Source organism: Rhizobium sp. SVR5-9E (assembly GCF_056755095.1).
In genome coordinates, this window is record NZ_JBNDHS010000011.1 from 1 (window position 1) to 99337 (window position 99337).

Annotated in this window: 89 protein-coding genes and 14 pseudogenes; 53 read left to right on the top strand and 50 right to left on the bottom strand. The window is 59.3% G+C overall.

The annotated features are described in order from the left end of the window. The 19 genes and pseudogenes from ACPYOJ_RS08065 to ACPYOJ_RS08155 form a co-directional block, all read left to right on the top strand. The coding region (locus ACPYOJ_RS08065; protein WP_481415771.1) for an SDR family oxidoreductase at nucleotides 1-436 on the top strand (436 nt) is incomplete at its 5' end. Then, nucleotides 437-1450: an NAD-dependent epimerase/dehydratase family protein gene (locus ACPYOJ_RS08070; RefSeq protein ID WP_481415772.1), complete on the top strand. Its 1014-nt coding sequence runs from the start codon at nucleotides 437-439 to the stop codon at nucleotides 1448-1450. Then, complete coding sequence (gene hydA / locus ACPYOJ_RS08075) at nucleotides 1437-2900, top strand: dihydropyrimidinase (RefSeq protein ID WP_481415773.1); 1464 nt, start codon at nucleotides 1437-1439, stop codon at nucleotides 2898-2900. Before ACPYOJ_RS08070 ends, hydA (ACPYOJ_RS08075) begins: the two co-directional genes overlap by 14 nt. A gap of 92 nt (nucleotides 2901-2992) precedes the next feature. Next, the gene (locus ACPYOJ_RS08080) at nucleotides 2993-4003 is read left to right on the top strand and encodes a GlxA family transcriptional regulator (RefSeq protein WP_481415774.1); all 1011 of its coding nucleotides are present in this window, start codon (nucleotides 2993-2995) and stop codon (nucleotides 4001-4003) included. A 181-nt stretch (nucleotides 4004-4184) separates the two neighbouring features. After that, nucleotides 4185-5864: an ABC transporter substrate-binding protein gene (locus ACPYOJ_RS08085; RefSeq protein WP_481415775.1), complete on the top strand. Its 1680-nt coding sequence runs from the start codon at nucleotides 4185-4187 to the stop codon at nucleotides 5862-5864. Between the two features lie 70 nt (nucleotides 5865-5934). Then, nucleotides 5935-6948, top strand: coding sequence for an ABC transporter permease (locus ACPYOJ_RS08090; protein ID WP_481415776.1), 1014 nt, complete (start codon nucleotides 5935-5937; stop codon nucleotides 6946-6948). A 3-nt stretch (nucleotides 6949-6951) separates the two neighbouring features. Further along, nucleotides 6952-7827: an ABC transporter permease gene (locus ACPYOJ_RS08095; RefSeq protein WP_481415777.1), complete on the top strand. Its 876-nt coding sequence runs from the start codon at nucleotides 6952-6954 to the stop codon at nucleotides 7825-7827. Nucleotides 7828-7859: 32 nt separating this feature from the next. After that, nucleotides 7860-9899 (top strand): dipeptide ABC transporter ATP-binding protein, encoded by a 2040-nt coding sequence (locus ACPYOJ_RS08100; RefSeq protein WP_481415778.1) that lies wholly within the window; start codon nucleotides 7860-7862, stop codon nucleotides 9897-9899. Nucleotides 9900-9902: 3 nt separating this feature from the next. Next, a complete protein-coding gene (locus tag ACPYOJ_RS08105) occupies nucleotides 9903-11162 on the top strand; it encodes an MFS transporter (protein ID WP_481415779.1) in 1260 nt (419 codons plus the stop codon). After that, nucleotides 11159-12592, top strand: a complete 1434-nt coding sequence (hydA, locus tag ACPYOJ_RS08110) for a dihydropyrimidinase (RefSeq protein ID WP_481415780.1) — start codon at nucleotides 11159-11161, stop codon at nucleotides 12590-12592. The genes ACPYOJ_RS08105 and hydA (ACPYOJ_RS08110) overlap by 4 nt, the downstream gene beginning before the upstream one ends. Nucleotides 12593-12600: 8 nt before the next feature. Beyond that, nucleotides 12601-13350 (top strand): SDR family NAD(P)-dependent oxidoreductase, encoded by a 750-nt coding sequence (locus ACPYOJ_RS08115; RefSeq protein ID WP_481415781.1) that lies wholly within the window; start codon nucleotides 12601-12603, stop codon nucleotides 13348-13350. A 33-nt stretch (nucleotides 13351-13383) separates the two neighbouring features. Further along, the gene (locus tag ACPYOJ_RS08120; protein WP_481415782.1) at nucleotides 13384-14421 is read left to right on the top strand and encodes an NAD-dependent epimerase/dehydratase family protein; all 1038 of its coding nucleotides are present in this window, start codon (nucleotides 13384-13386) and stop codon (nucleotides 14419-14421) included. Further along, a complete protein-coding gene (locus ACPYOJ_RS08125; RefSeq protein WP_481415783.1) occupies nucleotides 14421-15329 on the top strand; it encodes an allantoinase PuuE in 909 nt (302 codons plus the stop codon). The genes ACPYOJ_RS08120 and ACPYOJ_RS08125 overlap by 1 nt, the downstream gene beginning before the upstream one ends. Continuing rightward, complete coding sequence (locus ACPYOJ_RS08130) at nucleotides 15322-17013, top strand: thiamine pyrophosphate-requiring protein (protein ID WP_481415784.1); 1692 nt, start codon at nucleotides 15322-15324, stop codon at nucleotides 17011-17013. The genes ACPYOJ_RS08125 and ACPYOJ_RS08130 overlap by 8 nt, the downstream gene beginning before the upstream one ends. A gap of 10 nt (nucleotides 17014-17023) precedes the next feature. Beyond that, the gene (locus ACPYOJ_RS08135; protein WP_481415785.1) at nucleotides 17024-18358 is read left to right on the top strand and encodes a dihydroorotase; all 1335 of its coding nucleotides are present in this window, start codon (nucleotides 17024-17026) and stop codon (nucleotides 18356-18358) included. Between the two features lie 10 nt (nucleotides 18359-18368). Next, nucleotides 18369-19142 (top strand): SDR family NAD(P)-dependent oxidoreductase, encoded by a 774-nt coding sequence (locus ACPYOJ_RS08140; RefSeq protein ID WP_481415786.1) that lies wholly within the window; start codon nucleotides 18369-18371, stop codon nucleotides 19140-19142. 46 nt (nucleotides 19143-19188) lie between these two features. After that, the gene (locus ACPYOJ_RS08145) at nucleotides 19189-19974 is read left to right on the top strand and encodes an SDR family oxidoreductase (protein ID WP_481415787.1); all 786 of its coding nucleotides are present in this window, start codon (nucleotides 19189-19191) and stop codon (nucleotides 19972-19974) included. 10 nt (nucleotides 19975-19984) lie between these two features. Then, nucleotides 19985-20341, top strand: coding sequence for a cupin domain-containing protein (locus tag ACPYOJ_RS08150; RefSeq protein WP_481415788.1), 357 nt, complete (start codon nucleotides 19985-19987; stop codon nucleotides 20339-20341). A gap of 24 nt (nucleotides 20342-20365) precedes the next feature. Beyond that, nucleotides 20366-20837 (top strand): annotated as a pseudogene (locus ACPYOJ_RS08155) (toprim domain-containing protein); the annotation flags it as partial. Between the two features lie 176 nt (nucleotides 20838-21013). Here ACPYOJ_RS08155 and ACPYOJ_RS08160 read toward each other — a convergent pair. From ACPYOJ_RS08160 to ACPYOJ_RS08200, 9 genes and pseudogenes are all read right to left on the bottom strand, one after another. Then, nucleotides 21014-21283 (bottom strand): annotated as a pseudogene (locus ACPYOJ_RS08160) (IS110 family transposase); the annotation flags it as partial. 227 nt (nucleotides 21284-21510) lie between these two features. Next, nucleotides 21511-22158, bottom strand: coding sequence for a dihydroxyacetone kinase subunit DhaL (gene dhaL, locus ACPYOJ_RS08165; protein ID WP_481415789.1), 648 nt, complete (start codon nucleotides 22156-22158; stop codon nucleotides 21511-21513). Nucleotides 22159-22208: 50 nt separating this feature from the next. Then, the gene (locus ACPYOJ_RS08170) at nucleotides 22209-24299 is read right to left on the bottom strand and encodes a bifunctional sugar-binding transcriptional regulator/dihydroxyacetone kinase subunit DhaK (RefSeq protein WP_481415790.1); all 2091 of its coding nucleotides are present in this window, start codon (nucleotides 24297-24299) and stop codon (nucleotides 22209-22211) included. Nucleotides 24300-24450: 151 nt separating this feature from the next. Next, nucleotides 24451-25098: a dihydroxyacetone kinase subunit DhaL gene (dhaL, locus tag ACPYOJ_RS08175; RefSeq protein WP_481415791.1), complete on the bottom strand. Its 648-nt coding sequence runs from the start codon at nucleotides 25096-25098 to the stop codon at nucleotides 24451-24453. A 15-nt stretch (nucleotides 25099-25113) separates the two neighbouring features. Continuing rightward, nucleotides 25114-26109 (bottom strand): dihydroxyacetone kinase subunit DhaK, encoded by a 996-nt coding sequence (locus tag ACPYOJ_RS08180; protein WP_481415792.1) that lies wholly within the window; start codon nucleotides 26107-26109, stop codon nucleotides 25114-25116. Nucleotides 26110-26131: 22 nt separating this feature from the next. Further along, nucleotides 26132-26902: an SDR family oxidoreductase gene (locus tag ACPYOJ_RS08185; RefSeq protein ID WP_481415793.1), complete on the bottom strand. Its 771-nt coding sequence runs from the start codon at nucleotides 26900-26902 to the stop codon at nucleotides 26132-26134. A 59-nt stretch (nucleotides 26903-26961) separates the two neighbouring features. After that, nucleotides 26962-27948 (bottom strand): substrate-binding domain-containing protein, encoded by a 987-nt coding sequence (locus ACPYOJ_RS08190; protein ID WP_481415794.1) that lies wholly within the window; start codon nucleotides 27946-27948, stop codon nucleotides 26962-26964. A gap of 96 nt (nucleotides 27949-28044) precedes the next feature. Beyond that, the gene (locus ACPYOJ_RS08195) at nucleotides 28045-29049 is read right to left on the bottom strand and encodes an ABC transporter permease (RefSeq protein ID WP_481415795.1); all 1005 of its coding nucleotides are present in this window, start codon (nucleotides 29047-29049) and stop codon (nucleotides 28045-28047) included. 40 nt (nucleotides 29050-29089) lie between these two features. Continuing rightward, nucleotides 29090-30568, bottom strand: coding sequence for a sugar ABC transporter ATP-binding protein (locus tag ACPYOJ_RS08200; protein ID WP_481415855.1), 1479 nt, complete (start codon nucleotides 30566-30568; stop codon nucleotides 29090-29092). A gap of 187 nt (nucleotides 30569-30755) precedes the next feature. On the opposite strand from ACPYOJ_RS08200, the gene ACPYOJ_RS08205 reads away from it, so the two are divergent. The 9 genes from ACPYOJ_RS08205 to ACPYOJ_RS08245 all read left to right on the top strand — a co-directional run bounded on the left by ACPYOJ_RS08205 (nucleotide 30756) and on the right by ACPYOJ_RS08245 (nucleotide 41213). Continuing rightward, nucleotides 30756-31178: an RpiB/LacA/LacB family sugar-phosphate isomerase gene (locus tag ACPYOJ_RS08205; protein ID WP_481415796.1), complete on the top strand. Its 423-nt coding sequence runs from the start codon at nucleotides 30756-30758 to the stop codon at nucleotides 31176-31178. After that, nucleotides 31178-31975 (top strand): PdxA family dehydrogenase, encoded by a 798-nt coding sequence (locus ACPYOJ_RS08210; protein ID WP_481415797.1) that lies wholly within the window; start codon nucleotides 31178-31180, stop codon nucleotides 31973-31975. Before ACPYOJ_RS08205 ends, ACPYOJ_RS08210 begins: the two co-directional genes overlap by 1 nt. Before the next feature lie 105 nt (nucleotides 31976-32080). Beyond that, nucleotides 32081-33154 carry an ABC transporter substrate-binding protein gene (locus ACPYOJ_RS08215; protein WP_481415798.1) on the top strand — a complete coding sequence of 358 codons (1074 nt, stop codon included), beginning with the start codon at nucleotides 32081-32083 and terminating at the stop codon, nucleotides 33152-33154. A gap of 151 nt (nucleotides 33155-33305) precedes the next feature. Beyond that, a complete protein-coding gene (locus ACPYOJ_RS08220; RefSeq protein ID WP_481415799.1) occupies nucleotides 33306-34781 on the top strand; it encodes a sugar ABC transporter ATP-binding protein in 1476 nt (491 codons plus the stop codon). An 11-nt stretch (nucleotides 34782-34792) separates the two neighbouring features. Further along, nucleotides 34793-35776: an ABC transporter permease gene (locus ACPYOJ_RS08225; protein WP_481415800.1), complete on the top strand. Its 984-nt coding sequence runs from the start codon at nucleotides 34793-34795 to the stop codon at nucleotides 35774-35776. A gap of 49 nt (nucleotides 35777-35825) precedes the next feature. Further along, on the top strand, nucleotides 35826-37403 hold the full coding sequence (locus ACPYOJ_RS08230) for an aldehyde dehydrogenase family protein (protein WP_481415801.1): 1578 nt from the start codon (nucleotides 35826-35828) through the stop codon (nucleotides 37401-37403). Nucleotides 37404-37455: 52 nt separating this feature from the next. Then, nucleotides 37456-38610, top strand: a complete 1155-nt coding sequence (locus ACPYOJ_RS08235) for a substrate-binding domain-containing protein (protein ID WP_481415802.1) — start codon at nucleotides 37456-37458, stop codon at nucleotides 38608-38610. A 69-nt stretch (nucleotides 38611-38679) separates the two neighbouring features. Next, nucleotides 38680-40269, top strand: a complete 1590-nt coding sequence (locus ACPYOJ_RS08240) for a sugar ABC transporter ATP-binding protein (RefSeq protein ID WP_481415803.1) — start codon at nucleotides 38680-38682, stop codon at nucleotides 40267-40269. Continuing rightward, a complete protein-coding gene (locus ACPYOJ_RS08245; RefSeq protein WP_481415804.1) occupies nucleotides 40266-41213 on the top strand; it encodes an ABC transporter permease in 948 nt (315 codons plus the stop codon). Before ACPYOJ_RS08240 ends, ACPYOJ_RS08245 begins: the two co-directional genes overlap by 4 nt. Nucleotides 41214-41670: 457 nt before the next feature. On the opposite strand, the gene ACPYOJ_RS08250 is transcribed toward ACPYOJ_RS08245, so the two are convergent. From ACPYOJ_RS08250 to ACPYOJ_RS08265, 4 genes and pseudogenes are all read right to left on the bottom strand, one after another. Further along, on the bottom strand, nucleotides 41671-42240 hold the full coding sequence (locus ACPYOJ_RS08250) for a TetR/AcrR family transcriptional regulator (protein WP_481415805.1): 570 nt from the start codon (nucleotides 42238-42240) through the stop codon (nucleotides 41671-41673). A 71-nt stretch (nucleotides 42241-42311) separates the two neighbouring features. Then, a complete protein-coding gene (locus ACPYOJ_RS08255) occupies nucleotides 42312-42569 on the bottom strand; it encodes a DUF302 domain-containing protein (protein WP_481415806.1) in 258 nt (85 codons plus the stop codon). Nucleotides 42570-42857: 288 nt separating this feature from the next. After that, nucleotides 42858-44141, bottom strand: a pseudogene (locus ACPYOJ_RS08260) (amidase family protein); the annotation flags it as partial. Nucleotides 44142-44162: 21 nt separating this feature from the next. Beyond that, complete coding sequence (locus tag ACPYOJ_RS08265) at nucleotides 44163-44303, bottom strand: hypothetical protein (RefSeq protein ID WP_481415807.1); 141 nt, start codon at nucleotides 44301-44303, stop codon at nucleotides 44163-44165. A 257-nt stretch (nucleotides 44304-44560) separates the two neighbouring features. Here ACPYOJ_RS08265 and ACPYOJ_RS08270 point away from each other — a divergent pair, with 257 nt between their 5' ends. Both ACPYOJ_RS08270 and ACPYOJ_RS08275 read left to right on the top strand, forming a co-directional pair. Then, nucleotides 44561-46387 (top strand): putative bifunctional diguanylate cyclase/phosphodiesterase, encoded by a 1827-nt coding sequence (locus ACPYOJ_RS08270; protein ID WP_481415856.1) that lies wholly within the window; start codon nucleotides 44561-44563, stop codon nucleotides 46385-46387. 44 nt (nucleotides 46388-46431) lie between these two features. After that, nucleotides 46432-47391, top strand: a complete 960-nt coding sequence (locus tag ACPYOJ_RS08275) for an HD-GYP domain-containing protein (RefSeq protein WP_481415808.1) — start codon at nucleotides 46432-46434, stop codon at nucleotides 47389-47391. A 638-nt stretch (nucleotides 47392-48029) separates the two neighbouring features. On the opposite strand, the gene ACPYOJ_RS08280 is transcribed toward ACPYOJ_RS08275, so the two are convergent. The 9 genes and pseudogenes from ACPYOJ_RS08280 to ACPYOJ_RS08320 form a co-directional block, all read right to left on the bottom strand. Continuing rightward, complete coding sequence (locus ACPYOJ_RS08280) at nucleotides 48030-48323, bottom strand: hypothetical protein (RefSeq protein ID WP_481415809.1); 294 nt, start codon at nucleotides 48321-48323, stop codon at nucleotides 48030-48032. 179 nt (nucleotides 48324-48502) lie between these two features. After that, nucleotides 48503-49048 (bottom strand): carboxymuconolactone decarboxylase family protein, encoded by a 546-nt coding sequence (locus ACPYOJ_RS08285; protein WP_481415810.1) that lies wholly within the window; start codon nucleotides 49046-49048, stop codon nucleotides 48503-48505. A 34-nt stretch (nucleotides 49049-49082) separates the two neighbouring features. Further along, entirely contained in the window at nucleotides 49083-49826 is a 744-nt protein-coding gene (locus ACPYOJ_RS08290; protein ID WP_481415811.1) for a nitroreductase family protein, read from the bottom strand. 95 nt (nucleotides 49827-49921) lie between these two features. Further along, nucleotides 49922-50918: pseudogene (locus ACPYOJ_RS08295) on the bottom strand (AraC family transcriptional regulator). A 173-nt stretch (nucleotides 50919-51091) separates the two neighbouring features. Next, complete coding sequence (locus ACPYOJ_RS08300; RefSeq protein ID WP_481415812.1) at nucleotides 51092-54310, bottom strand: efflux RND transporter permease subunit; 3219 nt, start codon at nucleotides 54308-54310, stop codon at nucleotides 51092-51094. 15 nt (nucleotides 54311-54325) lie between these two features. Beyond that, nucleotides 54326-55513, bottom strand: coding sequence for an efflux RND transporter periplasmic adaptor subunit (locus tag ACPYOJ_RS08305; protein ID WP_481415813.1), 1188 nt, complete (start codon nucleotides 55511-55513; stop codon nucleotides 54326-54328). Between the two features lie 103 nt (nucleotides 55514-55616). Continuing rightward, nucleotides 55617-56048, bottom strand: a complete 432-nt coding sequence (locus ACPYOJ_RS08310) for a cupin domain-containing protein (RefSeq protein ID WP_481415814.1) — start codon at nucleotides 56046-56048, stop codon at nucleotides 55617-55619. Nucleotides 56049-56131: 83 nt separating this feature from the next. Then, the gene (locus ACPYOJ_RS08315; RefSeq protein WP_481415815.1) at nucleotides 56132-56383 is read right to left on the bottom strand and encodes a hypothetical protein; all 252 of its coding nucleotides are present in this window, start codon (nucleotides 56381-56383) and stop codon (nucleotides 56132-56134) included. 532 nt (nucleotides 56384-56915) lie between these two features. Continuing rightward, nucleotides 56916-57170 carry a hypothetical protein gene (locus ACPYOJ_RS08320; protein WP_481415816.1) on the bottom strand — a complete coding sequence of 85 codons (255 nt, stop codon included), beginning with the start codon at nucleotides 57168-57170 and terminating at the stop codon, nucleotides 56916-56918. 191 nt (nucleotides 57171-57361) lie between these two features. Here ACPYOJ_RS08320 and ACPYOJ_RS08325 point away from each other — a divergent pair, with 191 nt between their 5' ends. The 3 genes and pseudogenes from ACPYOJ_RS08325 to ACPYOJ_RS08335 all read left to right on the top strand — a co-directional run bounded on the left by ACPYOJ_RS08325 (nucleotide 57362) and on the right by ACPYOJ_RS08335 (nucleotide 60740). Further along, entirely contained in the window at nucleotides 57362-58459 is a 1098-nt protein-coding gene (locus ACPYOJ_RS08325) for a DNA topoisomerase IB (RefSeq protein WP_481415817.1), read from the top strand. Nucleotides 58460-58502: 43 nt separating this feature from the next. Then, nucleotides 58503-58681 (top strand): annotated as a pseudogene (locus ACPYOJ_RS08330) (phage holin family protein); the annotation flags it as partial. Nucleotides 58682-59960: 1279 nt separating this feature from the next. Continuing rightward, a complete protein-coding gene (locus ACPYOJ_RS08335) occupies nucleotides 59961-60740 on the top strand; it encodes a hypothetical protein (protein ID WP_481415818.1) in 780 nt (259 codons plus the stop codon). A 17-nt stretch (nucleotides 60741-60757) separates the two neighbouring features. On the opposite strand, the gene ACPYOJ_RS08340 is transcribed toward ACPYOJ_RS08335, so the two are convergent. Further along, the gene (locus ACPYOJ_RS08340; protein ID WP_481415819.1) at nucleotides 60758-61042 is read right to left on the bottom strand and encodes a hypothetical protein; all 285 of its coding nucleotides are present in this window, start codon (nucleotides 61040-61042) and stop codon (nucleotides 60758-60760) included. Nucleotides 61043-61137: 95 nt separating this feature from the next. Next, a complete protein-coding gene (locus tag ACPYOJ_RS08345; protein WP_481415820.1) occupies nucleotides 61138-61455 on the bottom strand; it encodes a hypothetical protein in 318 nt (105 codons plus the stop codon). On the opposite strand from ACPYOJ_RS08345, the gene ACPYOJ_RS08350 reads away from it, so the two are divergent. The 6 genes and pseudogenes from ACPYOJ_RS08350 (at nucleotide 61446) to ACPYOJ_RS08375 (ending at nucleotide 64543) form a co-directional block, all read left to right on the top strand. Beyond that, nucleotides 61446-61655 (top strand): DUF6950 family protein, encoded by a 210-nt coding sequence (locus ACPYOJ_RS08350; protein ID WP_481415821.1) that lies wholly within the window; start codon nucleotides 61446-61448, stop codon nucleotides 61653-61655. The two genes, ACPYOJ_RS08345 and ACPYOJ_RS08350, sit on opposite strands and share 10 nt — an antisense overlap. Then, on the top strand, nucleotides 61558-61818 hold the full coding sequence (locus tag ACPYOJ_RS08355; RefSeq protein WP_481415822.1) for a DUF6950 family protein: 261 nt from the start codon (nucleotides 61558-61560) through the stop codon (nucleotides 61816-61818). Before ACPYOJ_RS08350 ends, ACPYOJ_RS08355 begins: the two co-directional genes overlap by 98 nt. Next, nucleotides 61818-62084, top strand: coding sequence for a hypothetical protein (locus tag ACPYOJ_RS08360; RefSeq protein WP_481415823.1), 267 nt, complete (start codon nucleotides 61818-61820; stop codon nucleotides 62082-62084). The genes ACPYOJ_RS08355 and ACPYOJ_RS08360 overlap by 1 nt, the downstream gene beginning before the upstream one ends. A gap of 26 nt (nucleotides 62085-62110) precedes the next feature. Then, nucleotides 62111-62551, top strand: a complete 441-nt coding sequence (locus ACPYOJ_RS08365) for a hypothetical protein (RefSeq protein ID WP_481415824.1) — start codon at nucleotides 62111-62113, stop codon at nucleotides 62549-62551. A 244-nt stretch (nucleotides 62552-62795) separates the two neighbouring features. Further along, nucleotides 62796-63153: pseudogene (locus tag ACPYOJ_RS08370) on the top strand (hypothetical protein). Between the two features lie 964 nt (nucleotides 63154-64117). Continuing rightward, nucleotides 64118-64543, top strand: coding sequence for a glycosyl hydrolase 108 family protein (locus ACPYOJ_RS08375; RefSeq protein WP_481415825.1), 426 nt, complete (start codon nucleotides 64118-64120; stop codon nucleotides 64541-64543). Nucleotides 64544-65570: 1027 nt separating this feature from the next. Here the strand turns inward: ACPYOJ_RS08375 and ACPYOJ_RS08380 are convergent. From ACPYOJ_RS08380 to ACPYOJ_RS08390, 3 genes and pseudogenes are all read right to left on the bottom strand, one after another. After that, nucleotides 65571-65945, bottom strand: coding sequence for a DUF982 domain-containing protein (locus ACPYOJ_RS08380; protein ID WP_481415826.1), 375 nt, complete (start codon nucleotides 65943-65945; stop codon nucleotides 65571-65573). A 226-nt stretch (nucleotides 65946-66171) separates the two neighbouring features. After that, nucleotides 66172-66300, bottom strand: a complete 129-nt coding sequence (locus ACPYOJ_RS08385; RefSeq protein WP_481415827.1) for a hypothetical protein — start codon at nucleotides 66298-66300, stop codon at nucleotides 66172-66174. A 582-nt stretch (nucleotides 66301-66882) separates the two neighbouring features. Continuing rightward, nucleotides 66883-67137: pseudogene (locus ACPYOJ_RS08390) on the bottom strand (SOS response-associated peptidase family protein); the annotation flags it as partial. Nucleotides 67138-67720: 583 nt separating this feature from the next. On the opposite strand from ACPYOJ_RS08390, the gene ACPYOJ_RS08395 reads away from it, so the two are divergent. The 4 genes and pseudogenes from ACPYOJ_RS08395 to ACPYOJ_RS08410 form a co-directional block, all read left to right on the top strand. After that, a complete protein-coding gene (locus ACPYOJ_RS08395) occupies nucleotides 67721-68467 on the top strand; it encodes a hypothetical protein (RefSeq protein ID WP_481415828.1) in 747 nt (248 codons plus the stop codon). A gap of 216 nt (nucleotides 68468-68683) precedes the next feature. Beyond that, nucleotides 68684-68926 (top strand): annotated as a pseudogene (locus ACPYOJ_RS08400) (IS110 family transposase); the annotation flags it as partial. 114 nt (nucleotides 68927-69040) lie between these two features. Beyond that, nucleotides 69041-70063, top strand: coding sequence for an IS110 family RNA-guided transposase (locus ACPYOJ_RS08405; protein WP_481415829.1), 1023 nt, complete (start codon nucleotides 69041-69043; stop codon nucleotides 70061-70063). A 249-nt stretch (nucleotides 70064-70312) separates the two neighbouring features. Continuing rightward, a pseudogene (locus ACPYOJ_RS08410) lies at nucleotides 70313-71128 on the top strand (IS110 family RNA-guided transposase); the annotation flags it as partial. Nucleotides 71129-71357: 229 nt separating this feature from the next. Here the strand turns inward: ACPYOJ_RS08410 and ACPYOJ_RS08415 are convergent. Next, nucleotides 71358-71805 (bottom strand): annotated as a pseudogene (locus tag ACPYOJ_RS08415) (transposase); the annotation flags it as partial. Nucleotides 71806-71968: 163 nt separating this feature from the next. On the opposite strand from ACPYOJ_RS08415, the pseudogene ACPYOJ_RS08420 reads away from it, so the two are divergent. Next, nucleotides 71969-72150 (top strand): annotated as a pseudogene (locus ACPYOJ_RS08420) (transposase); the annotation flags it as partial. A gap of 160 nt (nucleotides 72151-72310) precedes the next feature. On the opposite strand, the gene ACPYOJ_RS08425 reads toward ACPYOJ_RS08420, so the two are convergent. The 4 genes and pseudogenes from ACPYOJ_RS08425 to ACPYOJ_RS08440 all read right to left on the bottom strand — a co-directional run bounded on the left by ACPYOJ_RS08425 (nucleotide 72311) and on the right by ACPYOJ_RS08440 (nucleotide 75341). After that, on the bottom strand, nucleotides 72311-73315 hold the full coding sequence (locus ACPYOJ_RS08425; protein WP_481415830.1) for an ABC transporter substrate-binding protein: 1005 nt from the start codon (nucleotides 73313-73315) through the stop codon (nucleotides 72311-72313). A gap of 199 nt (nucleotides 73316-73514) precedes the next feature. Next, nucleotides 73515-73733, bottom strand: a pseudogene (locus tag ACPYOJ_RS08430) (aldehyde dehydrogenase family protein); the annotation flags it as partial. A gap of 160 nt (nucleotides 73734-73893) precedes the next feature. Next, a complete protein-coding gene (locus ACPYOJ_RS08435) occupies nucleotides 73894-74247 on the bottom strand; it encodes a Rieske (2Fe-2S) protein (RefSeq protein ID WP_481415831.1) in 354 nt (117 codons plus the stop codon). 11 nt (nucleotides 74248-74258) lie between these two features. Then, complete coding sequence (locus ACPYOJ_RS08440) at nucleotides 74259-75341, bottom strand: amidohydrolase family protein (protein WP_481415832.1); 1083 nt, start codon at nucleotides 75339-75341, stop codon at nucleotides 74259-74261. A 371-nt stretch (nucleotides 75342-75712) separates the two neighbouring features. Here ACPYOJ_RS08440 and ACPYOJ_RS08445 point away from each other — a divergent pair, with 371 nt between their 5' ends. Then, nucleotides 75713-76777: an FAD-binding oxidoreductase gene (locus tag ACPYOJ_RS08445; RefSeq protein ID WP_481415857.1), complete on the top strand. Its 1065-nt coding sequence runs from the start codon at nucleotides 75713-75715 to the stop codon at nucleotides 76775-76777. A gap of 94 nt (nucleotides 76778-76871) precedes the next feature. On the opposite strand, the gene ACPYOJ_RS08450 is transcribed toward ACPYOJ_RS08445, so the two are convergent. Next, nucleotides 76872-77744 carry a LysR family transcriptional regulator gene (locus tag ACPYOJ_RS08450; RefSeq protein ID WP_481415833.1) on the bottom strand — a complete coding sequence of 291 codons (873 nt, stop codon included), beginning with the start codon at nucleotides 77742-77744 and terminating at the stop codon, nucleotides 76872-76874. Nucleotides 77745-77948: 204 nt separating this feature from the next. Between ACPYOJ_RS08450 and ACPYOJ_RS08455 the strand changes: the two genes are divergently transcribed. The 3 genes from ACPYOJ_RS08455 to ACPYOJ_RS08465 all read left to right on the top strand — a co-directional run bounded on the left by ACPYOJ_RS08455 (nucleotide 77949) and on the right by ACPYOJ_RS08465 (nucleotide 80437). Then, nucleotides 77949-79001 (top strand): YeiH family protein, encoded by a 1053-nt coding sequence (locus tag ACPYOJ_RS08455; protein WP_481415834.1) that lies wholly within the window; start codon nucleotides 77949-77951, stop codon nucleotides 78999-79001. 361 nt (nucleotides 79002-79362) lie between these two features. Continuing rightward, the gene (locus tag ACPYOJ_RS08460; protein WP_481415835.1) at nucleotides 79363-79770 is read left to right on the top strand and encodes a low affinity iron permease family protein; all 408 of its coding nucleotides are present in this window, start codon (nucleotides 79363-79365) and stop codon (nucleotides 79768-79770) included. Between the two features lie 157 nt (nucleotides 79771-79927). Beyond that, nucleotides 79928-80437 carry a ferritin-like domain-containing protein gene (locus ACPYOJ_RS08465; protein ID WP_481415836.1) on the top strand — a complete coding sequence of 170 codons (510 nt, stop codon included), beginning with the start codon at nucleotides 79928-79930 and terminating at the stop codon, nucleotides 80435-80437. A gap of 132 nt (nucleotides 80438-80569) precedes the next feature. Here ACPYOJ_RS08465 and ACPYOJ_RS08470 read toward each other — a convergent pair whose 3' ends face one another. Then, nucleotides 80570-81118 (bottom strand): Crp/Fnr family transcriptional regulator, encoded by a 549-nt coding sequence (locus tag ACPYOJ_RS08470; protein WP_481415837.1) that lies wholly within the window; start codon nucleotides 81116-81118, stop codon nucleotides 80570-80572. 793 nt (nucleotides 81119-81911) lie between these two features. Between ACPYOJ_RS08470 and ACPYOJ_RS08475 the strand changes: the two genes are divergently transcribed. Then, nucleotides 81912-82136 (top strand): hypothetical protein, encoded by a 225-nt coding sequence (locus tag ACPYOJ_RS08475; protein ID WP_481415838.1) that lies wholly within the window; start codon nucleotides 81912-81914, stop codon nucleotides 82134-82136. 999 nt (nucleotides 82137-83135) lie between these two features. Here ACPYOJ_RS08475 and ACPYOJ_RS08480 read toward each other — a convergent pair. The 3 genes from ACPYOJ_RS08480 to ACPYOJ_RS08490 all read right to left on the bottom strand — a co-directional run bounded on the left by ACPYOJ_RS08480 (nucleotide 83136) and on the right by ACPYOJ_RS08490 (nucleotide 84347). Further along, nucleotides 83136-83432: a hypothetical protein gene (locus ACPYOJ_RS08480; RefSeq protein ID WP_481415839.1), complete on the bottom strand. Its 297-nt coding sequence runs from the start codon at nucleotides 83430-83432 to the stop codon at nucleotides 83136-83138. Nucleotides 83433-83503: 71 nt separating this feature from the next. Further along, nucleotides 83504-83650: a hypothetical protein gene (locus tag ACPYOJ_RS08485; protein ID WP_481415840.1), complete on the bottom strand. Its 147-nt coding sequence runs from the start codon at nucleotides 83648-83650 to the stop codon at nucleotides 83504-83506. Between the two features lie 460 nt (nucleotides 83651-84110). Next, nucleotides 84111-84347 (bottom strand): BON domain-containing protein, encoded by a 237-nt coding sequence (locus ACPYOJ_RS08490; protein WP_481415841.1) that lies wholly within the window; start codon nucleotides 84345-84347, stop codon nucleotides 84111-84113. Nucleotides 84348-84492: 145 nt separating this feature from the next. Between ACPYOJ_RS08490 and ACPYOJ_RS08495 the strand changes: the two genes are divergently transcribed. Together ACPYOJ_RS08495 and ACPYOJ_RS08500 are read left to right on the top strand one after the other, a co-directional pair. Beyond that, nucleotides 84493-84702 (top strand): hypothetical protein, encoded by a 210-nt coding sequence (locus tag ACPYOJ_RS08495; RefSeq protein ID WP_481415842.1) that lies wholly within the window; start codon nucleotides 84493-84495, stop codon nucleotides 84700-84702. 521 nt (nucleotides 84703-85223) lie between these two features. Next, nucleotides 85224-85313, top strand: a pseudogene (locus ACPYOJ_RS08500) (CsbD family protein); the annotation flags it as partial. A gap of 255 nt (nucleotides 85314-85568) precedes the next feature. Here ACPYOJ_RS08500 and ACPYOJ_RS08505 read toward each other — a convergent pair. After that, nucleotides 85569-86111 (bottom strand): hypothetical protein, encoded by a 543-nt coding sequence (locus tag ACPYOJ_RS08505; protein ID WP_481415843.1) that lies wholly within the window; start codon nucleotides 86109-86111, stop codon nucleotides 85569-85571. A gap of 182 nt (nucleotides 86112-86293) precedes the next feature. Further along, nucleotides 86294-86605 carry a hypothetical protein gene (locus ACPYOJ_RS08510; RefSeq protein ID WP_481415844.1) on the bottom strand — a complete coding sequence of 104 codons (312 nt, stop codon included), beginning with the start codon at nucleotides 86603-86605 and terminating at the stop codon, nucleotides 86294-86296. Nucleotides 86606-87180: 575 nt separating this feature from the next. On the opposite strand from ACPYOJ_RS08510, the pseudogene ACPYOJ_RS08515 reads away from it, so the two are divergent. Beyond that, nucleotides 87181-88373 (top strand): annotated as a pseudogene (locus tag ACPYOJ_RS08515) (IS256 family transposase). A 249-nt stretch (nucleotides 88374-88622) separates the two neighbouring features. On the opposite strand, the gene gfa reads toward ACPYOJ_RS08515, so the two are convergent. The 5 genes from gfa to ACPYOJ_RS08540 all read right to left on the bottom strand — a co-directional run bounded on the left by gfa (nucleotide 88623) and on the right by ACPYOJ_RS08540 (nucleotide 93902). After that, nucleotides 88623-89192 (bottom strand): S-(hydroxymethyl)glutathione synthase, encoded by a 570-nt coding sequence (gene gfa, locus ACPYOJ_RS08520; RefSeq protein ID WP_481415858.1) that lies wholly within the window; start codon nucleotides 89190-89192, stop codon nucleotides 88623-88625. Between the two features lie 74 nt (nucleotides 89193-89266). Beyond that, nucleotides 89267-90394 (bottom strand): S-(hydroxymethyl)glutathione dehydrogenase/class III alcohol dehydrogenase, encoded by a 1128-nt coding sequence (locus tag ACPYOJ_RS08525; protein WP_481415845.1) that lies wholly within the window; start codon nucleotides 90392-90394, stop codon nucleotides 89267-89269. A gap of 56 nt (nucleotides 90395-90450) precedes the next feature. After that, nucleotides 90451-91314, bottom strand: coding sequence for a substrate-binding domain-containing protein (locus ACPYOJ_RS08530; protein WP_481415846.1), 864 nt, complete (start codon nucleotides 91312-91314; stop codon nucleotides 90451-90453). A 3-nt stretch (nucleotides 91315-91317) separates the two neighbouring features. Continuing rightward, entirely contained in the window at nucleotides 91318-91836 is a 519-nt protein-coding gene (locus ACPYOJ_RS08535; RefSeq protein WP_481415847.1) for a c-type cytochrome, methanol metabolism-related, read from the bottom strand. 161 nt (nucleotides 91837-91997) lie between these two features. Further along, on the bottom strand, nucleotides 91998-93902 hold the full coding sequence (locus tag ACPYOJ_RS08540; RefSeq protein WP_481415848.1) for a methanol/ethanol family PQQ-dependent dehydrogenase: 1905 nt from the start codon (nucleotides 93900-93902) through the stop codon (nucleotides 91998-92000). Between the two features lie 580 nt (nucleotides 93903-94482). Between ACPYOJ_RS08540 and ACPYOJ_RS08545 the strand changes: the two genes are divergently transcribed. After that, nucleotides 94483-94809, top strand: coding sequence for a hypothetical protein (locus ACPYOJ_RS08545; RefSeq protein ID WP_481415849.1), 327 nt, complete (start codon nucleotides 94483-94485; stop codon nucleotides 94807-94809). 138 nt (nucleotides 94810-94947) lie between these two features. On the opposite strand, the gene ACPYOJ_RS08550 is transcribed toward ACPYOJ_RS08545, so the two are convergent. From ACPYOJ_RS08550 to ACPYOJ_RS08575, 6 genes are all read right to left on the bottom strand, one after another. Beyond that, the gene (locus ACPYOJ_RS08550; RefSeq protein ID WP_481415859.1) at nucleotides 94948-95688 is read right to left on the bottom strand and encodes an ABC transporter ATP-binding protein; all 741 of its coding nucleotides are present in this window, start codon (nucleotides 95686-95688) and stop codon (nucleotides 94948-94950) included. Further along, nucleotides 95657-96424 carry an ABC transporter permease gene (locus ACPYOJ_RS08555; protein WP_481415850.1) on the bottom strand — a complete coding sequence of 256 codons (768 nt, stop codon included), beginning with the start codon at nucleotides 96422-96424 and terminating at the stop codon, nucleotides 95657-95659. Before ACPYOJ_RS08555 ends, ACPYOJ_RS08550 begins: the two co-directional genes overlap by 32 nt. Before the next feature lie 47 nt (nucleotides 96425-96471). Next, nucleotides 96472-97461: an ABC transporter substrate-binding protein gene (locus ACPYOJ_RS08560; protein ID WP_481415851.1), complete on the bottom strand. Its 990-nt coding sequence runs from the start codon at nucleotides 97459-97461 to the stop codon at nucleotides 96472-96474. Between the two features lie 210 nt (nucleotides 97462-97671). Next, nucleotides 97672-97881, bottom strand: coding sequence for a hypothetical protein (locus tag ACPYOJ_RS08565; RefSeq protein ID WP_481415852.1), 210 nt, complete (start codon nucleotides 97879-97881; stop codon nucleotides 97672-97674). Nucleotides 97882-98059: 178 nt separating this feature from the next. Then, entirely contained in the window at nucleotides 98060-98695 is a 636-nt protein-coding gene (locus tag ACPYOJ_RS08570) for a hypothetical protein (protein WP_481415853.1), read from the bottom strand. Next, on the bottom strand, nucleotides 98692-99337 hold a 646-nt coding region (locus ACPYOJ_RS08575), incomplete at its 5' end, for an ABC transporter permease (protein WP_481415854.1). The genes ACPYOJ_RS08570 and ACPYOJ_RS08575, both read right to left, overlap by 4 nt.

Consider the following 99337-nt stretch of genomic DNA (forward strand, 5'->3'; position numbering starts at 1 on the left):
GATCTATGACGTCAATGTCATCGGCACGATGCGCTGGATCAGGCCGTTCCTTCCATTGATGCGAACAGCAAAGCGCGGTTCGATCATCACCGTCGCCTCCCAGCTTGCTCTTTCCGGCGGCAGAAACAACCCGTCCTATATAGCGTCCAAGGGAGCCATCATGTCGCTGACGCGCTGCATGGCACTCGACTATGCCCCCGACAATATCCGCGCCAATTGCATTGTCCCCGGTGCGATAGAAACACCGATGCTTGAGCGTTCCTTTTCGCGTGCATCTTCTGCCGAGGATGCCCGGGCCGCAGCTCTTGCCCGTCATCCGCTCGGCCGCTTCGAGCGCCCGGGAGAGGTCGCCGAGGCGGCCCTGTTCCTGGCAAGCGACAGGTCGAGTTTCACCACGGGCTCCAGGCTCCCCGTCGATGGAGGATGGTTGGCCTAGATGGAGATGGAGCGCGTTCTCGTCACTGGTGGTTCGGGCTTCGTTGGTCTCAACGTCGTCGAGGCATTGCTGTCTGCCGGCGTCCACGTGACGAGCTTCGATGCCAAGACGATGCCGCAGGCAGCCCTTGAAACCTTCCAGCATTTGCCCGGACGACTGACGACCATAGAGGGCGATATTCGTGATCTCCAGGCGCTGCTGATGGCGACGCAGACGACAGATGCGATCGTTCATGGAACGGCGATCACGCCGAGTGATGCCAACGAGGCCGCGACCGTCGATCTGGCGCTATCGATCAATGTCGGCGGCACCATCAACGCCTTGCGTGCAGCGTCTCTCACGTCCCGCCGACGCATGGTGTTTCTGAGTTCGGCCTCCGTCTATGGGGCGGCTGAGCTCACAGGCGGGCTGCTCGATGAAGCAGCAAGCCCGCCGGCCCCGCGCTCTGTCTACGCCGTTTCGAAATTTGCCGCAGAACGACTGGCAGAGCGGCTCGCGCCACAGGACGCGATATCCCTGAGACTGCTCCGGCTCGGCTCCGTCTTCGGCCCCTGGGAACATGCGACCGGCGTTCGCACCACCTTGAGCCCCATCTTCCAGGCGACCGGGATCGCGGTTTCCGGCAGTGGCGCCTGTGTCCTGCCGCGCGAGGGGCGACGAGACTGGATCTACAGTCGCGACGTGGCGGCAGCGGTCCTGCGGGCCGTTATTGCCGATGAGCCTACGCCCGGACCGGTCAATGTCGGACTAAGCCTCGAATGGGGGGTTGCCGATTGGTGCGATCGCCTGGCCCGGCCTTTTGCAGGCTTCAGCTATCGGCTTGCAGCCGGCGGCGAGGTCGCGACCATCGACTTTCATGGGGCTGTCGATCGGGCTGCGCTCGCAATCGACCGGCTGCATGGATCCCTCGCGTTTCAACCGAACTACGGGCTCGAGGCCGCCTTTGACGATTACATTGGTTGGATCGGCGCCCATCCCGAATTCCTGGAGGGTTGCCGCGATGGCCGACTTTGATCTCGTCGTCCGCAATGGACGGATTTTTGCCGGAGATGGCCTCATCGAAGGCGATATTGCCTGCAAGGACGGCACGATCGCGGCGATTGGCACTGGCCTGCCGGGCGGCAGCCGGGAGATCGACGCGGCCGGCAAGCTTGTCCTGCCGGGCGGGATCGATGCCCATTGTCACATCGTACAGCTCACATCGACCGGCGCCACAACCGCTGACACCTTCAGGACGGCATCGATACCGGCAGCCTTCGGCGGCACCACGACATTGATGCCCTTTGCCGTTCAGCATCGAGGGAAATCCTTGCGCGCCGCGGTCGAAGATTACAGGTCGCGCGCCGCCGGCCAGTCCATCGTCGACTATGCCTTCCATCTGATCGTCACCGATCCGACACCGGAGACACTGCAGACCGATATCCCGGCGCTTGCCGCGGAAGGTTTCACCTCGGTGAAGATCTATCTGACCTATGACGCCTTGCGACTGGACGACTGGTCGGCTCTCGACGTGCTCGCGACTGCCAGGCGCGAGCAGTTGATGGTGATGATTCATGCGGAAAGCCATGACCTGATTGCCTGGCTGACCGAACGCATACTCACCAACGGCTACGGCGACCTGAAATATCTGAGCCGTTCGCGCCCGATCATCGCCGAACGCGACGCGACGCATCACGCGATCACCATGGCGGAACTGATCGATGTCCCGGTCCTGATCGTGCATGTGTCCTCCAGGGATGCGCTGGAGCAGATCCGCTGGGCGCGAACGCAGGGGGTGCGCACCTACGCCGAAACATGCCCGCAATATCTCGTGCTCAGCGAAGGCGATCTCGACCGGCCGCATTTCGAAGCGGCCAAATATTGCTGCAGTCCGCCCTTGCGCGATCTGCGCCACCAGAAGGCTCTGTGGGCCGGGCTGGCGGACGGCGCGATCGATGTTTTCTCTTCCGATCATTCGGCCTTCTTCTTTGAGGGAGCGGAAGGAAAGATGCGAAACGGCAAGAATGCGACGTTCGACAAGGTTCCCTATGGACTTCCGGGTCTCGAAACCCGGCTGCCGCTCTTGTTTTCCGAGGGAGTGTCAAAAGGCCGGTTGTCTCTGCGCGACTTCGTGCGCGCCACCGCCGAGCGCCCGGCAGAGCTCTATGGCCTGCAGGGCCGCAAAGGCATTCTCGCGCAGGGTGCCGAGGCCGACATTGTGATCTGGGATGAGGCAAAACGCGTGCGGATCAGCACCGAAACGCTGCACGACGAACTGGATTACACGCCCTATGAAGGGATGGTTGTCGAGGGGTGGCCGCAGACGACCATCTCGCGCGGCCAAATCCTGTGTCACGATGGAAAACTGCTCGCCGAGCCTGGCTGTGGCCGCCTGATCGCCTGCGACCGGCCGAATGCCGCGCGCCCGACCGGAAAGCCGGTCACCGGCTACGATGTGACGGAAAACCGATTGACCATGCGGTGACGCTCGGTCGGCGGTGGTTGCACTTGCCCGCCTGTCTGAACCCGCTGCTGCGGGCCAGTAGAGCGGGAAAGCGGATGTTTGGAGTTCGCCCCATGATGGAGCAGACCTATACGCTGAAGCAGTTGGCACAGGGCGACCGGCCGATCCGGATCGGCTTTTTCCTGGTGCCGGACTTCCCGTTGATGACCTTTGCCGCGGCGCTCGACTCGCTGCGGCAGGGTAATCGGCTGGCCAAGCGAAAGGCCTTTGAGTGGCTGATCCTGTCGGCGGATGGCGGCCATGTGAAATCCAGCAGCGGATTGGGATTCGATGCCGATATGGCGATCGGCCAGGCGCCCCGTTGCGATATCGTCATTCTCTGCGCCGGCATCAACTATGCCGACGCCTATGATGCCAATGTCTTTGCGTGGTTGAGGCGCATCCATTCCGAAGGATGCGTGCTGGGCGCAGTCAGCACGGCGGTGTTCTTTCTGGCAAAGGCGCGATTGCTTGAGGGGCGGCGATGTGCCGTGCATTGGGAGTCGCTGGCAAGCTTTCGCAGCGAGTTCCCGAATTGTCTTGCGACGGACGATATTTTCGCCATCGACGGACGCTTTCTGACCTCGTCTGGCGGCACGGTCACGCTCGACATGATGCTCTATCTTATCTCCGCCGTCGAGGGCAGGGAACTGGCCGCGCTGATTTCCGATCAGTTCAACCATGCCCGCATCCGGCGCCAGGACGACGTCCAGCGGATGTCCCCCGAAGACCGTTTCGGCATCAGGAATGCCAAGCTTGCATTTGTGGTTCGCCGCATGGAGGCGAGCCTCGGCGATCCTGTCGAGATTTCCGACCTTGCCGACAGCGTTGCGCTTTCGCTGCGCCAACTCGAACGACTGTTTCACGCCAATCTCGGCAAAAGTCCCAGTCACTTCTACATCGAGCTGCGTATGGCGCGCGCAAGAGAGCTCCTGACCTACACGGAATTGGCGATCGGACAGATTGCTGAAATCTGCGGTTATCAGTCGGCTTCCCACTTCGGCCGCTCCTACCGCACGCGATTTCGCGAAAGCCCTGCGGCCACCAGGAGGGCCGAGAAACGGCGGGAGGTGTCAACCAAATGAACAATGTCGATCGACGCAGAGAAGATGTCGGATCGCTGCATGTCACACAGGTCCATCCCGTCTTAATTTTTACCAAGACGGGCGACGGGCAAAAGGCCGCTGCGACCGTGGCAGGAGCGGAAGCCCGCCAATCGGTCCAACCAACAAAAAAATTCGGAACAGTTAAAGCGCTAACTAGGAGATGACTACCGTGGATAAGAAAGAGCATTCCTATATTCCGACCCTGGTCGAACAGATGTCCGGCGGCTCGATAGGCCGCCGCGAGTTCTTGCGCAAGGCGACGCTGCTCGGCGTTTCGGCGGCAGCTGCCTATTCTCTCGCCGGCGTTGCGATGCCCGGCAATGCTGCCCAGGCGGAAGACCTGCCGAAGGGCGGAAACCTGCGCATCGGCATGCGCTGCATGGAAATCAAGGATCCGCATCTGGCCGACTTCGCCGAAAAGTCGAACGTCATCCGTCAGGTCTGCGAATATCTTACCTTCACCGACCGCAACAACATCACGCATCCCTACCTTCTCGAAAAGTGGGAAGTCAGCGACGACCTGAAGACCTGGACGCTGCACGTTCGCAAGGATGTCAAGTGGCGCAAGGGCCGTCCTCTGACGGCAGATGATGTGGTCTGGAATCTCAAGCGCGTTTGCGATCCGGCAATCGGCTCGTCGATGCTCGGTCTCTTCACCGGCTATCTCGTGCAGGAATACGAAACCGGCGAAAAGGACGAGAAGGGCAACCCGAAGAAATCAAGCAAGCTCTGGGCCGACAACGCCATCGAGAAGGTCGACGATCACACCGTCCGCCTCAACTGCTCTGCGCCGCAGATCGCCGTGCCAGAGCACCTTTATCACTACCCGATGTTCATCATCGATCCGGAAGAAAACGGTGCTTTCGGCGCTGATGCGAACGGCACTGGTCCCTTCGCCATCACCGAATACGTGGTCGGCAAGGGTGCCAAGTACAAGGCTCGCACTGATTATTGGGGCACGGGTCCCTATCTCGACACGTTCGAATATGTCGACCTCGGCGACAATCCGGGCGCCGGCATCGCCGCCATGGCCTCCAAGCAGGTCGATGGTCTGTCGGAAGCCGATGCTGTCCAGATCAACGCGATGAAGAACTTCCCGCATGTAGGCGTCTATCAGGTCGAGACGACGCAGACGGTCGTCGCCCGCATGCACCCGGATATCGAGCAGTTCAAGGACAAGCGCGTTCGCCAGGCGATGCGTTATGCGATCGACCGCGAGAAGGTCATCCAGACGGCACTTCTCGGCGCCGGCGTTCCGGCCGAAGATCACCACGTCGCGCCCTCGCATCCCGAATACGCGGCGCTTCCCAAATATCCGCGCGACGTCGAGAAGGCCAAGAAACTTCTGGCCGATGCCGGCTATCCGGACGGTTTCGAATTCGACATGACGACGCGCCCGGATCCGATCTGGGAGCTCAACACGGCGCAGGTCCTTGCCGAACAGTTCAAGGACATCGGCGTCAAGGTCAATATCAAGGCCTTGCCGAGCGCCCAGTATTGGGAGGTCTGGACGACGTCGCCGTTCAGCCTGACGGCCTGGGGCCACCGGCCGCTGGCCATCATGACGCTGTCGCTCGCCTACCGCTCGAACGCCGCATGGAATGAGTCCAACTATTCCAATGCGGATTTCGACAAGCTGCTGACCGAGGCCGAAGGCATTCTCGACCCGAAGGAGCGCAGCAAGGTCATGGCGAAGATCGAGGCGATCATGCAGGATGACGGGCCGATCGTTCAGCCCTTCTGGCGTGTCTTCTCGACCGTCATGGACAAGAAGGTCAAGGGCTTCGAGCTTCATCCTTCCCAGTACATCTTCGCGCATCAATACGCGATCTCGGCTTAACCTCCCGGCTGGTGCCTGGCCGCATTCGTGCGGTCGGGCGCTGGGCCTGGACATTCGGATTCCTCCGGCTATGGCGAATTTCCTCCTCAAGCGTTTGGCGATGATGGTCGTGACGATGCTCTGTGCTTCGTTTCTCGTCTTCGCCGTTTGCGAGTTCACTCCCGGCAGCGTGGCGCGCAAGTCGCTTGGTCCTTTCGCCACTCAGCAGCAGGTCGACCTGCTTTCGCAGAAACTGAAGGCCAATGATCCGCTGCTGGTACGATATGGCCGCTGGCTCGGCGTGCTCGTCGGGGCGATCCCCGATCCGCTCCAGGATCCGGCCACCGGACTGAACTTCAACGATCCGCGTGGCGCCCAGTATTTCGGCAACTTCGGCTATTCGACGCTGAACAAGCTGCCCGTCAACGACGTCATCTGGGATCGTCTCGGCAATACCGCGATCCTCGCCGGGCTGGCCTTCCTGCTGATCGTCCCGCTGTCGATCATCTTCGGCATCCTATCGGGATTGAAAGAGGGCGGCGTGCTGGACAGGACGCTGTCGGTCATCTGCATCAGCTTCACCTCCATTCCGGAATTTGCCTCGGGCGTCTTCCTGGTAACGCTTTTCGTGATCCTCTGGCCTATCCTGCCGGGCACCAGCCCGCTCAACAGCGACGGCGGCTGGGCGGTGCCCTACCAGTTCGTGCTGCCAGTCGCGGTCCTCGTCATCTACGACTTCGGTTACGTGGCGCGCATGATCCGCGTCTCGATGATCGGCGTCATGGAGCGGCCCTACATCCGCACGGCAATCCTCAAGGGCATGAACACGCGACGCATGGTTCTCGGCCACGCACTTCGCAATGCGATGATCGCGCCCTTCACCGTGCTCCTGCTGCAAATCAACTTTCTGATCAGCGGCGTTGTCGTCACCGAACTCGTGTTCGCCTATCCCGGTTTCGGCCGCCTGATCCTCGATGCGAGCCTGTTCGGCGATATCGCCACGCTTGAGGCCGCCACGCTGATCACCGTCGCCATCGCCGTCATCACGCAGCTGCTCGGCGACCTTGGCTACATGCTGCTCGATCCACGAATCCGGGTGAGGTAAATCATGGCTGTTCAAGACAACATCACCGGAGCAGTCGTCGCGCCACTGAGGCGCGCAGCACGGCCGAACTGGATGCGCATCCTGCACTCGCGCACCGCCGTCGTCGGCCTCTGTCTGGTTCTCTTCTGGGTGCTTGCGGCCCTCTTGGCCCCCATCCTGCCGCTGCCATCGCCGACGGATTCCGATGTGATGGCGATGAGCAATCCTTATCCCTCGGCGGCCCATTGGTTGGGAACCGACGTGCTTGGTCGAGACGTGCTGTCGCGGCTGATCTTCGGCGCCCGCACCGTCCTCTCCGTTGCGCCGCTGTCGGTGGCGGTCGCGATGGTCGTCGGCATCACGATGGGGATGATCGCAGGCTATTACGGCGGCTGGGTCGATGTTCTCATCAGCCGGTTTTCCGACATCATCCTCGCTTTCCCGGTGCTGGTCATCTACGTCATCCTGATCGCCAATATCGGACCATCGGTCCTCAATATCGTCATCGCGACAACGATTGCCTCGGCGCCCGGTATCGGCCGCATCACCCGCGGCCTGGTGCTCGGCCTGAAGCAGCAGGAATATATTTCGGCGGCAAAGCTCAGGGCGGAAAGCACGCTCTACATCATGATCGTCGAGCTGCTGCCGAACTGCCGCAGTCTTCTGATCGTCGATGCCTGCCTTCGCATCGGCTACACGATCATCACTATCGGCATCCTCGGTTTTCTGGGCCTTGGCCTGCCGCCGCCGAACCCCGATTGGGGCGGCATGGTCAAGGAGAGCGTGACTGTCCTGAATGTCTGGCCGCACATGTCGCTCATCCCGTCCGCCGCGCTCGTCAGCCTCGTCCTCGGCTTCAATCTGCTTGCCGATGGCATGCGGGAGGCATGGAAACCATGAACGTCATCGCGTCCAGTCTCCAAGGAGCGGCCATGTCCATCACGCCGTCGATCGATCGTGAACCCGTTCTCGACATCCGGAACCTGCGCATCGAGTTTCGCGGCAAGAGCGAAACGGTGGTGGCGATCCCGGACCTGTCTTTCAAAGTCATGCCAGGCGAAAGCTATGGCCTGGTTGGAGAGTCCGGCTGCGGCAAGAGCACGACGGCGATGGCGATCATGAGCTATCTCGGCAATACCGGCGTGATCGCCGGCGGCAGTATCCGTTTCAACGGCAAGCAGCTGGTCAACGCATCCGCCAAGGAGCTGCGCTCCATCCGCGGCCGGCAGATCGCCATGGTCTACCAGGACCCGATGAGCGCGCTGAACCCGGTGAAGACGATCGGTGCGCAGCTTGCCGAAGTTCCCCTGCTGCACATGGGCGCGAGCAAGAAGGACGCCTTGGCCATGGCGGAGGCGATGCTCGCCGATGTGCGCCTGCCCGATCCCGGACAGCTGATGCGACGTTATCCGCATCAGCTGTCCGGCGGCCAACAGCAGCGTGTGGTCATCGCCATGGCATTGCTCGCCAAACCCTCCCTGCTGCTACTCGACGAGCCGACAACCGGCCTTGATGTCACCGTCGAGGCTGCGGTCATCGATCTGATCGCCGAACTGCGTCAGCGCTATTCCACCAGCCTGCTGTTCATCTCGCACAATCTCGGCCTGATCGCCGAAAGCTGCGATCGGCTCGGGATCATGTATTCCGGCGAAATGGTCGAAGAGGGAACGACGTCGGAGGTGTTCCGCCGGCCGAAACACCCTTATACGCGCGGCCTCATCGACTGCATCCCCGACATTACAGGCGACAAGCGCAGCCGCACGCTCGCGGCGATCCCGGGCTCGATCCCGCTGCCGCAGGAACGGCCGCAAGGCTGTCTTTTCGGGCCGCGCTGCTCCAGTTTCGTTGCCGGTCTTTGCGATCGGCCCGGACTTGCCATGGAGCGCGCGGCCAACGACCATCTGGTGCGCTGCGTCCGCTGGCCTGAGATCTCTACGATGGAGGCTGCACTCGCTCCTGTCGAGGGAACGGTGATCGAGAAATCGACCGCGATAGCGCTCTGCGATGTGAGCCGGCTCTATCCGGTCGGCTACCAGAAGTTCGTCAAGGCGAACGAAGCGGTCACCTTCGACGCGGCAAAGGCGGAGATCGTGGCGCTGGTCGGTGAATCCGGCTGCGGAAAATCGACGCTGGCGCGCATCGTGACCGGTCTCGACAAGGCGACCTCAGGTGAAATCCGAATGGCTGGCGAAAACATCGCCGAACTGCAGGCCAGTCAGCGCCCGCGCGAACTGCTGCAGCAGGTTCAGATGATCTTCCAGAATCCTGACAGTACGCTCAACCCATCGCATTCCGCCACCTTCTCCATTCGCCGTTCGATCAAGAAGTTCGGTGTCCGCAAGACCAAGGTTGAGATCGAGCAGCGAGTGCGCGAACTTCTGGAAATGGTGCGGCTGTCTCCGGCGGTCGCCGACCGCAAGCCGAGCCAGCTTTCCGGCGGCCAGAAGCAGCGCATCGCCATTGCCCGCGCCTTCGCGGCCGAACCCTCGCTTATCGTTGCCGACGAGCCGGTTTCCGCACTTGACGTTTCGGTGCAGGCGGCGGTCGTCACCCTTCTCCTCGACATTCAGCGCGAGAAGCATGCGACCATGCTGTTCATCAGCCACGATCTGGCACTGGTTCGTCACATCGCCGACAAGGTCGTCGTCATGTATCTCGGCAAGATCATGGAGCAGGGGACCGTCGACGAGGTCTTCGGCGAAGCATCGCATCCTTATACAGAGGCGCTTCTTTCGGCCATCCGAAGCCCGCACCTCGACGAAACGCCGCGTGAACGCATTCGCCTGTCGGGCGAAACACCCAGCCCCGTCAACGTGCCTACCGGCTGCCGTTTTTCATCGCGATGCCATCGCAAGCTCGGCAGCATCTGCGACACGGTTGCGCCGCCGCTGCGCAAGATGTCCGGCACGCACGAGATCCTGTGTCACATCGAGGAAGCAGATCTCGCCGCTGCTCCGGCCGGAAGGGCATAAGCAATGCACGAGCCCGATAGCACGGTCGGCGACTTCTGGCGAAATCCCGCAGGCTTGCGTGCCATTGTGCACGTGATGGCAAGCATCTGCATCGTCGCCACCGGAAACTCGCTTCTGACGACGACGGTTTCGCTTCATCTCAGCGATCCCGCGCTTGACCCGCACGTTGTCCAGTTGCTGCTGACGGCGTTTCCGATCGGCTTTCTGGGCGGCTGCCTGTCTGCCCGTTTCCTCGTCGTTCGGTTCGGACATGAGCTCGCCTTCCATATCGTGGCATTGCTCGCCGCGCTGGGCTCGGCCGGCTACATGTTGACGGAAGCGGCTCCGGTCTGGTTCTGCATGCGTCTGATCAACGGCTTCTCGATCGCAACGCTCTTCGTCGTGTCGGAAAGCTGGATCAACCTTTATGCCGATCAGAAGAACCGCGGCGCCTATTTCTCGCTCTACATGCTGATGACGTCGCTGGCGACGCTGTTTGCGCAATTGCTGGTCGAGGCGGCGGGCGCGGCTTCTCCCTATCTCTTCCACCTTGCCCTCGGCGTCATTCTGCTTGGGCTGTTCTATGCCCGGGTTGTCGGCCGGCCCTGGCCTGCCTTGCGACTGCCGTTGGCGGTGACGGTCGAAGCCGGCAATGCCCATTCCGGCCATCGCTACGGCATCTGGCGGCTCGCCGCTCTCGCCCCGGTCACCGTCGTCTGCATCTTTCAGGCGGGCATGACGAACATGAACGTCTATACGATGACGCCGATCTATGCGGAACGCGTCAAGCTCGACGCGGCCGTCGCCGTGACGCTGGTGACCGCCTTCAGTCTCGGCGGCATGCTGGCGCAGGCGCCGGTCGGATGGCTTTCGGATCGCATGGACCGGCGCGTTCTGCTGCTTGTCCAGGGATTGGCGGGAGCAGGATTGTGCGCGGCCATCGCCTGGCCCGGAGCCTACCCGCAGGCGCTGCTCTACGGTCTGTTCTTTGCCTATGGCGCGATCGCATTGACGATCTATCCCGTCGGCATCGCCTATGCCAACTCGCAGCTCGACAGCCGGCATATGGTCTCGGCGTCGGGAAGCCTGCTGCTGCTCTATTCGATCGGCAACATCATGACACCCGGGCTTGCCGCGCAATTGATGGAGCTGTTTGCACCGCAGGCGCTCTTCCTGCTGCTGGGGGGCGGTGCCTTTCTGGTCGCTGCCGCTGCCTGCTTCAATCTCTTCCGCCGTCCGATCGGCACCACCAAACCGTGCCTCGTTCCGGGAGGATGCGAATGACGTCCGCCAAGCCTTTTGACCTCGTCATCCGCGGTGGCCGCGTGGTGTTGCCGGATGCCACCCGGCCGATCGATATCGGTGTCCGCGACGGCGTTATCGCGGCCCTCGAGCCGGATCTGCCCGAGGGCAAGCATGAAGTCGCGGCCGAGGGGCGTATCGTACTGCCCGGTGGCGTCGACACGCATTGCCACATGGACCAGCAGCCCTGGGAGGGAAAGACAACCGCCGACGATTTCAACACCGGCACGCTGTCGGCCATGTGCGGCGGCACGACAACGGTCGTCCCATTCGCCATGCAGATGCGCGGCCAGTCGCTACGCGATATCGTCGAAGACTATCATCAGCGCGCCGGCCCGAAGGCCCATATCGACTACGGCTTTCATCTGATCGTCGGCGATCCCTCCGCGGAGGTCCTGCTCGACGAAATTCCCGGTCTGATCGCCGAAGGCTGCACGTCGATCAAGATCTACCTGACCTATGACGGGCTGAAGCTTGATGACTATGAGGTATTGAATGTCCTCGATCTCGCCCGCGCGCAGGGCGCGATGGTCATGGTCCACGCGGAAAACGATGCCTGCATCCGCTGGCTGACCGAAAAGTTCATCGCCGCCCGCAAGACCGAACTGCGCTATCATGAGAAAGCGCATTCGGCGATCGGCGACCGTGAAGCGACCTTCAGGGCGATCAGCCTTTCGGAATTGATCGAGACGCCGATCCTCGTCAGTCATGTCGCCGCCGGCGGCGCCGTCGAGGAGATCCGTCGCGCCAAGGCACGCGGCCTGCCCATCTACGCTGAAACCTGTCCGCAATATCTCTTCCTTTCGGCCGAAGATATTGACACGAATGACCTGTCCGGCTCCAAATGCGTCTGCACCCCGCCGCCGCGCGACAAGTCGAACCAGCCGGCAATCTGGGCCGGCATCCTGGATGGGACGCTCGAGGTTTTCACCTCGGATCATTCGCCCTGGCATTATGCGGACAAGATCGCAGGCGGGCCGGGAACGCCCTTCCACCGTATTCCCAACGGCATTCCGGGCATCGAGACGCGACTTGCCCTTCTGTTTTCGGCTGCTGTGAACGGCGGCCTGATCTCGCTGCAGAAATTCGCCGACCTGACATCAGGCGCTCCGGCGCGCCTCTTCGGGCTTGCTCCGCGCAAGGGCAGCATTGCGATCGGCGCGGATGCCGATATCGCGATCTGGGATCCGGATCGCAGCGTGACGATCACCAATTCGCTGCTGCATCACGCTACCGACTACACGCCCTACGAAGGGCAAGTCGTCAGGGGCTGGCCGATCATGACGATCTCGCGCGGTGACATCGTCTGGGATGACGGAAAGGTCCTGACCCAGCCGGGTAGAGGGCGCTTCATTGCCAGGGAACGGCCGTTCCCGCCGCAGCAGGGACTTTCGAAGGTTCTCGCATCATGACGGCACCGATGTCTCGCCTTGAAGGCCAGGTGATCTTTCTCACTGGCGCCGCAAGCGGCATAGGCGCGGCGATCGCGCGCCGCTGCATCGCCGAGAAAGCCGTCGTCATCTGCGCCGACCAGTCGCTCGACGGTGCTGACGCGCTTGCTGCATCCCTCGGTCCGCAGGCGCTGGCCGTTCAGTGCGACGTCACCGACAGCGGCTCAGTCAAGCGTGCGGTGGAGGCTGCCGTGGGGCGTTTCGGACGCCTCGATGGCCTCGTGCATAATGCTGCGGCGCCCTCGCTTGACGGTACCGTTATCGACCTTGCCGAGGCGCAATGGCGGCTGGAGGTAGATGTCATCCTGACCGGTGCCTTCCTGGCCAGCAAGCATGCGCTGCCGGCGATGATCGATGCCGGCGGTGGTTCGATCGTGTTCATCGCATCGCAATTCGCCCATGTGGCAACCGGCAGGGCCGTTGCCTATTGCGCCGCAAAGGCCGGCCTCGTGCACCTCGCCAAGGCGATGGCGGTGGACCATGCGGCCGATGGCATTCGCGTCAACAGTCTCTCGCCGGGTGCCGTGGCGACGCCGCGGCTGCTGCAGCGATGGCCGGATCTCGATGCGGCAAATGCAGGGCTCGGACCGGGACACCTGCTCGGACGCATCGGGCAACCGGAGGAAATCGCCTCTGCCGCCGCCTTCCTGCTGTCGCTGGATGCGTCCTTCGTTACCGGAGCCGATCTGCTGGCGGACGGTGGCTATGCAACACGCTGATACTTGCACTGAAGATCTTTGGATGGATTTGAAATGACCCTTCTTGTTACCGGCGGAACCGGCTTCGTCATGAGCGTCCTTGCAAGGGCATGGCTGGAACGCGATGCCAATGCGCGCGCCGTCATTCTCGATCGCGCCGGTCTGGACGAGATGGCGGAGCGCTATTTCGCGCCGGTCCGCGATCGGCTGACGGTGATCACGGCCGATATCTGCGAGCCCGCCCAATGGGAGGCAGCACTCGAAAGCCATGACATTCGCTATGTCGTGCATGGCGCCACCGTCACCCCGATCTCGCGCGGCAGTGCTTCGGAGGCCGAGCGCCAGCCCGAGGTCGAAGATCCCGCCAGGATCGTCGACGTCAATTTCATGGGCACGGTGCATGTCCTCGAATGGCTGCGGAAGCGTCCCGGCATTCAGCGCCTCGCCTTCGTCAGTTCCGGATCCGTCTATCGTCACCACGGGCCGGACTGGAGCGGCGAACCGCTTCCGGAAGATGGCTATGTTGCACCGCTGACGCTTTACGGAATATCCAAATTTGCGGCCGAGATGGTCGTCAACCGCTACGCCGATCTCTTTTGCCTGTCGGCGGTCTCCGTCCGGCTTGCGTCAGTCTACGGGCCGATGGACCGCGTCACCGGCAGCCGCAATTTCCGGCATGTGCCGAACCGCGTCGCCCATATGGCGCTTGCCGGTGACACCATCCGGCCAAACAGCCTGGAGCCTGTCGGAGACTACGTCACCTCGACCGATGTAGCCGATGCGATCATCGCCCTGCTTCTCGCAGAACGCCTGCGCTACCGGCACTACAATATCGGCAGCGGCGAGACCTCGACCATCGGCGACATCATCGGCTGGGCGAGGGAACGCGCGCCCGGCCTGAAGGTCGAGGTGAGCCCCCCGGAGACCGCAAACATCATCCAGGACGTTTCGCTGAAGGACGGCATGTGGGGCGCCTATGACATCGCCCGCATCGCCCTGGATACGGGCTGGTCACCGCGCGGCGCCAGGCAATCGTTCCACGATTACATGGACTGGATTGTCCAGAACGAACAGCAGAGTGAGGGAAAGTGATGAGCGTTGCCGCCAAAGACCAATCGCGCGATTTCGTCGGCTATGGCCCGAACCCGCCTGTCATCACCTGGCCGGGTGGGATCAAGCTCGCGATCAACCTCGTGCTGAATTACGAGGAAGGCGCTGAATATTCCTGGCTTGAGGACGGGCGCAACGACAACTGGGGCGAATACAACATTCCCAACAGTCCGCCGTTGCGGGATCTCGGCACCGAGACGCATTTCGAATATGGCAGCCGCGCCGGTGTCTGGCGTCTGGCACGCCTCTTCGACCGGTACGATATCCCGGTGACGGTTTCAGCCTGCGCCGTTGCGCTCGAGAAGAACCCCGCAGTCATCGACTGGATGAATGCGCGCGGCCACGACCTGCTCGGCCACGGCCTGCGCTGGAGCGAGTATCCCAGCATGCCGCGCGACGACGAGGAGCAGCAACTTCACGAAGCGATCGCTCTCTACGAGAAGTTGACCGGCATCAGGCCGATGGGCTGGAACTGCCGTTCCTTTCCAAGCGTCAACACCCGCGATCTGATCGTCAGGGAAGGGGGCTTCCTCTATTATTCCGACCCCTGCAACGACGACCTTCCCTATTTCATCGATCACGAGGGAACGAAGCTTCTCGTCGTTCCCTATTCGAAAACCCTGAACGACAGCCGCTATCTGATCGCGCCTGGATACAGCAACCCGCGCGATTTTGCCGAGGATTGCCGTTCGGCGATCGACTACATGATCGGCGAGGCCGACGAAACAGGCGGGCGCATGCTGACGATCGGCGTACACGCCCGTTGGATGGGCCAGCCCAACAGGGCGTCGGGCCTGCGGGACGTTATCGAGCACGTCAAGAAGACGCCAGGGGCTGCCTTCATGCGGCGCGAAGACATCGCTCGCTTTTGGATCGATCATCATGGCTGATAATGCGCATGCAATGTCCGACAAGCATTTTCAGGTGAAGCCGGGAATGATCAGCGGCGCCGAATATATTGCGGGCGTCCTGAAGGAAGAGGGCGTCAAGCAGATCATCGGCTTTCCGGCGAGCGAGCTTTTCGATGCGTCTGCAGCTTTCGATATCCCGCCGCTGATTGCCCGCACGCAACGCGTTGCCGTCAACATTGCTGAAGGCTACGCTCGGGTTATGGCCGGCAGGGAGCTTGCGGTCGTCACCGTTCAGTACGGTCCGGGAGCCGAAAGCGCCTTTGCCGGCATCGCCCAGGCCTTCAACGACGGCGTCCCGATGCTGTTCCTGCCGACCGGTTATCCGCGCGGTTCGGAAGCGGTGACTCCGAATTTCGAGTCCCGGCGCAACTTTCGTCACATCACCAAATGGTGCGAGGCGGCAACCCAGGTTTCCGATCTGCCGAAGCTCATGCATACGGCGATCTCGCGTGTCCGCAACGGTCCATCGGCGCCTGTCCTGCTCGAACTGCCGGTCGATCTCCTGGCCGAAAGATTTGATGCCCGGCCAGCCGATCACCGCCGCCCGCGCCGCAGCGTGCCGCAGGCTGCTGACGCCGAAGTGGCCGATCTCGCCGAAGCGCTGATTGCCGCGAGCAACCCGGTGATTCTGGCTGGGCAGGGAATTCTGGCTGGATCAGCGACGCGGCAACTGGTCGAGTTGGCCGAACTCTTGAATATTCCCGTTATGACGACGCCGAACGGCAAGAGCGGTTTTCCCGAAGACCATCCGCTTGCGCTTGGGACGGCTGGCAGGGCGCGTCCGGCGACGGTCGATCATTTTCTCGAAAAGGCCGATGTCGTGCTCGCCATCGGCAGCAGCCTGACCCGCTCCTATTACATCCTGCCCATTCCGGAAGACAAAACCATCCTTCACGTGACGCTTGGCGAGGCCGATCTCGGCAAGGACTATGCGATCGCCCAGGGGGTGATCGGCGATGCCGCCTCCGTTCTCAGCCAGCTCACCGCCTATATCCGCGGCAATCAGATGGTACGTGGCGACCGGCCGCAGCCGGCCGCGGAAATCGCTGACGTGCGCGCTGCTTTCATGGAAAAATGGATGCCGCTGCTGACATCGGACAGCACGCCGATCTCGCCCTACCGCGTCGTCTGGGAAATCATGCAGGCGATCGACCCGAAGACCTCTATCGTGACCCACGATGCCGGCAACCCGCGCGACCAGTTCTGCCCGTTCTACGTGGCGAGCACGCCGGGCAGCTATATCGGCTGGGGCAAGACCACTCAGCTCGGCAGCGGCCTTGGCTTTGCGATGGGTGCCAAGCTTGCCCGTCCGGACGCGACCGTCGTCAACCTGATGGGAGAATCCGCCTTCGGCATGGTCGGCATCGACTTCGAAACCGCTATCCGCTGCAATCTGCCGGTGCTGACGATCGTCCTGCGCAACAATGTGCTCGGCGGCTACGCGAAAAGCATGCCTGTTGCCACGCAGAAATATGGCGCGAACCGGGTGACGGGCAATTATGCGCCGATCGCCCAAGCCCTCGGCGGCTACGGCGAATGCGTGACGGAACCGCAGAACCTGCGGCCGGCGTTGCTGCGCGCTTTGGAAAGGGTCAAGACGGGCCAGGCCGCGCTCATCGAGGTCGTCACCCACGAGGAACCACGGCTCGCGGGCGTGCGGTAGGGAGGAGGATATGTTCGATACGCTGATCACCGGCGGGACCGTCGTCAACACGGGTGGTCAATTCCCCGCGGATATCGGCATTCGGGACGGGCGGATTGCCGCCCTTCTTGCTCCGGGCGAGACCGCTACCGCACGCAGCTTCATCGATGCGAGCGGCAAGCAGTTGCTGCCCGGCCTCGTCGATGCGCATGCGCATCTGCGAGACCCCGGACTGATGCACAAGGAGGATTTTGAAAGCGGCACGCATGCGGCAGCCCTGGGTGGCGTGACCACCATCCTCGATATGCCGACCGACGATCCCTGGACGGCAACGGCGAAGCAACTGTCTGACAAGATGGAGAGCGCGGCGGGGAGGATCCATGTCGATGTCGGATTTCAGGTCGTCGTGTCGAAAAGCTGCAATAGCCTGGATGACTTGCTTGCCCTCTCGCCGGTATCTCTCGAACTGTTTACCGCCGACGTGCCCGCTGACTATCGGTTCGACAGTCTGGATGCCGTGACGCAGATGTTGCGCCGGCTGGCGGGCACCGGCACGGTGATCGGTGTTTCCCCCGGTGACCAGTCGATCCTTGAGGCAAGCGGCATACGTGACCGTGACGGCGGCATTTCGGCCTTTCTAGCAAGCAGACCGCCGCTCGCCGAAGCCGGCGGTATCGCGCGGGCGGTCCTCGCAGCGGCAGAGACCGGTGCGCGGGTACACGTGCGCCAGGTCAATTCGAAACTTGGCGTCGAAACCTGGCGGCGCCTTCAGGGCATGGCCGATGTCACCGTCGAAACGACTCCGCAGAACCTGTTCTTCACATCCGATGACTACGAGACGGATGGGGCCAGGCTGAAGGGATCGCCTCCGTTTCGTGGCCACGACGATGTCGCGGCCCTGCGCCATGCCGTCTCGGAGAGCCTGATCACGATCATGGCCACGGATCATGCACCGCATAGCCCGGCCGAGAAGTCGGCGGCCTATGGGGCTTTTGCCGACATTCCCGGCGGTATGCCGGGGCTTCAGACATTGCTTCCGGTGATGCTGGGCCTCGTAGCGGAAAAGATACTGGGGTTGCCGGACCTGGTGCGGATCTGTGCGTACAATCCCGCGCACCGCTTCGGTCTCGGACGCTCGAAAGGCGTGATTGCCGTCGGCAGCGATGCCGACATCCTTGTGATCGATATGGGCCGATCTGCTGTCATCACCAATGCCGAGCAGGCCTCTCGCGCCGCCTACACGCCATTTCATGGCAAACGCACGGCCGGCAGGTTGACCGACGTCTTCCTGCGCGGCGAACGCATCGTCAAAGACGGAACGCTCATTACTCCCAGCCGCGGTCAGGTTGTCCGCAGGGCTGCATAAAGGAACGCCCATGCCTCTGCTCGATCAGAAAGTTGCCATTGTCACCGGCGCCAGTTCCGGCCTCGGCCGTGCGATCGCGCTTCGCTACGCCGAAGAGGGCGCAATCGTCGTGATCGCCGATGTCTCGGATGCTCCGATCGAGGGAGGTGAGACGACACTTGCGCGTATCCTTACAACAGGAGGAACGGGCAGGTTCGTAAAGACCGACATCTCCAGATGGGATGACGTCGATGCGCTGGTCGCACAAACCGTGAATGAGTTTGGCCGGCTCGACATCATGGTCAACAACGCCGCCATCTACACCTCGACCAATCTTCTCGAGACGTCGACGCAACAATGGGGGCGGGTGATCGCCGTCAACGTCACCGGGTATTTTTATTGCTGCAAGCGGGCGGTACAGCAATTTTTGCTGCAGGAGCCGGTCCGCGACGTCAGCGGCCGCATCATCAATATTTCGTCGCAGCACGGCATGGTCGCCTGTCCGGGGGATTTCCCCTACGGCGTCAGCAAGGGTGCTGTCGTCCAGATGACCCGGCAAATCGCTGTGGACCATGCAGCGGCGGGAATCGTTTGCAATGCCATAGCCCCGGGCAAGATCATCACTGGCAAACCGGGTGTCGCCAACGATCCCGACGCTCTGGATTATTCGCGCCGTCGCACGCCATGGCCAAGGCTCGGCGAGCCGCGCGATGTCGCAAGTGCTGCACTTTTCCTCGCCAGCGACATGGCGACCTACATGACCGGCGTCAACCTGATGGTCGACGGCGGCTGGATGGCCGGCTGATCATGACGCCGCACAACGATGGACAATAACGGAAAGGAAACAGACCATGGATCTTGGATTGAAAGGCAAGACTGCCCTTGTGTTGGGCGCCGGCGGAGGCCTTGGCGGAGCAATCGCCAGGACGCTCGCCGCCGAAGAGGCGAAGGTCGCCGTCGCCGATATCAACAGGGAAGCCGCCGACAAGACGGTCGCTGATATCGCCACGGCCGGCGGCTCGGCGATGGCGCTTCAATGGGACCTCGCAGATCTCGGCGTGATTGAGCCTAATCTCGCCGCCATCGACAAGCAGTTCGGTTCGGTAGACGTGCTTGTCAACATCACCGGCGGCCCGCCGCCGACGCTCGTTTCCGGTCAGAATGCCGAAAGCTGGCGCAAATACTTCGATAGTATGGTTCTGTCGGTCATCGCCATCTCCGACGCCGCACTTCCCAAGATGCGCGAAAAGAAGTGGGGGCGCATCATCACCTCGACATCGTCCGGCGTCGTTGCGCCGATTCCCAATCTTGGCCTCTCGAATGCCTTGCGCATGTCGCTTCTCGGCTGGTCGAAGACACTGGCCGGCGAGGTCGGTCGTGATGGCGTGACCGTCAATGTCGTCTTGCCGGGCCGTGTTGCCACACAGCGTATCAGCTTCCTCGACGAGCAGAAGGCGAAGCGCGAAGGCAAGGCCGTTGAAGAGGTTTCGGCGGCAAGCACCGCGTCGATCCCCGTCGGTCGATATGGCGATCCGCAGGAATATGCCGATGTCGTCGCCTTCATGGCGAGCGATCGTGCGTCCTATCTAACCGGCTCTGTTATCAGGGTCGATGGCGGACTGATCGCAAGCGTTTGAGAGGGCAGTCATGCTGATCGATTGGAAGAAACTGCCTGCCGTCACCGGAATGCGGCCGGGCTCGTCCCGGCAAGGGATTTGCGCGGACAAGATCTCCGCCGTTCGCATCGAGACGGCTGCCGACGGGGTATTCGACGGGAAGACGCACTGGCACGAGAACGAGCAAATCCTCGTAGTCGTATCAGGGCTGTGCAAACTCGTTATCGACGGCAAGGAGATTGAGGCGCGGGCAGGCGATCTCGTCTTCTTTCCGGTGGGTCGCGGCATGCAGCGATCGGAACTGGGGCAGAAGGCTGCGTCTACTATGAGATATTTGCTCCCGCCCGTCCTGACCAGTTGCCGGGATGGGTTGGTGCACCGGTGCTGAAATTCGACCAGGTTCAGGACCCATTGGTCGGCGCTGATCGCCGCGGTGACGGACGCCGGCGGCGCGGTCACCGGTGTTCACCGCACGTATCCGTCCTCTGGGCTCGAAGCAGGCGGCGTCGGTAAGGCCGGGCTGGACGACCCCCGCCGCGCGCTTGGTGGGCTGTCGGCAATGCCGTCGGCGTCCGCTTTCCGGTCAATGCACCCGTCCCGGTGATGGCGGCGGACGAAGGCCTCGAAACCATGTTGTCGCTTGTGCATGTCACGCCGACATGCCGATCGTGGCTGCTCTGACGGCCGATCACCTTGCCGCCTTCCGATTCCCGCCCGGATGCCGACTCATCTACATCGCTGCCGACGCGGATGCCGCCGGCCGGTACGGAATCGAGGGACTGAGCCGGCGGGCGCAAGAGCGCGGCATCCTGCCCCTGGTGGTGTCGCACGATCTCGGCGGTTTCAACGAAGATCTGCGCTGGCTGGGTCCGGATCGGCTTACGGCGGAGCGCGGAAACGAGACAGAGCGCTCCTGCGAGGGGCGATTGGTGATTGATAACTCGAAGCGCACGACGGTGTCGATCTTTGCAGTTCCGCCCGCAAGCTATAGTTTGGCGCCGGGACCAGCGGAGCTGCAGGTCGGTGCGTTGCTCTCGTCTGACCGTCGGGTCTTTAGTTCGTCGTTCTTCTGCCGCCGCAGATATGGCTTGATGTAGCTGGGTGGGATCAGCCGGACCTCATGGCCAGCCTCCATGAGCGTTCGTGCCCAGTGATGGGCAGTCGCGCAGGCTTCCATGCCAATCCGGCAAGGGGCAAGCGTCTCGAAGAAGGGTTGCATCTGACTACGTCGCAACGGCTTGCGCAGGACAACCTGTCCATCCGCATCAACACCGTGAACCGGGAAAACATTCTTTGCGATATCAAGGCCGATTGCCGTAATCTCTCTCATGGTGGGTGGCTCCTCTAAAGGTTTTGCAACAACCTACTCTGGCACACTCGATGCCGTCGGAGGGCGCCATCCACCACATCAGATTAAGTTCTTGAAGTACGCGTTCGACAAGAACTTAACCATCACCGGTTCGACTGCTGGTATGCATCGCCCTTTTCGAACGCGTGGAACTTCCGATCTTTGAGATTGCGCAGTCGCGGAGCTTTCGCGATTTGAACGCCCAGCGCTCAAATCGTACCCGTGAATGCGTCCTTCATCGCCTTTATGATGAGGACGGCGGATGCCGCGCCCGGATCGATATGGCCGAGCGATCGTTCACCGAGACGGGCCGCACGGCCGCGGGTCGCGACCATCGAGCGTGTCGAGTTTGCGCCGGCATTAGCGGCATCGACAATCTCGTTCCACATATCCTGAAGGCTAGCCTGCCTGTCACGGGCTGCCGCAGCGGCTTCCATCGCTGGAATCCATGCATCCAACATCGTCTTGTCGCCACGCTCCCCCTTACCGCGCTCCCGGATGCCCGACGTCATTGCTTCGAGGATGGAGGCCTGGCAAGCGACCGAGAGCGTCTCGTCTTGCTTCAGTGATAGCGCCGCCTTGCGAAAGGCCGTCGCATAGAGAGGGCCGGTCGAGGCGCCGACTGCGTCAAGGAAGGCCGAAGCCGCAGTCGAAAATACCTCGGAGGCCAGCATGTCATCCAAATCGCACTTGGCCAGTTCGCTGTTCACCGCCTGGAAGCCAAGCGACATGGTGATGCCGTGATCAGCATCGCCGATCGCACCGTCCAGATCGGAGAGATGATGCTTATCAGCCGAAATCGCGACTGATATCCGGTGAAACATCCTGCTCAGGCGGCGAGCCGCATTTGCTGACATGAATATCCTCCCAATTCAAACAACCCCGCCCTCCGGGGCCCTCTTTGGTTTCAGTTCACAACCCTGAGAAACGCCGTATCGCAGGGATGGTGCAGCAGATCAGTCAGTTGCTGGTCGAGGTGCAGGATCGATATGGATGCGCCGACCATATCGAGCGATGTGCAATAATGCCCCACCCAGTTCGCTTCGATCTTGACACCCTTGGCGCTCAAGCGCTGTTCGACGCGCCGGTAGAGAATATAGAGCTCCATCAATGGTGTGCCGCCGAAAGAATTGACGAGAAGGGCGACGCGGTCTCCCGAGATGGGTTTCATCTCCGAGAATATTCGATCCATCACAACGTCGACGATACCATCGGCACTCCTCATCTTTTCCCGCATCACGCCGGGTTCGCCATGAATACCCATGCCGATTTCCATGTCGTCAGGACCTATTTCGAAATTATGCCGTCTGGTTTGCGGCAGCGAACATGGCTCCAGCGCGACCCCCATTGTGAAGGTGCGGGCATTGGCCTTGCGCGTTGCTAGTTCGCAGGCATCGAGTGACAGACCCTGATCGCAGGCCGCACCGGCAATCTTGAAAATGAAGAAATTGCCTGCGACACCGCGGCGCCCGTCCCTGTCTTCCAGCGCGGAAGACGAAATATCGTCGGTCGTCACCACCGTGCGCACCTCGATATTGTCGTCTGCAGCCATTTCGGCTGCCATTTCGAAATTCATGACGTCGCCGGCGTAGTTTCCATAGACGAAGAGCACACCCTTGCCGCCGGAGGCAGCCTTTGCGCATTGCAGGATTGGTCCCGGAGGCGGCGAGGAAAAGATATTGCCGACAGCAACAGCGTCGGCGAGCCCCTTGCCGACATAACCGAGAAAAGCCGGCTCGTGGCCCGTACCCCCGCCGACGACCAGTCCGACCTTACCCTCGCGCGGGCCGGATCGGGCAACGAGCGCGCGGTTGGAACTGTCGACCGGTCGAAGGTAGCTCGCGTGCGCTTTGACGACACCGTCGAGCATTTCCTCGACGACATCATCGGGGTTGTTGAGGAACTTCTTGATATGGGTCCGGAGGCTGTTGGATTGAGCGGAGATCTCGCTTTCTACACGTGGGCGCTGGGAGATCTTCTGGTCGACTTCCGTAACGCCATCGGCGTTCAAGATGCCGCGGCCGGTAGCAGCGTCGGTGATAAGGACATTGACATAGCCGCCGCGAAGCGCGGCAAGAATAGCCGGCACTTTGTCAAAGCCGCCTGCAACGGCGATGCGCGTCTTGATCTTCTTCAGCAACTCGAGCGAAATGCCGACCGTGCGGTCGTCCAACGGTCCTGCGACGGAGCGTCCATGGCCGTCGATGAAGCGGCCGGCCACCACACCGGTGGCATCCTTGGCCAGATAGTCCTGCAACGAAACGGAATCGAAAAAGCCACTTGTGTGGATGGTGGAATTCGGTCGCATGGAGGCGATACCGAAGATCACCTTGTTTGCCTGTGAAAGCGCCTCGAACTGCCGGTCGATCAGCGGCTCCCGCAGGAGTATGTCTCGAACCGCGGGGCTGGAGACGATGGCAGGTGCTGCAATATTGATGAGCTTGGCATCGACTGCATCGGCAAAGGCCGCAGCACAAAGCTCGGGCGTATAAGCAAAAGTCGCGTTCGTTCCGCCGGTTGCCTGCACAACGGTCATGTCCTGCAGCCCCGATATGGAAGCTTGTTCACCGACCGCCAAGATCGTGCGCCCCCAGACGACCGCGAGTGTGTCGCCGGACTTCAGGATCTTCTGTAGGGCCTGGGCGCCAGCAGAGCCCAGCCGTTCGATCAATGGACGGGCACTGTCGTCGCTCGGCACGACCAGACAGTCGTGCAGCCCGAAGTGCCGTTTCAGTTCCTGGGCGATGGTCAGCGAGCTTAGTCGCGCCGGTTCGATGGATATGTTGACGATGCCGCGGGCACGCGCATCGGCGAGGTAGCTGTTCACCGTCGCGCGCGAGATTCCCATCGTTTCGGCAATATCACCCTGGGTCATACCGTCTTCGTAATAAAGCCAGCACGCCCATACGTAGGGGTCGTCGCCGTAACGCAACGGGATAGGTTCGGCCGCGATATCAGCGGTACCATTCTTTCGCGCCGATGATGTCTTAGCGGTCATCCTGCCTGGTTTCCCTCATCCAAATCGACGGCGAAGATGAGCGTAAAAGCCGCAGTTTTCAACGTGCCCTCGCCTGATTGTTCCCGGCCGCCGCAGCGGCCGGGAAGGTGATGCAAGGGAGGATCACGGGCTCTCACCAAAGCCCGACCTGTCAGGCGGGCTGAAGCCTCGTCTCCACGCCATCAGCCAGCGACTTGAGGATCAGTGCACAGGATGTTGCGCCGGCATCGAGCACGCCGAGCGAACGCTCGCCGAGACGGCTTGCCCGGCCGATCTTGGCGACGAGGTCGCGCGTGCTATCCCGTCCGGCTTCGGCGGCCACGATGAGTGCCGTGAGCGCCTCGGCAAAAGACTTGCCGCTGCCGATAGCCGCGTCGAATGCGGTGATTGCAGGCACCAGCGTGTCAATCAGCGTCTTGTCGCCAACCTTGGCAGAGCCTATCGCCTGGATGCCGTCGAGGCCGTTGTGCAGCATGGTGCTGAAGGTCGCAGCATCGATGGCATCGGACTTTTCGATCGTTTCGGCAAACTGCGTGAACATCACGCCATAGAGCGGTCCCATTGAGCCGCCGATCTCCGTCATCAGCACGGTGCCGAGCGTGTCGAGCGCTTCAGCCAGCGACATGTCGGCACCCTTGATGCGTTCGGCCGCCATGCCGAAACCCTTGGCCATGTTGACACCATGATCTCCATCGCCGATCTTGCCGTCGATTTCGCTGAGATAGGCACGATTTTCGATGATCCTGTCGGCCAGTGAGAGAACGATCTCGCCCGATTTCCCATTCTGAAATTTCTGCATTACCTCTGCCTCCCCTTAGAGCATCGCGGGGCACTGAACATCGACCTCAAGCAGCCGCTTCAGCTCGTCGTCCAGCGCCATCACGGTCAATGTTGCGCCGACCATTTCCAACGATGTGAAATAATTGCCGACATAGACCTTGTGGATCTTCAACCCGCGTCCGGCAATCTCGGATTCGATCGTGTCGTGGAGAATATAGAGCTCGTTGAGCGGTGTGGCGCCGAGACCGGAGACGAGGACTGCAACCTCGGTTCCGGCAGCAAGCTGATGATCGTCAAGAACGATCTTAGCCATTTCCTCGGCCACTTCCCTGGCTGATTTCAGTGGCTCGACACGCACGCCGGGCTCGCCGTGATGGCCGATGCCGACCTCCATCGTCCCCGGTTCGATGGCAAAGTTCGGGTGGCCGACCGATGGAAGCGTGCAGGGGCCAAGGCCAACGCCGATCGAACGGCAATTGTCGATCGCCTTCTGCGCCGTCGCCTGCACCTCTTCGAGGCCGGCGCCTTCTGCAGCCTTTGCTGCTCCGCACTTCCACATGAAAATTTCGCCGGCAACGCCGCGGCGCTTTTCTCGCTCCTCTGGGCTAGCGGAACATACATCATCATTGGCAACGACGGTGGCGATCTCGATGCCTTCCTTCGCCGCCAACTTGATTGCCATCTTCACGTTCATGTTGTCGCCGGCATAGTTGCCATAGAGGCAGACGACACCCTTTCCGCCATTGGCTTCACGCGCAGCATCTAGAAAGCTCTTTGCCGTCGGCGAGGAAAAAAGTTCGCCGACAGCGACGGCATCCAGCATGTTGCGGCCGGTATAGCCGATGAAAGCAGGCTCATGGCCCGAACCACCGCCGGTAATGACCCCGACCTTGCCGGAGACCGGCGCCTGGCGAGAGGCGATCACTCGGGGATTTTGTGCGGATTGCCTGACGATGTCGGCATGGGCCTTGAGGAAACCCTTCACCGTATCTTCGACGACTTCATCCGGATTGTTGATAAACCGCTGCATTCTAACTCCTATCTACCGCGCGTCAGATAATGGTGTAGCCGCCGTCGACCAGAAGGTCCGCGCCATTGATCATATCGGCGCCGTTGGAAGCCAGGAACACCGCCGCCGCCGCAATCTCTTCGGGGAACGCGAAGCGGCCGGATGGAATGCGCTGTTTCAGCGCTTCACCACGCGGGCCGTCCCATGCCTTCCTGCCGAGATCAGTCAGGACGACGGTCGGAGAGATCGTGTTGACGTTGATGCCGTGTTTGCCCCATTCGGCGGCAAGTGTCTTAGAAAGGCCGATGACGCCGAACTTCGAGGCACAATAGGCGACATGCTGATCGATGGCGACAGTGCCAGCCTGGGACGCCATGTTGATGATCTTGCCGCCCCTGCCCGCCTTGATCATGGCGCGGCCAGCCGCCTGGGACACCAAAAAAGTGCCCTTGAGATTGATGGCGATGGTCTTGTCCCAGGCATCGAGGCTGAGTTCCTCCGCCGGCGCGAGCATGACGACACCGGCACTGTTGACGGCAATATCGACGCGACCGAACGCGGCCACCACATCGGCGACTACCCTTTCAACGGATTGCGGGTTGGATACGTCGCAGACGAATGATTTCGCGCCGTTGCCGAGTTCGTCGGCCTTGGCCTTGGCAACAGATTCATTGATGTCGACCACGCCAACGATCGCGCCTTTGGCAGCCATGGCAGATGCGATGGCACTGCCGATGCCTGAGGCACCGCCCGTAATCAGAGCGACCTTGCCGCTCAGGGAAAAGTTCAAATCAACCTGTTTGGTATCAGTCATGGCTTTCTTCTCAACCTGTCGGGATTTGGGGCGGGATCTTCATCCCGCCCCAGGGAGGATCACTTGCGGGTGGAAAGCAGTTTATCGACGTTTTCAGCCGTCACCGGGGTCCACGGAACATTATAGGTCTTATCCTTGCCGTCGTTCCACGGCATATCCTTATAGGTCGTCCAGATATCGGATTCCGGCTTGTAGTTGCCCTTCTTGGCATTGAAGACCGCAAGATCCAGAGCGCCCTGCGCCTGGGCGCGGGCATCCTGAAGGATCGAGGTCATCTCGCCGGCCTTGGCGGCCCGCAGCGCGTCGGTGACACCGTCGATACCGGCAATGGCGAAGCTCTTGACGTCAAGGCCGGCAGCCTTGATGGCCTCGATGGCGCCGAGCGCCATTTCATCGTTCTGGCCGATAATGCCGTTGATCTGGTTCGGATGCGACGTCAGCCAGTTTTCCATCAGTGTCTGGGCCTCGGCGCGCGACCAGTTCGCGGTCTGGTCTTCAAGGACCTTCACATCCGGGCACTCGGCAAGCGCCTTTTTGTTGCCTTCCAGACGCTGGATCTGGGCAGACTGGCCGACCGGGCCCTCGATGATGACGACATTGCCCTTGCAGCCGATCTTGTCCAGCACGCTCTTGGCTTCGAGATAACCGGAGACCGTGTCGTCGGAACCGACATAGGAGGTCAGCTGGTCGGAATTGACGCGGGTGTTGGAGCCGATGACCGGAATGCCGGCATCGACCGCGGACTGAACGGCAGATGCACCTGCATCGACATCGATCGGCGCAAAGATGATCGCGTTGTACTTCTGCGTGATCATCGTCTTGAACTGGTCCTGCTGGACCAGCGCGTCATAGCGGCCATCGAAAACCGTCAGCTCCACCTCACCGCTCTTGACGGCCGGGTGATCCTGCAGGGCCGCGGTCCAGATCTGCATGAACTCCGCATTCAAGCCGTAGGGTGCTGCGCCAATCTTGATCTTTTCCTGGGCTGCGGCAGACGTCGCCAGCAGCGCTGTTGCCGAAGCAAGCGCAATCAGAAGCTTTTTCATTGTCATTCTCCTCCACTTTTGGTTTAGGCTGCCGGCATGGCTTGCCTGTCGGACGGGGCAACCGAAGCGCCTGCCCCGAATTTCTCTCGGTCGAGCTCAGGCTCCGAAATTTCGTTTCTGGTCGAGCATCACGGCGCCGACGATCAGGGCGCCCTTCAGAACCTGCTGGTAGTAGGACTGGATACCCATCAGATCGAGGCCGTTGTTCATGACGCCGATGATGAGGGCGCCGATCAGCGTTCCTGTCACCCGACCGACGCCGCCTGAAAGGCTCGTGCCGCCGATGACGACCGCCGCGATCGCGTCCAGCTCGTAGGCGACGCCGGCCTGCGGCAGGCCCGAACCGGTGCGGGCGCTGAGCAGGATGCCTGCCAGTCCTGCGAGACCGCCGGATATGACGTAGACGGTGAAGCGAATACGGTCGGTATTGATGCCCGATGTCTTGGCTGCATGCGGATTGCCGCCAACGGCATAGATGTAGCGACCGAACCGTGTGCGGTTGAGGATCCACCATGAGACTGCAAAAACAACAGCAAGCACGATAACCGGGGCAGGAAGGCCAAACACATCGCCGGTGCCGATCCAGCGGAAGGCGGGCGTAAGGGCCGGAACCGGGCGGCCGCCGCCGTAGATCAACGTCATGCCGCGGGCTGCTGAAAGCATGCCGAGCGTCGCGACGAAAGCAGGCACCGAGAAGCGCGAGACGATGACGCCGGAGATCGAGCCGCAGACGACGCCGACGAGCACGCCGACAAGCAGGCCGATCGCGACCGGATAGGGCGAACCGATAACGCCGGCCGTTTGCGAGGTCGTTGCAAAACTGGCGCTGACGATGCCGGCGAGCGCAACGACCGAGCCGACCGAAAGGTCGATGCCGCGCGTCAGGATCACGAAAGTCATGCCGATCGCCAGCACGCCGTTGATGGACGTCTGCAGCAGCACGTTGGAAATATTGCCACCGGTCAGGAAGAACTCGTTCGAGAACGAGAGAGAGACGACCAGCAGCAGGAAGGCGAGGAAAATGCCGTATTCCTGCACGATCAGACGTCGCTGCTCCGTCTTGAACCAACCGCCCGCACTCTTATTGTCACTGACTGACACTGCTAGCTCCTGTGCTGCCGGACGAACGCTCTGACCCTGATCAGGTCGATAAGTGGACGAGTGATTGGGCATTCGTCTCCTCCCGGCTGTATATTCCGGCGCTCCTGCCAGCCCGCATCACCATGATGCGGTCCGACATGCCGAGAACTTCGTCGATTTCCGATGAGATCATCACAACCGTGCCGCCGCCCTCGGCGAAGTCGCAGATGATGCGATAGATTTCACGCTTGGCGCCGACATCGACTCCGCGTGTCGGTTCATCCAGCAACAGGACCTTGGGGTTTCGCAGAAACCACTTGCCGAGCACGACCTTCTGTTGGTTGCCGCCGGAAAGGCCGGACACCGGCATCGTGTCGCGCGCCGCCTTGATCTGAAACTGATCGCGCATGCGGCGGCTGGCATCCACTTCCTTCGCATGATCCATGGCAAAGGCGGGGCTTAGCTCCGGCAGGCTCGCCATACAGATATTGGCGCGAACGGAATCGGAGAGGTTGAGGCCGGTCTGCTTGCGATCTTCCGTCACCAACGCCAGACCATGGGCCATGGCATCCGAAGGCTTTGCGACCGATATCGGCGCGCCGTCCACTGAAACTCGGCCGGCCGACGGTTTGTCGAGGCCGAAGAGGCAGTTGAAGATTTCCGTGCGGCCTGAGCCCATGAGGCCGTAGATGCCGAAGATCTCACCCTTGCGAGCGACAAAGGAAATATCCTCGATTTTGTTCGGGCAGGAGAGCGCACTGACCTCCAGACCGATCTCTGATGTCGGCATATTGGTCTTGACGTATTCCTCTGACAGTTCGCGCCCGACGATCATGCGGATCAGGCTCGGCCGGTCGATCTCCGACAAGGCGCCGGCACCGACAAAGGAGCCGTCGCGGAAGACCGTATAGGAATCGGCGATTTGGAAGATTTCTGAGAGCCGGTGCGAGACGTAGACGATACCGCGACCCTGCGCCTGCAAGCGACGGATCGCCGCGAAGAGTTGCTGAGCTTCGCGCTCGCCGATCGCCGATGTCGGCTCGTCCATGAAGATGACCTCGGCATCGTGGCTGAGCGCCTTGGCGATCTCCACCAGCTGCATCTGCGCGACAGACAGGTTCATCATGTATTGCGTGGCGCGAATATCGAATTCCAGCCCGTCGAGCAGCTTCTGCGCCGCCTTGTTCATGCTGCGGAAGTCGATACCGCCGAAACGGGCGGATGGCTCACGGCCGAGATAGATATTCTCGGCCACTGTCATATGCGGAACCGGGCTCAGCTCCTGCTCGATGATCGCGATGCCTGATGAAAGCGCATCTGCGGGGCTCAAAAATTCGACGTCCCGCCCACGGCGGCGGATCGAGCCGGCGTCGCGCTTGTGAATGCCCATCAGGATTTTCAGGAAGGTCGACTTGCCGGCACCATTGCCGCCACACAGCGCATGAACCGAGCCGGCACGAAGTTGGAAACGACCATCGCGCAAAGCTGCGACACCGCCAAAGGACTTCTTCAGTCCTCCCACTTCGAGCAGAAACTCCACCTTGATCTTCCTCCATACAAGCACCTTACGGACCCTCCCGGCGGACGATCGACATTGAAAAATCTCTGCCCGGCGCTTTCATGACAATATTCAATAGACGCTCGACAAATGTCAAGTTATGCGCAATCATATAAAAAGTTAGAAGGCTTTGGTGCGCCGGAATCGAGAAGCCTGAAAGGAAAACCTCATGAAGATCGCAATCGGAGCGGACGGAGCCGGTAAACCTCTGCTGGATGTCACCGCCTCGCACCTGTCTGGTAAACCCGATCTCACGGTGGCGGACCTGAGCGAGCCAGGCTTTTATGCCGACGTGTCTCAGAAGGTTCTTGACGGTGAATATGAGCGGGCAGTGCTGTTCTGCGGAACAGGCATCGGCGTATCGATTTCGCGCAACAAGGTTCTGGGAATCCGGGCCGCGTTGACGCATGACACCTATTCGGCAGAGCGCGCGGCAAAGTCGAACAACGCCCAGATCATCGCTATGAGCGCACGGGTGATCGGCCCGGAGCTTGCCAAGGCGATCGACGCATTCCTTGCCTCCAGCTTCGATCCGGACGGTCCCTCCGCTGAAAACGTCAAGGCAATCGACCGCCTCGATCGGGCCAGATGATGAACGATCGGAAGTCCCGCCACCAATCGGATTACGACACTGCGGCGTATGGACGTGCGCCTGGACTGCCGTTCGTTGACGTTGATCCAGCGCGTGCCGGCGTGCCGGTCACTCAATCCATGACAGCCGGCGGCAAGATTGCCTTCGATGCGACCGCCTCGGTGGTCAAGCTTGCCTTAAGCGGTGCGGCGGACGCCATTTGCGCCGGCCAGTCCAGCAAGGATGCGCTTGATAGTGCGAGGCTACGCGCCCACCGAAACGTGCGAGTGGACCGCATCACCAGACATATCGCTCAGGAAGATGTTCCAAAACATGTCAAGCCACAGTTCAGCCGTGTCGTTGCCCTCACCGACGGCGCGTTGCACATCCTTGGGCTGGAACGGCCTAAAATCGCCATCGCCGCGCTGAATCCGCATGCAGGGGAGGATGGCCTCTTCGGCCGGCAGGATATCGATGTGGTCGAGCCCGCCATCCGCGCGCTGCGCGAAGAAGGTTTTGACGTCGAAGGGCCGGTGGGCGACATGGTGTTCGTGAAGCTGCGCGCACGCCAATTCGATGCTGTCGTCGCAATGTATCACGATCAGGGGCATATCCCCGTGAAATTGCTGGGATCCTCGGTGGATGAGAAGACCTGGCGCATGGAGGCGCTCAGCGGCGTGAATGTCACGCTCGGCCTGCCGATCATCCGGACCTCCGTCGATCACGGCACCGCATTCGACATCGCCGGAAAAGGTATCGCTAGCGAAACCAGCCTGATTGAAGCCATTGAGCTTGCCGTGACCATGTCGCGGGCGTGAGCGGATGACCTTGATGCGGCGGTGACCTGGACCTTGTGCCATTTCCAGTCTGATCGGCTCCGGCCCGGTCAGATCTTGCCAGTCTAGCCGGTTCGGGAGGAAAACATGATCGCTAAACACATACGCAAGGTAATGGTCTCAGTTGTCGCGCCGTTGCTTTTGAGCGTCACGACCGCCGCTGCCGCCGATTCCGGCAGGCCGACGATCGGCGTGGTCGTGCCGACACTGGCGGCGCAGTTCTGGAACAATTACGTCGACTTCATCAAGAAGGGGGCCGACGAGCTCGGCGTCGATCTTGTTGTCCTCAACGCCGATAACAAGCCGGATCAGATGATCAAGTCGCTGGAGGATCTGGTCGCAAAGCCGGCTGATGGCATCATCTTCACACCCTATTGGGCGACTGCTGCCCGAGGCCTGACCCTCGCCAAGGACGCCAACATTCCTGTCATCCTGACCGACAGCTATCCCGATTTCGATCCGCAGACCTCACGTTTTCCGAATTATCGCGCTTTTGTCGGACCGAGCGACGAGGATGCCGGCCGCCAGATGGCCGAAGCCCTGTTTGCCGCCGTCCAGCCTGACGCCTCCGGCAAGAAAGTCATCGGTGTCGTCAACGGTACCGCAGGCACATCGGTGGCAATCGATCGCCGCAAGGGGCTCGAGGATGCCTTGAAGTCTCATCCTGAAGTCGTGGTCGCAGGTGAAGTCGACGGCAATTTCGTACGCGACACCTCGCAGACCGTGTTTGAATCCCTCTATCAGGGCCACCCCGACATCAAGGGCGTATGGGCTGCCAATGGCGGCACGGCGACCGGCGTCATGACGGCGTTGAAGAACGCCGGCAAGCAGCCGGGCAAGGACATCTTCGTGGTGGCGATGGACCTGAATCCTGAGAATGTCGAAGCCGTCAAATCCGGCGAGCTTCTGTTCGATATCGGCGGCCACTGGCTGCAGGGCGGCTTTGCGCTGACCATGCTCTATGACGAAATCAAGGGTCATGCAGTGCCGAAGGATGCTGACAAAGTCAAGCTGACGCTGTTGCCTTTGACCAATGACCGTGTCGCGCAGTTCGAAGCCGACTTCCCGGGAGGTGTGCCGCCTTACGATTTCAAGGCGCATTCCAAGACCTACACGCCTAACGCCGCTGCCGCGTCGTTCGAGCTGAAATACTCGAAGTAATCAGGCCTCCGACGCCGGCTGGCATGACCTGGCCGGCGTTATCTCTGATGACCAGCAAGCCTTATCGCAGCCCGCCCGCGCATTCTCGAGAAAACGAGTACGGCCGCGCGCGTCCGCCAGACGTATGTCTCCTCACCAAGGATCGTGTTCCGTGCAGATCGTCGCAGAAGATATCGAGCGAAGCTTCGGAACCACCCGGGCACTGTCGGGAGTCTCCCTGACGCTTCGGGCAGGCCGGATTCATGCTTTGGTGGGCGAGAACGGTGCCGGCAAATCGACCCTTATGAAGATCCTTGCCGGAGCCGAGCGTCCTGACGCCGGCAGCATGACCATCGATGGCGATCGCTACGCTCCTCGCAATGCCGCCTATGCGCGTGAGCGCGGCGTTGGCCTCGTCTTCCAGGAAATGACCATAAATCCGGCCCTGTCGATCGCGGAGAACATTTTCACAGGGCAGTTCGCCCGTTATCGGCGCAACGGCTTCCTGAACTACCAGAAACTGCAGCAAGATGCGCAGGCGCTGCTCGATGGCTTTTCGGCCGAGATATCAGTGCGCCAACCGCTCAATAAACTCGATCTCGGACAGTGGAAATGTATCGAGGTGGCGCGCGCGCTTTCGACGTCGCCGCGTGCGGTCCTGTTCGATGAATCCACGGCCTTTCTCAATCACCGCGAGGTCAACCTCGTTCTCGGCGCAATGCGGGCGCTGAAGGCGCAGGGACTGATCGTCGCCTTCGTCTCGCATCACCTTGCTGAGGTCGAAGAGGTGGCGGATGCCCTGACCATTCTGAAAGATGGACTCAAGGTCGGCGATTTCGCGGCGGGTGACCTCGACCGCGATCAGATCCAGAGCCGCATGGTGGGGCGCGACCTCTCCAAGGGGCTTTATCCGCAACGTGCCATCACGCGGTCGAAGCAGGAAAGGCTGCGTCTCGATAATATCGTGACCGATCGCCATGAGCCTGTCTCACTGTCTGTCATGGAAGGCGAAATCGTCGGCATTGGCGGCTTGAAGGGCGCAGGTGGCGAGCGTCTCCTCGAGGTGGCCGCCGGCGCGGTGAAGCCGGCATCCGGCAAGGTCGTGCTCGAAGGGCAGCAGAAATCCTTTGCCTCGCCGGCCGATGCTTGGCGCTCCGGCATCGCCTACCTGCCGGGCGATCGCACCGCCGAAGGGCTGATTGTCGACGCATCGGTGCTGGACAATCTGGTGATGGCGAAGCCGCCACGCCGCGGACCGCTTTTCGACCGCAAGGAGGCAAATGCGCTCGCCCAGTCGCTGATTGAACGGCTGACGATCAAGACCAGTTCGGCATCTGCCCGCTCAGGCTCGCTCAGTGGCGGCAATCTGCAGAAGGTCGTGCTGGGCAAGTGCCTGGCCATTGGTCCGCGTGTCCTTCTGCTCAACAATCCCACCCGCGGCGTCGATATCGGGGCACGCGTAGAAATCTATCTATCGCTGCGTGAAGCCGCCGCATCCGGCCTCGCCATTCTGGTCGTCAGTGAAGATCTCAACGAACTCATCGGGCTCAGCGATCGCATCGTCGTCATGCGCGGCGGCTGCGTATCGGCCGAGATCGATGATCCGGCCGCCACGACGGAAGATGTCGTGATCCGGTCCATGATTTAAGGAGTGCCTCGATGTCCGACCTGTCTGCCCGGGAGCCCGCATCAGCCAACGGTAAGAGTTGCCTCAATCGCGTGGATATGCGCCGCTTTTTCCCTATTCTGCTGCTGCTCGTTCTTGCGGGTATCTTTACTCTGGCCTCGCCCCGCTTCCTGCAATTCAACAATATGATGATTGTCTCGCAACAGGCGGTCGTTCTGTTGGTGGCCGCGCTCGGCATGACGTTCGTCATCATCGCCGGATCGATCGATCTGTCTGTCGGGGCAATCGTCGCGCTGTCGGCGCTGGTGGCGGCCGTGACATCGTCGACGCTCGGCGTCTTCGCCATCATTCCGGCCTGCGCCGTAGGCGTGCTCTGCGGCACGATCAACGGAACGATCGTGGCCAAGGGCAAGGTGCCGTCCTTCATCGTGACGCTTGGCGCCATGGTGATCTACCGCGGCATCGTGCTGTTTTTTACCCGCGGCGCGCCTGTCTCCATCGAGAACGAGATGTTTCTGGACGTCTATTCCGGGCGTACCGCCGGCATTCCGCATTCCCTGTTGATCGCAATCGTCATGATCGTCATCGCGGCGGTGATGTTGAACCTCACCGTGTTCGGACGCGAAGTGCGTGCTATCGGCGGGGGCGAGCGTATCGCTCTGCTGACCGGCATCCGCGTCGATCGTGTGAAGATCGCGATCTTCGCCCTGCTCGGGTTCCTGTGTGGTGTGGCGGGTCTTCTGCAGAGCGCCCGTGCGATGTCGGCGACCGCCCAGCTTGGCGAGGGACTGGAGCTCGATGCCATTGCCGCAGTTGTGGTTGGCGGCACGCCGTTGACCGGTGGGATCGGCAGCCTCCAGGGAACAATCCTCGGCGCGCTGATCATAACCATCCTGTCCAACGGGATGAACATTGTCGGTGTGGATCCGTATTTCCAGAACCTCGTAAAAGGCTTGGTCCTCGTCCTCTCCGTATTCGTGACGATCGACCGAAAGAAAATAGGCATCATCAAATGAGGAGATCGAATTTCTCATCGCGTGCCGTCTGGACACAGGAGCTAAGTTGGTGACAAGTTTGACATTGCAGAATTTCGGCATCGGGAACGGGCAGCATTTTATCGAAGGCCATTGGGTGGAATCGGCGAGCGGCGAGCGGCGCGATATCTTCAATCCCAAGAATGAAACGAAGGTCGATACCGTCGCGGCCGGGTCGCTGGAAGATGCGGACCGCGCGGTTGCGGCCGCCCGCAAGGCGCAACGCGCCTGGAATGCCCGGACACCGATGGAGCGTGCAGGCTTCCTACACAAGCTCGCCGATCTAATCGATGCCCACAGCGAAACCTTGGCACAAATGCTGACCGCCGAGGGAGGCAAGATCCTGCCGGAATCGCGTATCGATGTCGGGTTCTGCGCGCTGCTGCTTCGCTATGCCGGCGAAAGCGGGCGCCGTCTCGAAGGCGAGATCATGCCTAGCGAAAACCGGAACGAACAGATCTGGATCCCGCGCGTCCCCTATGGCGTGGCCGTCGGCATCACAGCCTGGAATTTCCCTGCCGCACTGTTTGCCCGCAAGGTTGGTCCTGCGCTGGTGACCGGGAATACCGTCGTTATCAAGCCGCACGAGTTGACGCCGCTGACAACGCTGATGCTGGCGTGCCGTCAGGCCGGTATTCCGGAAGGTGTCGTCAACGTGATCACCGGCGACGGCCGCTCGGTCGGCGCGCATCTTGTCTCTCATCGTGGCACCGACATCGTTTCGATGGCGGGATCGGTTCGCGCCGGTAGCGAGATCTACGCTCTCGGCGCTGAGTTGATCAAACCCGTGCGCCTCGAGCTTGGCGGCAAGGCGCCTTTCATCGTCATGGAGGATGCCGATATCGACAAGGCGGTCGAAGCGGCCGTGGTCTCGAAATTTTTCGCGGGCGGCTCGGTCAGCACATGCAACGACCGTATGTATCTGCATCGCAAGATCCATGACGAGTTCATGGAAAAATTTGTTGCGCGCATCAGCGCGCTGACCGTCGGTGATCCGACGACCAGCGTCAATATTGGTCCTCGCATCAGCGGTGGGGAAGTGACGAAGCTCCCGCAGATGGTTGCCCGCGCCGTCGAACAAAAGGCAACCCTGCTGAACGGCGATCAGCCCGCCGGGGCCGACAAGCCCCAGTTTGAGCGCGGCCACTGGTTCTTCGCGAAGGTGTTCTCCGTCACCTCGACGTCGATGTCATGCTTCAGGAAACGTTCGGTCCCGTCATCGCGGCAATGGCGGTCGATGACTTCGATCAGGCGCTCGCCTTCGCAAACGACTCCGAATACGGCCTCTCGGCTTACGTATTCACCCAGGATCACCGCGGCATCATGCGCAGCGTCACCGAATTGCAGTTCGGCGAAATCTACGTCAATCGCCCATCGGGAGAAAGCCCGCACGGTTTCCATACCGGCTATCGCAAGAGCGGGCTCGGCGGAGAAGACGGCAAGCATGGAATCGAGGCCTCCTGCGCATGAAGACCCTCTACGTCAACGACGCCTGACCGGCGCAGCCGTTGAACCTGCGGCCGGCCGACACACGGCTGGCCGCAGGTTTCGCAGGGCGCTGCTCGCCGCATCGCTGCGTGAGCCACAGAATTCTCGTTACTGCAGGTGAGGAAAGATCGTGCCGCCGTGGGGGTGTCACGACTTCAAATTGGGAGAAACGCATGCCTATGAAATGGACGTTAGCAGCAATTGCGCTTGCCGTTGCAAGCACTGCCGCAGTTCGCGCTTCGGCGGCCGACTACAAGTGGCCGGACAACATCCCGGCGGAAGCCACGGCTTTGATGGAACCCTTGCCGCTGTCTCCGACCGGACAGGTCGTGCCCGGCTATCCGGATGGTGCGCCTGCGGTTTCCGCCGATACGCTGAAGCTTTCGAATGAGGACATCGCAAAGCTGAAAACGGGCAAGTTCACGGCCGGTCTGGTCATGCATACGATGGACGCCGGCTGGCCGCACCTTCAGGTGAGCGGCATCACCTCGACGCTCGAATCCTTCGGCGTCAAGGTTGTCGGCACCACGGACGCCAAATTCAATGTCGGTCAGCAGATCAGCGACCTGGAGCAGATGATCGCACGCAAGCCCGATGTGATCTTCTCCATCCCGATCGATCCGAAGTCGGAGTCGGAGGCCTACAAGAAGGCAGCTGCCGCGGGCATCAAGCTCGTCTTCCTCGACAACGTTCCGGTCGACATGGCGCCGGGCAAGGACTACGTTTCGGTGGTTGCCGCCGACAACGAGAAGAACGCGTTCTTCGCCGCCGACGAACTCGCCAAGGCGATCGACGGAAAGGGCGAAGTCGGTATCCTGACCCTCGTCTACGATTATTACTACTCCGTCGCGGCCCGCAAGGTCGGTGCCCAAAAGGCATTCGCCCAGTATCCCGGCATCAAGGTCGATGCGGTCGGGACATTCACCTCGCCTGAAAAGGCCTATGAGGTCGCCACCAGCATGCTGACGGCCAATCCCGATATGAGGGGGATATTCGTCGCTTGGGATACGCCTGCCCAGCAGACCGTTGCCGCCGCCAAGACGCTTGGCCGCGACATCATCGTCACCACGAACGATCTCGCAGCCGATAGCGCGGTGAATGTCGCGCGCGGCGAGTTCCTCGCGGTCGGTGCACAGCAGCCTTACGATCAGGGCATCGCCGAGGCCAAGGTCGCCGCGCTCGCACTTCTGGGCAAGCAGGTGCCGCCTTACGTGTCCGTGCCGACCTTGCGCGTCAAGAAGACCAATCTTCTCAGCGCCCTGAAGCAGGTGACCAAGGAGGAACCTTCGGCAGCCCTGATCAAGCTCTGCAACGACAAGTGCTTCTGAACCAGTGGTGATATCCGACCCGGCGCGATCGGTGCCGGGTCATTCCTGATAAAGTGACAGGAGGCCTTCTTGCCGACCCCGACCGAACCTGCGACATTCGCGATCATCGCCATGGAAAACATTTCCAAATCATTCGGCGCCAACAAGGTGCTGAGGGATGTTTCGTTCGCGGTGCGGCCCGGCGAGGTGCATGCGCTTCTTGGCGAGAACGGTGCCGGAAAATCGACCCTGATGAAGGCGCTGATTGGCGTGCACCAGGTCGATGAGGGCCGGATTCTTCTCGAAGGCAGTGACGTTACGGCGCTCGCTTTGCGTGACCGGATGGATCGCGGCATCGCGATGATCTTTCAGGAGCTGAGCGTTCTGCCCAATCGTTCGGTCGCAGAAAATCTCTTTCTGCTGCGGGAACCGCGGGCGCCGGGGTTCCGCATTGATCGCAAGCGCATGATACGCGAGGCGGATGCGCTGATTGCGCAACACGGGTTCGCACTGAAGTCCACCGATACCGTCGGCGAACTGGGGTTCGCCCAGCGCCAGATGGTGGAAATTCTGAAGGCGATTTCCCGGCGCGCGCGGCTGATCGTCATGGACGAGCCGACGTCTTCGCTGACGGTGCAGGAGGAGGAAACGCTCTTCTCCACCATTGCGCAATTGCGGGCGACCGGAATCGGCATCGTCTACATCAGTCATCGCATGGCCGATGTCCTGAGGCTGAGTGACCGCATATCGATTGTCAAGGATGGCCGCATCGTCGGCCCTTTCCGCCCGGAGGAAACATCCATCGATCATATCGCCGCCTTGATGTCCCGTCCGCGCGACACGGAAACGGCAGATCAGCCGCAGGACGTTCCGGTATCGGCAAATCGGGTGAGCGCTGCCGTCAAAGGCTTCTCCGCCCTCGGTGTTCGCAATCTTTCCACCGCACGCAAGCTTGATGCGATCTCGTTCGATATTGCGCCTGGCGAGGTTGTCGGTCTGGCGGGCCTCGTCGGCAGCGGCCGCTCGACGCTCGCAAAGGCGTTGTTCGGGATGCTGCCTGATGCGCGCGGCCAGATTACAATTTCCGGCACCGCACTTGTGCCCGGCAGCGTGCCGCGCGCAATCGCAGCCGGGGTCGCTCTGGTGCCGGAAGACCGGCGGCTGGAGGGATTGATCGGCGGCCGCTCGCTCGCGGAGAATTTCGCTCTGCCGAGCCTGTCACGCTTTTCCAGGCTCGGCGGTCTGGCTCCCGTCGCTGCCGGCCGCATCAACAGTCTCTTCGACCGCTATCGCACCGATCTCAGCCTCCTGTGCCGTGGCCCGCATCAACCGGCGCAGCAGCTCTCGGGCGGAAACCAGCAGAAGGTCGTCTTCGCGAAATGGCTCGCGATGGGGCCGAAGCTCCTCATTCTCGACGAGCCGACCTCCGGCGTCGACATCAACGCCAAGCGCGAGATGCGGGCGCTTGTGCGCCGCACGGCGGAAACCGGTGTCGGCGTCCTGCTCATTTCCTCCGAGCTGGAGGAACTGATCGATCTCTCCGATCGCATCCTCGTCATGGCTGCCGGTCGTGTACCACGCAGCATCGACCGCGCAGAGAATGAAAGCCAGTTGCGCTCGCTGCTGCAGAACGAAGCCGCCAGACACATGTCTTTGCCCAAGAAGGAAGAACGAGCATGAAACAAGAGACTTCCCCCTTTCTGGGACGCGCCGTATCTTTCGCGCGCAATCATATTACCTACGGCATTTTCGTGCTGATCACGCTGTACTTCATCATCTTTGCCCCGCACTTCGCATCCTTGACCACCGCGACCGCCGTCCTTCGCATTACGGCGATCGTATCGGTCATGGCCATCGGCATGACGTTCGTAATTATCTGCGGCGAGATTGATCTGTCGGTCGGCTCGATGGCTAGCTTTTCAGGCATGATGCTGGCCATGCTTTATGAGCGAGACGTGCCGACATTCTTCGCGCCGCTGCTCGTGCTCCTGCTTGGCGGTGCCGTGGGAGCCATATCCGGGCTGCTGGTGACCAGATTGCGCATACCGTCCTTCCTCGTCACCCTTGGCATGCTGTCGATCTTCTCGGGACTTGCCCTGACCGTGACGGACACCCGCCCGGTTCCTATCCTCAATGACGACTTTTCGGCGATCTTCTGGAACGGTTCGATCGTTGGGATTCCGGCGCCGATCCTCTGGACCGTTGGTCTCACGGTCGTCGGCTATTATCTTCTGCACCAGATGGCTTTTGGCCGGCGAGTCTTCGCGACAGGCGGCAATCCGGTTGCGGCGCAATTCTCCGGCGTGCGGACGAATGGCGTCAAGATCGCAGCCTTTGTCCTCTCGGGTATGACGGCAGCTCTTGCCGGAATGATGCTCGCCGCACGCTCGACAGCGGGCAATCCGAGCCTGGGTGCCGGGCTCGAACTTGATGTCATCGCCGCTGTCATCATTGGCGGGACGAGCCTTTTTGGCGGCTATGGATCGATTGTAAGTTCGGTCGTCGGAGCGATCTTTATCGGCATTCTCGGCTTCGGTCTGCTCGTCCTAGGGCTTTCGACAAGCATTCAGGAAGTGATCAAGGGCGTGATCATCATCCTCGCGGTTTCAGTCAATCGTCGCTAGAGAGGAATCCGACCCGCCTGAGTCACCTTTGAATGTCTTCTCGGATAACTCTCTTCTTTCGCTCGGTATTGGCAATCTTGGCGCGTTGAAAGACTTCGACCCGGCGCGCACGCTTCCGTATTAAGGTCTCGATGGCCGACCATGTTGACAGGAAGATCATGCAAGAAAACCGGAATATGACCCAGTCTTGGTTTGCAACAATACACTCCGCGAAAACGGGGCAATGCTGAGGTTTTACTTAACCGCGGTGCATGATAAAACGATACCGATGGGAAGGTAACTGATCGCGCCGTCCTGCGTGAACATCGGTACAGCACAATCCTGATCGACGGCGCAAGAAAAACGCGGAGAAGACAGGTATGGTGCCGAAACTTCGAGCCCGCTCAAGAGCAGAGCCGTCCACCGACCTGGCAATGGGACTGGTCTTCGACCTGCTTCACTGACGCCTGGACTTCAGCTATGGCCCAGCCAATCTCAGCGCGGCCTGGACGCCACCTTCGAGGATTTCCATTGCCTTCGACTGTTCAGCGATCGCTCGTGCGATCTGAAGCGTGCCGACCATCAAACTGAAGATGGCCAACGCACGGTCGTGCGGGGAGGACGATGGCGCGGGCGGAAGATAAGAAGCCAGGGCTTCAATATAACGCGCCAATCCGTCTTCATAAGCCTTACGGGTCGAATCCGGTTGCCGTGCGATTTCAGGCAAGAGGGCGGCCGAAGGGCAGCCGTCTTCGCTCCCTTGCAAATGACGAATATTCAGATAGTCGCGAATGACATTCTCGAGGCCCTGGCTCGCTATTTTAGCCTCTAAATTCGCGAGCTGATCTGAAAGAGCGCTCACGACGGCCTCCCTTACGAGGGCTTCTTTCGATTCGAAATGCGGATAGAAGGCCCCGTTCGTCAGGCCCGCCTCCGACATGATGCCTGCGAGGCCCGCAGCTGCCGCACCTTCTCTGCGAAAACGCTTGGAAGCGACGTCGATAATCCGACGCCGCGTGGTTTCCTTGTGACCTTTTTCAAAACGCATTTATGTCTTCCGTATATGCCTGGACCTGTGCAACGACGCTTCGTTGCGAGCGAGGTGGCCGAGGTAGTCAGTTATGAGGCCGCCGATTCAAGCACGGCTTGCAGATCTTTATCAAGCTTCCGCGCGACCTCGTCGATATCAGGCTCAGCGAATTGCCCAAATGTGGAGATCGGGCGATCGTACTCGAATGCGACGCCATCACCGTCTTCGCGAAGGAGAACCCGGATGGGCGCATAGAGGCCGGCGGAGATGCGGTGCCGGGTCATTCTGGTGGCGGTCAGCGGATTGCCGATGTCGTACTGTATCGCCTGGCGATGCAGGCCTGCCACCTGAACCGCCGCACCGTGATCCCTGAAGCCGAAAATCGATAGTGCCGGGAGCGCCTCGAGTTCACGAAGGGCTCGGGCTGTCTCCCCGTAACGAAGGAGCGTGAAGATGCCGTCGTCGATCCTGGGGCGATGCTTTCGAGTTTCGACCTGACCGCACGAAAGTCGTTGCCCGAGTGGATCGTGACATGTTCTACCTGAACCGTTTGGATGTCGATTGTGCTTGCCATGGTTGATCTTCCTTTTTCCGTTAGGGATTGGGCGAGTACATCGTACTGCGCCGCTTGCTGTTCACAGGGACGAGATGCCTAGCGCCTCAACCCGGCGGGCGATGGACAGCAGCCTGCGATCCTGGCCAAAGGGCGCATCGATCTCGAGGCCAATCGGAAGACTGTCGCCCACATTGCCCATGGGAAGACTTATCCCCGGCAAGCCGGCGCCACTTGCAGGGATGGTGTTCTTGGCTAACGCGGCGAAGGTCACTTCCTGCCCTGCGATCAAGAACTTGTTTTCCTTGCCAATTTCCGGTGCGGCGCACGGCGTCGCCGGCAGGAGGAACGCCTCTGCGCCGCTCGTTGCGAATGCATCGCTGAATAAGCGCTGAAGTTTCGGCCGATCACGGGCCAATACGGCGTTGTAGCCGTCTTCAGAAAGCCATTTGGATCCGCTTGGCAGAACATGGTGCTGCCACGCTTCCTTCAGACCTGGCTTGAGGTCTCTGTAAATTTCTTCGAAGGACGTGGGAATGCCGTTCTCGTTGAGAAACCCGGATATGGCTGCCATTGTGTCATGGAAGAAGATATTCCATGTCGCCGTGTCGGCGAGCTCTGAAAAACCCTCTCCGAGATCGATCTCAACGACTTCAGCGCCGGCATCGCGCAATCTGTGTATGACGTCGTTGAAACGCGCCTCGATCTCGGGATCGACCAGGTCGAGATACTGCTTTGGTGCATAGGCGAACCATACGCTTTTCAATCCGCCTAGACCGGTTGACGGCGATGCGGGTGTTTTGGTGACGACCTCATCGATGAGTTCGCAATCCTCGACATTGCGGGCGAACACGCCGGTCGTATCAAGAACATGGGAAATCGGCGCGACGCCGTTTCGCGGCCAACGCCCTGTCGTCGGCTTGAAACCGACCACGCCGCACAAGGATGCCGGCACTCTGATCGAACCGATAGTGTCTCCTCCGAAAGCTGCCGGAACGATCCCGGCTGCGACCGCGGCGGCAGATCCGCTAGAGGATCCTCCGCTGACGCGAGCAGGGAATCGAGGGTTCTTCACCTGGCCAAAGGTATGGTTGTCGCCAGTGAGCCCGAATGACATTTCGACGAGGTTGTTCTTTCCGAACACGATCGCGCCGGCTTCCTTGATCGCGCCAACCACCTCGGCGTCCTGCGCGGGCACGAAGTCCTTCAGATTGCTGACCCCAAGGGTCGTGCGCAAACCCGCTGTCAGGTAACTGTCCTTGACACCTAACGGGACGCCAAGGAGTAGCCCGGACGTGCCGGACGCGCGCGCTTTGTCGGCTTGGCGGGCGGCAGTGAGTACGGCCTCCTCATCGATTGTAATGAACGTTTTGAAATCCGAATGCTGTCAGCCCCAGTCAAGGAGCATCCCCGCGTATGTCTCAGACGAGAGACCGCCGTTCTCCAAGGCCCGCACGGCCTCTGCAACGCCGATCGTGGGATGATGTTCGATGGGGACAGCCTGAGTGGAATTCGGTCTCTCTTGCATGGGGATCTCCGTTTTAACTGGGTTTACGGGTGGAATTCGCCGAACCTCGACAATGGTCGAGGCCATTAAATTACGATCATAATATTACATTATGGACATAATGCAATGAGGATTCTACGGACATTTCCGACAGCTTCGGACAGATGTGACTCATGCGAGGACCGAGACAGGCCTCACGTCTCAAACTTTAATCAGTCAGGTAACCAGATCTGAAACCGTGATTGATAGAGAAGGCCTTCCTTTCGAGACGCCGCATGATGATCCTAGAGTTACAAAATGCCATTCTTGAAATGATCGCCAAAGGGAAACCCCTGGCGAGTACGATGTCGCAGCTATGCCTGAGAGTGGAAGCCATGATCCCCGGCATCGCCGCATCGGTCCTGGCATATGATGGACGCTGCCTGCATACGCTCGCGGCCCCGTCGCTCCCGGCGTCGTTTTCGGCGGCGATCGAAAACCTGAAGGCCGGTCCATTGGCCGGTTCCTGCGGCACGGCCGCCTACCATGCGGAGCCGGTGATCGTCACCGACGTCGAAACGGACCCGCGCTGGGTGGACTATCGCTCGCTCGTTGTGCCGATCGGCATCCGCGCCTGTTGGTCGAGCCCGATCAAGAGTGGCGACCGCGTTGTCGGCACATTCGCGTTTTACTACGGGGAGGCGCGAGGCCCGAGCAAGCTGGAACATGAGGTCGTCGACGCTTGCGTCCATCTTTGCTCGATCGCCATCGATCGCGAAGAACGGGTTATGGAGCGCCAGCGCCTGACCTACACCGATGCTCTAACCGGGCTCCCGAACCGTGCTGCATTCGACCGGATCCTGAAAGAGCTGAATATCTTCGAGCGCCCATGGGGAATATTGCTTGCCGACGTCGATAATCTGAAACTCGTGAACGATACGTTCGGTCATGCGGCCGGCGATGCGCTGATCAGGGCCGTTGCGGACTGCTTCCGCGCGGCCGCTGAGCCAGAGTTTACCTTCAGGCTCGGCGGTGATGAATTTGCCTTGATCGTGTTTCCCAAGCAGGATCTCAATCTGGAACGGACAGCGACTGAGATCCTCGCAGGATTGGCACTGCCAGCCGAATGTGACGGTCATGTCGTCTTTCCCGCCGCAACCATCGGCGGGGCGTTACCAGAAGACGGCCTGACGCCCGATCAGATCCGTCGAAATGCCGACGTGGCACTTTATCATGCAAAGGAAAACAACCGCGGGCATTATTTCCAGTTTCACCGTGGTCTCGGCACTGCGATAACGAGGCGGTTCAGGGCTGCTCGGGATGTCAGTCTTGCGCTCTCGCAGGACCGCATCAGTCCGCACTACCAGCCCGTCGTGCGCATCGATACCCGAGAAGTTGTCGGCTTCGAAGCTTTGTGCAGAATAACCACGCCGTCAGGCGAGGTCATCGCCGCCGCGCACTTCCAGGAAGCCACCAAGGATGCGCGCGTGGCTGCCGAACTGACGCAGCGGATGATGACAAGAGTGGCGCGCGACATGCGGAGCTGGCTTGACGCGGGTCTCCCTCTCCAGCATGTCGGCATCAACCTCTCCGCCGCAGACTTTCGCGGCGGAGCCTTGAGGGAAAAGATCTGCAAAGCTTTTGACGAGGCTGGAGTTCCCCTCGATCACGTCATTCTTGAGGTGACAGAGGCGGTCTATCTTGGACAGCGCGATCATGTTGTTGCCGCGGAGATCAAGGCGTTGCGGGCGGAAGGTCTGAAAGTGGCCCTGGATGACTTCGGAACCGGTTTTGCCTCCCTTACCCACCTACTGACGACACCCGTCGATATCCTTAAGATTGACAAGTCTCTTGTCGATCGGATGGAGCCCGGAGATGCTGGCGTGTTCATTGTCGAGGGACTGATCCGCATTGCCAGCAACCTCGGTGTCCGGGTGGTCGCGGAAGGGATAGAAACCGAAGCACAGGCCGAACAGCTGGAAAAGCTCGGTTGCAGGCTTGGTCAAGGATTTCTTTTCTCAAAGGCAGTCGATCGCCTGCAGACGGCAACGTTGCTGAGAGAACGCAGTCAGCGATCTTCGCATCATACTACGAGCAGCAGATCTTTATTGCGGGCAGGGGTCTAGACCGCGCCATTATTTCATTGCCATTTCCATTTTCAGGGATCGAGATGCACAAAAGGATTCAGGTGAACCAGCTACGGGTCGGGATGTTCGTAGAGGACGTCGAGCTCGGCAGCTACGGCAATGCAGTGCGATCCGAGCCATTTCTGATCAGGTCAAATAGTGACGTCAGGCACATCGTGGCAAGCCACGTGAAAAGCGTGGTCATCAATGTCGCCAAAGGCATCGATCTTGATCGAGACCCCCCGCCAGGAGACGACGCCGCGAGCTATGAGGCAACATTGCTCATGGTGTTCACTCCGCAGGAAATCGGACGAGCGCGACAATCGATCAAGGAAATCGATCCGCATCTCCGGAAAGTCCTCAGCGATGCTCGCTTACAATCTTGCTTTGCTGACGAAGCGGCCAGCTCAGCAGTCGAGCGGATCATGTCCGCGATATTCGAGAATGCCGGCGCCCTGATTGCTGTTGCCAAGCTGAAGGAGAAGGACGAGGTCACGTTTCTTCATTCGCTGGCGGTCAGCGCTCTTATGGTTGCGTTCGGACGTAGCCTCGGCCACAGCGAAGACGATATCCGGCTGCTTTGTCTTGGCGGCTTGGTGCATGATCTGGGCAAGATGACGCTCTCCGACGACATCCTGACCAAGACCGGCAAGTTGACGGCCGAGGAGATGGAGCTCGTTCGACGGCATCCGCAGCTTGGCTATGAAATGGTATCAAGAGCGGGAACGGCACCAACGGAGGTTCTGGACATCTGTCGCTATCATCACGAACGGTATGACGGTGGCGGTTACCCGGACAGACTGTCGGGCAAAAAGATTCCATATGTCGCGCGGCTGGCATCCATCTGCGATGTCTACGAGGCGCTGACCACGATCCGCCCCTACAAGCGCGCCTTCACTCAAGGCGAGGCGATCACGATGATGATGAACTCGCCGGGACATTTCGACCCTAAATTACTGTCCGCCTTCGTTTCGAAGATGATCATCAGTGGAACGATCCATTAACTCCGGTCCCTTCCACACTCAACCTGACCTCAACGGGTCCCTTGGCGGGACCGGCAGTCTTGGCCCAGGGACTGAAACTTCGCCGTCCGATGGACGTTGCGAGGGCAAAGCGTCTTACTGTCAATGATAAGCGAACAATCCTAGCGTCATGGGCCTCTGACTACTACGCGGTGGAATCGCAACCCGCCCTCCGCCATCTGCCCGGAACACCTGCGCCGATCTCGCTAAACGAGGTTCGGGTTGCGTTACGGGAAATCGACCGCAAGTACGGTTTCTGATCAGCATTCGAATGCCAGCCGTTGTCATCAGTGTGCCGGAAGAGGAGGGATTGCTCTATACAATGAGCCGCCAGCAGTTCTCACTTCTGGCGGCTCAATTCGATCGGCGGAAACCCATTTTTCGCCGCGCTACGGTCTCATAATGGTTTTCGTCCCAATTGTCCTGTCGCGCTCTCAAGCTAAGTCGCGATGGCGTTGAGAACCATCTCAACGAACGTTGTAATAGTGCCCTTCGATAAGACCGAGCTCGTTGTTTAAGCCCTTGATGGCTCTAAACCGCTAATGCTGTCCTCGTCACTGCTGACCAATCCGTTGATCGAGCCGGCGCAGGCTGCCAAACCGGGCCAAGAGACACGGGGCTCAGATCCGCAACCAGTCGTCGAACGAGATCCCGCCCCTGACGAAGTGGCCCGCAGGCACTAGAGAATCCGTAACCACAGGCGCACCGAAGTATACGAGGGTGGCATCTACGCCGGTCGCGCGAGTGTCGCCTTTGGCTTCGAGGTATTTCCTCGTGAAGGACTCGAACGTCGCGCGTTCGGGACCGGCGAGATCAACCGCTCCTTTCTTCGGTTCGCCGAGCGCGATATCGATAAGGGCGGCCGAGACATCATCAGCGGCTATCGGCTGAACGTCGATGTCAGGCGCGACCACGCCCCCCTCGCGGACTCGTTTTGCTGGTCATCTGTCGGCCGAGATGGACACTGCCGCCCAGCTCTTATGCAAGACGCATCTATCGGAGATCGGGGATCGGCTCGGTAGAGGTCAAGCCAACGGCCCCGTCGATTGCTCGGCGGGGCCGCCCATGTGACTGGCAATGATCAGGAAGGAGCTTAGATCGAACCAGCCGGGGTGACCGGAGGAAAGTCCTTGTCCGGATCGAAGACGTTGTTGAAGAAGTTGGTCAGCGAATACATGGCGACCAGCGCGACGATCTCGATGATGTTTGCTTCGGTAAAGCCGGCATCGCGGACGGCTTTCAGATCGGCATCGCTGACCTGTCCACGGGTTTCGATGACCTTGCGAGCGAACTGGACGGCGGCGTCGCGCTTGGGATCGTTGGCATGACCCTTCCGAGCAAGGATGATCTCGTCGGCCGGCAGCTTGGCCATATGCTCTGCGGTGAAGCTGTGCACTGTCAGGCAGTAATTGCAGCCGTTCACTTCTGAAACGGCTAGGCCGATACTGTCGCGGGTCTTGACGTCGAGCGCCTTGGTCAGCGAGCCAAGCAGGGTAGCCCATGCATTGAACGCAATCGGGCTCTGTGCGAAGGCTGCCATCATGTTGGGCGTGAAGCCGATATTCTTGGTAAATGCGTCCAGGGTCGGCTTGGATTCGGTCGGCACCTGTTCCGGCGTCAAAACGATCGTTCGTGTCATTGTCGTCTCCTTAACTTCATGAGTTCTTTGTGATTCACGCGAAATCGAGAACATCGGCGACCGGCATGCGGGGCTTTTGCGGCCAGTTGCCGGCACGTTCCGGCCCTATGGTCAGTAGCATCACCGGGATTTCATCGTCGGTCAGGCCGAATTCGCGGTGCACAGGTTCGGCATCGAAACCGATCATCGGCGTCGAACCCCACCCCAGCGAGCGGGCCGCATAGATGATCGCGGCCGCGCCGAAGGTAGCGGTGCGGACGGCCTCGTCACGATCCTGTTGCGGCTGATTGTCATAGATCCGGCGAGCGTTGATTTCCCATTCCGGGACCATGTGTGCTGGCATGATGCCGGCTTCCACCACCGGCGCCAGACGCGCCGGGACGGTGCTGGCGTCGGCCAACTTGCCAATGACGATGAAGGTAACGGCAGCGTCCGTGACCGCCGGCTGATCCCACGCCAGTGCTCGCAACCGAGCCTTGGCTTCAGGCGTACGCACGGCGATGAAACGCCAATTCTGCAGGTGGAAGGATGTCGGCGCCGACGTTCCGATCCGTACCAGATCACGGATCTGGTCGTCACTGAGCGTAGCGGCGGGATCGTAGTATTTGGCGGCGCTACGGCTCAGAAGGGTCTCAATGACCGCGTTCGTCGGGATGGAACTTGCGCTTGCGTCCGTGGGCCGGGGGGTGGCGGCGTCTCCGCTCTGTCCGGCGTATGCGTGGCTCCTTGCGGCGGCGCCGATGGCAGGATCGGCGGTGACTGTGGCGAGGCAATTCATTTGGGGGCTCCTTCATCAGGTGATTACGGAGCCCAGTTTACGGATAGTCATGCAAACTTCGAGACTTTATAAGATCAATATAGCGCTCGAAAGGATCAATCTGACGTCTGCAGGTTGCGAGCCGCGCCCGATTGCTTGTCATCATGCGCCAGTCGGCGCCAGTCGCCCGGCGTCATCCCCATCCTTTCTGTAAACACGCGCCGGAATGCGGAAACGGACTGATAGCCAACTGCCTCGGCCACGGCCTCGGTGCTGATCGCCGGTTTCTTCAGCTCATTGGCTGCCAGACTCATGCGGAGATCGGTCAACAGATCGAGGGCGGAGCGACCCAGCCTGTCTTGAAAATGCCGCATGAACGTAGCGCGCGACATGCCGCACAAGTCCGCTAGATCAGGAAGCTTCCAAGAGCTCGTCGGATCGGCGAACATCGCTGCAATTGCCGGCGCCAGCCGCGGAATGCCCGGCTAGTGCCAACAAACCTTCCTGTGAGCTGCCTCCTTCGCTCGCCGCGCGCATCACCAGTGCGAACAGGACCGAAGAAAGCGCGTTGAGAACAGCTCGTCCTCCAGCTCTATCACCGGCGGACTCCATTCGCATCAGACTCACCAGACTTGCGAGTTCGTTGGAGGCGGCGCCGTTTCCGTCCCCTCCTCCACGGCCGTTCATTGCCTGGGTTACAAGAGTCGCGGGCATGTAGTTCCGGATCAACCGGTCATGGGGCGGCGTGATGAAAAATCGCCCGCACATCAAATCGAGTTGCTCACCCTCACCGTCGTTCTCGCTCAGCGTCCATCCGGCAGACCCCACGCGTTCCTGGGTACGTATGGGCTTTTGTCCGCTACCGTCGTGCAACACATGTTTCGCACCGTGGGGCAGCAGCACGACGTCTCCTTTCACCAGCTCTCGGGTTGTTCGCGTCTCCGGATCCTCGATAATGGCGCGGCCCTGGACAATTACGTGGTAAGGAATTTCGTTCGGTGCCGCCTGCTCCCAGACAAACCGCCAGGGAGCACCATAGACGCAGCGAACCTCGAGCTGGCCGGTTACGGTAACGATCTGCAGGAGGTGGCTTAGCCAGTCGCTCTTCGACATAAGATCTCTAGAGTTTGAACATCTTGAGCATTCTATCATAGCCGCGCCCGTTTCAAGCTCGCATGAACCACAGAGATCACCGGCGCGCGAACTTTCGAACTCGCCTTTTCCAGAAGCCCCGAGCCCCGATGCGTCGCCAAGAGGCGCCGGCCTTACGAGCGACCTTGCCGTCGTCATGCCTTGTCTCCTGCCGGTGCGGACGTGGTCACCAATGAGTCGGCGTCGCCACGTCCACCAAGGGGCGGGCGCAGGGACCTGACCCGCGCTGCAACCCAATCCGCCGTCAGGCGGTTGATGACGTAGAAGCTCGGCGTGAAGATCAGCCCGAAGACGGTCACGCCGATCATCCCGAAGAACACCGCGACGCCGAGCGCCTTGCGCATCTCCGATCCGGGGCCTTCCGAGATAATGAGCGGAAGCACGCCCAGAATGAACGCGATCGACGTCATCAGGATCGGACGGAGACGCTGATGGGCCGCTCGGGTCGCAGCTTCCCAATGCGTCAAACCCTCGGCTTCCCCCTGTCTCGCGAACTCGACGATAAGGATTGCGTTCTTGGCTGCCAGTCCGATCAACACCACCAAGCCGATCTGGCTCAGGATATTGTTGTCCATTCCGAGCAGGTTGATGCCAAGGATGGCAGCGAGGAGACACATTGGCACGATGAGTATCACCGCCAAGGGTAGCACCACGCTCTCATACTGGGCGGACAAGAGCAGGAAGACGAAGAGCACTGCCAACCCAAAGACGTAGATCCCCGTATTCCCCGTTTGCTTCTGCTGGTAGGAGAGCTCGGTCCACTCGACGCCCATGCCTTTCGGCAGAACGCGCTCGGCTATCTCCTCCATCGCTTGCAGCGCCTGGCCGGACGAATATCCGAGAGCGACATCGCCCTGTATCTCCGCGGCGGCATACATATTGTAGCGCACGACGCGATACGGGCCGGATTGCTTTTGAACATCGGCGATGGCGCCCAGCGGAACCATCTTTCCAGTTTCTGAGCGCGTCCGGAGTTGAAGGACGTCGGCGGCCGATTGCCGGTACGATGTATCCGCCTGAGCGATCACCTGCCACGTACGGCCGAGATAGTTGAAGTCGTTTATGTAAGTCGAGCCCAGATAGGTGCCGAGCGTCGAGAATATGCGATCCACGGGAACGCCAATCTGTTCCGCCTTCTCCCGATCAATCGTTACATGGAGACGCGGCGTCGCGGTGTTGTAGGTGGTAAAGACGCCCCTTAACGCGGGATGCCTGTTCGCTTCGGCGATCACATCCTGCGCGGCCTTTTCCAGCGCCGCGTAGCCGAGACCCGTGCGATCCTCGATTTCCATCTTGAACCCGCCGGTAGTGCCGATACTCCGGACCGGTGGCGGGGCGATCACGATGACGTTAGCGCCTGTTATCTTCGAGAAGGCCTCGCGGAGCTTGTCCGCCACCTCATCGACCGTCGCGTCGCGTTCAGCCTGCGGCTTCAGGAAGACTGGAATGAGCGCCGCGTTCGAAGCGTTGGTAAAGGTCGCGCCGTCGAAGCCGGCGAAGGTCAATGAATGATCAATTTCGGGAAGGGATGCTGCAGCCGCCTGAACCTGCCGGGCGATTTCGGTCGTCCGCGCAAGGGACGATCCTGGAGGAAGCTGGAGGGCGTTGAGCAGCATGTCCTGGTCCTGCGACGGAACAAATCCTTGCGGCGTGACATAGAAACGCCAACCGGTGACGATGATGAGCAAGCCATAGATGACCGCTAGCATTACGAGGCGCCTGACGAGCTTGCCAGTTAATCGGCCGTAGTGCACCGAGAGACCGTCGAACAGATGGTTGAACCATCTGGCGAACCGGCCTGGCGAGCCGAGGATGCCTGGCCTGGCCTTCGATCTTTTGTCGGCCGGTTTGAGCAGCAACGCGGCCAGTGCCGGCGACAGCGTTAGCGAGATGAAGGCGGACACCATCGTGGCCGAGACGATCGTCAGCGCGAACTGCTTGTAGAACTCGCCCGAGAGGCCCGGAATGAAGGCCGTCGGCAGGAAGACACCGCAGAGCACGAGGGCGATTGCGACCAGCGCGCCGGACACCTCCGTCATCGTCTTGTGAGCCGCTTCCTTCGGCGAGAGATTCTCCTCGACGATGAGCCGTTCGATGTTCTCGACCACGACGATTGCGTCATCGACAACAATACCGATCGCCAGCACCATCCCGAAGAGCGACAGGCTATTCAGTGAGAAGTCAAACGCGGCCATCGTGGCGAAGCTGCCGGTCAGCGAGATCGGGATGGCAAGCAACGGCACGATCGCGGCCCGCCAACTCTGCAGGAAGAGCAACACGATCGACGAGACGAGAAGAAGCGCGATGAAAAGGGTGTGCTTCACCTCCTCGATCGAGGCCGACACAAACTTGAGCGGGTCGTCGGCGACTGCATATGACATCCCCGGCGGGAACTCTTTCGACAGCTCGGCCACGAGTGCCTTAGCTCTGTCCGCGGTCGCCAGCGCGTTCGTTCCGGGTTGTTGCTGCAGGACCAGACCGATCGCGTTGCGGTCGTCGAAGAATGCATTCGTCGAATAGTCCTGGGCGCCCAGCTTGACCGTCGCGACGTCGCGCAACCGTGTCAGCCTGCCACCTTCATGCCGCTTGACAATGATGTTGCCGAACTGCTCCGGGGTGGCAAGGCGCCCTTCGGTATCCACACCGAGCTGATAGGCATTGGCCTTCAGGCCGAAAGGCGGCTGGCCGATGATGCCGGCTGCGACCTGGGCATTCTGGCCGCGAATGGCCGTAATGATCTCTTCGACTGTCAAATTCCTCGCCGCTGCCTGATCCGGGTCGATCCAGATCCGCATCGCGTAGTCGCGCCCGCCAAATCGCACCGTATCGCCAACGCCGGGAACCCGCTTGATACGATCGTTGATTTGCAGCGTCACGTAGTTCGAGATGAAGTCCGTATCGAGTGAGTTGTCCGGCGAGTAAAACGCAAAACCCACGAGCGTGTCTGGGGATATCTTACGTACGGTGACCCCGATCTGCCTGGTCTGATCGGGCAATCGCGGAAGCGCCTCGTCGACCCTATTCTGGACGAGGACCTGCGCTTCGTTGACGTCGGTGCCGAGCGCGAACGTGATGGTGATCGTCACCGAGCCTTCGCCGACCGAAGAGGTCGACATGTAGAGCATGTTCTCGACGCCGTTGATTTGCTGTTCGAGTGGAACAGCTACGGTCGAAGCCATCGTCTCCGCCGTCGCGCCGGGAAACCGTGCGCTGACGAGGATCGTCGGCGGCGCGACCTCCGGGTACTGACCGACCGGCAACCACGGATAGGCCACCAAACCAGCCACGGTGATGAGAATCGCGAGCACAGCCGCGAAAATTGGACGCTCGATGAAAAAGTGCGGAAAGCGCATGGTCGTTCCTCAAGGTTATTCGGTGACGGTCGCGGCGGAAGGTTCCGGCTCGGCGACCGCTGGTGTCGCTGGGCCCCCGTCGGCGTTGCGCGGCTCGATCGCTGTGCGGCGCGGGACAACTTTCATCCCCGGTTGGAGCTGGGTAATGTGGTCGAGGATAACGAGATCGGTGGGAGCAAGACCGCTCTTTACTGCCCGCAGTCCAAGAACCTCCGGACCGGTCTCTACCGTGCGCTTCGTGACGGTGCCGTCACGCGCGAGGACGAAGACCTCCTTCAGCGACTGTCTGGTGATGATCGCTTCGTCGGGTATGAGCATGGCGCTATAGCTGCCGGACCCGAGAAGGCGGGCTCGCCCGAACATTCCAGGGGTCAGAAAATGATCGTGATTGTCGACGACAGCGTGAGCCTCGATCGTTCCCGATTCGATGTCGACGGCGTTGTCGACGAACACCATCTTCCCGTGATGTGAGAAAGTGGTTTCGTCGGAGAGCCTTATATCAATCGGGTTTTCGAAGTCCCTCGAGAGTTGGCGTTGCCCCTGTTGTGCCTGCCGGAGATACTTCAGATAGAAGCTCTCGGCTCCATCGAAGACAAACCAGATCGGGTCGAGTGATACGATTGTCGTGAGCAGTGTGCTCCCCGCCTCGACATGGTCACCGATCGAGACGCGACGGTTTGAAACGCGTCCGGTTATTGGGGCTCGAACCGTCGTCCAATCGTAGTTCAGTTCGGCAGCTTCCAATGCCGCTTTCGCAGCATTGAGCTCGGCGGTCGACGTACGAAGACGCGTCTGATCGGCCTCCAGCTTTTCCCTGCTGACGGTACTCGTGGCTGCGAGTGCCGCCGAACGCGCCTCTGTCGAGATTGCGTTCTCACGGGTCGCCGCGGCGCTCTCCACCGCTGCCCGCGACCGATCGAGCACGGCCTTGTAAGGGCGCGGATCGATGATGAAGAGCGGTTCGCCTTCTTTAACATCCTGTCCGTCGCGGAACAGGATCTGGGTGACCTGCCCAGAAACTCGCGCGCGCAGCTCGACCGACTGCGGAGCTTTGAAGTGTCCGATATAATCGTCCCAATCGACGACGTTTCTCGACAGTGGATTTGCGACGGACACTTGCGGCGACGGCGGTGGCGGCGGCTCCTCTTGGGAGCAGGCACTGACCATTAACAGCAAAGCAACGACGGCTGGAATACGAAGCATAGTTATCCCCTTCAGCGAGCGCTTCGAACGCGCCGCCACATAAGTTTACGGTCGACGATGAAAACTTCGAGACCGGAAGGGCTCAATTAGATGCCCAAAAGGATCAATGAGACATGTGTAAAGCCTCGGACCATGGCGCTTTGTCATTGACGTCTAGGACAAAGACAGCGAGTAGCTTTGCCGGCTCGGTCTTGCTCGCGTTGCGGCTGATCGAGTGGGTCGCGCCCGGCGGTTCCGACCAGCTCTCACCTGCCCGATAGATTCGCGTCTCGCCGTCATTCACCTTCGACTCGATCGCGCCTGAGATCACATAGGCGTAGATGAAAGCCGACTTCGCATGCGTGGGGGGTACAGAGGCTGCGCCGGGTGCGTAACCGACTTCCACGGCGATCAGCGACTCGCCGGGGATATTGGGAATGGCCGCCTCGAAGTTGTCCGTGATGGTTTGCCCGTCGCCGTCACTGGCCGAGACGGGGCCGGCGATCGAGGTGGCGAGGAGCGTGCACGCGGCGGAAATGACGGTTCGGAACTTCACGAGTTTTCTCACACTGAGTATCAGTTGATCTTTGTTCTTTATGCCGCCGTCCCTTGCACCGCTGCACCGCTGGAGGCCCAAAGTCACGGTTGATGTCGGCCCACTTCGGCAAGGCCGACCTCCCGGGCGTGCACCGATGACCCGATGGGTTTGACGTCATACTTTTGATGGTAGGCGTCCCTGATCTCGTCCTGGCCGCGAGGAGGGCGAGCAAAGATATGGGCCGGCAACAGCAGCGGGCTGATCGAAGTGGTTTCGATTTTGACTACGTGATCGACAGGGTACTCGGGGCCGTTCGTCGCCCGAACCCGGTTGGCGATCATCAGATAGCTCATCATTTTTCGGAGGCCTTTGCAGACGCGCCAACATAGGAAGCACGCGTGAAGTTCGTCGTGCTTGTAACGGCTATAACGTAATGAACCTGCTGGAGCTCCACTCGATGCTCACCTTCACTATTGCTTTCGCTAATCGAGCACGAGTGATGTCGACGCCGCATCACCCTCGACGCGGAAGCGCGAAATCTGAAAAGCGCCTTGGCACAGGTGCCACCGCGATGAAACCCGCGTCGGACGTCCGTGGACGGGCGGACACGCATTCCGGACGCCGGAGCTGCTCAGCGCCGATGACGCAGAACTCGTTTGCAGCGGAAAAAGGCTCGGCGGAGTTGGAAACGCATCGCGTCCCGATCACCTCGACAGCTTCAATTAGTTTTAACTAGGCTTTCAGAAAAGCAGGCGCAATTCAGATTCCGGAATGTGCTTTCAAATTTCCAGAAGTTCGCGGTCGGGCTACAGCGGCCGCGGCATCCCAGTCGCTAAGGTACCCTCAAAAAAGGCCCTGCCTTAGCAGGGCAGTCTTCATCAGCATTCAGGGATCGCGCAACCGATCCCGATGCAGAAAAAGAGCAAGGAAGCCGCATTGTTCCGGTCCGCTCATTGATAATTCCGCCGGTTCGTCTGGACGACCAAACGGCCGGCTATGGCTCGCTGCTGGAAAAGCAGGATCAGTATCGTATCCATAGCCCAGCTTCTCTGGCGCCGGCTCTCCGACCAGCGGCTCAATGCCATGGCGACAAGTGTCAATTTCATCGTCTGTATAGGAAAGTAGTTCGAAAAGAGACATGAGAGCGCTCCTCCGTTTGGGGCAAGAGCAGATTGTCTCTTAAGCAGCCGGAACCCGGTGGTATACCTCGGCCGATAAAGGAAGGGTACGCTCGAAAGCGGCTCGCGGCAAAAGAATTCGCCCGTCGGTCTGCTAACGTACGGGCGGCCCGATAATACGGAACACCGGTTCGTCCCCGGAGTTATCGCGCCATGAACAAGATGATTTCGGAGGATGATATCGCAGCGGCTGCCGCGGAAGCAAAGATCGAATCCGGACTTGTGTATGTTCCAGGTCTCCAAACCGGAATCACGCGCAAGCAAGGGAAAAGGGGCTTCCTCTACCATATGCCCGACGGGCGGCGGATTACAGACGCCGCCGAAATCAGGCGTTTGAACGCATTGGCAATTCCGCCAGCTTACACCGATGTCGTCATCTCCACGAACCCGTACTCTCACCTCCAGGCAATCGGCACTGACGACCGCGGGCGGCGGCAATACCGCTACCATGCCGACTGGCACGAGGAGCGGGGGCGCGCCAAATTCGAGCGCCTCGCCGACTTTGCTGACCGCCTCCCGGAACTACGGGAAAAGGTGGACATGGACCTCGGTTCACGCGGCCTCAACATGGACAAGGCCCTCGCGACGGTAGTGTGGATGCTCGACAACCTCTATATTCGAATTGGAAACACCGCTTACGCGGAAGCAAACAAGTCATACGGCCTGACGACCTTGCGAACCCGCCACGTTAAGGTCGAGGGCGGAAGAGTGAAGTTTCGCTTCAAGGGCAAGTCCGGGAAGGAGTGGAACCTGGCCCATAGCGATCGTCGGATCGCCAATGTCGTGCGCAAGCTGCAGGAACTGCCAGGCCAGCATCTATTTCAGTACGTCGGCAGCGATGGCGAATATCGACAGATCTCGTCCAATGACGTGAACTCCTATATTCGTGAGGTAACCGGACAGGACTTCAGCTCGCGCCAGTTCCGGACCTGGGGTGCGACATGCATGGCTGTCGAGGCGCTCGCATCGCTGGAAGCGGCGACTACTGACCGGGCACTCGCCCGCCAGTTCAACGAGGCGATCGACCGGGTCGCCGCGAAACTTCTGAACACTCGCTCGGTCTGCCGCTCCTCATATATTCACCCGGCGGTGTTCGAAGACTTCCGCGCTGGCACGCTCGGTGACATCCTCAAGATCAAGACAGAAAGCGCGAGGCTTCTTCGATGGATGGACCAGGAGGAGATCCGTGTTCTTCGCTGGCTGAAGAAACGGGGGACGGTTGTTGAACTCGCGGCGTCCAACATGAAGTAGATGAGCTATTGAACACCGCGAACCTCCAGCTAGAAGACTGGTTATGGCCGTGGGAGGGACATGGTTCGGCGGGCGGCAACAACCATCATTGGCGCTATGATCGGCCGTGTCATGTGGCACCCCAACAAAGTGCGCGAGTCGCACCGCCGGTTCTTTGGGATGGAATGGCTATGGGAGTTCCCCATCGCCATCGGCATGGCCTTCATCGGGGATGGGCTAGCGCGAACCCCGGTGATCGGTCATCAGTTCGTCAAGGCGACATTTTATCGATGGCGTCGGACCGATGCAGACATATTTTGCAAGCAAGTCCGATCCCTTGACCGAGTACTGCTTTGTCAAAGCCCCATAGCTCTGGCGACGATCCATGTAGGAACCCCGGCTGTTACGGCTGATGCCAGCACTATCGAAACGACCTTAATCGCATATGCTCGACGCTCGCGGGCGTCATCCCACTCGTATCCCATACACCACCCCTCAAACCTTATTCTCAACTGAACCACTGGAGTGGGGGACGAGTCGAGTAACGTTTCGGCGAAGTCGTTAACGGTCAATTATTTCGCGCGCCCCCAAAGGACATCCAGGATTTAGCTGCTCAAATCTTCGCGCGGTGCTTCGCCGCTTTGCAAAGGCGGTGACCCGGCATAAGGTCTGGGGCCTTGCCGGGTTTTCCTTTTGCCGCATTAGCGCAGCACGTCAACGAATGGTTCCGGGAACCCCATTGCAGCTACACGACCCGCCTATAGGCCCGGAAGATACTGAGCATGTGCCGGATGTGGTTACACACTGCCCACCCCTTGGATTGGCCGGCACCTTGATGCCAGGCAGCGACGCACAATCCAAGGAAGGATCAGTTGGGATGACCGGTGTGTTATTCGCTATGTCCAACCAAAGTTGAGGAGGGCAGTTTTTCCCACCATCCAGTGCTTTGCCATTATGGCTCTGGCATATCTGGAAACCCAACTGGATATAACCGATTGAGCCGCAAGTCTTCCCCTTCACAATGCTGTCACGTGCGCCGGCTGCGACACCTGGGTCTGTAAAGCACCACGGTAGTCCGCTAGTTATCTCATTGGGATCGCAGGCTTGCGCGTAAGCATTATGTCCAAAAGCGCATATCGACAGAAATAACAGTACTGCTGATGTAATTTTCATATTCCACCCCCGTTAGACGGGCGAAATATACGCACAAAGTTGCAATCGTCACTAGAGAATATTGTGCATTTGCCGCGTTCGAATTGCCGGGGCTTAGCGGCCGGACACTGACACCCGTACCATCTGGAGCCTCATATGTACGGAGTCGACGCGCGGAGGGGGAGGCCCGGCTTTAGGGTCTGGGGTCCCGCCGGGTCTCCCTGGTGCCGCGCTGGAGTCCACGAGGCCCTACAAGTTGATCGCGACATGTCGCTCGCGCAATAGCAATGAACCCGCAGGGACAACCGTCGGTTAACCTCAAGCGGACGCGTCTCTGTCCGACCCATCATCATATTTTTGGAGCTCAAGAATGCAGGTCATCGACCCCGCAAACGAATTCGCACGTTCTCTCGCCAAGGTGCTTATCATCGATGTGCTTTTCCAGCCCACATGGGTGCCCAAACCGAGCTGCAGGGCTTCGGCTTTTGACACGATAAAGCCAGAGCCGTGTAACTTCACCCCAGGAGAGCACACGCCCTCGTTCGACTTGAGAGAAACGACCGCCGTAACATTCACTCCAGTTGTTAAATCAAGATGTATTTGTCCGCGCTTCTACGGATTCATCGCGTGCCGCGAACCGCTGGTTTTCGCCGGCGTGACATACCAGCCGCTCGGTCTCCTCGAGGTCTCGGATATCGGCGGCGGCACTGGCACGGCTGCGGATGGCGGATTTACGCTGACGCTGGCAGAGAGTCCGTCTGACGGTCTGACGCCGGAAATTCTGACCGAGATCGAAACGGAAGATTATCGCGATAGGCCGGTCGTCGTTTACGACGCTCACTTTCATCCGGACACCGGCGAACCGTTGCAGGTGGAGCCTGTGGCGCGCGGCTATCTCGACGTCATCGAGCACAATGCAGACGACGAGCGCGGCTACTATCTCACGGCGCGCTGTGAAGGCCGCCAGTTGGATTATTGCCGCGTGAATGGACGCAAGCGCACCGTTGCCGACCAGCAAAGGCGCGATCCCGGCGACTGCTTCTTCGAGCAATGCCGCCACGGCTGGCCGTGTCGATGTCAACTGGGGCAGGGCAGTCGGCTCTGCGGTCAACACCGCAAAGAGTGCGGCTGCGGGCGCGGCGCGCGATAGGCTTTAAGGGGCTGTAGCTATTGTGGTCTGAATGCCAACGTTGCCGACAGCCACGATGGCAAAAATAGATCGAGAGCATAAAAGTCGTCGAGATAGCTCAAGCCCAAATTTTCAAACTCACGCTGCAGGTTCATGGACGCCTCGCCACCTTTCAGCGGTCCATAAACGGCAATGTAATCGTCCTCTCCAGTAAGCTCCAATAGGCGGGTGAGTTGCTGAAACCCTTCGAAATCGATCGCTTTGTCAGCTAACGCGGCCTTCCGAACGACAATGCAAAAGCCGCTATGCGCTATTCTGTGCATCAGTGATCCCCCTGCCGCTGACAACCTGCCGCACGGCATTTGTTTTTCAAGGGATTGTACGGAACCGAACTCAGGCACGGCTCGAGGAATTGGTTTCAAGGGGCGTTCAGAACTGCCTCGATCGCCTCAGAGAGATTGTCGAAGCGGCGGAGAATGTCACGGTACTCTTCTTCAAGCCGCCAGAGAAATCTGAGCTCCCGTTGATCGGGCTCGGGCGCCATAGCCCTAATGACGATGTCGCTCTGTATGTCCGAAAGCTGTTCTTGGTAATCCTTGAGGGCTTCCGCGATGCGCTCTCTGTGCTTCGACAAGACTGAATTCATTTCATCATGCCCTTGTTGGGCGAAACTTAGGATCAATGGCTCCACATGACCAGACTCCCCGGCTGGGAAAAAGCGCCTCAATGCCGTCATCGCACGCCACCAGTGCTTTGCCTGCGCAGTACGGCGTCTCCGACTGCTACCTTATCGCAGATGATGTCGTTGAAGCGATAACCGGTGAACGGATGTATCCAGATGCCATCGGCTACAAGAACCGAGACGAGGGCCGCCAAGAAGCTTCGCCAGCACGGTTTTGCCAAGGTCAAAGAGGCGTTTGCCGCCAAGCTCCCTGAGATACCTGTCGCGCTGGCGCAGCGCGGCGATGTCGGCGTCATTAATCGCGATGGCGTCCTCTCCGGCGGCGTCTTCACGGCCATCGGTTTCATGGCGCGCGGCCTCCAGACTATCGAATTCCTCCCGTCTTCCGCCGTGGCTCATGCATTCAAGGTGACCTAATGCCCTTTCTTGCACCTGTCGTCGGCGCAATAGGCACCTTCTTTGGTTCCATCGGCATCATTGGTCGTGCAATCATCGGCCTCAATCTGCTGATCGGTAAGCTCACTGAGAAAAAGCAAAAGAAGCAGCCAGGCGGCACGCAGTTCGAACGCGACTATGGTGAGAACGTCAGCCGGAAGGTCGTCTGCGGTCTCGTCGGGATCGCTGGCCATGACTGCTACGTCAACACCTATGGCAGCTCCAATAAGAACCTGGAGCAGATTTAAGCATTCTCCGATTCCCTTGCGATGGCTTGTCCAAGATTTGGGCCGGCGGCAAGCAGCTTTCGTTAAGCATCACGTCATCTGATGCCGTGAAGACAGCCTACTCCGTGGCCAGCGGGGACTACGCCCGGCGCGTGTCGTTCGTGTTCTACAATGGCACGCAGACGGCTACGGATGCGGGGCTGGTGTCACACTCGAATCCGCTGGGGCGCTGGACGACAGACCATATCGGTACTGGCATCTGCTACATTATCGTGTGGATGACGTATGACCAGGCGAAGCTCAACAGTTTCCCTGACTTCTTCTTCGAGCTCCGCGGCGCAGGCCTTTACGACCCCCGCAAGGAGTCGCCCGTCGGCGGTGTCGGTACTCATCGCTGGGACGACTATTCGACCTACGAGTTCTCCGAAATCCAATCGTGCAGGAGTACAATTACCGCCGCGGGTTTCCGCTGCCTTCACGGCGGCTAGCGCACCATCCACAGCCCGCATTGCGGTTCAGCTTGTGGAAGTCGATTCAATCACGATCAACACCGTCGCGGCCGGGACGATGCAGCCGCCATCGATCGCTGAATTTATCGCGGCGCTCACGCCGATTGCCTGGCCGTGACTAACCATGGCGAAGCCGTCGCAGCGGTCGGCGGGTTCCCGTTTACTCGCGGAACCATCCTTGCTACCAGACGTTCATCGGCATAGAAATGCTCCGGAGTCCCCAATGCGTGCCTTAGTCAAGCTGGTTCTAATCGGGTCGGTTATCAGTGGATCCTTGCTGGCTCCGACTATCGGGGCCACTCAAGATTTAGAGCTTCGTATAGGCCCTGGCGGCGTAGACGTTTATGACCAAGACAGGTATCGCTACGACCGCCAAGACCGCTATCGCTACCGGCAACGTGGCTGTGATCCAGACGACGCGCTGGACATTGCCCGTGATCAAGGCGTTCGCCGCGCGCATATTGCCGGGGTGTCTTCCCGCAAAATTGTGGTGGACGGTTTTAAGCGCCGAAGGCCCTGTGCGAATGGAATTCGGCAATCGGCGAGGATGCCCCCTAATTAGAGGCGACTACGAATACTAGGACCATCGAAACCTGCAGCGGCAGCCACCGGTGTAGGTCTGAGGTCAGCGGCTTCGTTAGCTTGCGCAGGGATCGTTCGAGCTCATCTCGATAAGCTCAATGGCCAAGGAAATCGGCGGCTCGTCGCCGCTTAGTTCCCTTCGCACTCGCATCAATAAGGCTCCCTAACGGGCCTTTTTTCTACCAATCGCATGACGCAATCAAACGTTAGCGCGTCGGAGACCCGGCTTGGGTCTGGGGTCCCCGCCGAGTCTCCGGGTGCCGCGCTGGGGTTCGCGAGCCCCGGCAAGTTGATAGGCGCGTGTCGATCGCGCAATAGCAATGAACCGGCAAGGATAGCGGCCGGTTAAAATCCACCGGACGAATCTCTGTCCGACACATCATGATATTTTTGACGATCAAATGGACGTGCGAAGTTCTTCGCGACGGTGCTTGAGGGTGGAGACCCGGCATAGGATCTGGGGTCCTGCCGGGTCTCCTTTGCCGCACTGGGGGTGCGGGCCTTCTTGCGTTGCGACAACTGCAACTATTGCCGCGAGGCGTCCTTACCAGAAGCACACCTCTCTGGAACTACCCGATTTTTAACGGTCTTATGTCGCGCGGCGACAGTGCGGCGCGGCAACTTGAGGCTCGCGCTTATTCGGCCGTCGCAATGAATGTCTAAGGGTAACCGGCGATCGATATCCGCCACGGCCGTTTCGATCCGAGACTTAGGTCAAGGCGAGAACCGGTGCAGAGATGATTGCCAGGGCATTGATCGAGGCTGCTGCTAGTTTAATTCTGCGGATACGCCGGGTACGCACACCTGTCCAGTCATAGACCATATCGAAGATCCTCATGATCATCGGGCACAAGCGGGAATCGCCTTCCAGCATTGTGCTCACGCTAAGTCACTGTTGCAAGTAGGCCCGCCTATCGCGCGCGTAACTTGCCTGAACCTTTCGAAACAATCTGGAGCTCAACAATGCAGGTCCTCGACCCCGCAGACGAATTCGCTCTCTCTCTCGCCAAGGTGCTTATCATCGAAGGCGGCTATTCCAACAATCCAAAGGATCCCGGCGGCGCGACGATGAAAGGCGTGACGCAGCGTGTCTATAACGAATACCGCCGCTCGCATGGCCCGCCGATCGTGCCCATAAAGAACATCAGCAATTCGGAGTTGGAGGCAATCTACCGCAAGAAGTACTGGGATGAGATCAAGGGCGACAAGGTGGCGCCTGGCGTCTCCTGCGTCGTCTTTGATGGTCGGTTCACTCCGGCGTTGCGCAGTCCGTCAAATGGGTGCAACGCGCGCTTCAGGCGAGGGGGCTGTATCAGGGCCTTATCGACGGCATTCTCGGGCAGGGGGACGCTCTGGCCCTCGGCGGCGTCAAAGACAACGACAACCTGATTCCGCGCGTATTGCTGCAGTTGCCTTGCTTGGAGCTGTGCTCAACCAGTCCGAGATCCTGATCCTTTGCGATCCATGTTCGGCAATCCGCATGATCTTGTCGGGCGATTGGCACGGCACTACGGAGAGCCAGTACGACCAGGGCTCGCCCAAACGTGTCAGAAAAGGCGAGCCCTGTCGCTGACCACGGCGGTGGGCTGTTGGACCTTATCGCTTGCGTGGTCGGGCGCTGTGGGTTGGCGCATCAGCGTCTATAGTCAGGTAGGCCGAGAAGACAGCTCGTCAATGATTAATTGGCCGAGTAGCAGCCGGAGCCGGTGACCAATCAGCTCGAAGGTACCGGTCCGCTGTTGGAAGTCGGCAAACCGGCAGGGCCGCCTAACCAACCGAACAGCCATGCAAGCAGAAAAGCCAATGCGACAGCTAGCGCTACCAATATCCACACCCGAGGTGTGCCCCGGTGGCTTACCGGAATATCGATCAGGATCACTCATTAAGCACTCCCGACGTGTTCGGGACGGTGGCCGCGCGGCACCAGGATGAGAGCTGCCAATCCGCACGCGCTGGGGCTAAGAACCAAAGGGCTCGTCCAAAAGGTTCAAAAATGTCGAGCTCCTCGTCTTATGGCGGCCGCGGGTATGGGTAACGTGGCCGTCACGGCTGTGCTTGGGGGCTACTGCGCTTAAAACTAAACCTCCAGGGAGCCTGTTGGTCAATAATGAATAAGGGCTAGGATCGAAGGGCCCGCCCCTACGGAAAAGCGAGCCCTTGCCGCGCCTCTTGTATCCCCGAGCCATTCAGCGCGGGATTGACCACGCGGCACCCGGAGAGGGGTGTCATCCGGGTTGAACAGAAGAACTGCCGCGCACCCCAGGCGTGCCAAACAAGGCAGGTTCCGCAATGTTCCAAAAGAAGCCCTGCCGAAGCGGGACAGGTCACGGGGAAAACGGTGACCGCGCGGTACCAGGATGAGAGTTGCAGTCTGACATCGCTGGCGACTGAGGTAAGGAAGTCTACCACGCGGCCGTCATACTAACGCTCGGGATAGGCCATCGTTCCGGTCCGGAGCATACGGACAAAAAGAGATCCCGCTGGTGGTGGTGGAGAGCGGTTGCAGGGTCAGATCGCCATTATGGTTGCTGATGGAAAGCCAGAAACAGTATCGCATCCATAGCCCAGCTTCTCTGGCGGCGGCAATAAAAGCGGCTCGTGCAGCCTCGCGCGTCGTTCGATTGTCGAGCGCCGCTAGACAAACATTTTGTGCACGGAAGAAAGCCGGACCGAATGTGGACCACCGGGTTGTAAGCAATGTCAAGGCTGCCCGTGTTCCTGTGATTACCTCGCACCGCGCACCGGGCCGCAGTTGCAATTCAACACTGGTGGCCCAGTGACCGTCGTCCATAACCTACCTCTTAAAGATGATGAGCGGTTAACAACGGCGGCGCTGTTCGGAAGTTCCCACTGGCGGACGATCAAGAAAAAGCCCCGCCGTAGCGGGGCAATCTGATCCAGAGGACCGCGCAGCCTTCCATAGGGCGGAGAAGGGTCAAAGCAGTACCCACGCCACGCGATCCCACCAGCTCGAACACTGAAAGCATTTACAAGGTTCCGGTGCGATAGCGTACGGCTCAGATGAGGCCGAACAACACCGCCAAGCTCCCGATAACGCCCGCAATCGCTGCGAGCATGGCGAGCCCCATCACCGGCCATATCCACCAGTCAGGCCCGCGCGGCTCTCCCTGATCTTCCGGCATCATCCCGTCGCTCCTCCATGCCTCGGCAGCCCGCGATAGTTCAGCGGCTGATGCTTTCGGCAATACCAGAGGGTAATGGCGCTGCTCTCCTCAAATCCATAGCATCCCTCATTCCGTGCAGCGGATGCCATTGGCGTCCTCATGGTCGCAATCGTGCTCGACGTGGACGTTGGCGCCTGGTGCGCTCGTGTGTCCCTCAATCGACATCCTGGCCTCCTCGCATCTCGTTGTGCCTCATTGGCCGACAATAATAGTCCTAGACCATACGCGAGGCTTCCCGGGCCGTGGGACAGAACCCCTGGTGCGATAGCAGCCTCTCCCGGACGTTCGGCCCCAGACCGCTCCATTGCCATTGCCCACGCTTCGGCCCGGCATCCTCCAGACGAATGCGGCCGATCGTCACTTTCCCATCCCGACCGATGAAATCCTGCAATGGCTTGCCATCGAGAGCGGTCTCTCCGGGCCAGGTTTCCTGCCATCGATACAGCGGCTTATATTTCATGTTCCGTTGGTTGATGCACTCAGGATCTGACAAGGCGTGTGTGCAAAGCCTTTTCGGGAAAGCTCCCACGGCGCTGGATAATTTCAGATCAGTGTCGGCTCGGGATCGGGATCAATCTCTTCGATGATTTCAGGTGTGTCGTTCTTCGGTGATCCGACCTTCCTATCGATCGGCCACATCGTCGTCAACTCCGAGGGGAAGGGCTTCATTAGGTCATTCGGATCAGGTTCGGGAGAGAGCCAGCGGTCATAGTCCACGGGATGCAGAATGACCGGCATTCGATCGTGGATCGCCGCCATCATCTCGTTCGCCGGGCAGGTGACGATGGCGAAGGACCGGAAGACTGCCGCGCGGCCGTAGCGATAACCAATCGGACCAGCAAGCGTTCCAGTCTGCTAGCGTACCGAGAAAAAGGACCGGCGGCAGCTTGGCTAACCAGGTGGAATCGCGCGGCTTTCCGTATGAAGTAACGGAAAAGGGACCGGCAGAGATCGACCACGCGATCCCAATCGGTCCAACCCTCAAGAGGTAGCAATGTTCCGGTTCGGAGCAAAAAGAAGGCACTGCTGCTAAGGAGGGGACAGGGCCAGGTCCCAGCATTGCTGGCTGGACGCGCGGCTGGCAGGGCGTGCCATACCGCGCGATCCGCTGGGTTAACCCGAATCGTATCGATGATGTTCCATTGCGCCGGAAACTGATCCAGGACCGCGCGGCCTTCCAAGGGCAAGGAAGGGGCAAAACATTAAGCCTCGCCACGCGATCCCAAACGTTAAAACGATCAAAATGCTGCTAATGTTCCGCTTCGGCGTTGTACGTTAGGTTTCAGCCGACGGTTCGAGACAGCACAGAATTTGTTTGTCATTCGGTTGCAACGAGCGCCAGTTTGTTCAACTTTAACATTGCTGTGTTTTTGATTGCTTCATGACAACCACTCTGATTTGGACCTCGTTCATCGTATTCTTCGTGCTGGCGCTAGTCAGCCCATTTCTTCCGCTGTTCCTTATGTGGAGGTCGGCCGCTCTCTCGGCTCTCGCCTTCATATCGTTCCGATTGCTCCTTGGGCCTGTTCATTGGTCCGATCAGGACGCGGGCTACGCCATCGGAATTGCCTTTCTGACGTTGTTCATCTCGACTGTATTCGTCGCTTTGGCACTTCGGCTCTGCGTTGCTGCTTATTACGATTCGCTAAGAGCAGAAATCCTGCTCGGCGAGAACACGCGCTGGATCGACAGGGTCTTGCTTGCAGTCATAGGTGCTGTGGGAGGTCTTGCGTTGACGATCGGCATCGCCTCCCTCCTCGGCGGCAGCTCAGGCGGGCGCATGTTGGATTTGGGCATCGGCCTAACTGCCAGCACAGTTATCGTCTTTATGGCCGTCCACCGCGACAGTGGCCTCGCGATCCCGGTTACGGTTCTGGCTATCGTGCTTGCTACAATTTCGTTCGCCGGTTCTGAGCAAACCCGCCGTATCATTGAGGGGGCGGAGGCCCTGGCAGACAGCCACCCGTGGTGCCTCGTCGTGCCGAAATGGCGTTACCAAGAACCCGTGGTCTCTGATCTTGGTTTTTTCTCCCTCCCAAAGGAAGTCTCTTGCCGCACCTCGTCTTGTTCGTCCGCGATGGCAAAGAAACAAAGGCGCATTGGTCGGTCCGGCAGCAGCGCTTCGTAAACGGTGCAATAGCCATAGATGCGACCTGCAATTCTGCCGCAAACCATCAAAGATAGCCCCCGAGACGGACGCGCTCGCTTCAGATTGAGCGGCTAGACAGATGAAGCATCAGCCTCGCACAGTACGCCGCAGTTGATGCTGTGGACGGCTCCTCCGCCGGCATCGCGATGTGCCAAGATTGCGGCGTTGCTAGGAACCGCATGGGGGGAGCCATCCATGGAAGAGATTACCACGATTGGACTCGACATTGCTAAGTCGGTGTTCCAGGTGCACGCCATTTCCGCAACCGGCACGGTGGTCGTTCGCCGACCACTGAAGCGCCGTTATGTTGCTCAGTTCTTCGCGGGCCTTAAACCGTGCCTGATTGGCATGGAAGCCTGTGCGACTGCCCACCATTGGGGGCGAGAGCTGACGAAGCTCGGTCACGAGGTGCGGCTGATGCCGCCCCGCTATGTGAAGATGCGGTAATGGGCTAGGCGCCACGGTGCCTCGATCCAGGTGGTCGTCCCCCGCTAGGATGGAGAACGGGGTCTCGGCTTGAGCCGGCCCCAAGCATCACTGTGGAGGACGACCATGAGCTATTATGCCGGTTTGGACGTATCGTTGAAAGAGGTTGCTGTTTGCATTCTTGACGCGACTGGTCAGGTGATATGCGAGCAGAAGGTGGCGTCGGACCCCGATGCCTTGGCTGCCTTTTTTCGAGGTTTCGATTTCGAGGTGTCTCGGATTGGTCTGGAAGCAGGCCCGCTCTCGCAGTGGCTGTTTTCCGGTCTGACTGCCGTTGGATTCGATGTGGTGTTGCTGGAGACGCGGCATGTGAAGGCGGCTCTGTCTGCGATGACGGTGAAGACCGACCGCCGCGATGCCCTGGGTATTGCACACTTGCTGCGAATGGGGTGGTACCGTTCGGTTCATTGTAAGGGGCTTGCCTCGCAGGAGGTCCGCGCCTTGTTGACCGCTCGCAAACTTTTGCAGGGAAAGCTGATCGACATCGAGCTCGCGATACGGGGCATCCTTCGGGGGTTCGGATTAAAGATAGGGACCGTGCCCCGCCAGATGTTCGATTTGAGAGTCCGGGAACTCGTGGCCGAGCAGGACACATTGACGGCGATCGCCAATGCCATGCTGGCAGCCCGCACGCTGCTGATACGTGAGGTGGCCAAGCTTCATAAGGCGCTCTTGAGGATCGCACGAGAGGATGAAGTCACCGGACGACTGATGAGTGTACCAGGCGTAGGCGCGTTAACGGCCCTCACGTTCAAGACGGCGATTGATGATCCAAACCGGATAAAGCGATCTCGCGATGTTGGTCCGCTATTCGGGCTGACGCCGCGACGATATCAGTCAGGAGAGACGGATGTTGCCGGCGGCATATCCAAGGCTGGCGATATGATGGCGCGATCAGCACTGTTCGAGGCCGCAACCGTGCTCTTCTTTCGTCTTAAGCTACCGTCCAACTTGAAGGACTGGGCGCGAAACGTTGCCAAACGAAGGGGGACCAAGCGAGCAATCGTTGCCTTGGCACGCAAGCTCGCGATTCTGCTGCACGGAATCTGGCTCGACGGGACGACCTATCGAAATCCGATAGCGGCGTAGCGTGCGGACTGGGGGTGTGCTGGCGGAGGAACAAGCTTAGCAGCACGTGTTGCTGCTACCCGAGGTCCCGTCGCCGGGACGGTGGATGGGGTAAGCCGTACGTACGGATGTGGTTTGACCACGCTGTGAAGATGGGCTCCTCCATTCCTCTAACCACATCAAGTGGCAGCTGATCGGCTGACCACGGACGGAAGCAAGAAGCCGGCGGCGAGACAAATCGGGGGATTGACCAGGAGGCGCCCATTACGGAAGCCGTACGTGAAGCGCAACAAGAACGATGCGGCTGATACCGAAGCCATATGCGAAGCGGTGCTGCGACCGAACATGCGCTTTGTCCCGATCAAGACAGTGGACCAGCAGTCGATCCTGATGCTTCATCGTACCCGTATGCTGTTCATTCGCCAGCGCACGATGACGATCAATGCTGTTCGCGCCCATCTTGCCGAGTTCGGCATCGTCGCGGGCGTCGGGCGCAATGGGCTGCAGGCACTTCTTGATCTTATCCGTAAGGGCGAAAAGACTGAGATACCGGCAGAGGCGTACCTATGTCTCTCAGCACTGGCAGATCAAGTTGACTTGCTGAAGCAGCGCATATTGGACATGGATCGGCGGATTTTGAAATGGCATCGCGCCAATGATCTCAGCCGCAAGCTCGAAGCAATTCCAGGCGTTGGCCCCCTGGTGGCAACGGCGTTGGCGGCCAGCGTCCCCGATCCAACCGTCTTTCGCTCAGGTCGTGATCTGAGTGCCTGGATCGGGTTGGTACCCAAGCAAAACTCGAGCGGCGGCAAGGAGAAGCTTGGAGGCATCAGCAAGGCCGGAAACCGATACCTCCGGCAATTGTTGGTCGTCGGCGCGTTGGCGGTGATCAAGCGAGCGAAGCTATTGGGTCATAGTCGCCACCCCTGGCTCGTCAACCTCATGGAGCGCCGGTCCTCGAAGGTGGTGGCGGTAGCGCTCGCCAACAAGATGGCACGAGTTGCCTGGGCAATGATGAGCCGCAACGAACCCTATCGAATAACACCGGTCCTAGCCGGAGCCGGAAAACACGACGCTATGTCGTGAACGTCGTTGGTAAAGAGCAGGAGACTTATAACGCACCTATGCCAGTCGGCCCAAGGAAAGGGACAACCCACTACGCGCCAGGCGCTTCGAGCGCGAGCTATTGACCGGGACCCAATCCGCGGAGAGCATTATGGCCAGCGGCCCTGTTCTGCGCTGCATTCAAAGGCCGGACACATGGCAGCTCCGACCAGCAGCGTGCAAAAAGTCAAAAACCTCTTGCCAACCCGGAGCCGAAACGCCGTCGCTCGTTTGCAAGGTCGCGCAACTTCGTCCGCAATTCGATCTCCGGCGGTCGACTGGACCGATAGCGGATCGTCTTGCGGTCAGCGGATACAATCTGGCAGGCCCGCCGCTCTGAAAGAGCATGGCGGCCTTCAGATGCGTGACGGCTTCACGCTTGGCGACAGGCCCTACCATTTTTTTGATAGAAGCTCGCGGGGCGCGGCTGAATCCAACATCTGCTCGGCGAGCAATTTCTTCAGCTTGGCATTCTCTTCCTCGAGCGCCTTCAGCCGTTTCGCCTCGGAGACTTCCATACCGCCGTATTTGGCTTTCCAATTATAAAATGTCGCTTCTGAAATCCCGTGCTTACGGCAGAGGTCGGCCGCCTTCGCGCCAGCCTCCTGCTCCTTCAGCACCGCAATAATCTGCTCTTCCGTAAATCGCTGCTTCTTCATTCGTCCGTCCTTTAACAGGCCGGACCCTAATCCATTCCGGAGGAAATTACCCGTGGCAGGTCAACCCTTAAATTGGGCCATTCAGAACTGGAATTTTCCACTTATGATCCCTGTGGGGCATTGAGGAGAATCCCATAAGGCATCGAAGTTTTCGGAGGCGCAGATCGCCTTCGTGCTGAAGCAGGCGGACGACGGCACGCCGATCGCCGAGATGTGCCGCAAGGCAGGAATTTCTGACGCGACCCATTATAATCGGCGCAAAAATACGCCGGTCTGATGCCGTCGAAGATGAAGTGGCTGCGGCACCTCGAGGAAGAGAACGCCAAGCTGAAGCGTATCCTCGCCTGACTTCGCACAAAGAGCGACCCCACGCGGGTGCATACTCAAAGGCAATCCCAACGTTACGCTAGAAGCCTTCGAGAATGCGGGCCGATTCGCGTAGTGCATAACTGAGTAGCCACCGATGATTGGTCATCAGTGGCTTTGCAGAGAACTGCAAATTTAGTCAAAGCGATGACTTTATCTTCTCCGCGACGTTGGGAGAAAGCCATTTCGTCCAAATATCGGGATTGTTCGTAAGGAAGTATCTTGCGGCGTCTTCGCCGCTCGCTTGATTCTCGGTCATCCAGGCTAACAGCTCGTTGAGGGTGGCGTTGTCCCAGCGCCGCTTTCTCAGGTAGTCCAGCGCTGCACCGGCACGCTTGGCGAACCCGGGGGTGACGAGCGTCTCCACTTTGTCGGTGGGCCAAGCGTTTACTTTGGGGTCTTCGCAATCAACCACGGTGTTACAACGTTTCCATTCCGTGGCATCGTAAGGCGCATCAAAATCAAGCTTGACCATGGGATACTTGCCGAGCAACGACGTGGGCGACCAATAATAGCCCAGCCAGCCGATCTTGCGCTCGTAGTTTTTGGCAATTGAACCATCTAGACCCGCCGTCGAACCTGGATCGATCAGCATGAAACCTTTCGCGTCCCCATCGTAGGCTTTGTACAATTGGCTGGTCGCGATTGATGATCCCCATCCTGATGGACCATTGAAGACTGCACCCTTCGAAGCGTCCTCTGGAGCAGGAAAAAGTTCCGGCTGTTTCAATGCGTCGGAAACCGTCTTAATCTCCGGATGGGCGTCGGCGATATACTTTGGGATGTACCATCCCTGTATTCCCCCTTCACTTAATGCGTTCCCAGCCGATATCAACTTTCCTTCGGCAACGGCGCTTGAGACACTGTCGGGCAGAGCATTGAGCCATGCCTCAGGGGCTATATCGGGCTCCCCCTTTTCAATCATTGAGGTCATGATCGAAACTGTGTCACCGATGGTGATCTCTGCGGAACACCCGTACCCGTTTTCGAGAATGATCTTGTCTATGTTTGCTAGGACGTCTACCGATTGCCAGTTCATGTTCGCGATAACGACGTCACCGCATTCTGCTGCAAACGCGACGTGCGCGAGGCTGGTAAGACTAACAACCGCAAGACAGGTGCTGGCAAGCATTTTTCCAAACATCTTGATCCCCTTAGATAGCGGTCTCTCCTCAATTCGGCCTTGCAGCGCGACCGCAGTCGCTGTGGCCGTTGGCAAGCCTCCGACGAGCCCTTCGAAGAACACTGTCCGCTGATGTCAGTGCCCTGTGCGAACAACAAGAAGCATCAGGATTTTTGTCCCGGCCCTTTGACTGGCTCTGCATGCTCACAAAGACAGAACTTCAACTGGGTATGGGTTCGATTGCGGCATGCCCATTTTCGCGACGGTGCTCGATCTTAATTCCCTCGAACGGCATACCGGGAAGCGTCAAGTTGTAAGTGTTGATCCAAACTGTCCCAGCTTTGAGCTGGGCCGTCAGTCGGTGTCCGCGAGCGAGTTCTCTTGTGAATATGCCTGCTGCCAGTCCAAGTTCCCTCGCGTTGGCTCTAGCGACCACGTCCTTCTCGTAATCTCTCCGTTCGCAGCAGTGACGAAAATGATTTCAGGACCAGTGCTATGTTTTGTAAATCTGCCGTGGATAAAATGCGATCCGGCCGGGTGATAGCGCGGCGTCGCCCCCTCTACAGGCTGATAACTGCACATCGGCGACGCCTTGATCGTTAGAGGTGAACGAAGATCTCGTCATTTTCAACCGACACCGGGAAGGTCCGCGCTTTCACACGGGGATCGACGAGGAATTCCCCGGTCTTGATATCGAACTCCCAACCGTGCCAGGCGCAGCGGACCAACTCTCCTGCCCGGTCATAGACGAACTCTGCCTTGTCCGTCCGCTTCGTGGTCCCGCAGACGGGACCCTGGCAAAGCGCAGCTCCCTTGTGGGGGCATATGTTCAGAAGCGCGTGGTATCTGCCCTTGAGCCTGAAGATACCAAGTGACAAATTGCCGAGCGTAACGATTTTAGCGGCTTCAGAAGGAACTTCCGAAGCCTTGCAAGCAAACTGCTTTGAAGCCATTGCTGTCTCCTTTACTCTGCTGCCATCGCCGTTGGTCGCGGAATGCGCCGGTAAATGTCTAGTGCATTCAGACCCAGTATCTTCTCCCGCCAAGCAGGGGGGATGTGCAGCTTTGTGACGTCATCATAGTCCCAGTGCGGATAGTCGGACGCGAAGAGCAGCGTATTTTCGCCATCCATTGCCTCCAGGGTTGCCCAAAGGTGCTGGACATTGTCCGCTTGCTCAAGAGGCTGGGTAGACATGCGAATGTTCGACCTGAAGTATTCCGAGGGCAAGCGCTTCAACCAAGGTGTCTCCTTGCGCAACGCCTTATAGTTGGCGTCCAGTCTCCATAGGACCGATGGGACCCACGCCACCCCGCACTCGATGATCACGACTTTGAGGCCGGGCCATTTTTCAAAGACCCCCTGGGCGATCAAGGAAGCCATATGTGTCATGGCAGATTGCGGAAGGATAGCGTGAGTTTCCCAGAAGAAGGTCGAAGGTCCCGCTCCGATAGCGGTCGAGTTCACGCCGCCCTGACCACCAAGGTGCATGGCGAACGGCAGCCCTACTTCAGCGCAAGCCTCGTAAATGGGATGATAAAATGGGTCACCGTAAGGCCGCTGAGCACCGTGGCTTACCAGGACCTGGACGATTCGAGGATGAGAGCCGAGGCGCCGGATTTCGTCTGCTGCCAGTTTTGGATCCTGCGGCGCAACAACTATCGACCCCCAGAATCGGCTGTCCTTGGGCAACCAATAGTCAATCATGTAATCGTTGTAAGCCTTACAAAGTGCATTGGCGTAATAGGGGTTCGCCAAGGTCGACGCCTCGATCGGCTCGTCGCCGGTCAGGATTGCCACGTCGATATTGTATTTGTCGAGGTGTTTTTCCTTCATGATCGCGTAATTGTCGTCCTCCTCGATCGGGTTGACGTCATAGCGCGAGAAACCCTCGGGGTGAAACCACGGACGGTGACCGTGCGGAAAGGCGCCGCGTGGACCCGTCTTTTCGCCACGAACAAACATGTCCTTGAAGAAGCCGTCCATATACGGCTCCAGGACAGTCGCGCTGCACCAGTAGTTGTGACAATCGACATCGACGATGAACAAGATATTTCCTCCCCAAAGGGTCCACGCTCTATGTGGGTAATGACCGCCGCCACATATGACAGCAAACGCCGCCTTCGATAAACGGAGGTGAACCAGCGTTATTGATCGTAATTTACGATCTACAGCAGAGCCTAGCATCGGCGGGAACTGCCGTAACTCCGCCGGGCGAAACCGCGCGTGCTTCTAAGCAGCATTTCATTGTGGGTTGGCAGAGGGGCTAGGAAGACGGGTCCGGCAGCGCCGGGTGCATTATCAGCAGGCAAGCGCGTTTTCGACCAATCGAATTTACCGATTGAAAAAGCGACGTTTGCTCGCTCAATCCGCTTCGTGGAACTTGATATAGCTATGCTATCCAATCAGAGGTGCGCATGATGCTAATGGAAACAAGCTTTCCCTTCTCTCTTCGCTCTGCCAACCAGCAGCCATGCTACCGAGGCGGCCCAGCAACACTGGTATGCAAGGCAGTAGTCGACGAGACGCACGACAGCCGCACGTTCGCGTTTGAAGACAGCCAAAGCAGGAGCTTCGATTTCAAGCCCGGCCAATATGGGAGCTTCAAGTTTAACATCGACGGAAAACTCTGTCCTCGCACCTATTCGATTTCCTCAACCCCGACCCGCCCCCACAATATCCAGATTACTGTCAAGCGCGTCCCGGGCGGGCTCGTCTCGAACTGGCTGAATGACCAGATGCGCCCCGGGATGTCTGTCGAGATTGCCGACATTGGAGGTGACTTCAATTACCTCGATATCCCATCCAAGAAACCGCTCTTCCTCTCCGGGGGGGCGGGCGTGACACCGGTCATGTCGATGCTGCAATACATAACCGACATCGTCGATCAGACCGACGTGGAATTCGTTTATTTTGCCCGAACTCCAAAAGACATCATCTTCCGAGACCAGCTTGAATTCATCGCGAAGCGTTTTCGTAATGTTAAGGTGCATCTCGTGGTAGACGACACTGGCGAGGAGCCTTGCTGCCGTGTGCAGACAGGTAAACTCAGTGCAGCCTTGATGCAGTCGCTCGTTCCGGACCTCGCCGAACGGGAGATTTTCATGTGCGGTCCGGAGGGTTTCATGAAGGCAGCTCGGACCATGGCTGCCGAGGTGCAGATCGGGGCGCTACACGAGGAGAGCTTCGGCGAAAAGATCTTGATCGAAGAAGCAGAGGGGGTGGGTGGCGAAGTTTACTTCTCACTCTCGGGCACACGCGGATTTTGCGGACCGGGAGAGACCCTCCTCGCCGCGGCTCTAAACGCCGGCATCTGGATCGGCAGTTCCTGTCAGCAGGGTGTTTGTGGAAGCTGCAAGGTGAGATTGACGCAGGGAATAGTGGATATGAAGGATCTTGGTGGACTGCCGGAGTTCGAAAAGTCGCAAGGGTACGTATTGGCGTGCTGCAGTTGGCCCTTGGGGTCTGTATCCATAGATGCTTGAAAGCGGCACCACCGATCAGGGGAACCGGGTAGAAGGACGCTGGGTCATTGAGTAGCTCTTCACGAGGTGACGAGTGGGACTGATGTCTCGGGCATTAGCTTGTAAGAGATTGAAAATGATGGCCCGCAACGCTCTTGAGTGCGAGGATTGCCCGGTGCACCAAGGGGTCGTGCTTGCGGCGTCTCTGCGTCGCCACATACACCGGCTGATGAATTTCGGGAGCGTCGGCCACGAGCTTCGCCGAAACACCTGAGCCTGCGAGATAATCAAGAAGGTATTCGGGGAGATAGGTTGTACCTCCGAAGCGTTTCATTATGCCGACGGCCAATTCCTCATAACCGACGGTTAGAGCCGGATGGGCGAGATGGGGCAGGAGTTCGGCATGCGCACGTTCGATGTAGCTCGTATAGGAGGCTCGGATGTACCGCTCGGTAGAGACATCGGCCAGGTGGTCGAACTCGGTTGACACCATCACGAGCCGCTGAGCGCCAATCTCCTCGATGCTGAGATCCTGGAGGAACTTCGGAGCGAACACCACGCCGATGTCGATTGCGCCGTTGGCAAGATCAGAGATGATTTGCGCCGAATAATCCGCTTCCAAGTGCAGCGCGAGGCGCTTGTTGGTCGCGTGCAGTTCCGCGATCCAGTCCAGGAAGAGCGTCCGCATCAAGGTGAACTGCCCGGAGACTCGCAGGGAACCCTCATAACGCTCGAGCCCTCCGATGTCTCGGCGGGCATGTGCCCAGCCTGCTTTCAGCGTCCATGCATGCTGTTCAAATCGAAGGCCGGACGGCGTCGGGATCGCACCAGCGCGGCCGCGATGAAAGAGTTTCACTCCGACAGCCTGCTCCAGCGCCTTGACGCGCCCGCTGATGGTGGACTGCGTGGTTTCAAGCCGCTCGGCGGTTCGATTGAAATTGCGCGTCTCGAGCAGGTCAAGGAAAGTGTCGATAAGGTCCAGGTTCATCTTCGATCGCAGATGGCGATTAATATCGTGTTTCCGGTTGCGTTTATCATAGCAAAGAAATGTTGTCATCTTGGGTCGCTCCGATATCCCGCCGAAGCCGCTTAGGAGAGAATGATGTTTATTGTCAGTTGCGATTGCCAAAATTCTATGTTTCCGCCGTCAGACTCAATTGACATCGTCTGTGTCAGAGCGATGGATTGAACCGTGGTCGATCAAACCGGACAGTTCGCCACGAGTCTCCAAGCAGCTCGATCGTTCTCGGGGTCTGCGGTGAAGTATTTTCCCGGCGTCGCCGTAGCGACAGTGATCGCAATCTCCGCGCAATTTCTTTCCGACCACTATGGCGCGCCCGCGACGTTGATGGCGCTCCTGTTGGGGATGTCTCTCAGCTTCCTTTCGGAAGACGGTAGTAAGACCGTGGCGGGCATCCATCTGACGAGTCGCCTTGTGCTTCGCTTGGGAGTGGCAATGCTGGGTGCACGGGTATCGCTCGGAATCCTGAGCGATCTTGGGGCTGGCTTGCTCTGTCTGGTAATCGCCGCTGTTGTTTCGACGATATTGTTCGCAATGATTGCAGGTAAAATCACTGGTATGGATTGGCGGCTCTCGCTTTTGACGGGAGGTGCCGTTGCGATCTGCGGTGCCTCGGCCGCTGCGGCTTTGAACGCCGTGCTTCCGCAACGAAAGAACAGCGATAGAGATCTCACTCTGACGATTGTGGTGATAACCGTTCTGTCGACCTCCGCAATGGTTCTATATCCAATGCTAGCAACCCAGCTGCAGTTTAACGCCCAAGAGTCCGGCGTGTTCGTCGGCGGAACGGTCCATGACGTTGCCCAAGTTGTAGGCGCCGGATTTTCGATCTCGGATGAGGCCGGCGAGATCGCGACCATCGTCAAGATCATTCGTGTGGGCTTGCTGACTCCTATGTTGATCGGCACGTCTATATTGGTAACAGCAATGGGAGCAGGTGATCGCCAGAAGCTGCGAAACTTGAGCCGGCTGATACCAGGTTTTGTCCTGGGCTTCGCGTTTCTCTCTGCATTCAAATCGTTGGGGATTTTGCCGGCGGCACTCGCAGACTTTGCTACCGATCTATCGCGGTGGGCAATACTGACCGCGCTAGCAGCCGTCGGGTTGAAGACGTCGGTGAGGGAGTTCGCCGGCGTAAGACCGTCGGTCATTGCTCTCGCGCTGTTGGCGACAGCATTTCTTGCGGTCTTTATCGTGGTCGGCCTCATCTTGCACAGAGGCTAAATCGGCGACTTGGTCGCTCCGCAATATTGAGACCAATGGGATTTTATGAGCAGCAGATAGCAGGCTGGGTCTAAATCCCTCCCCATGTGGCGAAGGATGCGCGGCGGCTGCCACGTTGCCATATCCCTCTCACCATAGACGTTGCGCTCAGCCTGCGTGACACCGTCGAGCTGCCGCTGTTGATCCAGGAGCCGTTGGTCGCATCCGGCAATCACTCGGTCGAGCTCCGTGCGCGGCACCTGATCCTCTCGCAATTCATTAACCGCGACATCGTTCGGGCGCGGCCCTACGCAGCCCAGCTAGGAACTTCATCCGCGGACAGGACGTTGATAGTGCACATGCAACTGTTTCACGAGGCCCCATGTCCGGCAAATCAAAGGTTTTCTCCCTCTTCGCGACTGCCGTGGCCGACCTCTCAGGTAAACCTGCAACCTTCGTGCTAGCCGTAGCTCTGGTTTCGGTCTGGGCGGTTTCCGGTCCTTTGTTCGGATTCTCAGAAACTTGGCAGCTAGTCATCAATACCAGTACGACGATCATCACCTTCCTAATGGTCTTCGTCCTGCAGAACAGTCAGAACCGAGATGGCAAGGCATTACAGGCAAAGCTCGACGAGCTGATCCTAACGTCTCAGGCGCAGAACAAGTTCGTCGGCATCGAGAAGCTCGACGAAGACGCCTTGCGACGGATGAGCAAGGCACTTTCTGACCAAGCAGAACGTATGGAAGACGTCGCCGACAAAGCATCGGAGCGCGATAAGGCATCGGCCTGACTGCAGTTGTTTTACTTCGCTTGATTGAAGAGGCGATCGCGACGCTCTGACCGGGCTGCTCGCCAGGTTCGGCTCCACGGCCGTTGGACAATGCTTCGACAGCGGAACAATTTATCAAGTGCCATGTTGATCATGATCTAATGGAGGAGAAGCAACAATGGCTACGGAACCCCGTGAAAACTTGATTGCTTGGCTTCGCGATGCCCATGCAATGGAGGAGCAGGCGATAACCATGCTCAACTCGCAGCTCAAGCGCCTGGAACACTATCCGGCACTGAAAGCAAGAATCGGCCAGCACATCGAAGAGACGAAACGCCAGGAAGAGGTCCTGCTGGCGTGCTTAGACCGTGTTGGTGGCGGGTCTTCATCGCTGAAGGATGCAGCCGGCAAATTGACGGCGACGGCACAGGGAATGAGCGGCGTGTTCGCCAGTGACGAGGTGGTCAAAGGCTCGCTCGCCAGCTACACGTTCGAGCATATGGAAATCGCAAGCTATCGCATCCTGATTGCGGCGGCGGATGTCGTTGGCGATGCCGAAACGAAAGCGGCTTGCGAAGGCATTCTAGCCGAGGAAGCCGCCATGGCGGAGTGGCTTTCCGATCATCTGGATGAAGTCACACGGCAATTCCTGTCGCGAGATGAAGCGGACATGACTGCCAAGCGCTGACTAGTGCGCTGCAGAGCGTGACCATAAAACTATCAGAGATAGACTTGAACCGGCGGGCAAGTATCCGGGTGAATATCATAGCTCCAGAAAGGACTGGCGTGACCGGCCCTCTGAGGAGCGTTCCACAGCCGCTTACGGTAACGCGATCGCCTCGCCAATGAGCCGGGCGTATTCGGCCTCGGGCACTCCGTAGAGGCCGCCGGCAACGGCCATCAGACCGGTGCGCTCTTTAATGACGCAGATGCCCCGTTGCGGCTTAACGAGCAACTCCCCTTCAAGGATGTGCAGCGCGCTCGTTACTCCGGACCGCCGAACACCAAGCATGAGCGACAAGAACTCGTGGGATAGGGCGATTTCAGAACTGCCGATGCGGTCCTGACACATCAGGAGCCAGCGAGCCAGCCGCTGCACGATAGTTCCTTTCCCGTTCGCAAGCGCGGTGTAGGTCGCTTGGACGTGCACAGTCTGCATGTAACGGATGAGCAGGTCCAGCAAAGTTGGTCTTTCGTGGACCAACCGGTGCATTTCGTCGACCGGCAGACGTTGAGCGGCCCCAGCAATCTGGACGAACAGTCTATGGGGGGATTGGTTTCGACCCGAGAGCACAGATGTTCCAACCATGCCCTCTTTTCCGACGACGCCTGTTTCGATCTCCACCTTGCCGCCGGCGTCGGCGACCATCGACGTAACGCCGGATTCCAGGAAATAGACGTATCGATGGGGATATGTGGCCTCTGCAATTTTTGGTGGACCTCAAGCTCGACGCGCTCGGATGCTTTCAGAACGCCCCAAGCTGCTTCGTCGTCCATGACCGAAATAAGGATATTCGAGGTCGTTTCCCGATCAGACATTTTCCCCCTCCCAACAAATGGGCGAGAGCAGATTGTCTCCCAAGCGGCTGACAGCCAAGATCATTCAGCCGACGCCATAGAGAGTATGCTGCTGGCCTATCTGAAGCAACGCCTAATGTGCGATACCGTACCAAGCGAGTACTCTCGCTTTGAGGTCGCTTTTTGAGGTACGCCACCGAACCGGAAAATTCCAAATCATCAGCGTTGCCCCCGATCGTAGCGGACGCGATCGGTAAGCACTGGCCCTGCTTCGGCAGGGCCTTTTTTTTTGGCGGCGTTCGGACTGGAACATTCGCGAAACGCGACCATTTAATTTATTTGGCATCCCGTGGTGGGCTCATAAACCCTTCCGCGCCCTTTCTGGGCGGCCGCGCGATCCTTGGATCAGGTTGCTCCGCTTCGGCGGGGCGTCTTTTTGTACGCTACCGTTACCGAACCAAGAACTCCAACCGTCAGGAACCCAGTCATGTCGGTGACCCCACTGACGTAGCCCAACACCATTAGCCGAGTTCCCGAGCACCAGCGGTGAAGGTCGTTCCCTGTTATACGGCCCTGCCTATCTCCCGATCCGGGAGGCAACCAGCGACCTGAAGCAATCCGTCGGAGTCCTCGCGGACAAGATGGTGACGCAGAGCGAGCTCGAATGGCGCACACAGCGAAGCGCTGAGGATTGCGTCAGGACGGACGGCAGCGTGAAAGAGCTTCGTGACGCCCAGGTGCCGCGGGAAGAGCTCGATCGCGTCTTCGCCAGCTATGACCAGCGGTTTACCGATCAGCAGCGACAACTCGACGACGTCAAACAGGCGCAGGCAATGTCTACGGTGCAAGGGATATACTGCTTGATCTGAGAGAGCGGATCGATCGCATCGAGCGTCAGCGGCTCTCTGCCGGCAAATGGGGTCGGCAGCGCAATAGTTACGACCAGGGCTCGTCCAAACGTGTCAGAAAAGGCGAGCCCTGTCGCAAACCACGGCGTCGGACTATGTTGGAGCGCGGACGCGCGGCTAAGTGCTGAGCTTGGCGGCTACAGCTTTAAAATAAAGCTCCGGCGGGCCTGCGCGTCAATAATCAATAAGGGTTAGGATCGAAGGGCCCGCCCTACGGAAAAGCGAGCCCTTGCCGCGCCTCCTGTATCCCCTAGCCATTCAGCGCGGGATTGACCACGCGGCACCCGGAGAGGGGTGTCATCCGGGTTGAACAGAAGAACTGCCGCGCACCCCAGGCGCGCCAAACAAGGCTGGTTCCGGAATGTTCCTAAAAAAATGCCCCGCCGAAGCGGGGCAGGTCACGGGGAAAAGGTGACCGCGCGGCCCCAGGATGAGCGCTGCGATCCGACATCACTGGGCGACTGAGGTAAGGAGAGTCTACCGCGCGGCCGTCACCTCAACGCTCGGGATAGGCGACCGTTCCGGTCCGGTACCGTACAGTCAAAAGAGAAGCCCCGCCGAAGCGGGGCAGTTTGGGATACGAAAAGGAGGACCGCGCGGCTTTCCGTATGAGGTAACGGAAGGGACCGGAAGAGATCGACCACGCGATCCCAACAGCTCCAACCCTCAAGCCGTAGCAATGTTCCGGTTCGGAGCAAAAAGAAGGCCCTGCTGCTAAGGAGGGGACAGGGCCAGCTCGCCAGCACTGCTGGCTGGACGCGCGTCTGGCAGGGCGTGCCATCCGCGCGATCCGCTGGGTTAACCCCGATCGTATCGATGATGTTCCGGTGCGCCGGAAACTGATCCAGAGGATCGCGCGGCCTTCCAGAGGGCAAGGAAGAGGCAAAACAGTAAGTCACGCCACGCGATCCCAAACACTTAACGTCGAGATGCCGCTGCTGTTCCGGTCTGGTCGCGTACTCAATTGTGCCGAAGCTGCTGTTCGATAATCTCGCGCGCGAGCTCTGTCACGCCGCCGTCGTCGGCTGGATCGGTGTCCAGCAGGGAGGCCGCGAGCTGATAAATTGCTTGGTGATCCTCTGCGGACAGGATGCTCTTGTGTTCCAGATGCAGCATCAGCGCCGAAAAGAGTGCTGATGTGGAAAGGGAAACGGCAGATGCGCAAATTAGGGCGGGGTCGTCCACGTCAGCAGCGATCCTTGATGACGGTGGGAGGCGTGTGAAAGCTCCCCAAACCTCTCGACGTTTTTTGCTCATGGCTCGTTCCCAGAATATACTCGGAATCTGGAGCCCGTTTGTTCCTGGGCAATAAGCATTATGCGCGAGCCTCAGCCGAGAAGGCCGAACAGCGCCGCCAAGCTGCGGATAACACCGGCAATCGTCCCAAGCGTGGCCAGCGCCATCAGCAGCCACATTCCCCATCCCGGCTCGCGCGGTTCTCCCCGATCTTCCGGTCTCAGGCGCTGATTTCCCATCTCTTAAGTCATCGCCCTTTTCGCCGCCTCTCCAACAGCTCGGGAAACGCAGGGGGCACATTGCAATTGTTCTGTTGGTACACCACTTGTAAGCTATCGGCAGCTTCTGAAACGGGCGCTGGCGGGTGATGACTAAGTACCTTTAGCCCGCGGCTCGTATCCACTCCAGTCCATGGGGCTGCCATCGCAAGATCAGCCGGCGCGGTGCGCTTAGAAGATATAGCCTTCCGATATGTCTCTCTGCAGCGCCTCTACAGCGGCTTTTGCATCTTTGGCGACGATCGCGTCGTAAACGTCCTTGTGGTTCTGGGCGGAGCTTTGGAAAAGCGCTTCGTCGGCGAAAATGAAGCACGAAGGCCATGCTCCATCGCTAACCACGCGTTCGTCGAAACCCTCCGCAGTCGATCATGAGGCCCTTGGCACCTTGCGGTTGGCGGACTCGTCGTCAAGCGGGTAACCGTCACAGTGATTGGGATAGGTCGTTCCTGACAGACTGCACGCCGCGTACAAGCGCCGCGACCTCGGTAGACCTAGCGATTTCACGCTTTGCCGTAACCCAACCGTTCAAGGTTACGTCGGAGCCGTCGGCGGAGACGAAGATGTAGGCGCAATCCAAACCACCCGCCTGCTCCAAGGCATTTTCGACCGCATCGACGAGGTCGCGGTCGTCCGGTACGGGGTAAAATGGTCTTCCCACAAGGTGCAAATGACGCCGAGACCGCAGCCTTCTCGGTTCTCGATGATCTTGAAACACGTTTCGTTCGTATGGCATGGTGCCTCCATCTTGAGTTGGCCAGAAAACGTCGCTCGCCGCGAAAAATCGCGAGGCGAACAGCTAAGAAATGCACTGGCGTACCACCCGGCGGCGCATGTTCGATTTGCCGCCAGAACGGGTACGTTCACTCCTGCGCGGCGTCTTTCCGGAACTGCTCGATCAGAACCCGCGCCGCCAGATCCCTGACGGCCTGTTGCTTCTGGTCGCTGAAATGCTGCATGCCAGCGCCTTCGAGAATATCATCGAGCCGATCGAACTCGGGGGTGGAAAATACTGAGGCGGAAGACATCTTGTCCTTCTTTTCTGTCTTGGGGCTAGGGCACTCTGGCCACCCTTGACGACAGCGCCCATGTCATCGGCTGTCGATTGACCCTTCTTACGTCCGGATTGTGCACTCACCAAGGCCGCGAGCATTATATCAGCACGTTGGATATGAGAGGCGGAACTAAGGGCGGTGAGTACCGTTCGCTCCTCAAAGGAGAAGACACATGTCATACAACGATGAACATTCGGAGCAAGATCCTGCGAAGGGCTCCCGCGGGGTCATCGAAAAGGATTTGGAGAAGAAAGCACAGCAAAGCGGCGTGCCCGCGCGATTCCCTCCAAGATCGCGGCTCGCCGCAGAGCCGTCTCCGGGTTTCTGATACGTATTCGTTTCACTGATCGGAACGATGTGCGTTCTGGCGTGTTTGCAAGGAGAGCGGCTCGTTAAGCAGCAGGCGATGGACTTCCCCGGCAAATGATCGGATAGTAACTTGCGACACGTGCGAATGCCCCTCTCATCAAGGAGTACGAACAATTGGGTCGACATCCGACAAGGTTTCCGGCAAGGCAAATGAAGTGACCGGCAAGGCTAAGCAGGCGGTTGGTGAGGCAACCGACAATCGCGGTGCGTCGAAGATTATCTACGATCTGCTGCTATCGATACAGTTCCGACGGTTGAAGCCCCCTGCTGACGCAGACCGCGACCAGGTCTTTTCAGCGACAAAAATTCCCTGCAATGCGATGATCACCAGGATCAGACCTGTAAGGATTCCTTCAGTGTCGGGGTTGTTGGACCCTTGCGAAAGGGTACATCGAAGTCTTTCAGGCTGTTCCTTCTCACAGCTGGCAAACGAACGTCGCAGTCCGCACCTGTTCCTGTCAGTTCTCCCATTCTGCTTCCGCGATCGAACTCGCCATCAGGTCATCCGCGCCATTCGACTCCGCAGGAACAGTGAGGGTGACGAGTTCCCTGTGGCCGCTTAAAACCAAATTATAAAGCTTGTGAACGTGTGTCGCGCCGCGGAATTGTTGAATTGCCTTGCCATCCGTCCGTTGGACGAAAGCCTTCTCGAATTGGGTGCTGTCGATACCGAAAACGAGAATGGTGCAGGCATACACCACCTTGGCGTTCAGAGTGTGTTTACTAATCCCCAAGATCATTCGCTGCGGGAGGTCATTGCCAGATACAGCCCATCCTTCCACCGTCTCCGGATCGGCCAGGGGAGCCATGCCGACAATCAGCTGCGTGGGAAGCGGCAACCAGCCGCTCGTCTCGGCAGTCGCGACGGTGCGTTCGTAGTCGGGTCCGCGCGACAAGCAGAGGCGATGGAAAAAATTGAACGCGGAACCGGCGTCCCCCGCCAGTGCATCTGACGCGAAGCAGAGGAAAGCCAGTTTCAGTATTGCTGCGGTGCGTGCCATCTTCTTCGCCTGATCGCGGCGTTCACCAGTGGGATTCAGATGCGGAGGACATGACGTCGGATCTTACCGCACCGTCCGCGGATGTCGCCGCCATCTGCTTGGCACGAGGGTCGTCAACACAAAAGCGTTGCACCAGCGTCAGCAGTTCCGCCAGCGTCCGTCGGCCACCTCAATAATGCGGCTTATTTACACTTGTCGTCCATGGCTTTCGCCGCCGCGGTTTTGTCACCATGTTGCTGTGCATTGACGTCCTGCTGAGAGGTGGCAAGATTAGGATCGGCACCCATTGGCATGGACTCGCCAGTCTTCTGAGGTGTTTTGGCCTCCGCGCTGGTCTTCGCTCCTTCCAATGGGGCAAGCGACCCATCTTTGGCAATGCCGCCACGACCATCCTTGTTTACCGATCCAGTTACATCCGGGCAGTCGGCGAAACTCGGCTGGAATGAGAAAGCTGCCATACCGATGGCAGCTACGATTACAGAAGTGTACTTCATGGCACTTTCCTCCTGAGAGCTTAACAATGTTGCGCCCTGAAGGTTCCGCGCCCAAGGACGCAGTTTGGTCTCCACGAATGACACGCTGGTGCGATGTGGAATGGGAGTCGCGGCGGACCCTGAAGCGGGTGGCGAATGGCGCGTCTATCGCACGCGCTCAAGAAGCTGATTGCATCGAAAAGGTCGCCAGCCAAGCATAGACGACAGCGGACGAAAGTTCGGCTTGGTTGCAACGCCCTTGGGCGAAATACAGGCAGCCTAGGGGCGTACCAGCTCTCAACTCCGTTGATTTGGTACGCTCGGCACAGGCATTCCTAATGGCTTTCGTAACAATCTTTCAATAGCGCCGTCGGCCCAACCGTGCGCGATGAAACATTCAGCCTTCGTGCCTGCCTGGCTGCTACTCTGCGGCCATATAATCAGCGAGAAAGAACTTGCTTGTCCACAACTGATGATGCGCCTGACTGAGAAGATCGTGCCCCATCGGGTGGTGTAGGTCCTGAGGTTTAGGTGGCCATCAGTGTTTTCCATTTAGGGTCGGGTTGTTCAAGACCAACCTGATGGAAAGACCACCGATGACCGACGATATGATGAACGTGCGTTCGCTTGTTGAGAAGAGCGCCGATGCTGCGGGAGATGATGGGCTTTGCGGCCGAGCGGTTGATGGAGCTGGAGGTCGGCGGCGCGACGGGTGCTGGTTTCGGCGAGAAGAACCCACTGCGGCTCGCCCAGCGCAATGGCTATCGTGATCGGGACTGGGAGACGCGGGCCGGAACCGTGGAGTTGCGCATTCCCAGGCTGCGCAAGGGCAGCTATTTCCCAAGTTTTCTCGAGCCGCGTCGCATGGCAGAAAAAGCCCTGACGGCCGTCATTCAGGAAGCCTATATCCAGGGCATCTCGACACGCTCGGTCGATGACCTGGTCAAAGCCATGGGCATGAGCGGCATCTCCAAGAGCCAGGTCAGCCGCCTGTGCGAGGAGATCGACGTCAAGGTGAAGGCGTTTCTGGATCGTCCCCATCGAGGGCGATTGGCCATACCTGTGGGTCGATGCCACCTACCTGAAGGTCCGCCGTGGCGGTCGTATCGTCTCCGTCGCCGTTATCATTGCCGTCGGCGTCAACAGCGATGGGCGGCGCGAGGTTTTGGGTATGGAAGTCGGCACGTCCGAAGCCGAGCCGATCTGGACGGAGTTCCTGCGCAGGCTCACGCGCCGAGGTCTGCGCGGTGTGAAGCTCGTCGTTTCCGATGCCCATGAGGGCCTCAAAGCTGTCGTCACCAAGGTGCTCAACGCCACTTGGCAAAGATGCCGGGTTCACTTCATGAGGAATGTCCTGGCACATGCGGGCAAGAGCGGCAGGCGCGTCGTCTCCGCCTTCATTGCCACGGCCTTTGCTCAGGAGACCTCCCAGACAGCAAGCGCTCAATGGCGCAGCGTCGCTGATCAGATCAGGCCGAAAGTTCCAAAACTCGCTACCATCATGGACGACGCCGAAGAAGATGTGCTCGCCTACATGACCTTCCCGAAAGAGCATCGGGCCAAGCTGCATTCGACCAACCCAATCGAACGTCTAAATGGCGAGATCAAGCGACGCACTGAGGTCGTCGGCATCTTTCCCAACGACGAGGCCATCATTCGCCTCGTCGGCGCATTGCTGCTCGAACAGAACGATGAATGGGCGGTGCAACGGTCCCGCTACATGACGCTGGAAACAATCGCTCAGATGAGCGATGATCCACAAATCAGCCTGCCTGCTGTGGCGCGCTGATATCGCGCCGGCTCTTTGTCGGAAAGCACGGCTCTCTGCCGGAAGCTCACCACTCCCCGAGACACGATCCCTGAGAAGAAGGCTTCATGGCTGACTCGCATAGATTCTGTCGACATGAAGTGGTTGATAAAGGTCAACGTGTGATCGCCATCATTGATTGCGCCCCAGGCGGAGCCACGCACACGCATACAGCCGTTGCCGCGGCGCCGAAATCGCGACGACGGCCGTGCGGCAAGCGACAATGCGCCGTCAGCTCGGGAGTGCCCCTGATCGCTTCGCTACCCACGTTGCGACAAAGTCCATCAGGGCGGGGGAAAGGCAATCATATGGCTCAAGGCCAAGCGCCCTCAGCCGGGCGCGAATGCCGTCCATACGTGACGGCTCGACGCCGGACTCGATCACTGAGGAGACGAAGGCGGCGAAACCGGGCGGTGCCCAGCCGGACTCCTGGAAACGCTCTGGGTGTACGAAGTCGAGCCCCTTGAAAGCGTGATCGCGTTCAACCGGTCCGTACATGTGCACACCGCATTCCTTGCAGGCATGCCGCCGAATGAGCGCATCGGGGTCGATGATCGTCAGCTTGTCTCCGTTCTCCAGCACGGTCACATTCTCATGTGGTGTAACCGCCACGATGGAAAAGGCCACGCCCTTTGGCTTCCAGCACTTGGTGCAGCCACAGACGTGATTGTGTGCGACCTGTCCCTTAATGGCGACCTTTACCGGTCGGTCAACGCAGGCGCAGACCAGCGTGCCGCCGCTGAAATTGCTATCGGCCGGCGTGACGCCGCTGTCGATTGCCGGATGGATCGATATTTCCATTGCCATGGTATGTTCTCCCCTGTTTTTGCAGCCTTGGCTGCGGTTTGAAATCTCCGGCCGGCCTCGGCAGCGGGCTAGTATACGATGACGCTACGGATGCTCTTGCCCTCGTGCATGAGGTCGAAACCTGTGTTGATCTCGTCGAGCGAAAGCGTGTGGGTAATCATCGGGTCGATTTCGATCTTGCCAGCCATGTACCAGTCGACAATTTTCGGTACGTCGGTGCGACCTCTCGCTCCGCCGAAAGCGGTGCCCTTCCAGACCCGGCCGGTGACCAGCTGGAACGGCCGTGTCGCGATTTCCTGACCAGCGCCTGCGACCCCGATAATGATCGATTCTCCCCAGCCGCGATGGGCCGCCTCGAGGGCCTGGCGCATAACCTTCACGTTGCCCGTGCAATCGAAGGTGTAATCGGCGCCGCCGATCTGATCGGCCCCGCGCTTCGTCATGTTGACAAGGTGGGCCACGACATCGCCGTCAACCTCGGTCGGGTTGACGAAATGGGTCATGCCGAAGCGCTCGCCCCATTCTTTCTTGTCGTTATTGATGTCGACACCGATGATCATGTCGGCGCCGGCAAGGCGGAGGCCCTGGATGACGTTCAAACCGATACCTCCCAGCCCGAACACGACCGCCGTCGCGCCTTCTTCGACCTTGGCGGTGTTCAGGACAGCGCCGATACCGGTCGTCACGCCGCAGCCGATGTAGCAGATCTTGTCGAAGGGGGCATCCGGATTGACCTTGGCGACTGCGATCTCCGGCAGCACGGTGAAATTTGAGAACGTCGAGCAACCCATGTAATGGAAGAGCTTCTTGCCGTCGGCTGAGAAACGGCTGGTACCATCAGGCATCAGTCCCTGGCCCTGAGTGGCCCGGATCGCGGTGCACAGATTCGTCTTGCGCGACAGGCACGAAGGGCATTGCCGGCATTCCGGGGTATAGAGCGGGATGACATGGTCACCCTTCCTGACGCTCGTCACCCGCTTGCCGACATCGACCACAACGCCCGCGCCCTCATGGCCCAGGATGGCGGGAAAGATGCCTTCCGGGTCAGCGCCGGAGAGGGTGAATTCATCAGTATGGCAAATGCCGGTCGCCTTCACTTCGACCAGCACCTCGCTCTCGCGCGGGCCCTCCAGATCGACCTCCATGATATCGAGGGGCTTGCCGGCTCCAACGGCAACAGCAGCGCGGGTTTTCATCTTCGTCTCCTCCCCTGAAAGCCTTGCATTTTGGCGATCTGCCGATTGTAGCTCCGCTACTGGGTGATCGGCCTGTCGTTCTCGTCGAGCAGCGGCACATTGTATTCGAGCAGGATTTTGTTGATCGCCGCCTGATTGTCGCTGATGAACCGGTTGAGCGTCCGCTTCCATTCCTGGTCGGAGGGGCGCACTCCCATGGTGATCCGGTAGGTCATTCGCGAACCACTCGTTTCTTTCACGAGCGGAACGACGGCGAGGTCGGCACCGGACTCCTTGGCATAGTAGCCGGCCATCGGTCCCCACGCGACCGCGGCGTCGATCACGCCGTCGAGCAGATCCTTGATCATCACTTCGGCCATGGAGGGTGCGACGCGGGTATCCACCACAAGCGGGTATATCTTGGCTTTTCCCATGAGCTTCGCCGCCGCCATGTTGGTGCTTGGCGGCGTACGCTGCACGACCCCGATCTTCTTGTCGGCCAGTTTCGGATCCTCGATGGTTTCAACGCCGTCGAGTTCGCCGCTTTTTTTGTAGATCAGGACATAGGTCGATCGATAGTAGGCGTTGGTGTTTTGCACCAGCTCGTCACCCTGAGGATAGCCGATGATGATGTCACAACGATTGGCCCGCAATGTATTGCGCACAAAACCGATGACCATCGGAAACCAGGTATAGGAGACCGATTTTCGTCCGAGTTTTTCGGCCACAAGCTTGGCGATCTTGTTTTCGAAGCCTTCGCCGCTTTCGTCGCTGAACGGCATGTTGGATGGGTCCGCGCAGACTCTCAGCACGTCCGGATCGACCAGTTCCCCCGCTGCACCAAGCCCGGCTCCTTGCGCCAGCGCTCCCCCGGGGACGAGTGCGAGCAGCAGCGCCAGCGGCGCGATCTGCTCGAGGCGGTGGGACATGCGTGTCGCCATGTTTCAGCTCCCCATGCACGAGGCCTCGTGCTCTTTCGCGGCCTGGGGTTTGTCGGCTTTCTGAGGCGGTCGGCCTCGCGGCGCCGCTTCGACGGCGCGGGCGCGCAGATAGACGTAAATGTCGTCCAGGTAGCAATAAACGTTCTTGTTGTCGCCAAAGGCAGGCATCACATTTTCCTTGCCGGCGGTCATATTCTTGCGTCCTTCCGCGACGATCGAAATGAAGGTCGCGTAGTCGATGTTCTTCATGGTCTGGGCGAGCGCCGGCGCATAGGAGGAACCCATGCCATCAGGCCCGTGACAGGTATGGCAATCGGCGTGATAGCGGCGATATCCGCTGAATGTGTACCAATCGACGACGCCGTTCTCGATCTTGAAGGTGGGATTGCCATCGGCATCAAAATATTTTCCGTCTTCCTCCGTCGCGACGGCCGCCTTTTCCTTGCTGTCTTGCGCCTGTGCGACGCCGATCACCAACGGCAGAAACGGGGCAAGTGCGCGAACAATGAAATGCAATGACATTCATAAACCTCTTGCTCCGAACGCCATTGCCCACCTGCATTCCCGGTTGGACGAGGCGCTTGATGTTATGATCTGGTGGAAACCGAGAGCCCGGCAGTCTTGCGCTGTGTCGGGCTCTCGCATCGTTATGCTTCGGCGGCTGTGCTAACCGGTCGCCGGCATCATTGATCCGGAAGGCCGAATACCGTTAGCTGTCCACCCAATGTGGTGTAGTCAGCCAATGCGGCATAGCCACCGACTGCACCCAATCCTGCCGTGGAGATGCTTTTGCTTTCGTCAGTCGGGGCCTTTTCTCCGGCCACCGCCGTCTGCCAAGCCGCAGCACCCTCCGCCCCTAGAAGGCCACCGGCGAGACCGATACCGGCCCAGCCGCCGACACCCGACAGAACGGCTACATATTGCTTTCCGTCATGTTCGAAGGTGTTGATGTTGCCGATGATGCCGGAGGGGGTCTTGAACTTGTAAAGTTCGTTTCCTTGCGTATCCACCGCCTTGATGTAGCCTTCAAGCGTGCCGTAGAAGATGACGTCACCGTCGGTGGCAAGCGCGCCCGACCATACCGAGAACTGCTCAGGCTTGGACCAGACGATCTCACCCTTGGCCGCGTCCCAGGCGATGAAATTACCCATGCCGCCGTGGCTGCGGGGCGTGGGATACATGGTCACCGTCGCGCCCACATAGGCCTGACCGGCAGTATAGCCCACCCGGTATGGCTCATAATCCATGCAGACATGATTGGTCGGCACATAGAACAGCTTGGTTTTTGGCGAATAGGTTGCCGGTTGCTGATCCTTGGTTCCAAGTGCTGCAGGGCAGACACCCGTGGTGTTGACATCCTCGCCGTTGAATTCAGTCGAGTACTTGTCGACGACCTGGGGGCGGCCATACTCCTTGCTGTTTGGATCCATCACGACTTCGGTCGCCCAGTTCACCGTCGGATCGTACTTCTTGGCAACCAGGAGTTCGCCCGTCGCGCGGTCCAGGGTGTAGGCAAAGCCGTTACGGTCGAAATGGACCAGCACATCTCTCGGTTGCCCGTTGATTTGCAGGCCGTCGACAAGAATCATTTCGTTGACGCCGTCATAATCCCATTCGTCATGCGGCGTCATCTGATAAGCCCATTTGGCCATGCCGGTGTCGGCATCACGCGCGAAGAGCGTCATAGACCAGCGATTGTCGCCGGGTCTCTGGTTCGGGTTCCAGGTCGAAGGATTGCCGGTGCCGTAGTAGATCAGATTGAGCTTGGGATCATAGGAGTACCATCCCCACGTGGTTCCGCCTCCGGTCTTCCACTGCTCGCCTTCCCAGGTGTTCATCCCGGAATCCTTGCCTACCGGCTTACCGAGATGCGTTGTCTTCTCCGGGTCTATCAGCGTTTCGGAATCGGGGCCCGTCGAATAGGCCCGCCAAGCGAGCTTCCCGTCGCTCAGATTATAGGCCGTTAGGTGACCGCGGACGCCGTATTCGGCACCGGATACGCCGACGATGACTTTGTCCTTGACCACCATTGGTGCAGACGTTCCGGATTCAGAAAGGCTTCCGTCAATCTTTTCCCCGTTCTGAGCCTGCCATGCGACCTTGCCGGTCTTGGCGTCGAGTGCCGTCACCATCGTATCGGCCTGATACAGGATAATCTTGCCGTCACCATAGGCGACACCGCGGTTGACCGTGTCGCAGCACATGATCGAAATGACTTTCGGATCCTGCTTCGGCTCGTATTTCCAAAGAATCCTGCCGTCGTTTTTGAGATCGAGCGCATAGACCGGATTCGGATATGGTCCGTGCACGTACATTATGTCGCCGATGACGAGCGGGCCGCCTTCGTGGCCGCGCAAAACGCCGGTCGAGAAGGTCCACTTGACCTCGAGATCCTTGGCGTTGTCCTTGTTGATCTGGCTCAGCTTCGAATAGCGGGTGTTCGCATAATCGCCTGTCGGCATGGCCCAGTTTTTGGAATCCGAGGCCAGTTTCTGCAAATCGTCATTGGCCCACGCTCCTGTGAGCGAAGCACATGCCAACAACGCTGCGGCAAACGGAATGCGACCTATCCTCGTGAGTTCACGCATGAAATCCTCCCAGAATTCACGATCAGGAATCGATTGCCACGCGCACAGGGACTTGCCCAGCGTGACGGGGGTATTTCCGACAGCGTGTCACGGTCAGAGCCAGATGCGTACAGAGGGCACCATGTCTACCCACCTCGCTTGGCCTGCGAAAGACTGTCACCACTCCCTACTTCAGTGAAGCCATTTTGAAGCCGGAAACAGTTGATAGACTATGTCATAAAAAAGCAACACGCAAGCGAAAACAATATTTTTTCAATGTTACGGCTAAATATGTGCACTGCGAAAAGCCGCGTCTCGGGACATTCACCTTCGAAAGTAAAAGCGGACATCTTTACTTAGATATTCTATCGCGCCCGCCCTCGGAATCCCCGGTAACATGATAATCCTTTGACGTTTTCTGATTATATCATTACATGTAAATTTCCGGATTGGCGTGAGTTGGCGATTGAAATTTTCCCGGTTGCATCAGTGATGCAACCGGGCTCCGCCGCGTAAGCGCACGTTCAAGGAAATCCGTCGTTGCTACCCGAGCTGGCAAATGTGAAGAACGACAGTGGCAAGATTGATGGGATGTTCAGGAATGCCCCTTTTTCTCGCCGCGGCGTTGATCGGTATGCCTCCGGTGCAAGCCGCCGATGACTATCCGACGTCAGCGATTGCCGATTATGTGCTCGGCTGCATGAAAGCCAACGGTGAAACGCGCGACATGCTCGAGCGCTGCTCGTGCTCGATCGACGTGATCGCGTCAATCATCCCTTACGACGACTATGTCGCTGCGGAGACGTTCAGGCGAATGGCGCAAACGACCGGCGAAGCAAGCGGGCTCTTTCGGGAAAGCGCGTCGGCCAAGGCAGCCAGCTCGGAGCTAAGACGCGCCCAAGCCGAGGCCGACATCCGATGCTTCTGACCAGGGTTTGGCTGGATAGGTCGACACGAAGGTCGCTGTAGCACTTCGAATTCCGGTATGGTTTTGTCCTTAAATCGGACCGATTTAAGCAAGCTTGCAGCAAGATCTCTACACCAATGCTGGGAGCTTTAGCGGCATTTAAACAGCGTCCGGAAATCTCTGCTGGAACGACCGCAGGAGCTCGCCCGTGGCATCGGCTGTGCGAGACCGTCGCTCCAATTCCACCTGGAATATGCCGACAACATGCGCCGGCTGCGGTGAAAGCACAATGATGCGATCTGACAGCATCAATGCCTCGCGCAGATTGTGGGTCACCATAAGAGCTGTTGTCGGCCGCGCCGACCAGACCGACAACAGCAGATGGCGAAGCTTTTGGGCAGTGGGTTCATCAAGTGATACGAAAGGCTCGTCGAGAAAAAGCACCGTCGGCTCCGTCGCAAAGGCCCGCGCCAGGGCAGCCCGTCGCGCAAGCCCGAGGGACAGTTCCGAAGGATAGAGGGAAAGCATTGGAGAAAGGCCCAACTTCTCGAACAACCAGGCGAGATCGCGATTCCTCTGTGCCTTTGGCAAGGTCAGCCTGACATTCTGCTCCAATGTCCGCCAAGGCAGCAGTGTGGGCTCCTGAAACACAGCAGCGATGCGGCTGTTTTCGCCCTCCGGGAGTTGGAACGATCCCGTAAAATCCTTGTCGAGGCCGAGCAGTATGCGAAGTGTGGTTGTCTTGCCGCAGCCCGAAGGCCCGAAAAGACAGGCGAATTCACCCCGGCGGACCTCAAAGGAAAGATCCCTGAGCGCCGTCAGGGCGACGTCTTGAGCGGAACGGAATCTCTTTTCGGCGATGTCGACCCTAAGCGGGACGTCGGCGCCAAAGGGTCGCATGTCGTTCAAAGGGTTGCACCAGAAGGAGTTCAACAAGCAGCATGACCGCTACGAAAGCGAGGGTGTAGGCCAGGATGGCGGCAACATCGAAGAGCTGGAAATAGAGGTAAATCTGGAAGCCCACTCCATTCGAGCGGCCAAGGAGTTCCACGACCAGAACGATCTTCCAGATCAGCGCGATGCCGGAGCGAGCTGCAGCCGCAAAATAGGGCTGCAATTGCGGAAGCAGGATATGCCTGACGCGATCGAGCGGGCCGACGCGATAGACGCTCGCCATCTCGCCATACCGTGGATCCAGGGCGCGTGCCCCCTCGCGCATCATCACCACGACGTTCGGTATTTTGTTGACCGCAACAGCGCCGATTGCAGCGGCCTCATTGAGACCGAACCAGATATAGGCAAGCACGATGATAACGAGCGCCGGTATGTTTAGGAACAGGATCAGCCAGGAATTGAAGAACTGATCGGCGCGTCGATTGCTCCCAAGAAGAACACCGACGATGGAGCCGATCATCATCGCAAGGAAGAAAGCCGCGGCAACGCGGGCAAGCGTCGCGCCGAGATGATAGAAGAGCTCGCCGCTTGCCGCCTCCCTGACGAGCACTCCCCAGACCTCCGCCGGTGGCGGAAAGGCTCGGCTCGGCCACAAATCGGCAGCGAGGTTCCAGAGCAGCACGAGCCCCACCAAAGAGAGCAATGTCGTCAGCCACGGCCCAATGAACGCGGGCAACCTCATGTGATGCAGTGGCGCCTTCCGTCTCATTGAAGGCACGTTTTCAGTAATCACTTCGTCAACTCCGCCCAGAACGTGCCAGTTGCCATCTCGGGCGCCGTTCCGACCAGCTTCGTGCCGCCGATCTCTGCCAGAACCTTGTAAAGCTTCGCTGCGTCGGCTTCTTCGTCAGATACCGGTCGCCGAGGGATTCCTTCGCGATATCGGTTGCGCAATTTCTTAAGCTCCTGCCCCTCCGCCCGCACGAGCGGTGCGAGCCGCAGCCACTCCTCATCGGAAGAGGCCAGGAGATCCTTGGCTTGCGCAGATGCTTTCACCAAGCCCATCGCAGCACCGGGATTTTCAAGCGCCCATTTCTCGCTAAAGACGTAACCGAGCGCCGAAACGGGTCCAGACGCGCCAAGGCCCTCTGCCGCCTCGTTGGCTCCAATCAATCGCCGAAAGCCGTTCGCCTCCAGGCGCGCGCAGAAGTGCCAGAAATTCAGGACCGCATCGAGCTCGCCCTGCTGCGCCTTCTCCGAAAGCAGCGGCGGCGCGCCGAACACGATCTCATTGCTGGCAACCAGGTCGATTTCATGATCACGCTTGGCAAGCGCCTGAATCAGGAGCCAGCTCTTGTCCAGCGGTCCGCCGGCTACTCCGATCTTCCGGTTCTCGAGATCGGCGATCCCCTTTATTGGCGACTGCTCTTTCACCATGATGGCACCGACCGCCGTCGAATAGGGAACCAATGTGAGATCGTGTCCGGCCGAACGCTCGCGGGAAACCCAGAGCCAGTCGGACACGATGACGTCGATATCGCCGGCCAGCATCGCGACATTGGACGCATCCTCACCAGCAAAATAGACAACTTCGACCTCGACACCGTTTTCAGTGTCGAACTTGTGGCGCTTCAGCGTATCGAGTTCCCAGCTTACTGTCCCGAATTTCAGAGCACCCACGCGAATTTTGCCGGCTGCCCTGCTGACGACGGGCGTCGCGACAACGGCCCCCGCAGCCGCAAATGCCGCCATCGACAAGATACAACGTCGCGAGATCATAGCCACGCCTCCCATAGATTGTTGTTTCTATGCATGTCGTTGCCGCAAAACCGCTGCACAAATTTCAGCGACATGCATTAGAGCGGGATGCCGAAAAGTGTTTGCGGCTTTCGGGCGATATCCCGTTCTACCTCTTTGATTTAGAGGCGGATTCAGATTTTAGGTCGATTCGACCTAAAATCATCCGGCTCTTGATCCCCGCAGATTCGGTCAGATGTCTTCGCCGTTATCGCGATACGCGCACTTCCAGCGAATGACCTTGAGCTTCGGATTCTCCTGCGACCACCTCGCGACGTAGATCGAGGCCTGAAACATGCATTGCACCAGGGAGCCCCCGTACTCGAAATAAAGGTGCTCGGTGCGGCAATTGCCAGGATTTGCCGTCAGGCAAACAGTGAGAATGAGATCGACCAAATTCACTCGATACCTCACGCCGACCGCCCTTGGCCCTCGCGCTGATCGCAGCGTCCTGTGGCGCGTGGAGATCGCTAATGTCGTAGATTTTCTCCCTGATCAAGCTACGCGCTCCCGCAAAAGTCGTCAACAATATGCTAATGCACTCTTCGATATTCACCCTGCGCAAGCCCTTCGATCGAATCTACTTCTTCGCGAGCACCTCTGACGCGGTCTTGGCAAGCTGGTACAGCCTTTGCTCGATGATCGTCGGCACCTCGCAGACATATGTCAGCGACTGCGCGCGCTCTTCGAAGAGGCGCGTCTGCCAGATCAACCGGTCGGTGCGCTCGGCGACTTCGCCCGGATTCGCCTCCGGCTTGGCCTGCATGGCATCGACCTCGGACGCCTCCTTGCGCAGCGCTGCCGCAAGCTCGAGCTGCTTGCGGGCATAGCGGCCGATGCCGGAGATGACGTGGGAGCGTTCCGCATTCATGTGATCGAATAGCCCTTGAACCAGCATCGTCATCCGGCTCTCGACCTGATCACCAGGCAGATTTGCCGCAAAATCCCGGATGTCCTGCTGGGCCTCCGCGACAGGGATACGTCTGGCAGCCGTCTGCCGAACCAGCGTCGAGATATCGTCATCCTTTGCCCATCCCCTAGCCGATTCAGGCAGCTCCGGCCCATTCCAGATCTGACCCAACGACAGTTCGGGCACCTTACGCTGGATGCACGGCCAATCCGCATCGGCGCCCGACGCGGTAATCGGAAAACCGGTGATCGCCGCAAGAACAATAGAGCGGGCCAGTCGGAGCAGGAGGCCTAAGCGATCCATCATGCATTTCCTCCCGTATCCTGCTTGCGGATCATCAGCCCACGAGAAGGGTCGTAGGCCATGATGGCGCCCGCAAGAAAGATGATCGTGAACCCAGAGACGACGGCGAGGGAAGTCCACTCCACCAGCCCATAGAAGGCGAAACGGATTAATTCGACGACATAGGTGAAAGGATTGACGAGACAAATCTTGTAAAGAAGGGGGCTCGCTTCCTGAACGCGCCACAGGGGATAAAGCGCCGCGGAGGCGAAATACATCGGAAATATGACGAAGTTCATGATACCGGCAAAGTTCTCGAGCTGTTTGATAACGGAGGAAAGCAGCAGTCCGAGCGCACCGAGCATCATGCCGCCGATGAACAGTGCCGGAAATACCAGGAGATAGCCGATCGGCGGCGCCTTCACGCCCCAGAACCCGGCAATGGCGAGAAACACGTAGACTTGAGCGATCGATACGATGACGCCGGCTAATAGCTTCGATACCAGCAGGAACCAGCGCGGGAATGGGCTGACCAGCAAGGTACGCATGTTGCCCATTTCGCGGTCATAGACCATCGACAGCGAGGATTGCATGCCGCTGAAGAGCAGGATCATGCCGCAAAGGCCGGGCGTGATATAGACCTCATACAGCACGTAGGTCTTGTAG

Excerpts from the sequence above, each read along its gene's own strand:
- ACPYOJ_RS08070 (WP_481415772.1), top strand. The coding sequence starts at position 437 with ATGGAGATGGAGCGCGTTCTCGTCACTGGTGGTTCGGGCTTCGTTGGT.
- hydA (WP_481415773.1), top strand. The coding sequence starts at position 1,437 with ATGGCCGACTTTGATCTCGTCGTCCGCAATGGACGGATTTTTGCCGGA.
- ACPYOJ_RS08080 (WP_481415774.1), top strand. The coding sequence starts at position 2,993 with ATGATGGAGCAGACCTATACGCTGAAGCAGTTGGCACAGGGCGACCGG.
- ACPYOJ_RS08085 (WP_481415775.1), top strand. The coding sequence starts at position 4,185 with ATGACTACCGTGGATAAGAAAGAGCATTCCTATATTCCGACCCTGGTC.
- ACPYOJ_RS08090 (WP_481415776.1), top strand. The coding sequence starts at position 5,935 with ATGGCGAATTTCCTCCTCAAGCGTTTGGCGATGATGGTCGTGACGATG.
- ACPYOJ_RS08095 (WP_481415777.1), top strand. The coding sequence starts at position 6,952 with ATGGCTGTTCAAGACAACATCACCGGAGCAGTCGTCGCGCCACTGAGG.
- ACPYOJ_RS08100 (WP_481415778.1), top strand. The coding sequence starts at position 7,860 with ATGTCCATCACGCCGTCGATCGATCGTGAACCCGTTCTCGACATCCGG.
- ACPYOJ_RS08105 (WP_481415779.1), top strand. The coding sequence starts at position 9,903 with ATGCACGAGCCCGATAGCACGGTCGGCGACTTCTGGCGAAATCCCGCA.
- hydA (WP_481415780.1), top strand. The coding sequence starts at position 11,159 with ATGACGTCCGCCAAGCCTTTTGACCTCGTCATCCGCGGTGGCCGCGTG.
- ACPYOJ_RS08115 (WP_481415781.1), top strand. The coding sequence starts at position 12,601 with ATGTCTCGCCTTGAAGGCCAGGTGATCTTTCTCACTGGCGCCGCAAGC.
- ACPYOJ_RS08120 (WP_481415782.1), top strand. The coding sequence starts at position 13,384 with ATGACCCTTCTTGTTACCGGCGGAACCGGCTTCGTCATGAGCGTCCTT.
- ACPYOJ_RS08125 (WP_481415783.1), top strand. The coding sequence starts at position 14,421 with ATGAGCGTTGCCGCCAAAGACCAATCGCGCGATTTCGTCGGCTATGGC.
- ACPYOJ_RS08130 (WP_481415784.1), top strand. The coding sequence starts at position 15,322 with ATGGCTGATAATGCGCATGCAATGTCCGACAAGCATTTTCAGGTGAAG.
- ACPYOJ_RS08135 (WP_481415785.1), top strand. The coding sequence starts at position 17,024 with ATGTTCGATACGCTGATCACCGGCGGGACCGTCGTCAACACGGGTGGT.
- ACPYOJ_RS08140 (WP_481415786.1), top strand. The coding sequence starts at position 18,369 with ATGCCTCTGCTCGATCAGAAAGTTGCCATTGTCACCGGCGCCAGTTCC.
- ACPYOJ_RS08145 (WP_481415787.1), top strand. The coding sequence starts at position 19,189 with ATGGATCTTGGATTGAAAGGCAAGACTGCCCTTGTGTTGGGCGCCGGC.
- ACPYOJ_RS08150 (WP_481415788.1), top strand. The coding sequence starts at position 19,985 with ATGCTGATCGATTGGAAGAAACTGCCTGCCGTCACCGGAATGCGGCCG.
- dhaL (WP_481415789.1), bottom strand. The coding sequence starts at position 22,158 with ATGTCAGCAAATGCGGCTCGCCGCCTGAGCAGGATGTTTCACCGGATA.
- ACPYOJ_RS08170 (WP_481415790.1), bottom strand. The coding sequence starts at position 24,299 with ATGACCGCTAAGACATCATCGGCGCGAAAGAATGGTACCGCTGATATC.
- dhaL (WP_481415791.1), bottom strand. The coding sequence starts at position 25,098 with ATGCAGAAATTTCAGAATGGGAAATCGGGCGAGATCGTTCTCTCACTG.
- ACPYOJ_RS08180 (WP_481415792.1), bottom strand. The coding sequence starts at position 26,109 with ATGCAGCGGTTTATCAACAATCCGGATGAAGTCGTCGAAGATACGGTG.
- ACPYOJ_RS08185 (WP_481415793.1), bottom strand. The coding sequence starts at position 26,902 with ATGACTGATACCAAACAGGTTGATTTGAACTTTTCCCTGAGCGGCAAG.
- ACPYOJ_RS08190 (WP_481415794.1), bottom strand. The coding sequence starts at position 27,948 with ATGAAAAAGCTTCTGATTGCGCTTGCTTCGGCAACAGCGCTGCTGGCG.
- ACPYOJ_RS08205 (WP_481415796.1), top strand. The coding sequence starts at position 30,756 with ATGAAGATCGCAATCGGAGCGGACGGAGCCGGTAAACCTCTGCTGGAT.
- ACPYOJ_RS08210 (WP_481415797.1), top strand. The coding sequence starts at position 31,178 with ATGAACGATCGGAAGTCCCGCCACCAATCGGATTACGACACTGCGGCG.
- ACPYOJ_RS08215 (WP_481415798.1), top strand. The coding sequence starts at position 32,081 with ATGATCGCTAAACACATACGCAAGGTAATGGTCTCAGTTGTCGCGCCG.
- ACPYOJ_RS08225 (WP_481415800.1), top strand. The coding sequence starts at position 34,793 with ATGTCCGACCTGTCTGCCCGGGAGCCCGCATCAGCCAACGGTAAGAGT.
- ACPYOJ_RS08235 (WP_481415802.1), top strand. The coding sequence starts at position 37,456 with ATGCCTATGAAATGGACGTTAGCAGCAATTGCGCTTGCCGTTGCAAGC.
- ACPYOJ_RS08245 (WP_481415804.1), top strand. The coding sequence starts at position 40,266 with ATGAAACAAGAGACTTCCCCCTTTCTGGGACGCGCCGTATCTTTCGCG.
- ACPYOJ_RS08250 (WP_481415805.1), bottom strand. The coding sequence starts at position 42,240 with ATGCGTTTTGAAAAAGGTCACAAGGAAACCACGCGGCGTCGGATTATC.
- ACPYOJ_RS08265 (WP_481415807.1), bottom strand. The coding sequence starts at position 44,303 with ATGCAAGAGAGACCGAATTCCACTCAGGCTGTCCCCATCGAACATCAT.
- ACPYOJ_RS08270 (WP_481415856.1), top strand. The coding sequence starts at position 44,561 with ATGATCCTAGAGTTACAAAATGCCATTCTTGAAATGATCGCCAAAGGG.
- ACPYOJ_RS08275 (WP_481415808.1), top strand. The coding sequence starts at position 46,432 with ATGCACAAAAGGATTCAGGTGAACCAGCTACGGGTCGGGATGTTCGTA.
- ACPYOJ_RS08285 (WP_481415810.1), bottom strand. The coding sequence starts at position 49,048 with ATGACACGAACGATCGTTTTGACGCCGGAACAGGTGCCGACCGAATCC.
- ACPYOJ_RS08290 (WP_481415811.1), bottom strand. The coding sequence starts at position 49,826 with ATGAATTGCCTCGCCACAGTCACCGCCGATCCTGCCATCGGCGCCGCC.
- ACPYOJ_RS08300 (WP_481415812.1), bottom strand. The coding sequence starts at position 54,310 with ATGCGCTTTCCGCACTTTTTCATCGAGCGTCCAATTTTCGCGGCTGTG.
- ACPYOJ_RS08305 (WP_481415813.1), bottom strand. The coding sequence starts at position 55,513 with ATGCTTCGTATTCCAGCCGTCGTTGCTTTGCTGTTAATGGTCAGTGCC.
- ACPYOJ_RS08315 (WP_481415815.1), bottom strand. The coding sequence starts at position 56,383 with ATGAGCTATCTGATGATCGCCAACCGGGTTCGGGCGACGAACGGCCCC.
- ACPYOJ_RS08320 (WP_481415816.1), bottom strand. The coding sequence starts at position 57,170 with ATGTCTCTTTTCGAACTACTTTCCTATACAGACGATGAAATTGACACT.
- ACPYOJ_RS08325 (WP_481415817.1), top strand. The coding sequence starts at position 57,362 with ATGAACAAGATGATTTCGGAGGATGATATCGCAGCGGCTGCCGCGGAA.
- ACPYOJ_RS08335 (WP_481415818.1), top strand. The coding sequence starts at position 59,961 with ATGCAGGTCATCGACCCCGCAAACGAATTCGCACGTTCTCTCGCCAAG.
- ACPYOJ_RS08340 (WP_481415819.1), bottom strand. The coding sequence starts at position 61,042 with ATGCACAGAATAGCGCATAGCGGCTTTTGCATTGTCGTTCGGAAGGCC.
- ACPYOJ_RS08350 (WP_481415821.1), top strand. The coding sequence starts at position 61,446 with ATGCCGTCATCGCACGCCACCAGTGCTTTGCCTGCGCAGTACGGCGTC.
- ACPYOJ_RS08345 (WP_481415820.1), bottom strand. The coding sequence starts at position 61,455 with ATGACGGCATTGAGGCGCTTTTTCCCAGCCGGGGAGTCTGGTCATGTG.
- ACPYOJ_RS08355 (WP_481415822.1), top strand. The coding sequence starts at position 61,558 with ATGCCATCGGCTACAAGAACCGAGACGAGGGCCGCCAAGAAGCTTCGC.
- ACPYOJ_RS08360 (WP_481415823.1), top strand. The coding sequence starts at position 61,818 with ATGCCCTTTCTTGCACCTGTCGTCGGCGCAATAGGCACCTTCTTTGGT.
- ACPYOJ_RS08375 (WP_481415825.1), top strand. The coding sequence starts at position 64,118 with ATGCAGGTCCTCGACCCCGCAGACGAATTCGCTCTCTCTCTCGCCAAG.
- ACPYOJ_RS08380 (WP_481415826.1), bottom strand. The coding sequence starts at position 65,945 with ATGGACGACGGTCACTGGGCCACCAGTGTTGAATTGCAACTGCGGCCC.
- ACPYOJ_RS08385 (WP_481415827.1), bottom strand. The coding sequence starts at position 66,300 with ATGATGCCGGAAGATCAGGGAGAGCCGCGCGGGCCTGACTGGTGGATA.
- ACPYOJ_RS08395 (WP_481415828.1), top strand. The coding sequence starts at position 67,721 with ATGACAACCACTCTGATTTGGACCTCGTTCATCGTATTCTTCGTGCTG.
- ACPYOJ_RS08405 (WP_481415829.1), top strand. The coding sequence starts at position 69,041 with ATGAGCTATTATGCCGGTTTGGACGTATCGTTGAAAGAGGTTGCTGTT.
- ACPYOJ_RS08425 (WP_481415830.1), bottom strand. The coding sequence starts at position 73,315 with ATGTTTGGAAAAATGCTTGCCAGCACCTGTCTTGCGGTTGTTAGTCTT.
- ACPYOJ_RS08435 (WP_481415831.1), bottom strand. The coding sequence starts at position 74,247 with ATGGCTTCAAAGCAGTTTGCTTGCAAGGCTTCGGAAGTTCCTTCTGAA.
- ACPYOJ_RS08445 (WP_481415857.1), top strand. The coding sequence starts at position 75,713 with ATGCTAATGGAAACAAGCTTTCCCTTCTCTCTTCGCTCTGCCAACCAG.
- ACPYOJ_RS08450 (WP_481415833.1), bottom strand. The coding sequence starts at position 77,744 with ATGAACCTGGACCTTATCGACACTTTCCTTGACCTGCTCGAGACGCGC.
- ACPYOJ_RS08460 (WP_481415835.1), top strand. The coding sequence starts at position 79,363 with ATGTCCGGCAAATCAAAGGTTTTCTCCCTCTTCGCGACTGCCGTGGCC.
- ACPYOJ_RS08465 (WP_481415836.1), top strand. The coding sequence starts at position 79,928 with ATGGCTACGGAACCCCGTGAAAACTTGATTGCTTGGCTTCGCGATGCC.
- ACPYOJ_RS08470 (WP_481415837.1), bottom strand. The coding sequence starts at position 81,118 with ATGGTCGCCGACGCCGGCGGCAAGGTGGAGATCGAAACAGGCGTCGTC.
- ACPYOJ_RS08480 (WP_481415839.1), bottom strand. The coding sequence starts at position 83,432 with ATGAGCAAAAAACGTCGAGAGGTTTGGGGAGCTTTCACACGCCTCCCA.
- ACPYOJ_RS08485 (WP_481415840.1), bottom strand. The coding sequence starts at position 83,650 with ATGGGAAATCAGCGCCTGAGACCGGAAGATCGGGGAGAACCGCGCGAG.
- ACPYOJ_RS08495 (WP_481415842.1), top strand. The coding sequence starts at position 84,493 with ATGCACTGGCGTACCACCCGGCGGCGCATGTTCGATTTGCCGCCAGAA.
- ACPYOJ_RS08505 (WP_481415843.1), bottom strand. The coding sequence starts at position 86,111 with ATGGCACGCACCGCAGCAATACTGAAACTGGCTTTCCTCTGCTTCGCG.
- ACPYOJ_RS08510 (WP_481415844.1), bottom strand. The coding sequence starts at position 86,605 with ATGAAGTACACTTCTGTAATCGTAGCTGCCATCGGTATGGCAGCTTTC.
- gfa (WP_481415858.1), bottom strand. The coding sequence starts at position 89,192 with ATGGAAATATCGATCCATCCGGCAATCGACAGCGGCGTCACGCCGGCC.
- ACPYOJ_RS08525 (WP_481415845.1), bottom strand. The coding sequence starts at position 90,394 with ATGAAAACCCGCGCTGCTGTTGCCGTTGGAGCCGGCAAGCCCCTCGAT.
- ACPYOJ_RS08530 (WP_481415846.1), bottom strand. The coding sequence starts at position 91,314 with ATGGCGACACGCATGTCCCACCGCCTCGAGCAGATCGCGCCGCTGGCG.
- ACPYOJ_RS08535 (WP_481415847.1), bottom strand. The coding sequence starts at position 91,836 with ATGTCATTGCATTTCATTGTTCGCGCACTTGCCCCGTTTCTGCCGTTG.
- ACPYOJ_RS08540 (WP_481415848.1), bottom strand. The coding sequence starts at position 93,902 with ATGCGTGAACTCACGAGGATAGGTCGCATTCCGTTTGCCGCAGCGTTG.
- ACPYOJ_RS08545 (WP_481415849.1), top strand. The coding sequence starts at position 94,483 with ATGCCCCTTTTTCTCGCCGCGGCGTTGATCGGTATGCCTCCGGTGCAA.
- ACPYOJ_RS08550 (WP_481415859.1), bottom strand. The coding sequence starts at position 95,688 with ATGCGACCCTTTGGCGCCGACGTCCCGCTTAGGGTCGACATCGCCGAA.
- ACPYOJ_RS08555 (WP_481415850.1), bottom strand. The coding sequence starts at position 96,424 with ATGAGGTTGCCCGCGTTCATTGGGCCGTGGCTGACGACATTGCTCTCT.
- ACPYOJ_RS08560 (WP_481415851.1), bottom strand. The coding sequence starts at position 97,461 with ATGATCTCGCGACGTTGTATCTTGTCGATGGCGGCATTTGCGGCTGCG.
- ACPYOJ_RS08570 (WP_481415853.1), bottom strand. The coding sequence starts at position 98,695 with ATGATGGATCGCTTAGGCCTCCTGCTCCGACTGGCCCGCTCTATTGTT.